This is a genomic window from Iodobacter violaceini, assembly GCF_011601265.1.
Lineage (GTDB): Bacteria > Pseudomonadota > Gammaproteobacteria > Burkholderiales > Chitinibacteraceae > Iodobacter > Iodobacter violaceini.
The window spans coordinates 1-115,343 of record NZ_JAAOLX010000012.1; the positions used below are offsets into that span (position 1 = coordinate 1).

The following is a 115,343-nucleotide window of genomic DNA, read 5'->3' on the forward strand; positions in this document are numbered from 1 at the left end:
GCAAGCACTTGTTTCGCTTCCGAATCAAGCACTCACACTCATCGACTGTATTTTTTTAAAGATCGTTTCGCTGCTTCTGCATCACTTCGTTTCCGTGTGTGCTGCAGCGAGAGGCCGAAATATACGGACCTTGCCGTACCAGGTCAACCACTACCAAGCAATAAAACTGTAGTAATACGCTAAGCCTTTGATTTAAATAAACACAGATTTATTATTCGAGCAGCTAATAAACAAGACACAACAATTTTTCAAATTGATTCAAGTCATTTACGCCGCAAATTAAAGCCCACAAAAAAAACAAAATGAGCAGCATCGCCATACGGTGAACAAAATATTGCATAAAAGAACCAATCCAACCTATGGATTTGTATAAAATAGCCATCGCAGTAAAAAGTACATCAGAATATTATTACTTTCACAGGTACAGCCCCTGTCTATCGAAGCAGATTAACTCAAACGCCTTTTTTATTTTGTAAGTCCAACAAAAACGATCAACCCACTATCCGGCCCTAAATCCTGATACACCCAGGAGCTACCCATGTCTGTCAGTACGCGGCTATTGGCCCTTGCCGTCACCATTAATGCCTTTTGCGCTTTAGCCATTGCGGTGACAACCCCCGTATTTAACTCCGCCCTGCTCTCTTGCCTGCTCTTTATTCCGCCATCTGCCGCATTGCTATATTTTGGCCTGCGTTATCTGCTGCGCCCGCTGACATCCCTCAGCCAGTCTATGCAGCAATTAAGCACGAATGGCGGCAATTTAAATACCCGCATAGCGATTCAATCCCAGGATGAATTTGGTGAGATTGCAAAAGGCTTTAATCTGTTCAGCGAAAAACTGCAAAGCACATTCCGGGAAGTGCAGCGCGATATGGAAGGCCTTTCGCTGGGGCTGCGGGAACTGAGCAGCGTAACCGGCCAGCTGGTTAACGACAGCAATGCACAATCAGACTACGCGGCCTCATCTGCCGCTGGCGTTGAAGAAATCACAGTGAACATTGGCTTAATTGCCAATAATGCTCACAGCGTGGATCAGACCGTTGAGGAAACTCAGTCGCTCTCCAATACCAGCGCCATCGCGGTACAGGGTGTAGCCGACGAAGTCAGCCAGATGAGCCATTCATTTCAGGCGCTGGGCTCAACCATGCATACGCTAAGCCAAAACTCACAAGAAATTGGCAGCATTGTTGGTGTCATCAAAGACATTGCCCAGCAAACCAATCTGTTAGCATTAAACGCAGCAATTGAAGCCGCGCGTGCCGGGGAGCAAGGCCGGGGCTTTGCCGTGGTAGCAGACGAAGTTCGTAAACTTGCTGAGCGCAGCGCCAATGCCACGGTAGAAATCACCAATCGGATCGAAGCCGTTGACCGCGATACACAAAATGTAGTCAGCACGATGAACGATACCGCCGGGCGCATTGCAGGCAGTGCTGATCGCGCCGACGATGCGCGCAGACAAATGCTGGCGATTGGCGAAAAAATGGCACACGTTGTTGTAGTGGTCAAAGAAATCGCCGAATCAACACGCGAACAAACCGCTGCCAGCAATTCGATGGCACGCTCCATTGAGCAAATCAATAATATGAGCCAGTCCAGCGACTCTGGCCTGCAACAGGCAAAACGCGCCCTGGTTCAATTAGACAACCGCGCCCGTGATCTGATGAAAACGGTCGGGCAATTTCAACTGGGCGATATTGAAGTTTTACACAGCTGGTTTGCCGCCAGCGGCTTTCGCGCCGTAGCGGATATCAAGGCCAGACTCAATCAGATCAATCATCACTGGGCCGACAACCATAGCGGCAAAGATGTACCGGGCATGCTTAAAAAAGCCGTCGACGAGGGTAAGCTTCCAACAGCAGTTGCCATTGGCGGGGTAAAAATTCAAAACTGGACCGGCCGGGGCCTGTTAGCCAATCTTGATGCACAAGCGAATGAGCAGCGCTGGGCGCAGATTTTACCCAAAGTGCTGAATGATCAGATGCAGGCAGAAGGCCATTATGTTGCTGTGCCGCTGGGCGTTGCCCGCGTTAATGTACTTTGGGCAAATGCCAGCATTATGCGCAGAATGAATCAGAGCCGTGCCCCCGCCACTTGGGATGAGTTTTTTCATCTGTGCGACCGGCTTAAAGCAGAAGGGATTACGCCACTGGCCCACAGCGAAGTGAAGTGGCAGGTAGCCACCTTATTTGAAGCTGTCACTCTGGGCGTGTGCGGAGCGGCCCACTATCTGAATGCATTCAGTAAATTAGACCGTGCGGCCCTCACTGGCGCACAAACCATAAAAGCCCTTGAAACTTTCCGCCGCTTAAAACCTTACTGCTCGCCCGACCCTGCCGGGCGCGAGTGGAACCTGGCCACGGCAGATGTGATTAACGGTAAGGCCGCGATGCAATTAATGGGCGACTGGGTAAAAGGGGAGTTTGATACGGCGAATAAGCAGCCCAACACCGATTACCTCTTCTGGGCATCTCCTACGCAAAATGGTGAATACAGCTTTGCGGCCGACACCCTCACCTTTTTCCGCCAGGATGATCCAGCAAGGCAGCAAGCTCAAAATGACTTTGCAACGCTGCTGATGAGCGCCGAAGCACAAATCGCCTACAACAAACATAAAGGCAGCATCCCGGCCCGCACCGATATTGACGTGCATAAACTGGATACTTACGGCAAGGCTTCAGCACAGGACTTTGCACAATCCTCCGGCAAAAACACCCTCGTTCCTTCGTGGGCACATAATATGGCGGTGCAGGATGACCTGAAGAAAACCTGGATTGAAATTGTATTCGAATACTGGAATAACGACAGTATCAACGCCAGCACCACGGCCAATAAACTGGCGGCAGCCATCCGGCGCTAGGCAGATCTGAAACCCGCAAAAAAGCCCCGGTGGACAAATATCCACAGGGGCTTTTTTCCAGCAACTTTTCCCACAAAGAAAATGGCAAAGCTTACATATCAATATGTTTAATTAATTTGGTCGGGCCATATTGATCATCAAAGCCATAGCTATCGACTTCAACTTTGCCACTGGCACGCACTTTGACCAGCGCCCATGCATAAAAACGATCTTCAGGCAGACTGGTTTCGCCCACATCCGCACTAAAGGGGGATCCGCCAGAGCCCACCATCACTTGCCACGCCTTGCCGCCCTTATTTTTTGTGGGCTGCACTGCATTATATATATGCTCGTGCCCGCAGAAATAGCTGGCATCAGCGTCTTCAATCACCTGCCAAAATGCCTGCTGATGCTCAGGAAATTTATCCAAGCCTTCCAGCTCTATGCCTGCTTTATAAAAATAGGTGTAAGCCGGTTTGTGGCCAAACACAAATTGGCGTTTTGCGCCGCGGGCCTTAGCCTGGGCCAGATCATCCCTCAGCCAGGCCACCGGTGCATGGCCATCATGACCCACTGGATCGGTATTGATCACGGCAAAGTGCACGCCTGCAAAATCAAAAGAATAGGAGAGCTGTGACTGATCGGTGCTGATTTTGTCTGCACTGCCAATTTGCGGTGCATTTCTGGGATTAAATGCGCTGAAATGACTGCCAACGGCGTTTTTCCAACGCGCGGCATCCACAATCAAATCCCCCATATTCTCACGCCAGCTGTCTTCATTACTTTGGCGGGCGATTTTTTTAGTTTTGCCGTCTTCTTTGAATTTTTCCTGCACTTCATGATTACCCGGCACCGGCACCACATAAGTACCACTCTCCTGTAAGCCGGTGACCATCCCCCGCCAATAAGCATACTGGCGGTTTAACTCAGCCTTATTGGTGGTGTAGCCCATGATCATATCGCCATTAAAAAACAGCGCATGCGGCTTTTGCTGCTGAATTTCACGCAGTATCCGCGACCATGCTTTAGTATTTTGCAGCCAGATACGATCCTGGCCATTCAGAATATTGGAAGGCTCGGCACGGGAATCCCCAACCGTTGCGAATGACGCCACAACAGGGTCAGCCTCAGCCGAAAAGCTTGCCAGTGGTGAGCAGAACAGTAAGCCCGCAAAAACAGCAGAAAGTTTCATCAGTGATTTTCCTTGTAAGCTTCAGATACTAACCATCGCGAATGACACTGCAGTGACAGCCAGGGCACAGTACCATGCAGATCCGATCTTACCCGTTTAAGAAAAAACACTGCCGGAGCGGCTTTCACCAGCAAAGCCGCTCCTGAAAAAACTTATATTTTCTTGTCTGAGCTTGCGAGATTTACCCCTCGCCCCTTAAGCTGCCGCGCCCAACAAACGCAACACAGCCATTGCACCCAGACGGGTATTGTCCCCAGCCAGCCAAAGCGATACACCCTGGCCGCTGGCGCGCACACGACTCACCCAAACCTTGTCACCACCGATCACATCCTGCGGCGTAACCAAACCAGCTGCGCCTTGTGCTTCTAACAAATAAACGCCTTCTGCATCAGTCAATGCCGCTTTCAGCGTATTTAAAGTGACATCCTCAGCAAAACGCACATTCAGGCTAATGCCATGACCAAAAAACATCGGCACACGGGTGCAAGTCAGCGACATTGGCACATCCACACATACGCTGCCGACCTCTGTAATGATGCGCATCTCTTCAGCCGTGGCACCATATTCATCCACAGCGCCAATTGAAGGATGCAAATTAAACGCCATCCGCTTTGCGTAGTGACCGAGCTGCACTTCACTTTGTGCGAACAAAGCGCGTGTTTGTTCTGACAACTCATCAATACCCTGCTTACCATCTTGCGAAACCGACAACATCGCCGTTACGGTTAAGCCCGAGAAAGGTGCTGCCTTAGCCAGCGCTTTCAGCACCGGCAATAAAATAGTCGTTACTTCATGCGGCATACGTGCCACGCCGCCGCGCTTCAGGCGAGTATCTGGCTCGGCCAAAGGCACATCAGCCCCGCCACTTAAATCAACCACCGCCGCGCCTGCTTCTGCGGCAATTTTGGCGTAGCGAATGGCGCATGCCGGATCTTCACCACAAAACACCACTAAATCAGGCACTTCCCAATTGAATTCATCCACCCCCAGGATAGGGAAATCCTGGCCACGAAACTCGACCATCTCGCCTTCATCTGTCACCGCCAAAGGAAAAAAGGTGGAGAAAGACTGCGATGTTGCACCCAACACCTCTAATAAAGTCTCGCCCGAAGTACTGTTTGCCCCGACAACAGCCAGAGAAAGCGGTTTTACAGCCATGATCAAATCCTTTGAAAATATAAAAATACAAAAACCAAAATCTGCAGACACAACACGCACGGTAAAAAATACAGAGGGTAAACCAGAAAAAATGCACTCATCCCTGGCTGCATGGCGCTTCACATCAGGCTTTAGCCACGTTGTTCGTATTTGCCCTGAACGATAAGCGGTGCTGTCATAAAACAAACAGGGCGCAATATGCGCCCTGCTTATCCATGCGTCCAGCCTAATATTTTACAAAGCGGCGACCACCGCATCGCCCATTTCTGAGCAACTTACCTTTGTGGTACCCGCTTCAAAAATATCAGCGGTACGTAAACCATCAGCAAGTACTTTTTTCACCGCGTTTTCAATCCGCTGTGCAACCGCTTCTAAATTAAAGCTGTAGCGCATCATCATCGCCACAGACAAAATCGTTGCCAGCGGATTCGCCAAATTTTTACCGGCAATATCCGGCGCTGAGCCATGGCTTGGCTCGTACAAGCCTTTATTATTAGCATCCAGGGATGCTGAAGGCAGCATGCCGATCGAGCCGGTCAGCATCGATGCTTCATCACTCAGAATATCGCCAAAGATATTGCCCGTAACCATTACATCAAATTGCTTAGGATTACGTACCAATTGCATGGCCGCGTTATCCACATACATATGGCTGAGCGTCACCTCAGGATATTCCTTAGCCACATCGGTCATGATTTCTTTCCAAAACTCCGTGGTTTCCAGCACATTAGCCTTATCCACCGAACACAATTTTTTATTGCGCTTCATCGCAATACCGAAAGCCACATGGGCAATGCGGCGCACTTCTGATTCGGCGTAGAGCATGGTATTAAAGCCTTCACGCTCACCCGCTGCGTTAACGCGAATACCACGAGGCTGCCCAAAATAGATATCCCCCGTCAGCTCGCGCACGATCATGATATCTAAACCGCTGACCACTTCTGGCTTGAGTGTGGAAGCATTCGCCAGCTCAGGGTACAGAATCGCCGGGCGTAAATTAGCAAACAGGTTTAAATCTTTACGAATCGCCAGCAAACCACGCTCCGGGCGCAGCGGGCGATCCAGGTTATCATAAGCAGGGCCGCCTACCGCACCCAGCAACACCGCATCGGCCTCACGAGCTAATTTTTGCGTGACATCCGGATAAGGCGAGCCATACTGATCGTAAGCAGCACCACCCAAAGGCGCTTCTTCAAGCGTGATCGCCAAGCCTTCTTTTTGCAGCACTTCCAATACTTTACGGGCTTCTCTGATAATTTCCGGGCCAATGCCATCGCCTGGCAATACTGCAATCTTCATACCAATCAACCTTTTGCTAGTCTTTAAATAGAAATACAAGCGCAGCGGACATTTACGCACAAAGCACTGGTGATTTCTGATGCCCATGCTTGCGGCACATAAAAACACACAGGTTTACTTTGGCGAAAGCCTTATAAAGGCTTATTGAACAGACACAATGCGAGTAAAGATTCGCTCCAGATCTTACCTGCTATCGGCAAAGACGCCAACGCAAGCGGGCAGGCTTTTGCTGATATCCGCCCGACACCAAAGCAAAAAACACCATCCCCTGCCATTTATACCTGTAAACAACAGACAAAACGGCACGTAAATCTGTGCTGGCTAAACTGGAGCACGGCAACTCCAAAGCAACAAAAAATGGCAATCACCGACTGGCCCGAAGACGAGCGCCCCAGAGAAAAACTGCTGGCCCATGGAGCAGAATATCTTAGTGATGCTGAACTTCTGGCGCTTTTCCTGCGTGTGGGCGTCAAAGGCAAAAGCGCAGTCGATCTGGCACGGGATCTGCTTCTGTATTTTGGCTCTTTAGAACACCTTTTTCAGGCGCCGCACAATGCACTTTGCCAGGTTCACGGCATGGGCTCAGCTAAATATTGTCAATTACAAGCCGTATTAGAGATGTCCAAGCGTGCACTCCAGGAAGAGCTGCACAAAGCAGATGCGTTTACCTCGCCCGCTTCCGTCAAAGCTTTTTTAAAATTACGGCTTCGTGGTTTAGACCACGAAGAATTTCACGCCCTGTTTTTAAACACAGCCCATCAGCTGATTAGTGCAGAAACTTTATTTAAAGGCTCGCTGTCGGAAACACGAATATATCCGCGCGAAGTGGCAAGGCGTGCTTTGGCCCTGAATGCCGCGGCAGTCATCGTGGCGCACAACCACCCTTCCGGCAGCCCGCAACCATCAGACGCTGACATCCATATCACCCAGCAATTACGCAATACACTGGAAATCATCAATGTAAGCTTACTGGATCACTGCATTATTGCCGCACATCAGGTCATCTCGATGGCAGAACTCGGCTTGGTCTAAAAAAGCTCCGGAGCAAACCGATACAGCGGCATACTCCGGAGCCGCCGCTATGCGTATCACTCAAAGCCAGGTCAGCCTCAGCGCTGAGCGCCAGTTTTCTGCAGAACAATCATCATCAACGCTACGCCTGCAGAGCGCCCCAGCACCCAGCACCGAAGTCACCCTCTCTCCGGCAGCGCATCAGCCACGCTCCTTCAACAACATGGACCAGCGTGTCTCACTGATTAAAAGCTTACTGGAAAGTATTTTGGGCTACGAAATAAAATTCTGGGGTTTTGACGGAGAGCTGACACCACCAGAGACTCCATCTTCATCCCCGCAAGCTGAATCAGCGGGCTTTTCATTAGAAACAAAATACACCTATGCAGAAACTGAAAACGCCCAGTTTCAGGCAAAAGGAAAAGTAAAAACCGCTGCGGGCATGGAAATCCAATTTTCAGCCGAACTCTCTTTAAGCCGCAGCTACCAGTTTTCCAGCCAGACAGAAATCTACTCAGGCAGCATGGCGAGGCCCAAAAAAGACCCGCTTATTCTTAATTACGCCACAGCTGCAGCAACACTCTCTGATCAGAAATTTAGCTTTGACCTGAGCAGTGACGGCAGGCCGCAAGAAATCAGCCTGCTCAGACAAGGCAGCGCCTTTCTTGCTCTGGATCGGAATGAAGACGGAAAAATAAACCAGGGAAGCGAGTTGTTTGGAGCACAAAGCGGTGATGGCTTTGCTGATTTAGCTCAATACGACAACGATCAAAACGGCTGGATCGATGAAGGGGATGCCGTATTTGCGCATTTAAAGCTCTGGATAAAAGACGACAGTGGCCAGGATCAGCTTGTTCCGCTGAGCGATAAGGGAATAGGCGCACTTTTTCTGGGCCATGCCCAGGCCCGCTTTAACTTAAACAATTCAAGCAATGAAACGCTGGGACAGATCCGCGCGTCAGGGATTTATCTGAGAGAAGATGGCAGCGGCGGCAGCATGCAGCAAATCGATCTTGCCGTTTAAGCGTAACAAGATCTTAAACAAAATGGCGCAAACTGTTCTGTTGCGCCTTTGATACAGCTCATCACAGTTTGCGGAAATTCGATTGCGACGGTAATAGTGAATAGCCTCTAATAAGGCAGGCATCGGCCTGCTGAAGCAATAATTCACACCAAGGAATAGAGACATGACTATTGCACGTTACAGCCTTATCGCGGCTGCCATTCTGACTCTTGGCGCCTGTGGAAAACAAGAAGCCCCCAAAGAAGTGGCCAGTCAGGCCGCAGCTGAAACCGCTCAGCCCGCCGCAAGCAACAGCGGTGACACCGTAAAAATAGCTCACTCCGCCCCGCTTACCGGCAATAACGCTCACTTTGGTAAAGACAACGAAAATGGCACACGCATGGCCATCGACGAAGTCAATGCGGAAGGCGGCGCAGATATTGGCGGTAAAAAAGTTAAATTTGAACTGGTTTCAGAAGACGACCAGGCCGACCCCAAAACAGCTACAACAGTGGCACAACGCTTTGTTGACATGAAAGTAGCCGGCATTATTGGCCACATGAATTCCGGCACTACCATTCCAGCATCCAAAATTTATGCAGATGCCGGCATCCCACAAATTTCCCCCTCAGCCACTGCCGTGGCTTACACCGCCCAGGGCTTCAAATCAGCTTTCCGCGTGATGAGCAATGATGCTCAGCAAGGGAAGGTGCTCGGTGACTTTGCGGTTAAAAAACTAGCCGCAAAGAAAGTCGCCATTATCGACGACCGTACAGCTTACGGCCAGGGCTTAGCAGATGAGTTTGAAAAAGCAGCAAAAGCCGCTGGCGCTGAAGTGGTTAAGCGCGAATTTACCACCAATCAGGAAACCGACTTTAATGCCATTCTGACCAGCATTAAGGGAGCAAAACCTGACCTGGTCTTTTATGGCGGGATGGATGCGCAGGCAGCTCCACTGAAAAAGCAAGCCAAAAAACTCGGCATTGCGGCAAAAATCATGGGGGGCGATGGCACGCAAACCCCGGAATTTATCAAACTGGCGGGTGCTGATTCTGAAGGCATGGTGTCTTCAAGCCCTGGTCAGTCTAAAGAAAGCATGCCTGGCGGCGCTGAATTTTTAACTAAATTCAAAGCAAAGTTTGGTGTGGATGTTAACCTTTATGCACCTTACAACTATGACGCTACTAAGGTCATGATTGAAGCCATGAAAAAAGCAGGCTCGGTTGATCCTGCCAAATACCTGCCTGAGCTGCAAAAAATCGAATACAAAGGCGTTACTGGCATCATCAGCTTTGATGAGAAAGGCGACATCAAAAACGGCCCGATTACGGTCTACCAGGTGAAGGGTGGGAAGTGGGAAGTGATCGAAGTCGTTGCAGGCGAAGCAAAGTAAGAGTCATAATGGCGTAATCTAAAAAGGCGACCCTTGCGTCGCCTTTTTTTTAAAACGACAGCCTTGGATTCGCTGGCGGATAGCCCTGCCTTGAACTAGGATAAAGACGGCATTCACATAGAAATGCATGCAATATGGGAGAGCAAGACCATGAAACTTGAAGAAGTCTTCGAACAAACGCACAAGCTGCCGACCATACCCAAGGTTGTTCAAGAGCTCATCGATAGCTTTAGTAAAGACGATATCGACATCGAGACCATCGCTAAAAAAATTGCACTCGATCAGGTTATTACCGCTAAAGTGCTGCGCCTGGCTAACTCTGCTCATTTTGGCGCTTCCAGACAAATTGCATCCGTCAACGAGGCCGTGGTTGTCCTTGGCTTTAACACGGTTCGTACCTTAGTGGTTGCCTCAGGGGTTACCGGTGCTTTTATTACAACACCAGGCTTTGATCGTAAGCGTTTCTGGAAACACAGCCTGCGCGTGGCCACGCTGGCCAAATGGCTGTCCAAACATGCCAAATATAATGGTGAAATCGCTTTTACCACCGGCATGATTCATAGCATCGGCGAAATGCTTATTCATATTGTGGCCCCCGAGCTAGCTGCAAAAATTGATCAGTATGTAGATAATGGTGCTGCAGACCGGGTTGCTTTAGAAACCAATAATATTGGCTTTGATTATGTCATGGTGGGAGAAGAATTAGCCCGCCGCTGGAATTTTCCGGTTGAAATTCAAATGGCCGTCAAATACCAAAACACCCCGGATGATCAGCAGCCCGCATCCAAATTAAGCCATATCCTGCACCTGGCCCTGCATCTGACCAAAAATGAAGAAAGCTGCGAAGATGCAAAAGCACTTGCGGCCAGCCTGCCTGTCTCTTCACTTGATGTACTTGCCCTTGATACGGATGCTCTTGGCGTTCACCTGGCAGAGATTAAAGACCTCGCATCAGGCATGGAAGAAATGATAGGCTGAGGCACCCTGTACAGTATTTACCTGTCATTAAAAAGCCGGCCAATTCGCCGGTTTTTTAATGGTATTTGCGGCGCGCTGATGATGTTTTGAATCATTTAATTCGCAGCTACAAGCTTCTTTTTAATCAAAAAAACTTTGCGTTTAAAATGCGGGATAAGCCTGATATTCAAATCATTAGGCAGCACTTAGTCTTGTCTTGCCGGATGCTTAAAGCAGAGAATCGGTAAACCACCCAAAGCGGAGATTTAACATGTTCAGCAAAAAAAATATAATTCTATTGCTCGCCAGTGCCACGCTGTTTGTTACTCCTGTATATGCTGCAAAAGTTTATCAAGTTGCAACTGATGCAGCTTATGCACCGTTTGAATCCGTAAATGATAAAAAAGAAATTGTCGGCTTCGATATGGATGTGATTAAAGCTGTTGCGCTTAAAGCGGGTATCGAAGTTCAGCTGCACAACACGCCTTGGGAAGGTATTTTTGCGACGCTTAGCTCAGGTGATCGCGATTTAGTCGCATCTGCAGTGACTATCACGCCAGAGCGCAAACAGAGCATGGATTTTTCAGACCCTTACTTTGAAGCCAAACAACTTATTGCAGTGGGTAAAAAAAGTAATATCAATAATTTCTCCGCTTTGAAAGGCAAAAAAGTAGGTGTTCAAACCGGCACAACCGGTGATGAAATTGTGCAAAAGCTGTTGGGTAAGACCAGTCCTAACATCAAACGCTTTGAATCAACCCCTCTTGCCATTAAAGAATTACTCAATGGCGGTGTAGATGCTGTTGTGGCGGATAATGGCGTAGTCATTAACTTTATCGCCAATAACAAGTCTTCCAGCCTGAAAACCATCGATGATGCAACTTTCGCAAAAGAATTCTATGGCTTTGCTGTAAAGAAAGGCAATAAAGAGCTGCTGGAGAAGTTAAACAAAGGCATTGCCGCAATTAAAGCCGATGGTACTTACGACAAAATCCACAAGAAATACTTCGGTAATTAAGCTTAATCATTTAAAATCGAAGCTATATCTTTCAGAAGCGCAATCCTGCTGGGCTTGCGCTTTTTTATTCCGCAATCAGAATATGGCATGACAATGGATTTCATTACCTTTTGGCAACAGATGCAAACCGCCGTTCCCATTCTTTCTAATTTTCAATTACAGATTGTTTGGGAATATCGCTCACTCTTTATCGATGGCATGAAGATGACCATCGGCATTACCCTGATTGCGGTCGTTTTTGGTACGCTGATCGGCTTATTTGCGGGGATGGCCCGCCTGGCAGATGTAAAACACGGCCTGTGGAAATACCCGGTTCGTTTTCTGGTTCGCTGGCCATCTTCGGCCTATGTCACTTTTTTCCGCGGCACACCATTATTTGTGCAAATTTTGCTAACCCACTTTGCCGTCATGCCGATGTTGGTTCACCCAACGGATGGTTTACTGATTAGTGGCGATTTAGCCTCTACGCTTCGCCAGGATTACGGCGCGTTTATGTCAGGTCTTGTGGCACTCACCCTGAATGCCGGTGCCTATATCACCGAAATTTTCCGTGCGGGGATTCAGTCCATCGCCAAAGGCCAGTTTGAAGCATCGCGCTCCCTGGGGATGAATTACTGGCAAACCATGCGTTTTGTGATTATCCCGCAAGCCTTCCGCCGCATGCTGCCACCACTGGGCAATGAAGCCATCATGCTGCTTAAAGACAGCTCGCTGGTCTCAGCCATTGGCCTTGCTGAGCTGGCTTATGCAGCCAGAACGGTGGCGGGTGCATATTCACGCTACTGGGAGCCCTACCTCACCATCTCCTTCCTTTACCTTATCGTAACTTTGCTGATGGCTGCGGGCGTAAACAAGCTGGAGAAACACTTCCAGTCCAGCGGCGGCATTCACTAATGCCTGGTCCAATACAAAAAAGCCTTCCAGCAATGGAAGGCTTTTTTTTACCTATAAAACGCGGTACAAATACGCTCAGCACTACATCTCAATCGGGTCCACATCCAAAATACAGCGCACTTTATTGTTGCGTGCTTCCAGCTTAGGCACGATGCGTTTTAAGGCGTTGACCAGGAGATGACGTGTATCGCTCATCACCAGCAGCTGCCAGCGCTCCATGCCCGCTTTGCGCTGCATGGTGGCGGCAATCGGGTCAAACATCTGCACACCTGGTGCATCGGCGAGCACGGTCTGTAATTGCTGTAAAAACGCCTTAGCCAGCGCGCCATCTTCAGCCTCTGCCCGCAATAGCGCATAAGCTGCAAACGGCGGCAGCTGCATACTGCTGCGCTCGTCCAGCTGCGCATCAGCAAAGGCTGCATAATCCTGTGCCAGCAGCTGACCATAAAAGGGATGATCATGATAAGCAGTCTGGATCAGCACCCTGCCTTGCGTACCTGCCCGCCCCGCTCTGCCTGCCACTTGTAACAGCTGGGCATACATACGCTCTTCACCGCGAAAATCCACGCTAAACAGCCCTGCATCGGCATTTAAAACCACCACTAAATTAAGCGCGGGGAAATCATGGCCCTTGGCCATCATTTGCGTGCCAACCAACAAATTAGCCTCGCCCGCGCTCACCTGACGCAGCATTTCTTGCAAGCTGCCTTTGCGCCGCGTGTTATCCCGGTCTATGCGTAAGATTTTTGCATCAGGAAACAATGTTTCTAATGCCGCTTCAATCCGCTGCGTGCCCTGGCCAAGCGGGCGAATGTCCTGATTACCACAATCCGGGCAGGCAGCAGGGATTACTTCTTCATAACCGCAATGATGGCAGCGTAAACGGCGCTCATTTAAATGCAGCACCAGTTTGGCCGAGCAACGCTTACATTCGCCCAGCCAGCCGCATTCGCCACAAGAGAGCACCGGCGCATAACCACGGCGGTTAATAAACACCAGCACCTGCTGGCCACCCGCCAGATGCTCACGCATGATATTTAAAGTGGCCTGATGCAGGCCTTCCACCACCTTGGCACGATGCATGGGGATAATTTCGATTTGCGGTGGCATCGCACCGCCCACCGCGCGGTGTTGTAAGGAGATCAGGCGATAACGCCCCTGACGCGCGTTATGCCATGTCTCCAGCGCGGGGGTTGCCGAGCCCAGCACAATAGGCACCTGCCGCTGATGCGCCCGATATACCGCGGCGTCCCGGGCCGAATAGCGAAGGCCTTCCTGCTGCTTAAACGAAGCATCATGCTCCTCGTCAACCACAATCATTCCTAAGCGTGGCATCGGTGTAAACACGGCCAGACGGGTGCCAAGCACAATATGCGCCTCACCACGGCTGGCAGACAGCCAGTTAAGCACCCTTTCCTTATCGCTTAAGCCACTATGCAGCGCCACAATGCGGGCACTGGGAAAACGCGCCCTGAAGCGCGCCTCCAGCTGAGGGGTGAGGTTTATCTCCGGCACCAGCACCAGAGCTTGTTTCCCTCTTGCAAGGCAAGCCGCAATTGTTTGCAAATAAACTTCGGTTTTGCCGCTGCCGGTAATACCAAACAATAAAAACGCAGCAAACGATGCATGCTGGCCATCAATCAAGGCAATGGCTGCGGCTTGCTCAGCATTAGCCCCGGCAGCCCCCACGGGCAGAGGAATCGCATCGGGCAGTGTTTCGGTAAAAAACACCCAACCCGCTTCTATCCAGTTTTTCAGCCATTTATTAGCACTGGGCGACACCGCCGCCAGCTCGGCACGTGCCATAGGCTGAGCCAGCATCAGGGCCAGCTGCTTTTGCGCTGTAGCGCGCGCAGACAAGCTTTGCAAAAGCGCATCCAGATTACCGGCCTGGTAAACACCACTTGGCTCCGGCGGCACAAAGACCTTGGGCTGGCGCAACGCAACGGGTAGCGCAGTTGCCAGGACCTGCCCCAGCGGATGTCCATAGTACTCGGCACAAAAGCGGCTCAGCGCCAGCACATCCTCAGCCAGAGGCGGCATATCATCGGGAAGAACAACAACAGGGCGTATTTTTGTCTGATCAAATGCTGTTTCAGTTGCAACACCCAGAATAAGCCCCGCCATGCGGCGCGGACCAAATGGAATGATCACCCGCGCACCGATCACAGGAGCGTACTCAGCAGGGCAGCTATATTCAAAAAGACGTGTAAGCGGAACATCGAGCGCCACCGAAACATAGCAGCAGTTTTTTAATACTCCGGTCATAAACGCCCTGCAAATAGGTGCAAAACAAGACTACCCACAGATTTTGTGGATAACTTTGTGGATTAACTGAAGATAAGTGCACAAACCCCAATAGAATCGGGGCTGTGCTTAGCTTGCCTATTTTTTGAACTCTAAAATACTTCTTTTAAAATCAATGAGTTACAAAAATGCGTAACAAACAATTAATTTTTCCTTAATGCTTGACAAGTCGCATTTAGTATCCATAAGCACTGTGTATAACTCAGGCTTACATTGGAAAAACCCAATGGAATTAGCCCGTAAGCCCTTGTTTTACTTATGAAATTGATGATACTTTCGTGACTGATTGTGTACACTTTCAACCAGGGTGGTGACATGATCAGGATTGGTGAATTGCGAGATACCATGGCCCAAATTAAACACATGCCCCTCACCCTCACCAAAGCTTGCCAGTAAGCGATCTACTTCAGATTCAATTGCAGCGGGATTGGCAAACAAGGCATTCGGGTCAAAATTACCCTGCAAAGCCACTTTATCGCCGATACGGCGGCGTGCATCGGCCAGGTCCACCGTCCAGTCCAGCCCCACTGCATCGCAGCCGCTATTGGCAATATCTTCCAGCCACAGCCCGCCGCCCTTGGTAAACACAATGACCGGCACTTTACGCCCGTCATGCTCGCGCTTAAGGCCCGCAATCACCTGCCTCATATAGTTCAGCGAGAATTCCTGATACTTGCCATAAGCCAAAGCGCCGCCCCATGTATCAAAAATCTGCACGGCCTGCGCACCCGCTTCAATTTGCGCATTCAGGTAATCAATCACGGTACGGGCATTCACATCCAGGATGTGGTGCAAAAGCTCAGGCCGATCGTAAAGCATGGTTTTCACGCGGCTAAACGTCGCCGAGCCCTGGCCTTCAATCATGTAGCAAGCAAGGGTAAACGGGCTGCCAGAGAAGCCAATCAGGGGCACCCGGCCACACAAGGCCTTGCGGATGGATGACACAGCATCGGTTACATAGCGCAGCTCAGTGCCCACATCAGGCACGGTCAGCGCCAGAATGTCGCGTTCATCCCGCAGTGGCCGCTCAAACTTAGGGCCCTCACCTTCAGCAAAATACAAACCCAGCCCCATTGCATCGGGCACAGTCAGGATATCGCTGAATAAAATTGCCGCATCCAATGGATAGCGCTCAAGTGGCTGTAAGGTTACTTCAGTAGCAAGCGCTGTGTTTTTACAAAGCTGCAAGAATGAACCGGCCTCTTTGCGGGTGGCACAATATTCAGGCAAATAACGCCCCGCCTGACGCATCAGCCACACCGGGGTGTATTCCACAGGCTCACGGCAAAGTGCGCGCAAGAAAGTATCGTTTTGTAATTGACTCATTAAGTAGCTTTCCATTTAAAGCAGTATGCCCATTTGCAACGGGCTGCTTGCTTAAAAACGGGGAGAACACCGTTCTCCCCGGAAGTAACGCATACCATTCACCCGCTTAACGGCAAAGCTGTTTGGTATAACCCTTAGCACCACGACGACAGGTATGATCCTGCTGCTGCTCAGTAATCACCCAGGCCGCATCGACAAAAACCATTTTCAAGCGATAGCGCTCGCTGGCCACGCTGTCATCCATCAGGCCTTTGATTTCCACGCTGACTTGGGCATGAGAAAAATCCTCCCCCTGCGAGCGCTGCTGAATATCCAGACGCTGATATTCAAACTGCCCGTCAGAGTTGCTGACTTTATCTTGCAGATAAGCCAAAGCCACTTGCACCGGATGCTGGCCCGCCTCACCCCGATAAACCACGCCAGGCGCAGCCGCAAAAGCTGCACCGCAGCATGCCAGTAAAACCAGAGCCAGCCACTTTTTCAAGACGCACTTTTCCAGGTGTCTTTTAATGTCACCGCACGGTTGAACACAATCTTTTCACCCGCGACATGGTCTTTACGATCGGTAACAAAATAGCCCAGACGTTCAAACTGATAACGGGTTTCAGGTGCTAAATCACGCGCTACGGCTTCTACATAAGCAGTGACCACTTCCAGCGATTCCGGATTAATAAACTGGCGGAAATCGACGTATTCGCCATCTGCACCGCGTACAGCATCCGGGCGGGCCTCAGTAAACAAGCGATCATACAAGCGCACTTCGGCAGGCACAGCGTGCCCGGCAGACAACCAGTGAATCACGCCTTTTACCTTACGGCCAACCGGGTTCTGCCCGAGTGTTGCCATATCCAGGCTGCATTTAAGCTCGATTACATTGCCCGCAGCGTCTTTCACCACTTCATCGCACTTCATCACGTAGGAATAACGCAAACGGACTTCGCTGCCCACGGTCAGGCGTTGCCAGCCTGCTGGTGGCACTTCGGCGAAATCATCCTGCTCCACCCAAATTTCACGCGAAACCGGCACATTACGCTCGCCAAATTCCGGGTGCTGCGGGTGATAAGGCGCAGTACGGGAGGCCGTTACACCTTCTTCATAATTGGTCAGTGTCACTTTGAGCGGACGAACTACGGCCATAATGCGCGGGCAGCTGCTTTCTAATTGCTCGCGTACTGCACCTTCCAGAATACTTAAATCAACCACGTTTTCTGATTTGGACACACCCACGCGCTGGGCAAATAATTTAATCCCCTCTGGCGTATAACCACGGCGGCGCATACCAATCACGGTAGGCATACGCGGATCATCCCAGCCTGACACCAGACCCTCATTCACCAGTGCAGCCAGCTTACGCTTGGAAGTCATGGTGTAGAGCAGCTCAAGACGCGAGAATTCGATCTGCTGAGGATGGCAATCAATGGTGATGTTATCCAGCACCCAGTCATAAAGCGGGCGGTGATCAGCAAATTCGAGCGTACACAGGCTGTGTGTAATACCTTCCAGCGCATCAGAAATGCAATGGGTGTAGTCGTACATCGGGTAGATGCACCATTTGTCGCCAGTACGGATATGATGCGCGCGCTTGATGCGGTAGATCACCGGATCACGCAAATTCAGATTTGGCGCGGCCATATCAATTTTAAGACGCAATGTTTTGCTGCCGTCGGCAAACTCGCCCGCTTTCATGCGGCGGAATAAATCCAGATTCTCTTCAACAGAGCGATCACGGAAAGGGCTGTTTTTACCAGGCACTTCAAAATTGCCACGGTATTCACGCATTTGCTCGGCATCAAGCTCACATACGAAGGCCTTGCCTGCCAGGATAAGCTCTTCTGCGTAAACATAAAGCTGATCAAAGTAATCGGCGGCATGGCGAATCTCGCCCGCCCATTCAAAACCCAGCCATTTCACATCGCTGGCAATAGCTTGCGCGAATTCTTCGTTTTCTTTCTCAGGATTGGTGTCATCCATGCGCAAATTGCACTGGCCCTGGTAATCTTGCGCTACCCCAAAGTTCAGGCAGATCGATTTAGCATGGCCAACGTGCAAATAGCCATTAGGCTCAGGCGGGAAACGCGTTTGAATGCTGGCATGCTTGCCGCTGGCAAGATCGCTTTCAATCGTGCTACGAATAAAATTGCTTACAATCGGGGCTTCATTGCTCATGTCTGAATAGGGTTCTGTAGATACTTAGATACCGTCTATTCTACCGTAACCAAGTGCAGATTGGGGTCTGGCCATGCATTACAGCGATGCGGCAATAAGCACTTGCGTGATATCTTTGCGCCTTTTTTAAAAATGGCCGGTTAACCGAGCAGCCATTCTGGCTCTGAACCACGCCATACAAGCTGACTGATAAGGATGTGAACACTATGTGGAAATGGTTATTTTTAGGCTTTTTACTTCATGTATCCTGGGCAAATGCGACCGACAAATTATCTGTTTATGTATGGAGCAACTCCATGCCCGCCAGCACCATCAAGGCCTTTGAGGCCCGCTGCCATTGCCGTGTTGAGCAAAGTTATTATGGCGACAATGAAGAGCTGCTGGCCAAGCTGGCGGCGGGCGCCAGGGGGTACGATCTGATTTTCCCTTCAACGTTTGTCCTGCCTGCGCTGATCGGCCCTAATAAGCTGATGGCCCTCGACAAAAGCAAGCTTCCGCACAGCAAAGACATCCTGCCCGCCTTTTTACGCGTGCCCTACGACAGTAATAATGCCTATCACCAGCCTTTTATGATTGGGGTAACCCTGCTGGGCTATAACGCAGAAAAATTAAAAGCAGCAGGTGTTGATCCCGGCAGCTGGGCCGCTATTTTTGACCCGGAACAACTCAAAAAAATAAAAAATAAAGTCACCGTTTTAGACAGCTCCCGCGAATTATTTGCTGCAGCGCTGATGTACCTGGGCAAAGACCCTAATTCTGGCAAGCAGGAAGACCTGGCTGCAGCCAGCGAGGTCATCCGCAAAGCCAAGCCTTATTGGGCTGCATTTAATAACGACAGCTATAGCCGCCAGCTTGCCAGCGGCAATATCTGGCTGGCGATGGGCAATAGCTCAGATTTATTTCAGGCACGCCGCGAAGTCAAAGACACTCAACGCAAATTCCATCTGGAATTTACAGCGCAAAAAGAAGGCAATGAATGGTGGATGGATACCGTCACCATCATGCGGGATGCACCAAGGCCTGATCTTGCCCATCAGTTTATTGATTTCTTGCTGGAAGGAAAAACAGCCGCTGCTCAGGCCAAGGCCAGCGGCGGCATCAGCCCGGTCAGCACCGCAGTGCCCTTTTTAGACCCGGAGCTCAGCCAGCACCCGGTGCTAAACCCTAAGCCGCAAGACTTTTCCAAATGGACTTTATTACGGGCTTACGACGCAAAGGAGCGCCGCCTGCTAAGCCGCTACTGGACAGGTATTAAGGTGCAATAAGCCTTCATAAGCAATTCAGCGTTGCTGAAACAATCAGCAACGCTGAATTTTCTGTTTAATGAATTTACAAAGTGTATAAATAAACATATAAGCGAATTGTTGTATTGCCTTTGTGCGCCATGTATAAAACAAGATGCGTTGAATAATGGAGTACACGAAGTGAATCAAGGATTAGAAGCGTTTTTTGAACGATATGGTGAGGCTTATTCAGCCTTAGACGCAAACGCAACGTCATCCATGTTTGCTTTACCCTTTATGACCATCCATCAAGGACAGGGTACGGTCTGGGAAACCATGGATTTGCTCCTGCCCGCAACTGCAAGCTTGCTGGGCTGGTTCGAGCAGCAGGGGTTTCTTGGTGCTACCTATAAAATTAAAGACATCCTGCAAGTTGACTCTCACTTTGCCACCGTCAACCTTGTTTGGTCGGTAACGCGGCTGGAATCAGACCCATGGCAATATGGCACCTGTTATCACCTCAAACGTGACGCTGATGACTGGAAAATCTACGGTGTTGTGCAGTTTGACGCCGTACCCGAGATTGAAGAGGGTATAGATGCTGCGCTCAGGCATAAGCACGCCTCACCCGCCCTGTAAAAAAGGGCTGGCCCATTCATCGCCAGCCCTCCCTCTTTGCACTTCAGACTATATTTTTACGCGGCCGCCTGCTCTGCAGGCAGTAATAAATTTATTGCAATCGCCAGCACGCTCACCAAACCTACACCCGCCAAATTAAAATCACCTATCTTCAGCATCAGACCACCAATCCCGCAGGTCAGCACCACAGAAACAATCACCAGATTGCGCGGGGCCATCAGGTTTACTTTGGCGTCGATCAGCGTTTTCAGACCAATACTGGCAATCGTACCAAACAACAGCACCATGATCCCGCCCATCACGGGCAGCGGAATCGATTGCAGCAAGGCATTAAATTTACCAAAAAAAGCCAGAATAACTGCCAGCACGGCTGCCCAGCTCATAATCACCGGGTTAAAGTTACGGGTAATCATCAGCGCACCTGTGACCTCAGAATAAGTTGTAATCGGCGGGCCGCCAATTAAACCGGCAAAGCACACACCAAAACCGTCACCAGCCAGGGTACGGTGCAAACCAGGCGATTTAGTGTAATCATCCCCGGTTACCTGCCCTACCGCCATGACTGCGCCGATATGCTCAATCGTTGGTGCAATCGCCACTGGCAGCATAAATAAAGCCGCAGCCCAATTCACTTCTGGCGTTACAAAGTGAGGCATTGCAAACCACGGTGCCGCAGCAATTGCAGTAAAATCGATTACGCCCATCAAAATCGCAGCCACATAACCAACAATGACGCCCGACAGGATCGGCACCAGGCGCAGCATCCCTCCGGCAAAAACAGAAACCAGAATCGTTGTGCCCAGAGAAATGGCCGCCAAAAACAATGAAGTATTGTAAGCCACCAACTGCTTACCGCCGCCTTGCCCCATCGCCATACCGGATGCGGCCACTGCAACAGAAAGGCCAATCACCATAATCACAGGGCCAATCACAACAGGCGGCAGCAATTTATGGATAAAGCCCATCCCGCGCCATTTAATCAGGCCTGCAATCACAAAGTACATAAAGCCCGCTGCAAATAAACCAAACTGCGTAGCGGCCTGCCCCCATGTGTGCATGGCAAAAATAATCGGACCAATAAATGCAAAAGACGACCCAAGGAAAATAGGCACCTTACGGCCGGTAATCCATTGAAAAACCAACGTCCCTACACCCGCCCCAAGCAAAGCCATTGCAGGGTTTAAGCCTGTCAGCAAGGGCACCAGAACCAAAGCCCCAAAAGCCACAAACAAGATCTGCGCCCCGGACACAAACTGCTTTAAAGCAAACCACATAAACTGCTCCCCTGACATCATTCAGATATAAAAATCCCCCTTCTTCGAGGGGGATGTTGTACCGCTTATAATTCAGATTACTTTGTCGTACCAAAAATCTTATCGCCTGCATCACCAAGGCCAGGGATAATATAACCATGCTCATTTAAATGGCTGTCTAAGGACGCCGCCACGATTTCAACATCAGGATGCGCGTCATTTACTAATTTCACGCCTTCAGGCGCAGCAACCATCACAATCGCTTTAATATCTTTACAGCCATTACGCTTTAACATATCAATGGTTGCCACCAAAGAGCCACCGGTTGCCAGCATCGGATCAATAATCAAAGCAAGGCGGTCTTCCAGATTGCCTACAAACTTTTCAAAATAAGGCTCGGGCTGCAGCGTTTCTTCATTGCGCGCCAAACCGACCACGCTGATTTTTGCAGAAGGCACCAAATCAAGCACGCCATTTAACATGCCAATCCCTGCACGCAGAATAAGCACCACAGTCAGTTTTTTACCCTTAACCTGCTGTACTTCAACAGGACCACACCAACCAGCGATCATGGTGGTTTCTAATGGCAAATCACGCGTTGCTTCATAAGCCAGTAAGCGCGCTAATTCTTCGGTGAGTAAACGAAATTTATTGGTGCTGACATTTTCTGCACGCAATAGCGCAAGTTTATGTTGAACAAGGGGGTGTTTTACGACGGTAATCTGCATGGCGAGACCCAAAAAACTAAGATAAACATTTCAGTGTAGCGCTCCTTACACAAAAGCGCATCGGTGAAAATACGACTTTTCTGAATCATGCCCGAATTTTTCCCGATTCTCTTTGCTATAAAGCAAGTGAAGGTGCCCGCTTACCCACCCCTGAACATAAAATATACCGCCCCCAACAAACAGAGCCCCGCCCATAAAAAATCAAGTTTAAAAGGCTGATTCATATAAAGCATCGCAAAAGGAATAAACACCGATAAGCTAATGACCTCCTGAATGATCTTAAGCTGCGGCAGGGTAAAGACAGTAAAGCCAATCCGATTAGCCGGCACTTGCAAAAGATATTCAAACAAGGCGATCACCCAACTCAGAAAAGCGGCCAATAACCATGGCTTACTATGTGCAAATTTCAGATGCCCATACCACGCAACGGTCATAAAAACATTTGATGCCACTAAAAGCAGGATGGATAACACGGAAGGAGGGATGTTCATTGCGACAAGAAGGCCTGTTATTTGTTAAACTCGCGCAGTTTAGCGCCTGACCAACTGTTTCGGATATACATATGACACTGCGTCGCATTGCCTTAGCCCTAGTGCCCCTCTTCTTATCCTTTGGCGTTTATGCCGGGGATGCAGAAGATATTCAACAGCTGCTTAAATCCAAACAATTGCCACAGGCGCTTGATCGTGCGGATAAATTTTTAGCAAAATCGCCTAAAGAGCCATCAATCCGCTTTTTACGCGGCATTATTCTGACCGAAATGGGCAGAACAGATGAGGGCATCAAAGCATTTACCCAATTATCCGCCGACAACCCCCAGCTTCCTGAGCCTTACAACAATCTGGCCGTACTTTATGCACAGCAAAATCAGCTGGACAAAGCACGCGCTGCCCTGCTGATGGCCATACAAACCAATCCGTCTTACGCAACAGCCCACGAAAACCTCGGTGATTTATACGCACGACTTGCATCACAGGCTTACGATAAGGCGCTGCAATTAGAAGGCAGCAACCCGGCCGTACAGGGCAAGCTCAAAATGGTGGGCAGCCTTTTTGGCAATCCATCTGCGGCAGCAAGAACCAACACCACCCCTGTTAAAACTGCACAAATTACACCAAGCGCCAAGCCCATACCTGTTGCCACACCAGAGCCTAAACCTGCCGCCACACCAAGCCCTGTACCGACAGCCAAGCCTGTGGCAGTGCCCACTGCGGCCCCGGCTGCGGCAAAGCCCACCCCAACGCCCGCCCCTAAACCTGATGCACGCGACGCTGATAAACAGCAGATCGCCAGCTCGGTAGAAAACTGGGCACAGGCCTGGAGCAAGCAAAATGTAAATGGCTACCTTGGGGCTTACAGCAGCAGCTTCAAAACCCCTGGCGGCCAAAAATTCAGTACATGGAGCGAAGAGCGCCGTCAGCGAATCAACGCACCTAAATCGATTGACGTAAAAATATCGGATATGAAAATTGATGTCGCGGATGATGGCTCGGCCAAAGTCCGCTTTCGCCAGCACTATAAGGCAAGCCATTTGTCCAGCAGCACAGGCAAAACTTTAATTTTAGAAAAATCGGGCAGCCGCTGGCTGATCCGAGAAGAACGAACAGGCTCCTGATCACGTATGAGTAGTTTGTTTATCTGGGGCAAGCGTGGTGCTTGCCTGCTTGCTCTTCTGATGCTTGCACCACCCGCCCGCCCTATTGTCTCTGACCCCGCTAAACCCCGCTTTCTTGAAGAAAAAGCAGGCATAGCGAGCAAAGGCACGCCTGAACAAAGAATTTTGTCAGCGATTGACCACATACGTAACGGCAATCTGGCCGACGCACGCGCCACAGTCGATGCTCTGCTAAAAGAACAACCCAATTACCGGCTTGCCTATTTATTATCGGGCGATCTCTACGCCATGCGCGCGATGCCGCTCAACACAATAGGCGCGGGTGCAGGCAGCACGGCAGCAGCAGAACGAATTGCAGACTTGCGAAAAGAAGCATTGGCACGGATCAGCAGCCGCATGACTCAGGCTCCACAGACACTCCTGCCTGCGCATTTACTGGTTTTTGCTCCACAGCAGCAATACGCTATTCTGGTGGATGCCGAAGCATCCCGTATTTATGTATTCAAGAATGTGGATGGCGTCCCCGTCTATGTCACCGATCATTACGCAACCATCGGCAAGCTGGGGTCAGACAAGTTCAGGGAAGGCGATCAGCGCACCCCGCTGGGGGTTTATTTTGTAAATGGCCATTTATCCAGACCCTACCTGGATAAAACACGCGGTGCTCAGGCCGATCTGTACGGCGTGGGCGCCTGGCCCATTTCATTTCCCAATGAGATAGATAAAAGTGAAGGCCGCACCGGCTCAGGCATCTGGCTGCACGGCGTTCCTGCCAATACCTATGCCCGCGCCCCTTGGGCATCAAATGGCTGCGTAGCAATGAGCAATGAAGAAATGCTCGATATTGCTCAGTATATTCAGGTAGGCCAAACGCCTGTTGTAATTGTTCCTAAGGCCGAATGGGTAACCAAAGTAGAGTGGCAATCAAGACGTGATGCTGCATTAAGCCTTGTGGATGGCTGGCGTGAAGAATGGGAATCACTCAGAACCCAGCCTTACCTTAACCGATACGCCAAACAATTTAAAAGTGATGATGGCCAGGATCTGGCACGCTGGAGCAGCCAGAAAATCAGCGTGAGCGCAGGTAAAAGCTGGAGCAAGATTCGCCTGGATAATCTGAGCATATACGCCAGTGGCGGCCCCAATCCACGCCTGACCACCAGCTTTAAACAGGATTATCGCAGTAATAATTTAGATAACCAGATGAATAAACGTCAGTACTGGCAACAGGAAGACGGCATCTGGAAAATTATTTTTGAAGGTGCAGCAGTTTAAAGGCATAAGGGTATTGGCTATTAAACCTGGCCAATACCCGAATCACTTAAATCGCAGGCCGCCAGCAAGGCACAAGCCCCTGCCCGCCCGCTCTGAAGCCCACATCCACACCCAAACCCGGCACAGCAGCCAGCTCGCCATCCAGATAAATCAGCGGGGTGCTTAACCTCATCCATGGCGGAATGCCCGCCTCCTGATAAAGCTGCTTTAATGTTTTTCGCGGGCCATGTACGGTAAGACGCATGCACTCCCCTCCGATACGCGGCCGCAACTCCAGCCGCCCACGCCTTAGCCGCTCAGGATCAATCCCATCTTCAGCCCCGCACCAGCTCAAACACCCTGATTTTAAATGGATCTCTGCCTGCCAGAGCAAAACCCCGGGCTCAATCACGCCGACTTTTGCCTGCGTAATATACAGGCGCTGCCGGTAACGCCGCACGGCACGCTGACGCCAAACCAGCACAGGCTGAGCATCAATTGCAGAAAAAAGCGCCGTTCTGATTAATTCTTCAAAAGCACGGGCATCCAGCTGCAAACCATTCTGAACCAGCCAGTATCGCAGCACATTGCGCAGACGTAATTCAGATATACCAACCGAGACATCAAACACATTGTCTTGGACACACACAGCAAAATCAGCAATTGCAACTTCCTGCAGCAGAGCATCCGCCTCTGACGCATGCTCTGCCACCCTGGCCAGAGTGGCATTTGCGCCTGGCCAGACTGTATTTAAACGCGGGAAAATTTCATTGCGCAAAAAATTGCGGTCGTAACGCGGGTCAAGATTGCTTTCATCCTCAACCCAGGCCAGACCCTGCTCTGCTGCATAGCTGGTAAGCTCAGCCCGGGTAATGCCCAACAAAGGACGCAAGATCCCCATGTGCTGATTTAAAGGGCGATATTCCGGCATCGCTGCCAGGCCACGCAAACCGCTGCCCCGCAGCATATTGAGCAATACAGTTTCGGCCTGATCATCGCAATGCTGCGCTAACAGCACGACATCACAATCCTGGCGGGCAAACACCGCATAACGCGCAGATCGCGCAGCCCCCTCAACGCCCTGCTTCAGATAGGGGGCAAGAGAGACCCGCTCCACGGCGCATTCCACACCAAGGCCGGCTGCATAATCAAAAGCAAACTGTGCCCAGGCATCCGCATTGGGCGATAAACCATGATGCACATGAATGGCGCGCAGCACAAAAGGCCGGCGTTGCCTTATGGCAGCCAGCAAATGCAGTAACACAACGGAATCAAGCCCCCCCGACAAACCCACACAGAGGGTGGAATGAGGCAAAAAGCGGGAGAGCTTTTGCTCTGCCCGCTCCAGCAAAGAACCAGACTTAAGTGATAATGGCTTATACATTGTTCAGGCTTGCAAAAAAGAATCCGTTAAAGACATGCAAGCTTGTTTTTTTAAGCACAACCATTGTCACACAGCCTTCATCGGCAAGGCATATCAGGAAACCGCTTCTTCCTTGAATTTGCCATAGCTCATCATTCGCTCAAAACGTGCATCAAGAAGCTCATCAATCGTTTTAGACTGCAGCGTTTTCAGGGTATCCGTCAGATTTTTTTTCATCGTAACCATCATCTGCTGATAATCCCGATGCGCGCCGCCTAAGGGCTCGGTAATTACCTTATCGATAATCCCCAGCGTTTTTAAACGATTTGCGGTAATACCCAATGCCTCGGCTGCATCTGGTGCTTTTTCTGCGGTTTTCCACAAAATAGACGCACAACCTTCTGGCGAGATCACCGAATAAGTAGAGTACTGCAGCATCTGCACCACATCACCCACTGCAATCGCCAAAGCTCCGCCAGATCCGCCTTCGCCAATCACCGTGCAAATCACCGGTATCCTGAGCTTAGCCATCTCAAACAGATTACGGCCAATTGCCTCTGACTGCCCGCGTTCCTCCGCACCGATCCCCGGATATGCACCTGGCGTATCAATAAAGGTAATCAGCGGGATGTTAAATTTTTCCGCCAGCTTCATCAGGCGTAAAGCCTTACGATAACCCTCGGGGCGCGGCATACCAAAATTGCGGTATTGCCGGTCTTTGGTATCCCGACCCTTCTGATGCCCGATCACCATCACCGACTGGCCGTTAAAACGAGCCAGGCCGCCGATAATCGCTGCATCATCTGCATAGCTGCGATCGCCATGCAGTTCTTCAAAATCCGTACACAGTGCCTTAATATAATCAAGGGTGTAAGGACGCTGCGGGTGGCGGGCCACCTGCGAAATCTGCCACGATGCTAATTTTGAATAGATCGTTTTTGTTAATTCCTGGCTCTTTTTTTCGAGATGGCCAATCTCTACAGAAATATCAACGGCGGAATCGTCTTGAACGAAGCGCAATTCTTCGATCTTGTTCTCAAGCTCCGCGATTGGCTGCTCGAAATCGAGAAAGGTCGTTTTCATGCTGCTCTCCTGCTGCGCGCGACTAAAGCAGCCCTGAATATAGGCTGCCCGAAAAATTCGTGGATCATACAGCAAGCAGAGCAAGCGCCCAAGATGCGCGCGCACCGAATATTTCCTGAATTCACCACACCCTCGCTAGTCCTTTGTTTCATATAGAAACTTTATTCAAAGCAAAGCATGAATAAAACAGCCGCCTTTCATAAAATCTCTCTACAAATCAAAGCTCTAATAGATAACAGAGGCAGGAAAGAACAATCTGAGCCTCTGCCCAAACACGCTCAGCACGTGCAAAAATCAGCTTCGAAACACGATGTCCGCCCGGATTCCTACTTTCTGCAAGGCCTTGCGGCTCTTAATATTCAGCACCACCGGCGCCTGAGTATTGGCCGTGATTTCACGCCCCTCTTCAAACGGGCGGGACAATAGTAATAATAAAACCGCGTCTTCGGCCTGCTCCAGCTCAATCAAAGCACACTCTTCATCGCTGAGCGACACTTCATACGTCAAACCCAGATGTTCAACCTGTACCAGGCTAAAGCTCAGATCTGCATCATCCAGAGACTGCAGCCAGCGCACACGCGGATTAGGCTGTTCTTCATGCAGCAATTTATAGCGGGTGCAATCTTCAAACCCCGGCATACCTAAAGGAAATGTCAGCACTGTTTCCGGATCAATCTCTATCTCACCAAAACGCGTATTTAATGTTTGCATGATCTATCCACGGGAAAAGTTAAAAACAATCAAAATATAATAAATACAGCCTGAGCCCTGCGCGCCGTAAGCTGACGCAATCAGCGGCGCATCACCTTACAAGACAAGGCAAATAGCCACATAGTATAGATTAAATAAGCGCGTATTTTTCTATTGCACTTTGCAAGATGCGATATTGATCCTGGTTAAAAAAATTAACACTCCCAATCCTGCCTGCTGTATTTGATTGATAATACCGCCCATTCTCAATTCCACCGGCATATTCAAACAATGAACGCATTTCAATAGCAACAGCAATCAATGCCGCTATTACCCAGCAATCACCCTACATTGTTAACCTTAGGGTGATTGGTAAGCAAATGATTAATAAACGTAATCATCCTGCTTTTTTACACGGATAACCGTCCCTTAAACCCTAAGCAAACAAACGCTTGTCGCAGGAACAATATAAATCTTCATTTCTTCAGCAATTAAAGTATAAAATGAGCAATGTTCCTGGCAAATGAGCAAGTCTTTTTCTGAGCGGAACACGGCCTTTATACTTTACAAAGATAAAAGCCATATATTTGCAGTTTACCCATTCATCTTTTGAAAATTATCATCGCCGCTTTAATCAATGGTGATCAAGGTTCTTTATGCTACGTATATTTATTGCAAGCTTATTAAGTGCTCTCAGCCTGATGGCCCACGCTGATTTAGTCGACACCATCAAGACGCGCGGCGTTTTAGTTGTAGGTATCTTGCCTGACAACCCGCCTTTTGCCAGACGCAATGACAATCAGACCTTTTCTGGCTATGACATTGACTATGCATCACTGATTGCCAGAAAAATGGGGGTTAAGCTTAAAGTACAAGATCTCGATCCCGGTGAGCGCATTACCAGCCTGAAATCAGGTAAGGTTGATATCCTGGTGGCCGCCTTCACTAAAACACCTGAGCGTGAGCGTGAAGTCAGCTGCAGCCTTGGTTATTTTGTCGCCGCACAAAAAGCCTTAACACGCAAAGGCCGCTTTACTACATCTGAATCGCTGGCGAATGCGCGTTTAGGTGCATCAAAAGGAACAACAGGCGAAACTGTATCCCGTAAGCTTTATCCTAAAGCCAGCATGACCACCTTTGCCGACATTCCCGATGCCACTCGTGCGCTTGAACAAGGCACAATTGATGCAGTGATGAATGATGAGCCAACTTTGGCCGCAGCATTAAATAAAATGCCAAACAAAGCACAATATGAAATATCAAATTACTCCAACACCACTGAAATTCTGGCTGTAGCAACTAAATTAGGTGAAAAACGCCTGATGGGCCTGATCAATGAATCATTAGTTGAATCAGAACAAAGCGGTGAAGCAGTACAAATCTTTAATCGCTGGTTTGGGCCACAAACAAATACACCATTTCCACGTACATTCCGCATTCAAAACTAAGACCGCTCCGATTAAATCCGCACACCCGAAATGCTTATCGGGGATGCGGATTTAATTCCGGATAATTGCCTGAACCAAAATAATGAAACTAAAAAGCATCATATAAAGCACAGAAAGCCCTGGAGCCACGCTTCATCTTATAAATAATAAAATACGCTCAGCCAACGCGCCCCACATCAACGGTGTTTATGCGATCTTCCCCCTCAGTTCACCAATAGAACCGGCTACTTAATCACAGCAATGCTTTGCTCACTGATTGCATAGCTTAAGCCAGGATCGATAGCAAAAATCTTACTAATGAGCGAATTGTAAATTTCAGCGGCAAAGCCAGCAAGTCACGCAATCCAATCCACGCCCCCTTAGCCCAAAATTGCCCAATCCTGAGCCTGCCATCCCACTGAAGCGCTATAGTCCTGGCATTGGCTGCGATCAAAGCAAATACCTGCCGGCCCCCAAGCAGTGCCCCCGCCCAATAAAAAAACTGCGACGCTGATACGGGCAGGATTAATCAAAGCAGAAAACGCAGAATCAGCATGAATAGTTTCACACCGAAGATAAGCAACCTGGATATTACATTGCGAGCCATCGGGCTTGCTCCGGCCATCACCCCTTAGCAAGTTCACACACAAGAGCAGAAGTGCGAATGGCAATAGCGGGCGGATCGAGAGATTGATCCTGATCGTTTTTAAAACTGAAGAAACAGTACCCCCTCCCCCGCGATCGTTTACTTAACGCTATACCTCGTCACCATCCAAGTATTCCAGCCAAAGCTGAATCCAGATGGGAGCCTGCGGGATGATGTGCCGGGTACGTGCAAGATGGTCTGTTTCAGGACAGAACATAATTTTTCCAAAGAAGATGAGTAAGCACGGCAGCATCCTCTTTTTGCTGCACCGCAACACTGAGAAACATCAATTTGCAAGCAACTACCTGCTGTTTAACAGGTCAAAAACCAATTATTACCAAGGCAAACCATCCAAGTCATTGCTGAGCAATAATATTCAAAAATACCGCGAAAAAGCCAGCAGAAAGAGCATTACTCATCACTTAACCCACGTTCTTCCTCAAAGCACTCTGGAATTTGTATTCTTCCAAACAAACCAATACCTTCGTCACGAGCAAAAAAAATGGCACTAAAGAAATCCTTTAGTGCCTTATTTCAAACCATCCTTACCAGATACGGATACGCTCTTTGCTCGGTTTATACATGCCATCGCCTTCTTTTACGCTAAAGGCTTTATAAAATGCATCGCTATTTACCGCTGCACCATTGGCACGGAATTGGCCGGGGCTGTGGGGGTCGGTCAGCAGCAATTGCAGAGTCATGGGCTCGCGCATTTTGCTGGCCCATACCTGACTCCATCCTAAAAAGAAGCGCTGCTCACCGGTGTGGCCATCTATTTTTTCGGCAGGTTTGCCCCCTAAAGATAATTGATAGGCTTTATATGCCACAGCCAAACCTGATAAATCCGCAATATTCTCGCCAAGAGTAAGTTTGCCATTAACGTGCTTACCCGGAATGGCTTCATAAGCATCATACTGAGCGACTAATTTGCTGGTCAGCGAGGTAAATTCCTTTTTATCCTGCTTTCCCCACCAGTTTTTTAAATTACCGTCGCCATCATACTGGCTGCCCTGGTCATCAAAACCATGGGATATTTCATGGCCAATAACGCCGCCAATTGCACCGTAATTAACGGCATCATCTGCCGCAGGATCAAAGAATGGCGCTTGCAATATCGCTGCGGGGAACACAATTTCATTCATACTGGGATTGTAATAGGCATTAACAGTTTGCGGTGTCATCCCCCATTTTTTGCGATCAATGGGTTTTCCTAATTTATTCAGCTCACGCGCGCTGGAGAATAACTGGGCACGTTGCAAGTTACCTAATAAATCATCTGCCTTAATCTCTAAACTACTGTAATCAATCCATTGCTCCGGATAGCCAATTTTCACAGTAAATTTGGCTAGTTTTTGCTGTGCTTTTACCTTTGTTGCGGCACTCATCCAGCTTAAATCTTTAATTGAGCTGCGATAAGATGCTAATAGGTTATTTACCATCACATCCATTTTAGCTTTTGCTTCGGGCGTAAAATACTTTGCAACATATAATTCGCCCACCGCCTCACCCAAGCTGCCGTTTGTGGCTGCAATTGCTCTTTTCCAGCGCGGCTTTTGCTCTGGCACGCCTGACAAAGCCTTCCCGTGAAAATCGAAAGATAAATCCGTATATACTTTGGGTAAAGCATTAGCGTATTGGTCTAAAACCTTAAATTTAAGCCATACTTTTACCGTAGCTAAGGGTGTTTTAGCCAGGGTTTCACTCATTGATTTGATATAGCCGGGCTGGGAAACAATAACTGGCCCTGCTTTACCTGCTATACCCATCGCCTGCCAATATTCATCCCACGCAAAATCAGGCGCCAGTTTTTTTAATTCGGCCAGTGATTTTTTATTATAGGTTTTTTGCGGATCGCGATTATCTACTTTTGTCCATTGCGCTTTGGCCAGTTCGGTTTCGAATGCCAGCAAGGATGCAACATCGACCTCTTCTTCGCCTGATAGCTTTAATAAACTTTCAACATAAGTGCTTAAGGCTTTACGTGCAGCAATGAATTTTTCATCCGATTTTAAATAATAATCCCGGTCAGGCAAGCTTAAACCCGATTGGTGGACATTCACGATGTAGGCCGTTGAATTCTTATCATCCTGCCCCACATAAATACCCAGAGGGGCATAGAGCCCAGCCTTGCTCAACAGGGCTAATTGCTCTGCCAGCGCCTTGCTATTTTTGATCGCGGCAATATCTGCAAAAATGGATTGCAAAGGCGCTAAACCACGCTGCTCAATCAAGCTTTCATTCATGTAGCTTTGATATAAATCGCCTACTTTTTTTGCGGCCGGGTCAAATGCCGTATTTTGTGCAGCCATTTCTACAATTTCACGCACCTGGGCTTCTGCGCGATCACGCAAAATTAAAAATGCGCCATGCGAGGGCTTATCGCTGGGTATTTCAGTGTTTTTTAACCATGTTCCATTCACGGCCTGATATAAATCATCCTGCACCCGGACACTTTGATCAAAATGCTCAGAATCAAGTCCGGAGCGGGATGCTGCTTGTACACCCATAGCCAAAGAGGCAGCAATCATGGTTAACACGAGCTTTTGTTTCATTCAAACCTCATCAATAAGCAGCAGGCCGCTTAGTCAATTAAAACAATCATTAAGATCAATGAATCCCAGTCTGTGGCATATAATGCCTCAAGGCTGTCCGAACATGAAAGGAAATCAGAGATGAATGATAAAATACATCTAATTTAAATAAATGAAGTACTAAAGTTTTTACGGATCAGGTCGATACTTGGCATAATGACAGTACATAAAGTCACACTGGCCAGTGACGAAGGATGACATACCATGAAAATCGATCAAAACAAGCCTCTGAATACGACGCCCAGCCGCAGCAGCGAGCGTACTGCGAGCACACCCGCCGCAAGTACGGAGCGCGCTAAAACAGACAGCGTAACGATTAATCCACTGGCGGCTAAGCTGAATCAAATCGAGCAGAACTCAAAGCCTGCTTTTGATACTGAGCGTGTTGAATCACTCAAAAAAGCCATCAGCGAAGGGCGGTTCACCGTGCGCACAGAGGCCATCGCCGGCAAAATCATTCAAAGTGCTCAAGAACTACTAGGCAAGTGAAATGACCACAGACTCGCCTTTAAATACCCTGCTGACTGAAGCCATCAGCAGCATGCAAACTTTATTAGACTTACTTCAAAAAGAACAAAGTCATTTAATTGCCAATGAACTGGATCCACTGCTGGTACTCACTACAGAGAAACAGGCCTCAGCAATCGATGCTGAGCACGCCGGACAAGCGCTCAGTCAGTTCTTCAGTGCTCAGGGCATTGATCCGCAGCATGATGCCAATACATGGATCACAGAGCAGCACCCTCATGCACTGAGCCAGTGGCAGACACTTTTAGAAATCACCCGTCAGGCATCCGCATTTAACAGCAGTAATGGCAAATTAATTGAAACCCGCCAGCAGCTGATTAATGGCTTTATGCAGCAAATTTTAGATGCCAGCCACAGCCGTCCGCTTTATGCTCCGGATGGCAAATTTACCTCGCTGCCGCAAGGACAAAGACGCGATTTAGCCTAAGGGTTGAGGGCCATCAGGCTGCGCCCGCCTTCAAAGCGTTGTGCAAAATACGGGGTGGATAACGATTCAACCCTTATTTTTCCTTTAGATGACGGCGCATGAATAAAGCGCCCGTCTCCCAAGTAAATTCCCATATGTGAAAACGCTCTGCCCAGTGTATTAAAAAACACAAGATCTCCTGCCTGCAATTGATCGCTTGCAACAGGCCGGGCCAGGCTGGCAATTTGTGCCGCATTATGCGGCAGCACCGCACCTACAGCATTTTTGTACACAAAGCTCACCATACCACTGCAATCCAGGCCCGCTTCCGGATTACTACCCCCAAACTGATAACTGACATCCAGCAGGCCCAGCGCGTACATGACGATCTCGCGCCCCGCCCCTGCTGCCTGAATATTGCTCAAGGATTTAGATGCCGGGTAAGCCACTTTGGTGCGGGTAGGCGTGGAGCTGCATGCGCTTAACACCAAAATACTCAGCAAAATAATCTTTCTCAATCTGAATCCTTTAACAAACTCAGCCATCCACTGGATTTTCAGGTGTAGGCAAAATCAATTGATAAAAAGCTAAATCCAGCCAGCGGCCAAATTTAAATCCTGATTGTTTAATCGTGCCTGCATGGCTAAAGCCAAGCTGCAGGTGCAGCGCAATGCTCGCGGTGTTTTCAGCATCGATTCCGCCAATTAAGGTGTGATAACCCTGCTCCTGCGCTTTTTCAATAATAAGCAGTAATAGTTTTTTACCCAAACCCTGGCCACGATAATCAGGATGGATATAAATTGAATGTTCAATAGCATATTTATAGGCCGGGCGCACTCTGAATGCACCATAGCTGGCAAAGCCTAATAAAACACCCGCATTATTTTCAAATCCCAGCACAGGTAATTGTCTGGCTTCTTTATCAGCAAACCAATCTACCATACTGGCTAATGGCCTTGGGGTGTAATCATAAAGCGCCGTAGAGTTTTCAATCGCTTCATTGAATATATAGAGAATTTGCTCGGCATGCCGTGCATAAGTACAAGAAACAATCCGCATTATTTACTCTTAGCTTGTTTAATTTAATCAAAAAAAAACACCTCAGGAGCAATCCTTCGGTGTTTTTTTGCAAAAACAGCCCTCTGCAAGAGAAGGCAGCAATCTGTTAAGAGTGCGAACGCTTGTAATCTACATCGCAATCGGTCAGTACAATCACACGAGGATGTGTCTGCAAGAAAGAAGCCGGCACTTGGGTGGTGATTGGGCCATTTAAAGTTCGGTCAAGGATTTCAGCTTTTTCTGCGCCTTTAACCACGAGCAGAATTGATTTTGCGTGCAAAATAGAACCCATGCCCATTGTTAATGCATGCGTTGGCACTTCATCAATGCTGTTAAAAAAGCGTTTATTGGCTTCACGTGTTTCCGGTTTTAAAGTCACTTTATGGGTAAAGCGCGATAAGGCTTCATCAGGTTCATTAAAGCCAATATGGCCATTATGCCCGATCCCCAAGATTTGCATATCAACAAGGCCTTTCTGATAAATCAGCTCATCATAACGACGGCCTTCTTCATCCAGATCTTCGGCATTGCCATTTGGCACATAGGTATTTTCAGTGCGAATGTCGATATGATTAAACAGGTGGCTATTCATAAAGCTGCGATACGATTCCGGATGAGTAACTGGCAAACCAGCATATTCATCCAAATTAAATGTTGTTACTTCTTTAAAGCTCACCAGCCCCTGCTGATACGTCTTTACTATTTCCTGGTAAATGCCAACAGGGGTGCTACCTGTTGCCATACCGAGGATTGCATTAGGCTTGGTGCGGACAATAGACAGTAATAAATCAGCACCTACGCGATTCAGTTCATTTTGATCTTTGAATTTATGTAAAATCATGATTGTGTGAATTCCGAAATAAGTAAAACAACCTAGATACTATACGTCAACTGAATAAGATTTGTTGATGCAAACCACATCCCGCACAAAAAATCAGGAAAATAACCAGGGTTGTCCGATTTTTCGCTGCGCTTCAAAAGCTTTAATCTCTTCTGAGTGATGCAAAGTTAAACCAATTTCATCTAAACCATTTTGCAGGCAATGCTTGCGATGACCGGTAATGTCAAAAGCAAACACCTGGCCTGAAGGCGTTGTAACGGTTTGAGCCCGCAAATCCACATTCAGGCGATAACCTTCAGTGGCTACGCTTTCTGTAAACAGCTGTTCAACAATGGCGCTATCCAAAACAATCGGCAGCAGGCCATTTTTGTAACAATTATTAAAAAAGATATCGGCAAAGCTGGGTGCAATTACCACACGAAAGCCATAATCTTCAATTGCCCACGGTGCATGCTCGCGGCTGGAGCCGCAGCCAAAGTTGTCTCTGGCCAGTAAGACTTCCGCTCCCTGATAACGCGAAAAGTTCAACACAAAATCAGGATTAGGCTTGCGCTGGCTGTTATCCATTCCCGGCTCACCGTGATCCAGATAACGCCATTCATCAAACAGATTCGGGCCAAAACCAGAGCGCTTAATCGACTTTAAAAACTGCTTTGGGATAATGGCATCGGTATCCACATTGGCGCGATCCAGCGGACACACCAAACCATTTAATTGAGTGAATGCTTTCATTTACTGGCCGCCTTTTCGATGGCTTCGCCACCTTTTTTAATATCTTTGCCCATGCCCGACACCGTATTACAGGCCGTAAGCCCCAGCATCAGAACCATCAGAGTCAGCGTTGCAATTTTTTTCATCCTTGATCTCCTTAGGCGGACTGGCGCACATCAACAAAGTGGCCTGCAATCGCCGCAGCCGCAGCCATTTCCGGGCTTAATAAATGTGTGCGCCCGCCCTGGCCCTGACGGCCTTCAAAATTACGGTTACTGGTTGAAGCACAGCGCTCGCCCGGCTCTAAGCGATCCGCATTCATCGCAAGACACATAGAGCAGCCCGGCTCACGCCATTCAAAACCTGCCGCGATAAAGATTTTATCCAGGCCTTCGGCCTCTGCCTGCGCTTTTACAAGACCAGAGCCCGGCACCACCAGCACCAGCTTCACATTAGCGGCCTTGGTTTTGCCCCTGGCAATGCCTGCGGCAGCACGTAAATCTTCGATACGGGAGTTGGTACAGGAGCCGATAAATACTTTATCAATCTGAATATCAGTCAGCGGCGTATTGGCGGTCAGGCCCATATACTGCAACGCGCGCTCATAGCTGCCACGCTTGACCAGATCCGGCTCTGCAGCAGGATCCGGCACCGCGCCAGAGATGCCCAAAACTTGTTCTGGCGATGTGCCCCAAGTGAGCTGCGGCTCGATTTCTGCGGCATCCAGCGTAACCAGTGCATCAAATACCGCGCCTTCATCAGAGACCAGTGTTTTCCAATGCGCGACCGCAGCATCCCATTGCGCGGCATTGGGTGAATAAGGCCGGCCTTTGAGGTAGTCAATGGTTTTTTCATCAACGGCCACCATGCCTGCACGGGCACCCGCCTCAATCGCCATATTACACAGCGTCATCCGCCCTTCGATAGAAAGCGAGCGGATCGCCTCGCCGCCAAATTCAATCGCATAGCCCGTGCCGCCTGCCGTGCCTACTTTGCCAATAATGGCCAGCGCCACATCTTTTGCTGTTACACCCCGGCCCAGAACGCCATCCACGCGAATCAGCATGGCTTTCGACTTTTTGGCAACCAGCGTTTGCGTGGCCATCACATGCTCAACTTCCGAGGTACCAATACCGTGCGCAAGCGCAGCAAATGCGCCATGTGTGGAAGTGTGGCTGTCACCACAGACCACCGTCATTCCTGGCAGGGTTGCGCCATTTTCCGGGCCAACCACGTGCACAATGCCTTGCTTCTGATCTTTAAAGGGATAATAAGCCAGCGCGCCAAATTCTTTGATATTGGCATCCAGTGTTTCTACCTGCAGCCGTGAGATCGGGTCTTGAATACCCTTATCCCAATGATCAGTTGGCGTATTATGATCGGCAGTCGAAACAATCGAAGACTTGCGCCATAGCGTTCTGCCCGCTAACTTCAAGCCTTCAAAAGCTTGCGGGCTGGTGACTTCATGCACCAGGTGACGATCAATATAAATTAGGCAAGTGCCATCGTCTTCAGTACGAATAACGTGGGAATGCCAAAGTTTGTCATAAAGTGTCTGAGCCATGGCGATAGTCTGGAAAAGTCAGGGTCTTCGAAACTAGCATAGAAGGCCTTTTGCCACAACCGTGTAAGCAAGACTTATGCCGATGTAGTTTAAATAAAAGAATTACACACCACTTCAAATACCACAGGAAAGGAAACCTCTATGCACAGACCACTTCTCGCCCTGATGCTGCTTGCCAGCGGCTGGGTTCAGGCCGCATCTTGCCAGAGCGTAGCAGAAGGATTAAACCGTCAGCTGCGCCCTGGCACCAGTGCCAGCGAGCTGACAGAAATACTCAGCAGTCTGAATCAGCAAGGCCGCCTGCCCGCCAAATTTGTCACTAAACGCGAAGCACAGGCCGCAGGCTGGCGCCCTGGCAGCAGCCTCTGGCAAAGCCTGCCCGGCAAATCCATTGGTGGCGATCGTTTTGGCAACCGTGAAAACCGCCTGCCGCGCGGTCAGTATCAGGAAGCAGATTTAGACTACCAGGGCGGAAAACGCGGTGCAAAGCGCATTGTATTCAGCAAAAATGGCCCGCGCTTTATTACAGTCGATCATTATCAAACCTTTACTGAGGTGGCAGCATGTCAATAAGCCAACGCGTCGTACTCCGACATATTTACAAGCTCAATGACGCTTACCAGCAACTGGCCGAGCAACTGGATTTTTCCAGCGATTTCATCAATAACCTGGATGCACTTTACGATGAGCTGAGTGGCAATCTGGAAGGCCCTATCCAGATCACATGGGAAAACACCATGGAAGCGCAAGCCGCGCTGGGCGAGGAAGACTACGCGGCCTTACTTGCAGTATTCAACGATGCGATCGCAGACCGGGATGATTTAAGCATTATCCTGAAGCCATAGGCACTGCAGACGTTTGATTGATGCACGGTGCAAAAACCGTGCACGCCAGTGATGGGGGGCATGGGCTGCACAGCGTAAAAAAACGCTCATCGCACTCGCAGCGCCCTGCGTCATTTAACTTGTTCAGCCCGAAAACTTGCAGCCACTGCAGCCGTAAATGAAACCTGGTGCATTGCAGCAAAACAAACTTGGATCATTGCCTGCTCTTTCCTATACTCAGGCTCTGGCAAAAAAAGCTTAAAAGCACTGCCAGAGCCATGATCTGTTTTCTGCTGCAAAACCCGGGGAGGTCTTATGGATTTTGAATATCAAAATTATCCAAAAAAAATAAATATAGGCTGTGGTTATGATTTAAAAACCGGTTATCTGAATATTGATTTAAATGAATATCACCAGCCTGATTTAGTCGCCGACTGTACCCAGCTCAAATGTCTGCCTTCTGCCTATTACGAATATATTCTGGCTAACGATATACTCGAACACATCCCCAGATTAAAAACCAGCACCACATTAAGAGAATGGAACCGCCTGCTCGCCCATGGTGGCATGCTTGAATTGCAAATCCCCAATGTAATTGGCTTGTTAAGTCTTTTAAAAAAACCAGAAAACCAGACACTGGCCAAACATGAAGAGCTTTTGCGCTGCCTGTTTGGCACGCAATGCTATAACGGCGATTTTCATTTTATTGGTTTTACCGAAATCACCATTAAAAATGCCTTGTATGAAGCTGGCTTCACCATCAAAAGCCTGAATTCCGTTGATGACTGGCTGTTTAATGTAAAAGCCGTTAAAACAGGCGAGCCCCTGCACGATGGCCTGATCGATATTCAGGAAGATGATGATTTTTTATTTGCCGCCTTTATGCACTTACTCAAACGCAAACCAGACAGTGGCGGGTTTGATCATTACAAAGCGCAATTAAGCAAAGGCATGGAAAGAGAAGCCATTGTAGAAAACATCAAGGGCAGCCAGGAATATATTCAGTTAAATAAAACAACTCAGACTCAGATATAAAAAAGCGCCGCCCGAGGGCGGCGCTTTTCATCTTAATCAAAAGAGAAGGTGTAATATGCATCCCCGGTGGTTTCATCCGTGCCAATACGTGAAACCAAAGACCAGCCTTTAGTCAGCTGCCAGGTAAACTTCACCGCATCGCGCAAGCCATTCACGCTTTTTTCCAGTGATACCCGTACATTCTTACTTAACTGCTTACCCACCGAAACCACCTGGGTAGAGCTGCCGTCCTTTTCCTTCAGGCTGCTGAAACCCACATCGTCGAGACCCACTTTACCTAACAGCCCTTCGCTAAAGCTCGAATTATCTCCGGATGTAAGCAACGCATTAGCCACTTGCAGCATCAGAGCACTGTCTGATTTTTCCATGCTGTCCGAGCCATGGCCAAACAAGAGCCAGCTGAGTTTTTCACTATCCGGAACACTGGGTTCGGAGTAGAGCATCACCCGTGGCCGCAAGGCGGTGCCGTTCACCTGCACACCCGCCTCGACTTGCTGGCCCCTGCGCATAGCCAGCACATCCAGCCCGGGGTTATCAATCGGCCCCTGGAATGCCAGCACCCCACGCTCAATATCCAGCTTTTGCCCGTATGCGCTGTAAGTGCTGCGGGCATTGCCTTCATTTTCAGCCACCTGCACCACGCCATGCGCAGTAGGCGGCTGATTGGCTTGTGCGCGCAAACGCAGCAGACCGGCCAGCCTTGCATCTAATCCATACCCCCTGAAACGGAAGTTTTTTCCAAGATCAATATCCATCTGCAAGGCAAGCTTTGGCCCAGCATCAACCGGCGCTTTCCTGCGGCCTTTAATCACCACATCATCTGACAACTTGGGCACATCGTTTGACTGGAAGCGGATATCCCCTTCATCTGCCTTCAGCTGCCCACTGACGCTCAGCGCCTTATCTTTCAGCATAATATTGCCCTGGCCGGACATCACAACCAGCATATCGGCCTTACTGATCAAAGTCAGCTTATTGGCCGTAACCTGGGCTGTGGCACTGGGGCTGGGGCCTGTCAGATCAAACGAACCTTTCGCATCCAAAGTACCCTGCCCGCCTTTAAACTGGAATTGCTGCAAATTAATTAGCTGCTTATCCAGCGTTACCCTGACCTTCCCATCCTGCAAAGCCAGCCCCGTTGCAGCATCCCGCACCGATACGCCATCACCGTAGATAAAGCCGGTCCAGTCGTTTTCTCTGGGTAATCCTGCGTGCCGCACTTCAAAACGCCCGTTCCCGGCCAGCGTTAAATCCGGTCCAAGCAGGGGGCCAAACATTGAAAGCTTTGGCACATCCCCCTTGATAAATACATCAAGCGGCGCGCGCTCTGCCAAGCGCCAATTCACGGCATCCAGCAGCGCAGTACCATTTGCCTGCATCTGACCAAAACGGCCAGAACTTAAATTACCGGTGAAGTTCAGGGCGGATTGTTTCGCCAGCACCTGCAGCCTGAAATCTTGTAAATCAAACTTTTGCGGTGCTGTGTTTTGCGTTACATACTTTAAATCACCAGATTGCCGGTGGATTTCCAGCTGGCCATCTAAGCTGCCTGCAGATTTAAGCGCCCAGCGCCCGCCCAGCATCAGATTACCGCTGACTTCTTTTTGCCCCAGCAACGTCAGCCATTGCCCAACCGACACCTGCTCCAGCTCACCTGTGGTATCCAGATTGCCATCCTGCCAGTTCAGTTTTTCGATATGCACCCGCGTCTCGCCCATCAAAAGTCGCGCATCGCCAAGCCGCACCTGATTAGCACCAGCCTCCAGCAATAATGGCGCAGCCAGGCTCAGGGCCAGCGGCTGATTCACTTGCAGGCCCTGCACGCTGCCGCGCCAGACCCACTGATCATTTATGCCGCCCTCAAAACGGGAGCTGACATCGATCAAACGCTCACCCTGCTTACCTTTTAACTGCAGGCTGGCGTTGTGTTTTTCCCGGCTGCCGTCTGCTTTAAAGTTAAGCGTCTGAACTTGCACACCTGCCGCTTTTGCATCCGTGATGTCGGCAAGAATATACATTGGCCCTTTTAAATCAGACTGCAGCTGAGCATCCAGCACCGCCTGATTGACCGACACGCCAAAAGGCGTTTGTAAACCTGAAACTGCCAGCCGGGTGGCAATTTGCGGGCTAAGCATGGCGCCTTTTAACTGCGCATCCCCGCTGATTTTACCGCTGAACCCCGGGCCAAATTGCTGTAACTGCGGCAGGCTGATTTTCAGTTTCAGCACATCACTGGCAAGGCCAAGTGCACCCTCTGCATCGATGCGATTCGCACCTAATGACAGCCATAAATCTGCATTCGAAACACGGGTTTCTTCTATATTCAGCCGCCCATTACCACTGAGCACTTCACCATTAAAACGGCTGTCACTCAAGCTGTAATCCACACTGGCTTTTATAGCGGGCTGTAAAGCACCGGCTAGTTTAAATTGCCCTGTCAGCGATCCTTTCGGGCTGGCTGTAAATTCAGCAGGGTTAAGACCCGTAAATTCGCCCGACAATTTAAAGTCATTTTTTGCCACGCCTTTTGCATCAAGCAAACCCAGCTCACCCTGTAAGGCAACGCTGCTGTTTGCCCGGGATAAGCGTGCCTCACGCAAAACAATACGCCGCTCATGCTTGGGGTTTAACCAGCCCATATCCAGATCCAGCGCTGCATTACGCTGTGCATCGGCCAGTTTAGCCAGCACATCGGGAGCCAGCCACGGGCCTTTCAACTCAATCGTACCCCCAAGGGATGCAGGAGGCTGACGCGTAAAGAGCTTAGCCGGGTCAATTTTGGCCAGATCAAGCTTTAATTTCAGCTGACCTTTATCTAATTGCCCCGCCCCTTTAATTTGCCCTTGCCCCAGCAAATCCAGCGACATGGATTTAAGCGTAACCGTTTCTTTTAAATACCCCAGCTTGCTGCTGATCTGCGTAAACGGCAGCCCGCCCTGATCAATCGTTAAAGGCATTGCATTACGGATTTCCAGCGCGCCACTGGCCGAGTTTTCACCCAATGGAACAACAGATAAAGACACATCAATCAGCGCCTTGGGCAAACCTTGCATCAGCGCGGCAGGATTAAGCTGCTGCAGCTTAATCTGACCTTCACTCAAAAGCTGATAGGTATAAGGCGCAAACAGATCCAGCCGTGCATTGATCATGGCGTTGAGCTGATTGCTTTTGATATCGCCTTTTAATAGCAATTTACGCAGCTCGCCATCAAGCATGATTTGGGATTGCAAGGGCTGATTTTCCACTTTACCCGCAAGAGAGAGCTGACCCGAAGTCACAAAAGGCTGCGTCCCCACCAGCGCCAGATGACCTTTTAAACTCGCATCCAGCTGAGGCAGCTTTAACTTCAGCTGATCCAATGTGATTTGATGAAAACGCCCATTACTGGCTAATTTAAACCGAACATCATCCAGATCGGGCGAACCCTTGATACTCAGCTTTTTAATCTGTGCCTGATCGATATGCAGACCAATTGGCAAAGTAATGCTTTCAGGCGGAGGCGATGCCGGCTTATCCGGCGGGCTGGGTTTAATGTCTATCTCTAAATGGCCGATACTTAATTCATCCAGCGATAAATCACGCGCCAGCAGGCTGTACGGGCTCCATGCAAGGCTCACTTTATCAATCGCAAGCCCCATATCTTCAGTCTTCAGCACAAGGCCCCGCAGAGCGAAATCAGACCATAAAGAGCCATCAATCGCGCGCAGCTTTGCCACACCACTCTGATTAATTTGCTTTACCAGCCAGTCGCGCCCCATTTGTGAATCAAAAAAGGCCAGCGCAATGGTCAGTAAAAAAACGGGGATAACCAATAAAAACAGCAGCCAGCCCATCAAGCGGCGCATTTTTGAATACCGTGCAACCGGCTTGGCAGCCTGAGTTTCTGCGGCAGCAGGCGTTTGATTTGTCTGCATTTAGAAAGTCACTCCCATGGTGAAATGCACACGGAACTGATTTTCTTCCACGCCTCTCGCCACATCAAAACCAATCACCCCCACCGGGCTTGCCCAACGCGCCCCCACACCCACACCCGTCGAGCCACGCCAGTCTTTCCACTGATCGCCGACGCCTCCGTGATCAACAAACACGGCCCCAAGCCAGTCTTTATATACAGGCTGCTGATATTCTATGGAGCTGACCGCCATAACCCGGCCAGGAATGGTTGAGCCCCCCAGCGATAAACCTAAACTTTGATAATCATATCCACGTACCGACGATGAGCCACCGGTTCGGAACAACCAGTCACTTGGCACATTAAAAGACTCTTTGGTAAAGGTATCACCGGCTTCCAGGCGGGCAACTACGACGCTTTTCTCACCTACAGGCCAAAACTGCACACCACGCCCATAAAGGCGGACAAAGCTTTCATCCGACAACAAGCCCTTCAGTGCCCCCCCGCCTTCCAGAGTAATGACATTACCCGAGCGCGGGTTTCTGATCCGGTCTACATCACGCCGCACCCACTGATATTTTGCGGTTAAAGACTGAGGGGCAGAAACCGTGCCATCGTTTAGCTCGCGGCGCTCCATCTGATATTCAATTGCAATTAATCGGTCAATATTCTTTTCAGTGCTGCTGCGGGATACCCCGGTCTTCCAGGTGCTGGTATCCAGGCCCTGAATATTTTCATTCACATAGCTGGCATAGACCCGGTGCTCATACCCTGATGCAAAGCGGGGAAAGGTAATCCCGGCACTTGCTGACTGCTCTTTTTGTTGCAGACTCACGCCACTATCCAGCACCCAGCCCCGGTCCATCAGATTTAAATAGCGATAATCAAACGAGCCACGCATACCGGTATTGGTGCTATAGCCCAAACCTGTACTGATTTTGCTCAAAGGCGCTTCTTGCACCGTTACTTTTACGGGCGCAATGAAGGGCGCGTCGGGCGGCAGATCAACATCCACCAAAACCAGAGAAAAATGCGGCAGATTCTGTAAATAGGTTTGTAATTCTAATAAATCATTGCGGCGATATTCGGCGCCCTCACGAAACTGAATATTGTTGCGGATTAATTTTTCAGGGTAGCGGGATAAGCCCGTGATACTTACTGGCCCATAAAAATAAGCAGGCCCGCTGTCTATATCAACAGTCAGATCAACAGTATTTGCTTCGGGATCAACACTGGCTTCGGCATGGACTAATTTGGCCGCCGGATAACGGCGATTCAGCAATGAACTGACCGCGCCACGCTTGGCGCTATCCCAATCACTCTGGCGAAAGATACTTCCCTTGGGCAGGGGCCAGTTTTGCTCCTGGCGCTCTTCCAAACGCTTCATCCGCACTTCGTCGGGGATAATATCACCCAGATAATTCACATCCACACTGCGAACCAGGGTTGGCTTTCCGGCATCCACATCCAAAGAAACAATCGCCGGAATGGTCGATTCGTCCATGCTGGCGGTCACCCTGGGCGAAAAATAACCTTCTGTCGCCAGCAGGCCGGCAACGACATCCGGCGCATTATCGATCAGGCGTGAAAGCTGCTCTTTGGTCATTCTTTTTTCAGTTTTCCAGCGAGCAAGATCCAGATGTTTTTCTAAGAGTGCCTGCAAATCACCAGGTGCTTCAATATTCAAAACATAGGGAAAATAGACACTTTGCTCTGCATCCGCAGCAGGCAGCTCTTCGGCCAGCGACAGAAAAGGGAAAGCCATGACCAAAACGAAAAATGACCGAACAATCATAGGGATGATTTTAAAAGAGACAAGGCCGCTACTTTACCGCATGGGAGGCGCAGCGGACAAAAAAGAACCCGGTCTGTATACGCATCCAAAGACGCAGAACACAGAGCCGGGTAACAAGAAAGACCAGATGAAGAGTCAAAACATACTACACACACAACAACTTACTACTTACCACACTTACAAACAGCTAAACCACCAGATCAACGAGTTGCAATAAAACCCTGGGACTTCAACAGCAGGTTTTGAGCAGATTCGATGTTCTTAAAAAGAATTTGCAAGGTACGCATTTGCATCTCCTTAAAAGTTTGGGTCAGAGATCTGTTCCCAATCAAGCAATGACGCTACTTTAGCAAAACTACATATCAATTGCAAGTGTTTTTGTAATAAAACTACCTGTATAAGTACAATAATTTACAGATACAACTACATCATTTAAAAAAATATGTAACGAATTCAATGATATGAAATGTATTAACATCAAAAACAAAACAGACCATTGTGTAATTTAACTACAAACCATCAAACGAAAGCTCGCGGCGGCCTCCGCCCTCTTACGCGAAGCAAGAAAAATCAGGGACCGCCGCAGAAGTCACGCAAAACGCAGGGACGTTTGCAATAAAAAAGCGGCACAAGGCCGCTTGATAAATAAAAGCAAAGGAAAAAACAGTTACACAATGATCAGCTAAAACCCACACTAAAAAAAAGCAGCGTACAAAGGCGCCAGATTGCGCCTCTGTACTACCCGTTTAACTGCTGGCAAGCACCAGACACCTGGTGTGATCCAGATCACTTCCCTAATAAAGCCGCCTTTAATGAATCGTTCACTGGTGCTTTTCCCAGCCAGATTGAAAGCATAGCCGCAGCAAAATCGTCACCAGCAATGGTTGCATAGGTCTTTCCACGCACGGTAACGCGCGTACCCTGGCCCGGCATAAAGTCCAGCACAATCACATCACCTTTAGCGGCGGTTTTAACCAGCTTAAAGATTTGCTCCAGCTCGGCAATTTTCGGCGCAAGAGCTGCCAGCGTGGCCTCACTCTGATTGGACTTCAACCCATCCACAAAACCTTCATGCATGGCGGCAGCGGAAACTTCACGCAGCATGCGCAGCTCCATACGGCGTGGCACGGGCGAATTCACCACGGCGCTGGCATCCTGGCTTTTTACCGGCAGGTAGAGCGCAGCCAGATAAACATCAAAAAATACTTTTTTACGCACACCCGCACCGTTGAGTGCCAAAGACTGGCTGGACAACTCAGCACGATCGGCTAAATTCACCCCAGCCACTTCCAGCGCCATACTGCTCTGTGCTGCCAGCACAAAAGAAGCGCCTATCAGTAATTTTTTCATTTTTTCATTTCCTTGAAAAAAAACCCACGGATTTTAATCCGTGGGCAAAAGCCTTGACCTGTGAATAAAACCTTACAAGGATTGGATAATTCCTGCCGCGCCCATACCGGTGCCGATACACATGGAAATCATGCCGTATTTGCCAGCCATGCCGTGACGGCGCATACCGTGCACGATGGTTGCCGCACGAATCGCGCCGGTTGCACCCAGCGGGTGGCCTAAAGCAATTGCGCCGCCCAGTGGATTAACCTTGGTCATATCCAGATTAAGATCACGCGCCACAGCCAGTGCTTGCGCAGCAAAGGCTTCGTTCAGCTCAATCCAGCCCAAATCATCCAGCGTCAGGCCAGCTAACTTCAGTGCAGCCGGAATCGCTTCTTTCGGGCCAATACCCATGATATGTGCCGGAACGCCTTTTACGGCAAAGGTCACATAACGCGCCAAAGGCACGAGGTTAAATTGCTTCAGAATGCGCTCAGAAACCAGGATCACCGCACCCGCACCGTCGGACATTTGCGAGCTGTTACCTGCAGTAACCGAGCCTTTGGCCGCGAATACAGTCTTGAGCTTAGCCAGGCCTTCCATGGTGGTACCTGCACGAGGGCCTTCGTCGGTATCGCAAATCTTGCTGGTGACTTCAACTTCGCCAGTCGCCAAATTTGGCGTGCGGGCAAATACTTCCAGCGGGCTGATTTCGTCTTTGAATTCGCCGGTAGCAATTGCATGCAGGGCACGGCGATTGGACTCCACAGCGAAAGCATCCTGGTCTTCACGGGATACATTCCACTGCTCGGCTACTTTTTCTGCCGTCAGGCCCATACCAAAAGCAATGCCCAAATTTTCGTTTTTAGTGAAAATTTCTGGGTTCAGGGAAATTTTATTTCCCATCATCGGCACTTGCGACATGCTTTCCGTACCCGCCGCGATCATCACATCGGCTTCGCCCAAACGGATTTTATCTGCAGCCATGGCAATGGCGTTCACGCCTGAGGAGCAGAAACGATTGATGGTGACACCACCTACCGTATCCGGCAAACCCGCCAGCAACACTGCCATACGGGCAATATTCATCCCCTGCTCGGCTTCTGGCATAGCGCAGCCCACAATCACGTCTTCGATCAGCTTAGGATCAAGCTGAGGCACCTGGGCCAGCGCACTTTTTAATACATGGGCCAGCAAATCATCCGGGCGAACGTTACGCAACATACCGCGCGGTGCTTTACCAACCGGGCTGCGCGTCGCAGCAACGATATAAGCTTCTTGAATCTGTCTGCTCATTTTGAGCTCCTAAATTTGGGGTCTTCTGAGCAGGGTAAGCTCGCAACTTATCGCCCCCCCTGCTCCGATGAATTGTTTAGTTACGCAGCGGCTTGTTGTTTTCCAACATATACATAATGCGCTCTTGCGTTTTGCCAGTTTTCAATAGCTTCATAAAGCGCTCACGCTCCAGCTTCAGGATCCACTCTTCATCCACCAGCGTGCCCGCATCTACATCACCACCGGTCATGATTTCGGCGATATGGCCGGCAATCAGGTAGTCGTGCTTAGAGATAAAACCGCCTTCCAGCATATTGATCAGCTGGCCCTTGATGGTTGCAGCGCCTGCGCGGCCCGCTACAGCAAATGCTTTTGGCTTAACCGGTGCTTTGTAGCCTGATTCGCTCATGGCGCGCACTTGCGCTTTAGCCACATAGAGCAATTCATTCGGGTTAAACACAATCACATCAGAGCTGCGCAGATAGCCAATTTGCTGGCCTTCTTCTGCACTGGTACCCACTTTCGCCATCGCAACTGACAAGTAGTAATCTTTCAGAGCAGCAACAATATCGCCCTTTGCTTCTTGCGAGGCACGCAGTGCAAATTCTTTACACCCGCCCCCCGCTGGCAAGAGGCCCACACCGACTTCAACCAGGCCGATATAGGTTTCAAGGCAGGCCACAACGCGTGAGCAGTGCATTAAGAACTCGCAGCCACCACCGAAGGCATAGCCCTGAGCCGCGCCAACCACGGGTACAGCGGCATACTTCAGACGCATGCTGGCTTTTTGGAATTCGGCCACCATGTTTTCGATCGAAGCAAAGTCGCCGGTCATAAAGGCCGGGCCCATGCTCATCAGATCTGCGCCCACCGAGAACGGCGCTTCCGGATGCCAAACCACCAGACCAGCAAAACGCTCTTCAGCGATCGTTACCGCCTGATTTACACCGGCCAGAACATCCGGGCCAATGCAATGCGCTTTCGTTTTAAAGCTCAGCACGGCAACGTCTTCACCAGGCTGCACCCACATGCGCACGCCATCGTTTTCAAAAATCGTTTCGCCATACACAGGCGCTGCATCGCCTACTACGGTTGGCGGATAAAGCTGACGCTTATAAACCGGCAAGCTGGAGCGTTGTTTTAGCGCATTGTCTGCCGCGCTGAACGAGCCTTCTGGCGTGTGCACTGCATCACGCGAAGCCACCCAAGCAGGCAGAGCCACATCGCTCATTGCCTGGCCTGCTGCTGAATCCGCAGCAATGGCCGCTGCGATCTCTTTCCAGCCAGCTGCTTGCCACTGCTCAAACGGGCCCTGATTCCAGCCGAAACCCCAACGAATCGCAAAGTCCACATCACGTGCGTTATCTGCAATGGTATCGAGGTGATAGCTGATGTAATGCCATACATCACGCATGCAGGCCCAGAGGAATTGCGCTTCCGGGTGCGCGGATTCGCGCAATGCTTTAAAGCGTGCTGCAGGATCAGTGATTTTCAGCAGCGCTTTCACTTCATCGCTGCCCTTCTGGCCACCGGCAATATATTCGCCAGTAGCAGGGTCAAGCATCAGTACATCACGGCCTACTTTCTTGAACACGCCCGCCTTGGTTTTTTGGCCCAAAGCACCGTTTTCAATCAGCTTTTGCATCCAGGCCGGAACGTTAAAGTATTTGTGCCATGGGTCTGCTGCCAGTTGCTCAGTCATGGTTTTAACCACATGAGCAAAGGTGTCCAGGCCAACCACGTCAGCAGTACGGAAAGTCGCTGATTTTGGACGGCCCAGGCGCGGGCCAGTCAGATCATCAACCACATCAAAACGGATGCCGAGGCGTTCGGCGTGATAAATCGTCGCCAGCATGGAGAACACACCAATGCGGTTGGCAACAAAGTTAGGGGTGTCTTTAGCGCGTACCACACCCTTGCCCATGCGGGTAGCAAGGAAGCTTTCCAGCGCGTCCATCATCGCAGGGTTAGTCTGGGAATCGGCAATCAACTCAACCAGATACATATAGCGTGGCGGATTAAAGAAATGGATACCGCAGAAACGGCTGCGTAATTGCTCAGGCACACCGCCAGCTAAAGAATTAATCGATAAGCCGGAAGTATTGGACGCCAGAATTGCGTGAGGTGCTACAAAAGGCGCAATTTTTGCGTAAAGATCAAGTTTCCAATCAAGGCGCTCAGCAATGGCCTCAATAATTAAATCGCAATCTTTTAATTTTTCTAAATCAGAGCCGTAATTAGCTGGCTCAATATGATCCGCGCGCATTGCCGAGGCTAATGGCGATGGTTTCATTTTTTTAAGATTTGCAATTGCCTTTGTTGCAATGCCATTTGCATCGCCTTCTTTTGCTGGCAAATCAAATAAAACGGTTTTAATTCCCGCATTGGCAAGATGGGCAGCAATTTGCGCTCCCATAACGCCCGCGCCGAGAACGGCAACCTGACGGATATGCACGGTATTGGCCATGTTTAGCCTCGCTAAAAGGAAAAGGAGGGGTGGCGAAAACCACCCCGGAGTCACGAAAACCCTCCCCGGAGGGAGGGATAAAACGAATTAGAAGCGGTAATTCAATTGCGCGCCAAATACATTGGCGTGGGCGGAAACATCAGCCTTAGTCAGCACTGAATTACTACTATCCACATTACTCATGGATGAATTACTAAATTTCACATAGGTATAAGCCACATCAACTGACATATTTTTATCAATTGCATAGTTAAACCCGGTAGAGAACCAATAACGATCGCTGTCTGGCAAATTAGCAATGCGATATTCTGCCGCATCCGCAGGAGACTGATCGTAAGCCAGACCCACACGCAACTTCAGAGGATCATTGTATTGATAGCTCAGACCCAATGAGAAGCGATCAGTATCACGCCATTTTTGTGCGATATCAGCATTAAAGCCTGCATCTGTTTTCAAAATCAAATCTTGAAACTTAGAGTGCCAGGTATGCGTCCAGTCACCCGTTAATGCAAATTGGCTATTTAATTTTTTATAGAAATTAATGGCCAGTGAATCCGGCGTTTCTAAATCAACTGTACCATTTGAATTAAGCAGCTTTGCCCCAATTGCCACACCCGGAGGAAACACGCCAGGTACAGTAAACTTGGTATCACCCTGCAAGCTGTGGCTTAAGCTGGAGCGATATGCCGCACCAAAGCGCAAGCTATCGTCCACCTTCCAGGTGACACCCAGATTAAAGCCATACGCCCAATCGTCGCCCTCATAATCCATCGATCCATCAAGAGCCGGTGAAGAGTTTCCACCGACAGTGGCTTTACCGCCCAGATCAATCATTTTTTTAAAGCGCGCTTTCATATATTGCGCAGTGACACCTGCGCCAACAGAAAACTGCTCATTTATTTTGTAAGCGACCGAAGGATTTAAAGCCAAGGTCATGAGTTCAAGATCAGTACCGTTGTAACGGCCAATCCATTTATCATCAAAATTGGTTTTGTCACCAAATGGCACAAACATTGCCAGCCCTACAAACAGCTGATCATTCACCTGATGGGTAATATAAGTTTGCGGCACAAACACAGGATCAGTTGGCGAGCCACCATCACTGCCTGATACAGGTTTACCACGGCTATTAGTGGCATTCAGATTAGAGAAGCTGATGTGTGGATCGACCACCACCAAAGCACCCGATATATTGGTGCCCCGCAAATTGGTCATTCCTGCCGGATTGTAAAACAGAACAGAAGCGTCCTCTGCCTCGGCAGCGTTTGAATTGGCAACACCCTGCGAGCTGACACTTTGCACACCAAAGTGATAACCGGATGCAAGCGCATTGCCCGCAAAAAACAAGCTTGCCACACCTAAAGTACGAATTGCCATACGAATAGTTCCAGACATCGTCTATCTCCTACTGTGGCCAGTGGCCTGTGGTTTAGTCCTATGCAGTCAATCTGCAACAAACCCCAAGTACTCTGTTGGTACTTTCAAAGAAGGTAAGATGGCCTTACTCATACCTTTGCTTTTTGGGCCGTTTTAATTAGGTCTTAAATATAACGCAAGCTTATTTTTATTCAAACGTCTGTTTAGGCGCATTAGGGATTTCATCAAAGGATGAAATCCCCCTGCTTTTTATGCCACCGGGCGTGTTTCTGTTGCTATTTTTACACTTTCTTGACCAGCGGCCTTAGCTACAACCGTGTTGTCGCTGACTTTAGGCTGATTCAAAATATCGCGATGAATGGCGTTGTCATCAGAAGTGCTTAAGGTTGAATCAAAATCATCCACCATAATTACTTCACGGCGTAAGCGGCGGGCCCGCTCTACCGCAGCAAATTCAGCGGCGGAGATCAGCCCTGTGCTTTGCGCTTCTGCAAGGCGCTCAGAAGCTGTAATGCTCTTTAAGCTGCCTTTACGCTGTGCATTACGCAACTTGCCTTCCAATGCTTCAGTATCAATCACTGCTTTTAATGCATGCTCCAGCACACCTACAGAATCATTCTCATCTTTAGAGCGATACATATATTGAGTCAGGCGATCACGCGCTACCGATGGCTCCATCAGAAGACGGGCAATCTTAGTGCCATCGCTGTCTGTCGCTGCTTTTAAGCTCAGGCCAAGCGGGAACACCAGGGTACGCATCAGAAACGCCAGTGCACGGCTTGGGTGATTCGCCATAAAGCCATCCATGGCCACCTGGCAATCGTAAAGCGCCGAATCAACTGCCCATGCCACAAGTGGCAAGTCTTCTTTAGGAGCGCCGTCGTCATTAAACTTTTTCAGCGCAGCAGTCGCAATATAAAGTCCTGACAACATATCGCCCAAGCGAGCCGATAGTTTTTCACGGAACTTCAGGCTGCCACCCAATGAAGCCATTCCCATATCTGCCAGGAAAGCAAAGGCAGAAGAGAAACGAACCACATTGCGATAACGCTGAGCCATTGCGCCGGATTTTGGCGAACCAACCAATTTAGCGCCGGTCAGACCCATTACAAAAGCACGCACCGCATTGGATACGGCAAAGCCAATATGGCCAATCACCGCTGTATCAAACGCAGGCAAATCTTTATTCATTGCAGCGCGTAATTCAGTCAGAACAAACGGATGGCAACGAATTGCGCCCTGACCAAAGATAATCATGCTGCGGGTTAAGATGTTCGCACCTTCAACCGTAATTGCGACCGGAATCGCGCCATATGCACCTGCCAGATAGTTACGCGGGCCGGTACATACTGCTTTACCGCCGTGTACATCCATCGCATCGTTAATCACCTTACGCATACGCTCGGTGTTGTGATACTTCAGAATACCCGACAAGACCGATGGCTTTTCGCCCATATCCAGCCCTGATAAAGCCAGGCGCTGTGCTGCATCCATCTGGTAAGTCATCCCACCGATACGGCCCAGTGCTTCATCCACACCTTCAAAGCGGCCAATCGATAAACCAAACTGATTACGAATCCGTGAGTAAGCACCAGTGGTGTAAGAAGACACCATGCCTGACGCTACCGACATCGCTGGCAGAGAAATACAACGCCCTACCGACAAACATTCAACCAGCATGCGCCAGCCCTGGCCCACGTAATCTTTACCACCAATGACCCAATCCAGCGGAATAAAGACATCCTTACCCCAGTTAGGGCCGTTCTGGAACACAGCTGTACCCGGATAATGACGGCGGCCGATATGCACGCCTTCATGCTCAGTCGGGATCAATGCGCAAGTGATACCAATGTCTTCTTTATCGCTTAAGAGGTGCTCAGGATCGTACAGCTTGAATGCCATACCCAGCACGGTAGCAATCGGGCCAAGCGTGATATAGCGCTTTTCCCAGGTCAGACGAATACCTAATACATTGTCGTGATGCACACCGGTACGCGGATCGGTATAGCTGCCACGGCAAACCTTACCAAAATCAGGAATACCACCCGCATCTGAGCCGGCATCAGGACTGGTCAGTGCAAAGCAAGGAATATCAATCCCTTTTGCAAGGCGTGGCAGGTAGTAGTTCTTTTGCTCATCAGTACCGTAATGTTGCAGTAATTCGCCTGGTCCGAGTGAATTTGGCACCATAACAGAAACAGCCGCCGAACCTGAACGCGTAGCGATCTTGGTGACAACGCGAGCGTGAGCAGTATTGCTGAATTCTTTACCGCCGTACTTCTTCTTGATGATCATGCCCAGGAAGCCCTGGTCTTTAATAAATTGCCATGCTTCAGGCGGCAGATCTTTATGCTGGGTGGAAATTTTCCAATCGTCCAGCATCGCGCACAGCTGCTCAGTCGGACCTTCAAGGAAGGCTTGTTCTTCTGGCGTCAGCGTAGCTTGCGGAATGGCATGCAGGCGATCGAAATCAGGCTTACCCGAGAACAAATCGCGATCCCACCAAACCGTACCGGCATCAACCGCTTCTTGCTCGGTTTGCGACATCGCCGGAGTAATCTTACGAAACACACTAAAAATAGGCCCGGTTAAAATGGCGCGGCGAACAGGCTTGATATTAATCAGCGCCAGCAGCACAGCAACCACAACCAAAATACTGACAGGCATCGCCGAGGTTTTAACCCCAATAGCAGTCGCCGCTAAAAACAATAAAGAGCTGAGCCAAAGCGGGGCGCGCCAGTATGCGAAGAGCAAAAACGCGCCAAAAATTGGCAATATATGCAGCAATACGTTAGTCATGACCGTCTCCAGTTATTGGGCAGCTGGCGCATTCAGGCCAGCACGGATAAAAGGCATTAACATTCGAACCACCAATGCAGGATCACGGGCATTGACGAGTGAGCTTTCGGTAAATAAACGTAAAACATTATTACCAGCGAATGCATTAAACATAGCACTGGATAAAAAATGAAAACGCCATTGCACTTCTAATTCAGACAAATGTGGCAAAGCCCGCCCCAATGCCGCTAAATATCGCCGGGTTAATTCACCATATCGTTGTGGCATGGTTGCTTTTAATTCCGGATGCGGCTCAACAAAAGTTCGGGCAACCAAACGAACAAACAACAAACCGCCATATTCCGGATTTCTTCCCATTTCTAAAGAAGCCATTACAAACGCTTCTGCAACCTGATCTGCAGTTGGATTTGCAACGCTTTTTTCTAATTCCTCAAGCTTTCCTAAAAGCAATCGGGCAAATGGTTCTGCACGGCGCTCAAATACCGCCCGGAACAGCCCATCTTTAGAATGGTAATAGTAATTAACCGCTGCAATATTGACCCGGGCCGATTGCGTAATCATGCGCATGGACGTGGCATCAAAGCCGTGTTCAACAAAAAGTGGCTCTGCTGCATCTAAAATGCGGTTTGCTGTATCTTGCGCCTTGACCGATTCGACCACGTTACGACTCCTGCTGGGTGTAGTTGATTTAAAACAATTTCAAACGACCGTTTGAAATTATAAGAAGTTGACGTCAATGTCAAGCCAAGACGTAAAAATAGCGGAAAACCCCTAGGCTTTCCGCCTGTCAATGCAACACATTGCTTGCGTTTAGCTGTCTAAAATATCGCCATCTATGTAATACCAACATCCGTCTTCAAAAACAAAACGGCTTCTTTCATGTAATTTCCAAGCCTTGCCGGCAATTTTATACCGCGCAATAAACTCAACTTCAGCAAGCAGCTCATCAGACTGCGCATCTTTGATTTTCAAGCCCAGCCAGCGCACCGGCTCCTCATCGGCCAGCGATTCAGGGCGGGTGGATACATGCCAGGTTTTCAAAAGGTAATCATGTAAATTTAAAACAAACGCACTGTAGCGTGAGCGCATTAATTGCTCTGCCGTCTTTGCAGCTAGCCCCTGATGAAAAGGGCCGCAACATTTCGCGTAAAGCTGTCCGCTATCACAGGGGCAATTCACTTCTTTCACCTTTACAACTCCCATTTAAAACACTTACATAAAGTTCAGGCGCATCATACTAGCTGCCCGTCAGATTTAAACAGCCGATGCAAAAAAACGCCTGCAACAGAGCCTCTCCCGGCCTGATTTGCAGCGAAAATAGCACGTTGTGGCTCAAAACAACCGCGCAACAAGAGACAATCCGGCTGTTTTACAGCCGGCAGCCACTCTGCCCGGTGGCTCTTTCATGCAAATGTCGCCGTAATAATACACAGCCCGCCCCACTGTGCTCTGGCGTAAAATGAAGCCCTTTTCTGCAAAGGGCTCTCCCATGTATCTGACATCAAAACCGCAAGCTGCCTTGTTTGATATGGACGGGCTGATGCTGGACACAGAAAGTATTGGCATTGAATGCTGGGCCGCTGCAGCGGCGTCGCTAGGGGTAGACATGCCCAGAGCCTTAATGATTGGCATGATTGGCATGCATTCCGGAAAAACAGATGTATATCTGCAAGAGCACTTAGGCCGCCACGCCCCCATTGCAGAATTACGCGCCGCCTGCCACGCACTCTATATGGAGCGCACACAGGAGCCCATCGCGCATCGCCCGGGCCTGCCAGATATTCTGGACTGGCTGGAAGCGCATCACATTCCCAAGGCGGTTTGCACCTCTACCCGCCGCAGCATTGCCGAACACCATTTACGCGCCGCCGGGATCTGGCCGCGGTTTGAATTTGCCATTTGTGGTGACGAAGTCACCCACCCCAAACCCGCCCCTGAAATCTATCAAAAAGCCGCCGCCACATTTCATCTGCCGCCTGAATCCTGCATTGTGCTGGAAGATTCTGATTTTGGCGTACAAGCCGCGCATCAGGCCGGCTGCAAAATCATTATGATTCCTGATTTGCGCCCGCCATCGCGGCATTCACTAACCCTCAATATTCCAATTTTGGGCTCGCTGGCCGAAGCCAGAGATCTGCTTGCACAAGCCGTTTAAAATGTAACAGTCAGCACTGATGCCTTTCCTGCTGAGGCACATAACAATGCCGCCTCAGCTATTTGTGCTGATTTTATATACCCCCCCTGAAACGCCGCCTGCATGCCTCCTGAGCACTCATTGCATCTACCGTTTAAATCAATACATTTTTGGGTACCCCAGCCAGAAATGCGTCAATATTATGGATCAGCTGATCTGCTAATTGCTGCATGGTAAATTGCCCTGCCCATGCAATATGCGGGGTGATAATCAGATTAGGCAGGCTGATATCCAATAGCGCATTTCCATCCTTTGGGGGTTCTGTGATTAAAACATCCAGCCCTGCCCCGCCTAACTGCCCCGTTTGCAATGCATGCAATAAAGCCACTTCATCGACCAGACCGCCTCTTGCCGTATTAATCAGCACCGCATCTTTTTTCATCAGCGCCAATTCTGCTGCACCAATTAAATGGCGGGTTTGCTCATTCAAAGGACAATGCAGGCTCAGCACATCGGCAAGGGAAAGCGCTTCGTTAAAACCGACATAGCCCGGGCGCACTGTTTCAGCGTGTTTTCTTTCTGCAAAAAGCACGTTCATACCTAAGGCACGGGCCAGGCACGCCATCGCCTGTCCCAGCGCGCCTGAGCCGATTAAAGTCAGCGTGCTGCCAGCTAAATCATGGATAGGTGCAGCAATATGGCAAAAACTTTTGGCCCGCTGCCACTGGCCCGCTTCAACATCCGCCCGGTACGCCAATAGCTGGCGGCGTAATGCCAGCATCAGCATCAGGGCATGCTCAGGCACACCAGCAAGCGCGTAATCACGAATATTACACACGCGGATTCCACGCGCTTTGCAAGCGGCCAGATCAATCTGGTTATAGCCGGTGGCCGCGACGGCAATCAGTTTAAGATTTGGGCAAGACGCAATGGTTGCTGCTGAAAGCGGCACTTTATTACTAATTGCAATATCGGCATTGATCAGACGCTCTGCTACTTCATCCTCCCTTGTGTTGGCATATTCCTGCCATTGATGCGGCGCTTTTAAGGGGAGTAAAGTAAGCGGTAAAGAGTCTCTGTCTAAAAACACAATCCGTGGCAGCATATATCACGCTCTCAATTAATTAAAAAGGCAGCAAAATGAATCAAGTCGATCTCTTTCTGGCACCCGGTTTTGAAGAAATAGAATTAGTTACGGTCGTGGATATTTTACGCCGCGCTGATATCAGCACCCGTCTGATCTCGATTCACAGCGCGCTGGCTGTCACGGGTGCACATCAAATCACTATTCAGGCGGATCTGTCCATGGATAAGGCAGATCACCACGCCCAAATGCTGGTTCTGCCCGGTGGCGGACCTGGCACGCAGGCGATGCTGGCCTGCACTGATTTGCATACCCGCCTGCAACAACACCTTGCCCAGGGCAAACCCCTGGCTGCAATTTGCGCTGCCCCCATGGTGCTGGCCAAAGCGGGTTTACTCAAAGGGATCAATGCCATTTGCTACCCAGGCTGCGAAGCGGCTTTAACGGAGGCAGGTGCAAATATTGTGATGAGGGATGTAGTGAAGGATGGCCTGATCACCACCTCACGCGGCCCCGGCACAGCCGCCGTATTTGCTTTCGAGCTGGTACGCCAGCTTAAAGGAGAGGCTATTTCACAGCAGCTGAGTAAAGAAATGCTGTTTGCCTGAATAACACGCATACTACAGACACAAAAAAGCCCGCATTTTTTATGCGGGCTTTTTTGCTGATTTAAACCAGCTCATACACCGTTTTACCGCGCAATTTAAATAATTGCGCTGCGTGGTAAAGATTTTCTGAGTGGCCCACCACCAACAAACCCGAAGATTTCATTTGCGGCGCAAAGCGTTCAAGAATTTTAAGCTGCGTGGGTTTATCAAAATAAATCATCACATTACGGCAAAAAACCACATCAAACGGGCCGCGGATTGTCCAAGTAGCTTCCACCAGATTCAGCCGCTTAAATGTAATTAAATCGCGCAGCTCCTGCTTGGCCTGATAGCGACCATCGGGCAGCTTATCAAAAAAGCGCTTCACTCTTTGCGGGCCCATGCGCTCGACTTCTTCACCCGCATAAATGCCGATGCGGCCGGTTTCCAGCACATTGGTATCCAAATCTGTGGCCGTAATTTTAACCGGCGGCCGCATGCTGTCGAAAGCTTCACACGCTGTCATAGCAATACTGTAAGGCTCTTCCCCGGTACTGGAAGCAGATGACCATACCTGCAATGCACCCGAGCTGCGATGCGCCAGCAGATGTTCTGCCAAAATAGGAAAATGATGCGCTTCCCGAAAAAACGAAGTGAGATTAGTGGTCAGTGAATTGGTAAACAATTCAAATTCTTTGCTATTGCCCCTCTCTAAGAGCTGCAAATAATCATTAAATGATTGCAGGCCTAAGGCGCGCAGGCGTTTGGCTAAACGCCCGTAAACCATATCTTGTTTGGCAGGAGAAAGAGCAATGCCTGCGTAGTTATAAATTAACTTACGCACCTTTTCGAAGTCTTGCTCCGTAAACTGAAATTCACGAGAAGGCGTTGGCAACATGGGGATCCTTTAATCAAATTCTTATCAACAAACATGGCAAATAAAAAACAGCATCTTAATAGTGTTATAGCCCCAAATCTGACCAAATAGCATCTACTCGCGCTTTTACTTCATTATTCATGGCAATGGTTCTGCCCCATTCCCGGCTGGTTTCACCCGGCCATTTGTTAGTGGCATCCAGGCCCATTTTGCCACCCAGCCCGCTGACGGGTGAGGCAAAGTCCAGATAATCAATGGGCGTACTTTCTACAAGGGTAGTGTCCCTTACCGGATCCATTCGCGTTGTAATGGCCCAGATGACTTCTTTCCAATCCCGGATATCAATATCGTCATCGACCACCACAATAAATTTGGTGTACATAAACTGACGCAAAAATGACCACACACCAAACATCACCCGTTTGGCATGGCCAGGGTAGGATTTTTTAATAGAAACAATCGCCATCCGGTAGCTGCAGCCCTCGGGCGGCAAATAAAAATCCACAATTTCACTAAATTGCTTTTGCAAAATAGGCACAAAGACTTCGTTTAATGCCACGCCCAGCACTGCAGGCTCGTCTGGCGGCTTGCCGGTATAGGTACTGTGGTATATCGGATTTTTACGCGTAGTAATGCGCTCCAGAGTAAATACCGGAAACCAGTCTTTCTCGTTGTAATAGCCGGTATGGTCGCCATACGGGCCTTCAAGCGCATACAGATAGCCCCCCGCTTCTTTAAGCGGAATACCTGCTTCACTCACTCCGGTGAAGCCTTTTTCTGCTGGCTGGATATGCCCTTCCAAAATAATCTCGGCACGGGCAGGCACTTGCAAATCAGAGCCAAGGCACTTGACCAGCTCGGTTTTAGAACCGCGTAATAAGCCCGCAAACTGATACTCAGACAGGGTATCCGGCACGGGCGTCACCGCGCCCAGAATGGTGGCAGGATCGCAACCCAAAACCACGGCAATCGGGAAAGGCTGGCCGGGCTTTTGCAATGCGTGCTCTCTGAAATCCAAAGCACCACCACGATGCGCCAGCCAGCGCATAATCACCTGATTGCGGCTGATCACCTGCTGGCGGTAAATCCCCAAATTCTGGCGTTTTTTATTAGGGCCGCGTGTTACCACCAGGCCCCAGGTAATCAGCGGTGCAGCGTCTTCCGGCCAGCAGTGCTGAATAGGAATACGCGCCAGATCCACATCAGCGCCTTCCCAAACAACTTCCTGGCAAGGGCCATTTTTGACTTCTTTGGGCGACATATTCAAGACTTGCTTAAGCAGCGGCAGCTTGCCCCAGGCATCGCGCAAGCCTTTAGGTGGCTCCGGCTCTTTTAAACAGGCCAGTGTCTTGCCGATTTCGCGCAGCGCGCTAATCTCTGCCGCGCCCATGCCATTAGCCACCCTTGTTGGCGTGCCAAAGAGATTAGCCAGTACGGGCATGCTATGGCCAGGCACATTCTCGAATAAAATCGCCGGGCCTTCTGAACGCAAAGTGCGATCACAAATTTCGGTCATTTCGAGATAGGGCGAAACAGGGATTTTCACCCTTTTTAACTCGCCACGTTTTTCCAGCTGCTCAATAAAATCACGCAAATCTTGGTATTGCATAAACAGGACTCAGGCAAAAACAACCATTACTCGGATATAGTCATGCTGGCGCGGTAAATACCACCGGCTGCAATTGTCAATGCATTATCCAGCACGTCCCCACGCTCCAGACAAACAAAGCCCGTATGATTACCCTGGCCCACATCGGCCAGTTTTACAGCGTCTTCCCAAGGATTCCAGACGATGGCAGAGTGGGTATCACTCACGATATGGGTTTGCCCTGAGCCGTGGCTGATCACTTGTTTTGCGGGTACGTTTAAATAAACACGATCAGTCAGCGACTGCACATGCAAATCGCCTTCCTGCTCTTTACGCGGATGACCTTCCAGCAGCGTATTGACATAGGTACAAGCTTCCAGCCCGCTAATCGCAATTTCACTGACATCAGGCACGGCCAGATAGCTGTGAAAAGCTTGCGAAAAGGGAGCAGGCTGATCGCTTAAGTTTTCCACACTCAGCGCCAGCGTTAACTCGCGGCCCACCGTCAATGCCAGACGAAACACAAACGCATGGGGCCATAAGGCCTGAGTTGCCGCTGTATCATGTAGTTCGAGCACGACTTTGATATCACCATTACCCAGAATTTCGGCTTCAGTGACATCCCAATTGCTTGAGCGCGCAAAGCCATGGGCAGGTAAGCCTGCAGGATGACGGCCAAACCAGGGCATACAGAGGGGAATCCCTCCGCGGATTGCTTTACCTGCGGCAAAAACAGCCTTGGGCGACAGCCAGAGCAGCTCCCGCCCACCCGCAGGAATAAATGACAGTAAATGAGCGCCCTGCAAAGCAATTGCAGCACTGCCTGATGCCCCCTGAATTTTCAAAACAGGTAAGCCCGGTTCTTCCCTGCCATATAGATCTGCGGATGAGCACAGGCTGATTTCCGGGACAGTTGCCAGCAGGGTGGCAAGATTTGCTTGCATAGAGAACTCCTTCAACACGTCATCTTTAAATTGCTGTCTTCAGGCCGGGCGATGGGGCACCCAGACCAGTGCATCACCATCAATTACTTTTTCATCTTTTACCCAGCACTCTGTCAGCAAGCGGGCACGCTGTTTATCTGGCAACACTTCACTGACGGTTACCCTTGCAGTGACAGTGTCACCGATTTTAACCGGCTTCAGAAACTTCAGGTTTTGCCCCATATAAATCGCCCCCGGCCCTGGCAGACGGGTACCAATCACGGTAGAAATCAGGCTTGCACTGAGCATGCCATGCACAATCCGCCCGCCAAAGCGCGTAGCCAATGCGTACTCTTCATCAATATGCATGGGGTTATTGTCGCCAGAAATACCGGCAAATAAAACGATATCGGCCTCAGTTAAGGTTTTGCGATATTCAGCAATCAGACCCGGCTGCAAATCTTCAATGTAATAAGCCATTTAATGCACCTCATTAACGCGTTAAGTGATTTAACTTTCAGGCTCCTGTTTTATTGTTTCAATAAACCAGGGTACAAACAGACTCACCAACAATATGCACTTGCAGCGTAAACACGGATGAGCCACAGGTCACGATAAGTTTGCCAATTCATGAAAAATTAATACCAAATACAGCCAGATTAATTAAGTACCGGTGTTTTACCTGCTCCTGTTACACCATGACGCGATACAGGCGGCGCAATGGGAATGCGATTTAAATCAAGCCAGGGTGACAGCCATTTGAAGGTACGCCGGTAAGCATCAGAGCTTGCCTCTGCATTAAACGCAATCGATACGCTGGATGCACCCAGTGTCAGCCGCTTTGTTTCATCTGGTTTTAAGCTGATATTATCAAAATCGTGCATGGCATCCGGATAGGTAATCAAGCGGAATGTTGGCTGATCTGCGCGTGCCACTAAGGCCCGGCAAGACTCTGCAGGCGTCCAGTCATCATCCTCCCCAACCAGCAATAAAAGTGGCGCAGTTACCTGATATTTGTCCCGGAGTAAATAAGAGCTGCAAGATGGAAAAAAACCCACAGCAACTCGCACCGATGGTTGTTTTTGCCCCAGCAAAGCCAGTACTGAAGTGGCACCGTGTGACCAGCCGATCACCCCGATACGGTCTCCATCAATCTCTTTACGCGCTTTCAGCCATTCAAGTGCATGGCGGGCATCTTCTGCACGCATTCTGGGGCTGAGTGTGCGTTTACTTAATGGCACACTGCATATTTCTTGCAAATCACGGGCGCTAAAACTATCCAGCATCAGTACTGCATAGCCCTTTTCCTGCAAAAGAGCCGCCATCCGGTCCGGACGGGGGTTAATCCCGTTACTGTGGCTTAAGCCGTTGCAGCCGTGCAGCAGAAGTACGGCCGCCGCAGGGCCTGCGTCTGGAAAAGGAGGGGGTAAGTATTTTGCAGATAAAATGATCTCAGCGCCGGGAATCAGGACACGCTCGGCCCAGGCAGGCAAAGCAAACACACCAAGCAGGTAAAGCCAGTAAATAATTCGCATCGCATCTAATAAATCAAACGTAGAACAAAACGATAAGTCTTAGTTTGCCCGCTGTCCTCCCGGGCAAACACAAAACACCCTGCCACACACTTAAACACATCCTGCCTGCTCAGGCAGGATTTTCATTCCATACAACTTTTGCCAGAATAAAAAGCGCGCTATCTCAGCACTTTTACACGCCAACATTACAGTAAACTTTTCTAATCCAAAGCATGGGTGAAGTCAATATTTTCACTGCCTTCCATCAGCCCAGAGTGGCGCGCACTCTAACACACAGCACCGGGCTTGACTAAACTGACTCGCAAATTCCTGTCATTCCCCTTGTGGCAATACCTTACCCTGATTTATTGCCCTGATCCTGATTTCAAATCAATGCAAGCCTCATTAAGGTGCGAGTATGAGCGATACATTACACACACACTTTAGCCACGGTATCGCCACAATTACCCTAAACAGACCCGAAATTTGTAACGCCTTCGACGATATGCTGATCGCCGAGCTGACCGCCACCCTCACCGCCTTTGGCCAGAACTCTGATTTAAGGGTTGTTGTCCTCACCGCCGAAGGATCCACATTCAGCGCAGGTGCAGATTTAAGCTGGATGCACCATGCCACCCAATTTGATCAGCACCGCAACTTTGAAGATGCTTTAAAATTAGCCCGGCTGATGCAGACGCTGGAACGACTGCCCGTACCTACCATTGCACGTATACAAGGACCGGCATTAGGCGGAGGAGTGGGATTAATTGCCTGTTGTGATTTAGCCGTAGCCAGCTGCAACACCTGGTTCCGGATCAATGAAGTACGCCTTGGCCTGATCCCTGCTGTAATAGGGCCTTATATCATCAGCAAAATCGGCATCAGTGCTGCCAGACGCTTTATGCTGACGGCAGAACAGTTTGACTGCCACACCGCCCTGCAACTTGGTTTATTGCATGAAGTAAAAGCCGATGAAACCGCAATGGATCATCAGGTGCAAACCTGGATTAACGAGCTGTTACAAAACAGCCCGCATGCGCTTACTGCAGCAAAGCGGCTTATTACTTCGGTTGTCCACCGCCCAATAGATGACGCAATGATCTCTGATACCGCACACCGCATCGCCCATATCAGAACCCATGAGGAGGCCAGAGAGGGGGTAGCCGCCTATTTAGGCAAGCGCCCCCCGTCATGGCATATTAACCGGGCGGTAAAACTAAATGGCGATGAGGCCCCGCAGAACGGCTGACAAACTCAGACTCGGCCACAGTCAGCAGTTGCAAACGCGGCAAAGGATGGTGCAAAACATCATCCTCACCAGTGAGGATATCCACCTTATCCAGCTCTGTGCTTCCGTCTTCCATATTGAATACGGTCATCATGGCAATATCTCCTCGGGGCTAAAACAGAAATCTAGCGTCTCTGCTTATTCTTAATATCGGCATAGCAGTAAGAAAATTCAATCGATAAAATAAAAAATGGCAAGGCACAGGTCCTTGCCATCTTTTTATGCCCCCATCAAAGCTTACTCAGCCGCCATCGCCTTCAGCTTGTAGTCCACTTTAATTTGCGACTTAAGTGCCTGCAAGTAGCTGGCTACTTCAACCTGGCCATACATTTGCACCATATTTTCACTCAGCTGCCGGCGCATTGTGGCATCCAGTGCAGGTGCGGGGGTCGATTTCACCACCTTAAACAATGCAAACCCCTGGCCCTTCACTTCAGCCCCTGCATAAGCAGGTAATTTATCCGCCGCAGCACGGAAGATCTCTTTGACCTGTGCTTCAGGAACTGCAGACTGGCCCATACGCGCCATGGCCTGAGCAGCTGGCCACGTTAAAGTATCTGCACCGCCTTTTTTCAGATCGGCTAATTTCTTAGTCCCTTCTTCAATCGCCAGCTTCAGCGCTTTCTCTTGCTTAAGCTTTGCAGTGATGTCCGCACTGACGGCTTCCAGCTTCTGCGACTGCGCCGGTTTAGATTCAATCACCCTGACCGACACCAGCGTACCGGATGCCACTTCAATGGCTTCGGAGTTATGTTTCTTTTTCAGCACATCGTCGCTAAAAGCAGCTTCACGCAGCTTCTCGTTGTTCAGCAGCTCATCCTTAGCGGCAGTACGCGTAAGCCAGTCACTTTGCTGTACATGCAGTTTAAAGGCCTCTGCTGCAGGCTTCAGGCTGTCTGCCTGCTGATACACCAGCTCGTTAAACCGTTCTGCCTGCTTCTGGAAGCTTTGGCTTACTTTTTCGAGCTTTAATTTTTGCTCAACATCGGGCTGAACTTCTGCAAATGTTTTGCTGCGAACATCATCAAGACGAATAATGTGCAAACCAAAATCGCTGGCCACAATACCGCTGATCTCCCCTTTTTTCAGCTTAAATGCCGCATCATCAAAAGGCTTCACCATTGCACCATGGGCAAAGAAACCCAAATCGCCACCATTTGCTGCTGAACCTGGGTCTTGCGATTCTTTTTTGGCAATATCAGCAAAACGTGCCGGATTTGCTTTCAGCTCCAGTAAAATAGCCTCAGCCTTAGCCTGTGCGGTTTTTTTTGCTTCTGGTTTTGCATCTTTCGCCAAAGCAATCAGAATATGGCTGGCTTTACGCTCTTCCCCTGTCAGCTGAGCCTGATGCGCCTCAAAATATTTTTTCACTTCATCAGGGCTGATTGAAATGTTTTTAGCCAATTCTTGCTGAGAAAAAACCAGATATTCTAAACGGGCCATTTCAGGCAGTTTAAATTCGGCAGTATGCGTGTCGTAGTATTTTTTTACTTCGGCATCAGACACCGTTACCTGTGGCAAAAAAGCTGCAGGCGCGATTTGCAGCATCGCCACATCCCGTTTTTCGCCCAGCAAAGCTGCCATATAGTCAGCCACGGCAGTAGATTGAATGCCGCTGGAGAAAGCTGCAAGCAGATGGCTGCTCGCAATATCGTCACGAACACGCTGCTGAAAATCGAGGGGGGTCATTTGCTGGGCAGCAAGCAGGTCTTTATAGCGCTGAGCACTGAACTTACCGTTTTCCTGAAAATCAGAAATCGCAGCAATCGCATTACGAATCTGATCGTCAGACACATCCAGGTGCAATAAACCGGCTTGCTCAAGTAAAAGCTGCTTTTTAACCAGCTGTTCAAGCACCATAGGCTTCATCTCATTGGGAACGGCGCGGTTACCTATGGCCTGAGCGAGTTCACGGGGTGTGATCTTAGTCTGGCCCACTTTGGCCAGATACGATTCACCACCTTCCATAGCGCTATAGCCAGTCAGGCCAACACCAACAACAAGACCAAGAGACACAAGGCCAAGGACCACCTGAACGGCGGTTTTGTTCTTTTCAACAAAGGAAAACATGAGACAGGCAACTCCGCGAGTGATTCGCGGCATATAATGCCAGATTGACGCCTGCCTGTCTTCCTCAGGCAGCTAATAGACAAACAAAAAGCCAAACATTTCTGTTTGGCTTTTTGTTTTAATCTTTATTGGCGGAGCGGACGGGACTCGAACCCGCGACCCCCGGCGTGACAGGCCGGTATTCTAACCAACTGAACTACCACTCCACAATGCGACCACTTCTTCGTACAGCGAGTGGTGGGTGATGACGGGGTCGAACCGCCGACATTCTGCGTGTAAGGCAGACGCTCTACCAACTGAGCTAATCACCCATTTCCATTTCACACAGGCAATGCAGCATATATAACGTATGCAAATTAACCATGTGAAAGGCAAAAGCTCAGATAACCGAGCGAATCACCTTAAGGACACATTACTGCACTAAAAAAGACTTAGTCAGCAATGCAAGACGATTATTGTACTGCATCTTTCAGAGATTTACCAGCCCTAAATTTAGGCTGTTTCGCTGCTGCAATTGCAATAGTCTCACCGGTACGTGGATTACGGCCACTGCGCTCAGCACGCTCAGACACATAGAAAGAACCAAAGCCGACCAGCGTTACTTCGTCGCCGCCCTTCAGTGCGTTCGTTACGGCTTCTACTGTTGCATCCAGAGCTTTACCTGCATCAGCCTTGGAGAGACCAGCGGATTCTGCGATGGCGTTGATGAGTTCCGATTTATTCACTTACGTCCCCTTACAATTCTGATTGGATTGATACGATTAACTATTGACTACAGCTTTATAGCAAGCCACAAAATCTTGTGTCAACTAATGTTTTGTAAGCTGTCCGGTCACTTCCACCCCAGCTTGCGGCAGAACGGGTTCCACACTCACAACTTCTTCCGGCAAAATCTCCGGCAAACGCTCTAAGGCAAACCCCAACACCTGGTCGATCCACTTAACTGGGTGAATGGTTAGTCCGCGCTTCACATTGTCAGGAATCTCGGCAAGATCCTTAACATTGCCCTCAGGAATTAACACCTGCTTAATGCCACCGCGGTGAGCAGCAAGCAGTTTCTCCTTTAAACCACCAATTGGCAATACTTCGCCACGCAGCGTGATCTCACCGGTCATTGCAACATCGCAGCGAACCGGAATACCCGACAATACCGACACCATTGCGGTTGCAATACCAATCCCTGCAGACGGACCATCTTTCGGTGTAGCACCTTCAGGAAAGTGGATATGCATATCAATTTTCTGATAGAAATCCGGGTCAATTCCCAACGCTTTTGCACGACTTCGCACAACTGATAAAGCCGCCTGGATGGACTCTTGCATCACATCACCGAGCTTACCAGTCTGTATCATCTTGCCCTTGCCTGGGAATTTTACCGCTTCGATGGTGAGTAATTCGCCACCAACTTCGGTCCATGCAAGGCCTGTTACCTGCCCCACCTGGTTGGTTTGCTCGGCCACACCGTAATCAAAACGATGTACACCCAAGTACTTTTCCAAGTTTTTCGGCGTAACAGTAATCTTTTTATCGCTTGGTTTCATCAGAAGACTTTTCACTACCTTACGGCAGATACGGGCAATCTCCCTGTCCAGGCTACGCACACCTGCCTCACGCGTGTAGTAACGCACCACATCACGCACAGCCGTGTCTGAGATCACTAATTCGCCTTCCTGCACCCCATTTGCCTTCACCTGCTTAGGCACCAGATACTTGAGGGCAATATTCACTTTTTCGTCTTCGGTATAGCCCGACAAACGAATAACTTCCATCCGGTCCAGCAAAGCAGGAGGAATATTCAGAGAATTAGCTGTTGCAACAAACATCACATCTGACAAATCAAAATCGACTTCAAGATAATGATCGCTGAATGCATGGTTTTGTTCCGGATCCAACACTTCCAGCAAGGCAGAAGAAGGATCGCCACGGAAATCCGCACCCATCTTATCGACTTCATCGAGTAAAAATAGCGGATTTTTCACGCCAATTTTAGTCATCGACTGCAAAATTTTACCGGGCATAGAGCCAATATAGGTACGGCGGTGACCACGAATCTCAGATTCATCACGCACGCCCCCCAAAGCCATACGCACAAACTTGCGATTTGTTGCGCGGGCAATCGACTCACCCAGAGAAGTTTTACCTACCCCTGGCGGCCCTACAAGGCACAGAATCGGCGCTTTGAGCTTTTCAACACGGCTTTGTACCGCAAGGTACTCAACAATGCGCTCTTTCACCTTTTCAAGGCCGTAATGATCGGTATCAAGCACCAACTCAGCAGCTGGCAATTCCTTGCTGATTTTGGTTTTCTTTTTCCACGGCAGATCAAGCAGCGTATCGATGTAATTACGCACCACCGTGGCTTCTGCCGACATCGGCGACATCATGCGTAATTTTTTAAGCTCGGATTCAGCTTTATCGCGCGCCTCTTTACTCATACCTGCGTTCTTGATTTTTTTATCAAGCTCGTCGATATCGGCGTTTTCGTCTAATTCACCCAGCTCTTTCTGAATTGCCTTAACCTGCTCATTCAGATAGTACTCGCGCTGGCTTTTTTCCATCTGGCGCTTTACGCGGCCACGGATGCGCTTTTCAACCTGCAAGATATCCAGCTCGGATTCCAGCTGTTTTAACAGCTGCTCCATACGGCGGCGCAGATCGAACATTTCGAGAATAGATTGCTTTTGCTCCAGCTTTAAAGGCAGGTGCGCAGCGATGGTATCGGCAAGGCGGTGAGCATCTTCAATCCCGGCAAGAGAGGTCAGAATTTCAGGCGGTATTTTTTTATTAAGCTTAACGAACTGATCAAACTGAGTCAGCAAGGCACGGCGCATAGCTTCAACTTCATGCCCCTGCTCGCCACTGACATCAACCGGATGAGCAATGGCGCTGTAAAAACCTGCCTCTTCATCAATATCAGTTACCTCGGCGCGCTGCCCGCCTTCCACCAGCACTTTAACGGTGCCATCGGGCAGCTTCAGCATCTGCAAGATGCTGGCAATCGTACCTACAGGATAAATATCGGCCAGGCCTGGCTCATCTTTCTGGGCGTTTTTTTGCGCAACCAGCAGGATATGGCGGCCATCTTCCATCGCGGCTTCAAGCGCACGAATCGACTTTGGGCGACCCACAAATAGCGGGATAACCATATGCGGAAACACCACCACATCTCGTAGCGGCAGCAGCGGCAAATGGACATCGTCAGCAAACGCAACAGTTTGGGACATCAACAAGGGTCCTCAATAATGGATTTATCCCCCAGATCATGGGGGTGCAGGCAAGGAAATACAATGCCCAAGAACTAAAATCTGACCTGAATATTTCAAATACCCCCAGGGCATATGAAATATTCTAAATTTAAAAGCACTTGCACGCACTGCATGCAAGTGTCATCACACATTAAGCCGCAGCAGGATCTGCGTAAACAATCGTTGGAGCAGTAGCGTTTTTAATCATAGATTCATCCACAACCACACGCTCAACCCCCTTCAGTGAAGGCAGCTCGTACATGATATCCAGCAGAGATGATTCAACAATCGAGCGCAAACCACGTGCACCAATTTTACGCTCCATAGCCTTGTGTGCAATCGAAGCCAAAGCTTCTTTGCCCACTTCCAGCTCAACCCCTTCCAGCGAGAACAGCTTCTGGTACTGCTTGATCAGCGCATTTTTTGGCTCAGTTAAGATAGATACCAGCGCAGCTTCATCCAGCTCTTCCAGCGTAGCAGTAACCGGCAAACGGCCTACAAACTCTGGAATCAGACCAAAACGAATTAAATCGTCCGGCTCAACCGTGTGTAACATTTTGCCAACACTGGTATTTTCATCTTTACTCATGACTTCAGCACCAAAGCCAATGCCACTCTTCACTGAACGATTACGAATAATCTTGTCGAGGCCTTCAAACGCACCGCCACAAATAAACAGAATATTGGTGGTATCAACCTGCGGCATCTCCTGATTAGGGTGCTTACGCCCCCCCTGAGGCGGCACGGAAGCAACCGTACCCTCAACCAGTTTCAGCAGCGCCTGCTGCACACCCTCACCCGATACATCACGGGTAATCGAAGGGTTTTCAGATTTACGGGCAATTTTATCGATTTCATCGATATAGATAATGCCTCGCTGTGCTTTCTCTACATCGTAATCACACTGAGCCAGCAGCTTGGCGATGATGTGCTCAACATCTTCACCCACATAGCCCGCTTCAGTCAGTGTTGTGGCATCCGCAATCACAAACGGCACATCGAGAAGCTTGGCCATGGTTTGTGCAAGCAAAGTCTTACCCGAGCCAGTAGGCCCGATTAAGAGGATATTTGACTTGGCTAATTCCACATCATTATCACTGGACTTATTGCTGGTCAGCCGCTTGTAATGATTGTAAACCGCAACCGCTAAAATCTTTTTAGCGCGCTCTTGCCCGATTACATAGGAATCCAGCGTGGTCCGAATTTCCATCGGCGTAGGCACACGCTTGCTGTCTGTAACTTGCTCAGTCTCGCCAATCACAGCAGCAGCTTCGTCTTTCAGCACATCACGACAAAGCTCAATGCATTCGTTGCAGATAAAAACTTGTGGACCAGCAATCAGCTTAACCACTTCGTGCTGGCTTTTACCGCAAAAAGAACAATAAAGGAGTTTTTCTGACATCGCCTAACCTACACCCCAAAAAACGGGCCATTGCGGCCTGTCTGATTAAAAACAGTAAACCTGACAGGCCACTAGAATAAAAAACCGCCAGGCACGCTGGCGGCATTGTCACGATCCGACGCAGCCTTATTTAGCGGCTGCCGCGCTGCGAGATTGCAATACATCATCAATCAGACCGTAGTCTTTTGATTCTGCAGCACTCATAAAGTTATCTCTGTCTGTATCACGCTCAACGGCTTCGATACTCTGACCAGTATGTTTTGCCAGCATTTCATTCAGCGAACGTTTAGTTTTAATTAATTCACGCGCATGAATTTCCACATCAGATGCCTGGCCCGACAAACCGCCAATCAAAGGCTGGTGAATCATAATTCGTGAATTAGGCAAAGCGTAACGCTTGCCCTTAGCACCACTGGAAAGCAGGAAAGCCCCCATACTGGCCGCCATCCCCACGCACATTGTCGACACATCCGGCTTAATAAAATTCATGGTGTCGTAAATGGCCAGGCCTGCAGTGACTGAGCCACCCGGGGAGTTGATATATAAATGAATATCTTTATCTGGATTTTCGGATTCCAAAAACAACATCTGCGCAATAATCAGATTTGCGCTTTGATCGTTTACCGGGCCGACCAAGAAAATAACACGCTCTTTTAAGAGGCGCGAGTAGATATCATAAGAACGCTCGCCCCGGCCGCTTTGTTCAACGACCATCGGGATATACCCAAGGTTTTGCGGATCAAATTCTTGTCTCGACATCTTTTTCTCTCAGAAATTTATGGTCATTCAAACGATAAGGTGTCACCCATGATGACACCTTATCGTAGCACCTCAGTAACCGAGAATGATCAGCCTTGCTGGCCCATCAGCTCTTCAAAGGACATACCTTTTTCAGTTACCTGTGCCTTAGCCAGAACGAACTCAACCACATTGTCTTCCAACGCCATTGATTCCGGGCCAGCCAAACGCTCACGATCTTCAAAGTACCATGCGACAACTTCGCTTGGATCTTCGTAATTCTGCGCCAAATCTTCAACAACCGCTTTTACCTGATCCGCTTTCGCTTCAAGGCCGTTACCCTTAACCAGCTCAGCCAATGCCAAACCAAGGTGAACACGGCGCTGTGCTTGCGCTTCAAACATTTCTGGCGAGAACGGAACATACTTTGGGTCGATACCGCGTGCTTTCAAGTCTGCTAATGCACCTTCAGCCAAACGACCGATTTCCAGCTGAACCAGAGCCTTAGGCAATTCAACCGGCGCAGCAGCAATCAGTGCAGTCATGACGTTTTCTTTAGCACGGGCTTTCAGACGGAAGCGCACTTCACGCTCCAGGTTGCCACGTACTTCAGCGCGCATTTTTTCTACATCGCCATCAACAATACCAAGGCTTTTTGCGAAGTCTGCATCCACTTCCGGCAAGATAGCAGCAGCCACGTTTTTAACCGTGATTTCGAATACTGCAGTTTTGCCTGCAACATCAGCACCATGGTAATCAGCAGGGAATTCAACGCTAACCGATTTGGTTTCGTCTTCTTTCATACCAATCACACCGGCTTCAAAGCCTGGCAACATCTGACCTTTGCCCAGCAGGAAAGCGTGGTTTTCAGCAGAGCCACCATCAAACAATACGCCGTCGATTGAGCCTTTGAAATCTACAATCACGCGATCGCCATCAGCGGCTTCGCGCTCTACGCGCTCAAAACGAGTACGCTGGCGACGCAGGATGTCTACTGTTTTTTCTACTTCAGCATCAGACAATTCCAATACTGGTTTTTCAATTTGAGCAGCAGCTAAATCACCGATCACAACTTCCGGATACACTTCAAAAGTAGCCGAGAACTGGAAATCGCCCGTTTCTTCCGCCGCATCTTTTGGCTCGAAACGTGGGTAACCTGCTACACGCAGCTTTTGCTCTTGTACGGCCTGACCAAAGCTCACTTCAACCGTTTCGCCCAATACTTCTTCCTGAATACGGAAGCCGTAGTTTTGTGCAACGATTTTCATCGGCGCTTTGCCCGGACGAAAACCTGCAATTTTTGCAGTCTTAGCAACATGCTTCAAACGCGCGTTAACTTGCTCGGTAATTTCTGCGCGTGGCACAGAAATAGACAGGCGACGTTCGAGTTGATTCAGGGTTTCTAGTTGTACTTGCATTTCAAACCATTCCTATGGGGGATCAACGCGCGTACACGCATCTTAATAAATAGGGGATAAAGCCAGCTCATCAGCAGTAATATGCAGATCATCAGTCATGATCTTTTACCTTGCCAGCTTCCCCGTCTCAGACCAGCCAAAACAGACAGAAAAACCAGATCAGCACGCAGCACTCACCGCGATTTACCAACAAAGTCGGTAAGTTTAGCGCACAACGGCACGCAAATCCAAACAGAATTATTAACCAGCGCCCATGCGGCCAAAAACACAGCAGCCACAAGGCTTAGACCGCAAGCTCCGGCCAATAAAAAAACGGATGCTTCGCGCGATTTTCCCGCAAGAAAAGAGTTATGCAACCGGAATTTCGGACATAAAAAAAGCCGCAAGAGCAATGCTCTTGCGGCTTTTTTCAGAATATTTGGTGGGGGATAAGAGACTCGAACTCTTACACCTTACGGCGCTGGAACCTAAATCCAGTGCGTCTACCAATTCCGCCAACCCCCCACTTCTCATCGCTGCGTGTTGCTTGTGCACCGAAGGAAGACCCGCATTCTAGTTGAAGGTTTTTACTTTGCCAAGCCTTATTTAGAAAATATTTCAAAATAATTTAAGCAGCCGTCACAACAGGCACGAAAATCTTTAATATAACAGTAAGATAATCGCAATCTATACAGCCCATAAAAAGTTTATGTCATACTCCGCACAGCTTTTCACCCTATACACTCTTACTTCACCCCTCCCGTGAACGATCATATACATACACTCCTGCGTATTCTTCCTGCTTGCGATCTTGCTACGACAGAAGTTCGCTGGTTTGCCGGCCAGCAATCCGGCACGGCACAGCTCAGCGCGCTTCCGCCTTCGCAAAGAACAGAGCTTATTGTTCCTGCAGCGCTCTCAAATATTTATCGCGCAGAGCTGCCAAAGCAATCTTTAGCAAGGCGGCAAAAACTTTTGCCCCATCTTTTAGAGGATCGCCTGCTCAGTCCTGCTGCATCACTGCACTTTGGGCTCAATGACCAGAATAATAAAATTATTGCAGCAGACCGAAAATGGCTGACGCAATACCTGAGCTTACTGGCCGGGCATCAGATTGTTCCTTCAGCGGCGTGGAGTCTTTATGATTTTCTGCCTGATGGCGAAGGCTGGTGCGTTGCTGCGGATCAGCAAACATACCTCGTGCGCACGCCGGAAGGACAATACAGCCAGCTTGATGATGCCCTTATCGTTGAGGCACTGATTGGTGACGCATTAAAACAAGATCTCAACCTTGCTGATTTAATACAAAACAGCGTGCCAGGTACAAATTTACTGCAAGGTGATTTTGCCCAGCGCAGCCAGTGGCGTTTTGACTGGAAAATCCTGCAAACCCCGGCACTACTATTGAGTGCTATTTTTGCACTGGTTTTAGCGGGGCAAATTGGCGACTGGTGGCAATTACGCAGCAGCAAACTGGCTTTACAGCGTGAAATGCGCCAGACCTATGCGGCGGCCTTTCCCGGCGAGCCAGTCTTTGACCCAGTATTACAGCTGCAAAGCAAACTGCGTGATCGAGGTGGGCTTCGCAGCGGTAATGGTGACGGGCTGGACCTGCTCCTGCAAGTGGCCGGCATTGCCGGCAATGGCCTGCAACTGACGCAGCTCGATTACACCAATGGCCAGCTCAGTTTAGAGTTACCAGATTCTCAGGCGGGCAGCCTGCAGTCTCAGCTTAAAGGGGCAGGATTATCAGCAGAAACCCAGCCTGCAACAACAGGGCGCATGAAAGTTCTGATCCGCGCCCAAGCCGTAAAATGAGCAACCTAAGAAAATGAACAAACTGAAAGAATTCTGGCAACAATGCAAACCCCGCGAGCGGCTTTATTTAAGCGGCTGCGGCCTGTTTGCCCTTTTTGCAATCCTCTATGCGGGAGTATGGCAGCCGGTTAACAACTCCCGGGCACAGCTCAGCAAGCAAGTGCCACAGATGCAAATGCAACTTGCAGAGCTGCAAAGACAACTCGCGCAGATCAAATCCACCCCCGCAGGCCCAAGCCGCAATGGCGATTTGCGCGCTGCAGTGCAAGCCAGTCTGGACGCCAGAAACACCAGCGCAGACATTCAGGCACTCACAGCAGATAAACTGCAGATTAAAATCGCACAGATTCGCTTTGCCGATGCACTTCCCCTGCTTTCAGCACTTCGCAGCGAAACCGGCTCGCATATCAATCACCTGCAAATCAGCGGAGCAGAACACAATGGCATTGTGCAGCTGAGCGCAGAGGTAGAACGCCAATGAAGCAATATCTTTATCACCGCAGCAAATTCATTATTCCTTTGCTGATTTTATTTTTGATTTTGCAATTTCCAGCTTCATTTATTTTGAAATTTGTCCCCGCCCCCGTGCAGTTAGGCGGCGTAAGCGGCACCATCTGGTCCGGCAGGCTAACCCCCCTTGGCATCAGTGGCCAGCAGCTGCTGGATGAAGTGCGCTGGCAGTGGCAGCCCCTTAAGCTTTTCAAAGGGCAACTGATGTGGCAGCTGGATACCCGCTATGGCAGCCAGGCTGGCAAAGCATGGTTAGCCCTTGGCGCGGGCGGCAACCGCCTCGAATCGGTCAGCCTCACCCTGCCTGCCGCACCTTTATTTGCGCTCGACAAAAAGCTGGCTCCGTTTCAGCTTGGCGGCCAGCTCACCCTGGAAGCCAGCCGGATAAGCAAGCCACAAACGAGTGAAGTCAGCTTACTCTGGCAAAATGCCAGCTCGCTCGTGACCCCGCAGGCCAATCCCTTTGGCAGCTACCGGATCAAATTACAGCCTGAATTAAACTGGACAATCTCGCCTGAGGGCGGTGCTGCCCTGACCATTTCAGGGCAAGGCAAAGTGGATCCTCAGCGCGGCCCGCAGGGCTCGCTCCAGCTCAAAGCGGCCAGCGGCAAAGAAAGCCTCTTTGCCCCCCTCCTGGATCGCATGCCGTTAAACGGTGATCAGCGCGAACTAAAACTTGGCTTATAAACACCCGCCCTATACTCCAGCAGAAAGCCACCGCGAAAAGGAAGAACGATGAAAAAAATTGAAGCGATTATCAAGCCATTTAAACTGGATGAAGTCCGTGAAGCGCTGTCGGAGCTTGGCATATCCGGCCTCACGGTGACCGAAGTGAAAGGATTTGGCCGCCAGAAAGGCCATACCGAGCTTTACCGGGGAGCAGAATACGTCGTCGATTTTTTACCTAAAGCCAAAATCGAAGTCGTTCTTGAAGATGACAAGGTAGAAACCGCCATTGAAGCCATTATTAAAGCGGCCAATACCGGCAAAATTGGCGACGGGAAAATCTTTGTCACCCCTGTTGAATACGTTGTACGAATTCGTACGGGCGAGATTAACGAACAGGCCATTTAAATCCGCCGCTGTGCAGAATACAACACGGGCTTAAACCGCTCACACTAAAGAAATGCAGCTCCTCTGCTGGCTGCTCAATCAAAAAATGCGGCCTGACAGGCCGCATTTTCTACAAAGACACACGCCACACCTTCCTTTTGCTACTCAGACAAGCCGCACAATCTGCACGGCCTGATCCTGCTTATTGCGGGCGATACGTTACTTTAAGGGTGTAATTTGCTGCGGAATACCCATTCAGCAGTAAATAAACGTCGCCATTTGCGCTTAAGTTTAATGCGCAGGTTTCCGTACTGCTTGGGCCATCAGACTTGCAATCAAACACGGTTGTGCTGGGTGCACTGCCTTTACGCAGATATAAATCAGCATCGCCTGTGCCACTCAGTACAGCAGTAAAATCACCGCCAGCGCCCACTTTAAACGGGCCATAACTTTGCTTTTGCCCCACCGCCAGCTTGCCGGAGAAGTTTTCCACTTTATCCACCGGCCCTGGTCCTACAGGACCATCGCTTCCCAGCTCAACCATAAATGCCAGCGCCATTTTAGAAAACTTCAAAGCATGCTGAGCCTGATTGCCGCTGTTGGCGTAGGTGTCGTTGGCCGTATGGATATAAGGGTTGTCTTGTGTAAATGAGGATTCAAACGGCATAGAGGCAAAATAGCCCTGCCCGCTCCAGGATGCATGATCTGAGCAGGCGTAACCGCATTTATCGTAGCCAATCTTTATCGCTGGCAGATAGGTCGTCAGCAAATTAGCCACAAACTGATTTTGCGCGTTATCGGTGTAATCGGTGTAAAGGTAGATGTCCTTATCCGAGCCTTTATAGTTAGTCATATCCAGCTGCATCACCCCAACCACATTGGTGTTCGCAGCTTTAAAACTTTTGGCAATATCCTGTGAGCCGCGCAGGCCGACTTCTTCTGCGGCATAGCCCATCAGCTTCAGTGTCCGGCGTGGCTTATACCCCCCGGCGACCAACACCCTTAGTACCTCGGTCATGCTGGCAATTCCGGATGCATCATCGTCCGCTCCTGGTGCACGTGTACTCTCGCTGGTTCCCTGACCATTAATTGAATCAAGGTGCCCGCCCAGCACGACCACTTCGGATGGATTATCAGTCCCCTTAATCGTTAAAATCACCGATTTTTGTGCCCAAGAATGGTTAAATTGCTCCACCGTAATATCACTGCGGCCAGCCGCTATTTGCTGCCAGCGCGTTTTCAGCCAGTTGGATGCATTAACACCATGTGTCGTGGTGTAGTAGCGATTGGTAAAAGCAGATAAATCATTAATGGTTTGCGCGATATTGCTGTCCTGCATTTGTGGCAGCAAAGCATTCACGACGCTTTGATTATCCAGCGTATACGAGGGGTGAGCCGCTGCCAGCAAGCTGCTGACGGGCGTTAAGGCCTGACGCCCGGCTGCTTCACTGGCATGAAACATAAAGCCGCCGCAGCGATGCAGCTCTTCATGCACAGATGCAGATAAGCGGGCCAGCTGCTGCTCATCCACTTCAACCAGATGTACCCGCTCAGCCGCCAGTAAACCTACTTGCGGCAAAATAGCGCGGCTCTCTTTTGCAATGGTTTGCGGTGCCAGCTTTTGCAGCTGTAAATAGGCCGCATCACCCAAGGTTATCCAGACTTTTTTAGGTGCAGCATCAGCGGCAGCGCTCAGCAAAACACTGCACAAAAGCAGAGGGATCACTTTTAGTTTCATTTTGACGTTCCTTTGAATTTATTAAATCCAAAAAAAAGCCCTGCTCACATTCGTAGCAGGGCACGCGGCCTGGCACAGCCGCTGAGCTGACTTAATTACTGATAGTTGCCCACCAGAGTGACATTGCTAAAGGCGTTGTACGCTTTCAGCAGCAGGTAATAAGTGCCTGCCTTAGGCGCTGCAACTGTGATGGTTTCTGTATTGGTGCCACCATCGGATTTAGCGTCATAAACAGTCGTTGTTGGTGCTGCGCCAAATTTAGCGTAGATATCCGCATCGCCTGTGCCACCCGATGTTTTGAATGTCAGGTTTCTGGCCCCTGCTGGCACCACAATGGTGTAAGTGACAGTGGCATTGCTGGCAAGCGCAAGCCCTGTTACCGGCACGCCCTTAGTCAGCACTTTGACAACAGGGGGTTTAACGATACAACTTACACCTACTGCTTCAAACGCGGATGTCACATCCGCCACGGTATAACCACGGCTTGCTGCGGCTTTTTCCACGCCGCAAGCGCCCTGGTCAAAGGTGCTGTTTGCTGTCCAGTAAAGGTGATTAGCATCAGCCATAACTTCAAACGCTTTACGAGTATTCCAGCCTGCCTTGGTCGCCAGCAAATAGAAGGCTTTGTTGTACACACCACTGCTTAAGTGCACATCAAGGCTGTCGTTATACTGGCTGGCATGGCCAATAGAGCGGCCATCCTTGGTAGGATCAGCCATATAGCGCAATGCACCGCTGGCCTTAAAGATTTCTGCCCCAACAAGGAAATCATTCGCGCCCTTCATATAAAACTCAGCAGCTTCCCCCGCCATATCAGAGAAAGCCTCGTTCATCCCGCCCGATTGCTTGGCGTAAACCAGACCCGAGTTTTGCTCAGTAAACCCATGGCTGACTTCGTGAGCGGACACATCGAGTGACACCAGGGGATAAAAGGTGTTTGCGCCATCACCAAAGTGCATCGCCGTGCCATCCCAGAAGGCATTTTCATAGTTATTGCTGTAATGGACACGCATCAGCAAGTTCTGGGAAATCGGGCGCAAACTCAGCCAGTCTTTATACATATTGAAAACGACATTACCAAAGTAATGGGCATCATTCAGTGGTGAGAACGCCCCATTTATGGCAATGCCCGGGTTATTTGGGCAAGTAAACTGATAAGGGGTAGAGCCGGTTGTGCCATGATTCAGGTTCACCGTCGTTACATTGCTGCTTACCATTTTGCAATCATCAGTGACCACTAGAGGGCCATAATTTGTGCCATAGGTGTATTTTCCCGTTTTGGCATTACCGCCAGGTCCTGTCGCATCTTTATGAGCAATCCCTTCCCAGCGATCCAAAACCACACCAGTATTGGCATCAATGATGAAGTGCGGACGGCTTGGCTTGGTTGCACTGCCATTCACAAACGACACCACATAAATCAATTGAGCCACATTATTAGAACCCAGCTTCACATAAAGTTTGGCCTGTTCATTTTCGGTTTTAATTGCTTTCGCCTGTGTTTTAGCAATGCTCAAAATCTGAGTTTGCGAGTACGTTGGCTTGGCGCTTGGAAGATCATTACTCAAATCACGCAGCAATGCGCCCGACAAAGCTGGCTGAGCTGCGCCCGCAGCACGGTTTTCAACCACGCCTTCGCCCCAGACAGGTACGCCTTGGTGGAATTGTTGATAGCGGGTAACAACCTTGCCATCTGGGTAAGTCTGGCTGCGTGCAGCTTGTAATTCATCCGCCTTAAGGCCAAGTAAGTTATGTACCCCCTCGTCTGCCAAACCACGCGTTGTAAGCCCGGCAGGGGCAACATAATTTTCCAGATCCACTCGTTCAGCGGCCATGGCATTGAAAGCTCCGGCTAATGAAACGACCATCAGCAGAGGACGTGCTACGCGATTTAATGCTTGCTTCATTATTAGCGACCCTTTTTAAGTTTAGCGGGGATGTTCCCCAATGAACGCCGGTATCTGCCAGGGATAAATGACAGGCACAGACTAGCTAATCAGCAGTGCTTAACTGCGTAATAGCAATTCGGATTAAGTCAACGCTGGATAAATGCGCCCCATAGAACTATTAATTACAAGCCACTTGTTTGGTTTGCGACTTTGTTATTAAAGACTAGAGAATAGTTTGACTAACATCAAGATTTTTTTTCAATTTGATGTTTTTTTAAAAAACCCTAATTATTTTCGTATAGATGACGCAATAAAATTCCAGGATTTTAAGTACAAGCCGGCACGATCAGGGTTTACACATCAGGGAATACACCAATACAAAGCCATTCAAAAAAAATTGCCCACCCGCTATTCACCCGCGTTTAAAACAGTACGAAAAATTGGTTTATAAATTATCTAAATATCGCCTGCAGTTATTAGCAACAAAGTTGCAAATAAACAGCAAAAAAAAACCACCTTTTTTATATATGCCAATAAAAAAGGCCACTTGAAAGTGGCCTTTTTTTTATAAACAGATCAACACCGATTACATTAATGATTCATTAATCACGCGTGGCAGCTCGCTATCCATATCATGGGCATACTCCCAAACCATAATGCCGCCAAGATGTTTCTGTTTAATATACTGAGCTTTGTATTTCAAGCTTTCCTGGTCTTCATAAGTCACCATCAAATCACCATCAAACAACCATGGCGCTTTGGCAACCGGATCCCAATAGCGTGTCGCCCCCCTGGCTTTTAAAGCCTTAATATCCTGCCAGGTGATACCATCATCGTACGCCGCTTTTTTATAGGCATTAAACAGGCCGTTGTTTGCAGCGGCTACCCCTTGCCATGCGCGCCCGTAAAAGGCGCTGCCCATGAGCAGCTTCTCTGGCTTAACCCCTGCATCAAGGTACAAATTCATTGCCTGATCAGTGCTCCAGCCACCGCCTTCAGGATCTGCTTTGTTCTGATACAGATTGGTATGGTGACTGGTTTTTTTGCTCCATGATCCGGCAAAGTCATAAGCCATTACTTTCATAAAATCAACTGATTTGGCTACGCGCGCCACATCAATATTTTGCAAAAACCAGGCTGCTGCCGGTACAGCAACCGACAATTGATATTGCTTGCCTGTTTTTTCGCCGTGCTTATTAAATGCCGCTTTTGTTTCCTCTAAAAGGCGGGGATAGTTTTCTTTATCACCCGGGTCTTTTGCAATTGGCAGCCAATCCGGGCCAACAGGGTATTCCCAATCATAATCAATCCCTGCCAGATTATGCTCATCAATTAACTTAATCACATTCGCAATAAATTTTTCGCGTGATTCTGGTGTTCGGGCTAATTGTGAAAAACCATCTGCTCCCCAGCCACCAATGGAAACATTCACTTTTAAATGCGGATACTGACTTTGCAATTTAGCAACTTCATCCCACATATTTGCAAATGGGGCGATAGTAGCGGTCTTATCCGAATTAGGCTGAGGCTCTAAATCTTTAATATAGACCTCGGTGCCATTACGAATTAAACCAAAACTTAAGTTTAAAGTTGTGAGCTGATTTCCCTGAATATCACTGGCCCGCCAGCGGCGCCCCATATCCATATCTTTTGGCGTAGAGCCAATTGGCCAGGTACGGATATAAGCAACAACCTGCTTATTATGTGATTTAACGGTTGGAATAACAGGCTCTGCCGAGGCTGTTGTATTTTTTGAAGGTGTTGAAGCACATGCGCCAAGTAGTGATGCTGCGGCGAAGGCAATTAGTATTTTTTTCATCCCCACATCCCGATCAAGTGTGAGGATTCAGTTTACGACTTTATTTACTGCAATGTAAATATTTTACAAACAAATGAAATTTATACGACAGTTCTCTTGCGATCTTTTTCAGCCTGCCGCCGTTCGCGGAAAAAAGCCTTTAGTAAGTTTGAAGACTCTTCAGCCATCACCCCATCAAGCAGTTGTGTCTGATGATTTAAACGGCAATCTGCAAAAGGGTTAATCACACTGCCTGCAGCGCCGGTTTTAGGGTCTTTTGCCGCATACACAACCCGGCTGATACGGGAGTGCAAAATAGCCCCGGCGCACATAATACACGGCTCTAAAGTGACATACAGCTCGCACTCAGGCAGCCGGTAATTACCCAGATGACGTGCCGCCTGCCGGATGGCCATCATTTCAGCATGAGAGCTGGGATCATGACGCAAAATAGGCTGATTACATCCCCGGCCAATTATCCCGCCCCGGTAAGTGACAATCGCCCCCACGGGCACCTCACCCAGCTCTTTGGCCCGCTCTGCCTCAAACAGGGCCTGCTGCATAAAACCTGAATCATTCATAAACCAACAATCTTATAAAAGCTCTGTAAGCACAGAGATAAAAAGAACACCGGGCACAGGAAGAAAAACAAGAGCGCCCTTATTAGGCATTGCATCAACTGTATGGCGCCCATAAGAAAACACCATAAACCAAAGTAAAATACGCCAGAGTGATGCTCCAGCAGGTTGGGTTAGCATGCTTGCAAAAACATTACACCGCCACACCCAACATTTCTGCCGCGTGCTGCCGGGTGGTGGAGGTGATTTCCACGCCACCAAGCATACGGGCGATTTCTTCGATGCGCTCTTCCACACTCAGCATATGGATGGTGCTTAATACGCCGGTTTTAGATTGGGTTTTGCTGACCTGCAACTGCTGAAACCCGCATGCGGCAACTTGCGGCAGATGGGTAATACACAGCACCTGCCTCGCCGCGCCCAGATCCGCCAGCATACGCCCGACAATTTCGGCCACTCTGCCGCCAATCCCCACGTCTACCTCGTCAAAAATCAGCGTAGGCACGTTCGCCACCTGGCTGGTAATCACCTGCAGGGCGAGACTAATACGGGATAACTCACCACCCGAAGCAACCTTTGCCATGGCTCTGGCTGGTGTGGTGGGATGATTAGCCACCATAAACTCCACCGTTTCCAGGCCAAAACCAGCAGGTGCTTCATGGGGGTGCAGGGCAATTTCAAAACGGCTGCCCACCAGCGCCAGCAGTTGCAATTCTTTAGTCACCATTTTAGAAAGCTTATCTGCTGCGGCCTTGCGGCCGGCAGAGAGTTGCTTAGCCGCCTTGCGGTAATCTGCTTCCAGCTTTTCTGCACGGCGGCGCACCGCATCCAGCCCTGCGCTGCCGCCTAATTCGGCAAGGCGCTGCTGCCAGGCAGCCAGTTTTTCCGGCAGCTCAGCCGGCTCTACCCGATATTTACGCGCCATACGGAAGATAGCATCCAGACGGCTTTCCACATCGGCAAGGCGCGCCGGATCCAGCTCTAAGTGATCGGCATAGCGGCGCAATGCATACACGGATTCAGTCAGCTGCGCTTCGGCACTGGCTAAGAGCTCCAGTGTTTCTGAGATACCTGCATCAAAATCAGCGAGGCCAGATAAACGCCCCGCTACCGAGCCCAGCCAGGACTGACAGTTTTCATCGCCATCGGCCAGCATCAGCAGGCCGCTTTGCACACCATCAATCAGGCTGGCCGCATGGTGCAGGCGTTTATGCTCCGCTTGCAGCTCAGGCCATTCTGCTGCGGTAAATTGCAAGGCGGCCACTTCATCCACCTGCCATTGCAGGCGTTCACGCTCGGCATCAAAAGCTTCGGCATTATTCTCGGCAATCGCCAGCTCATCAACGACGTTTTTCCAATCTTTAAATAAGCACGCCACGTCTTTTGCAAGGCCGGTGCATTCTGCATAGCCATCAACTAATTCGCGCTGCACTTCTGAGCGCAGCAAGGATTGCGGCGCGTGCTGGCCGTGGATATCCACCAGCTGCTCGCCCAGTGATTTAAGCTGCGTCAGCGTGGCGGCAATACCATTAATCCATGCGCGGGATTTGCCGCTGCTGTCGATGCTGCGGCGGATCAGCAGCTCATCCGGCTCATCCCCCAGTAAAGCTTCTTCTTCCAGCCAGGCCCGTGCATTTTTAGGCGGGGCAAACCGTGCCTGCAAATCGGCTTTTTCAGCACCGTGGCGCACCACCGCGCTTTCTGCCCGCCCTCCCAGGAGCAAACCCAGCGCGTCGATCACGATCGATTTACCCGCTCCCGTTTCACCTGTGAGGGTGGTCAGGCCGGCACGAAAGTCTAGAGACAGCTCTTGTACAATGACAAAGGATTTGAGCGAGATAGAAAGCAGCATGACGCTTTTTTACACCTTGGTTACGGTTGCCACGAAACAAACCTAAATCTTAAAACACGAAGTAAAAAAGAACACGGAGGATCATGGAGAAAAACTTAGTTTGAATGGTTTTCTCTATATAAACTCTGCGTCTTCCGTGCTCTCTGTGGTTCAGGATCTGAGTATTAAATTAAATTGAGAAATGACTTACAAACGCTCACCCCAGCGCAGTTTTTCGCGCAGGGTGTCGTAGTAGTGATAACTATTCGGGTGCAACACTCTTAAGGTATTGCGGTAGCGGCTGATCAGCACCCGGTCTTTTTCTTGTAAATCACAGTGAGACTGATTGTCGTAATACACCCGCGCATCCTGGGCACGGGTCAGTAAAAACTCAACGGCACAGGTGTCATTCACCACAATCGGGCGATTTGATAAGGATTGCGGGCAAATGGGCACCAGTGCAATCGCGGGCAGGCTTGGATGCAAAATCGGCCCGCCGGAGGCAAGGGCGTAAGCCGTAGAACCTGTTGGCGTTGAAATAATCAGGCCATCCGAACGCTGGCTGTATACAAAACGACCATCAATAAAGATTTCAAACTCGATCATGGCGCCGGTATTGCCCCGGCTGAACACCACATCATTAAACGCTAAGGCGTTGTCAATTTCATGACCATCACGCACCACGGTAGTTTCAAGCAGAATGCGCTCTTCGGGGATAAATTCGCCATACAGCATGGCGATCACCAGCTCGTCCATTTCATCAACCGAGATATCGGTCATAAAACCCAGGCGGCCCTGGTTAATCCCCACCAGAGGAATACGATAGGGGGCCAGCAAACGAGCCACCCCCAGCATGGTGCCATCGCCGCCCAGTACAATGACCAGATCGGCCACTTTGCCGATATTATCCCGGCTGACATCCTGATGTTCAGTAATGCCGTGCTCTTCTGCTGTGGCCTGATCGAGCAAAACTTTAACACCTGCTGCCGCTAAAAGTGCAGCCAGGCGGCGAATGGGTTCGTCTAAAGTGGGTGTGCCAGTACGCCCCACAACAGCGATGGTTTTGAACAGTAGACTTTGCATAAGCTCATTAGACCCGATTTTTTAAAAAATAACAGCAGCAGTCAGTTAATTAAAGTGCTTCGCCCGGTGTTTTCACCAGGCAAGTGCTTGCCCGAAAGCGAAACTCCTTGTAAAACGAAGTAAGATTCGAAACATAGCCCACCCTCACCGCCTAATATGCTGAACGATCGTTCTCAAATTCTACTTAAAACCCTCGTCGAGCGCTACATTGCTGAAGGCCAGCCTGTTGGCTCCAAAGCCTTGCAGCATTTTTCCGGGCTGGATATCAGCTCTGCGACGATCAGAAACACCATGGTTGATTTAGAAGCGCTGGGCTTTGTGGCCAGCCCGCACACCTCGGCCGGCCGCATACCCACGGTACTGGGCTACCGGCTTTTTGTTGACTCCTTGCTTACGGTGCAAACTTTAGATACCCCCACCCTGAGCGAATTACAGCTGCCGGTAGACAGCCCCCAACGCAGTGTTGCCGCGGCTTCACAGGTTTTATCGCAGCTGACCCAATTTGCAGGCCTGGTGCAAAGCCCCAGACGCCATGACATTTTGCTTAAGCAAATTGAATTTATGCAGCTGTCAGAACGGCGTGTTTTGCTGATTCTGGTGACCAGCGATGGCGATGTACAAAATCGTATTTTACAAACCGAGCGCATTTATTCCGCCAGTGAGCTGACTGAAGCCGCGCACTTTTTAAATGAATACTGCTCAGGTAAAACGCTGGCGGCATTAAGCCATATTGTACAAAAGGAATTAGTCAGTCTGAAAAGCGATATTGTCAGCCTGATGAATGCCGCCGTTGCAGTAGGCGCAGAATTAAGCAAACGCAGCGATTCTGTGGTGATTGCAGGCGAGCACCAGCTGCTGGGTGTTGGCGATTTATCCTCAAATGTGGCCAGAATGCGTCAGCTGTTTGCCCTTTTCGAACAAAAAACCGCTCTGCTGCAACTGCTGGATTTAGGCAACCATGCCGATGGTGTAAAAATATATATCGGTGGCGAATCAGGCCTGGCGCCACTGGACGAGTGCTCAGTAATCACAGCGCCTTATCGCGTCAATGGCGAAATTGTTGGCACACTAGGCGTAATTGGCCCCACCCGTATGGATTATGAAAGGGTGATTCCCATCGTGGATATCACCGCCCAGCTCTTATCCTCGGCACTCTCTTTGTGACATTTTTGCCTGTTAATCCTGTTTAATATTCCCGCATCATTGCACTGCCTTTCGTAGATAATGTGGGCTACTTTAAGAAAAGCGAAAACCATGCGTAAATTTTTACCCCTGTTATTAGTCAGCCTGATAGGCATGGCCCACGCCGACGAGGCTTTAGTTGCACGGGAAGATGTGCAGGCTTATATCAAGGCTACCGCAGCAACTTATCAATTCAGCGAAGAAGAACTGGTGCAAACGCTTAGCCGGGCCACACATAAAAGCAATGTGCTGGATATTTTAGACCGCCCTTCTACCGCAAGGCCCTGGTATACCTTCCGCGTTAATTTTGTAAATCCTGCACGCAGCCTGGCGGGCGCAAAATTCTGGCGCGAGCACGCGATTGCCATCAAAGAAATCAGCGAGCGCTATGGAGTAGAGCCAGAGGTGATCGTGGCGATTCTGGGGGCCGAAACAAATTATGGCAAAAACACCGGCAGCTTTCATATTCTGGATGTGCTGAGCACCATTGCCTTTGATTACCCGCGCCGCGCCGAATTTTTTCAAAAAGAACTGACTGAATTTCTCTTACTGGCCCGTGAAGAAAAAGAAGATCCGATGGACTTTACCGGCTCCTACGCGGGTGCCATGGGCTGGCCACAATTTATGCCTTCATCGTTTCGCCAGTATGCCGTCGATTATGATCAGAACGGCCATCGTGATATCTGGAATCACCCCAACGACGCTATCGCCAGCGTAGCTAATTACTTAAAAGCGCATGGCTGGGAAAAAGGGCAACAAGCCTATGCCGCAGTCAATATCAACGCCGATATGAGCGATGTTTTTGCCGATAAATTTAATCTGCACTACACCGTGGGCGAGCTGATGCAGAAAGGGGTAGTACCAATCAGCGAAGTGAATACCGAAGATAAAGCCGTGTTATTTGCTCTTGAAACCGAGCCAGGCTTTACCAGCCACTATCTTGGCTTTAATAATTTTTATGTGATTACCCGCTACAACAAAAGCACGCTCTATGCGACAGCGGTATTGCAGCTTTCTGAAAGCATTTTAAAAAGCTACCAGGAAGGCGAAGATTTAAAACCAGCAAAAACGCCTGCCAGGCCCGTTGTTAAGCCGGTTAAGAAATCCGGCGCATGGCGCTAAACAGCAAAAGGGGCACAGTTTAATCACTGCACACCCGTGCGCTATTATCCGCATGGGCACAGGGTGTGCTGCCTTTTCCTTGATTGATCAGAACTAAAGCAACACATTAAATTGATCAGCTGAAGGTGCTGCTTATATTGATGGCCAATGCCGCAACGCAGCCCTTCAGCAGATAAAGCAGAGCCCCCTCCTGACTCAGGCTCTTTTTTATCCTCAATACGCCCAACTCTGAGGCCACTATGAAAGCAAGCATCATTATCCTGATTGCCATGATTTGGGGAGGGCTGCAATTTGGTACTGGCGGGGCCTTGGGCGCCGGGCTGCTGGCTTTTATTACCTATATTTTTTTAAGCAAAAAAAACCCTGCACCGGAGCAAGACTCTGAAACCTCTGCCAGCGGGGATCATTCTCCCCTCCCGCCTGCCCCCGGCAATACGCAGATCAACAGCGCCCCAATGAGCCTTGAGCAAAGAGTGTTGCAACTGGAGCAATCTCTAGCCACCCTGCAAAACGAAATGCAGCAGCTTAAAGCACAAAACAGCAGCCAGATCAGCCCGGCTTTTGAAGCCGGCAGCACGCCCGTATCAGCAGCTCCCCCCGCAGAAAGAAGCCTGCCAGCATCCCGGCAGGAAATCACACCAGAAATCAGCACCGCGCCTTTTAGCCTGGAAATAGACGATCCTTCAACAGCCACGCCTTCTGAAACCAATGCAGCTGATATGGCCGCTGCGCTCAATACCTTCGGGCAAACAGCAAGCAGCCCCATCCTTAGTGAATCGCAAGACTCAGCAGATCTCTCTTCCACCGTGCCACCGGCAGCCGCCGCCACACCCAGCCCGCAAGCCGCGCCAAGCCGCCCTGCACCGCCGCTCCCCCTACAGCCAGCAGAGCCAGACTGGCTCAGCGTGCAATTATCCAAAGCCTTTCAAATGGGCAAAGACTGGCTACTGGGTGGCAATACCGTGGTGCGGGTCGGGATACTGATCCTCTTTTTTGGCCTGGCGTTTTTGCTTAAATTTGCCGCCGACAACAGCATGCTGCCAGTGGAGTTTCGCTTTGCAGGCACCGCCATTGGTGCGATTGTGCTGCTGACTATTGGCTGGCGATTACGGGACAAGCGCCGCGAATATGCTTTGATTATGCAGGGCGGTGGTGTGGGCGTGCTGTATCTCACCGCTTTTACTGCGCTGAAATTTGCTGTGATTCCGGCCGGATTTGCGCTGGCATTTTTGGTACTGGTCGGTGTGTTTTCGGCCATTTTAGCCATCAAACAAGACGCCAGATCTCTGGCAGTGATGGGTATTACCGGTGGCTTTTTAGCGCCGATTCTGACTTCCACCGGCCACGGCAGCCATATCGCCCTGTTCAGCTATTTTGCCCTGCTTAATGCCGGTATTTTTGCGATGGCCTGGTATAAAACATGGCGGCCGCTTAATCTGCTGGGCTTTGTGTTTACCTTTGGGATTGCCACCAGCTGGGGCGCACTTAAATATAAGCCTGAGCTGCTCGCCAGCACCGAGCCTTTTTTAATCTTGTTTTTCTTGTTTTATGTGGGCATTGCCCTGCTCTACGCTCTGCGCCAGCAAGTGGCACTCAAAAGCTATGTTGATGGCACGCTGATTTTTGGTACGCCGCTGGCCGCCTTTGGCCTGCAAGCCGCTCTGGTCCATGATATTGAATTTGCGCTCGCTGGCAGCGCCGTCGTGCTCTCTGCTTTTTATCTGTCGATTGCACAGTTTTTAAGGGCAAAAAAACGCGACGGGCTGCGTTTGCTGTTTGAAGCCTTGCTTGCACTGGGCGTGCTGTTTGCCACACTGGCTATTCCGCTGGCCTTTGATGCCCGCACCACCGCCGCCAGCTGGGCCGTTGAAGCCGCTGCCATTATCTGGGTGAGCCTGCGCCAGCAACGTTTACGCTCGCTCTGCTGCGCCCTGGCTTTGCAAATCATTGCAGGCATCGCCTTCTTTAACCATAGCGGCCCCTTAGCCGACAATGCCTTAGCCATACTGAACAGCGGCTATATCGGCGGCCTGATGCTGGCGCTATCGGGGCTGTTCAGTGGCTATTTAATGCAAAAAGAAGCCGCTCTGGCATGGTTTAAGCCAGGAAAAATGATTTCACCCCTTCTTGCTGCATGGGGATTGCTGTGGTGGACGGGCGCAGGCCTGAATGAAATCTGGCAATTTATTATCCCCACCGAGCAGTCCTCAGCCATCGCCCTGTTTGCCGCATTCAGTGCGCTGCCCGCCAGCTTTGCTTGCAAAAAATGGCAATGGCCGCTGCTGCGCCTGCCCGCTCTGGCACTGTTTCCTGTGCTGGCGCTGATCAGCATGCCGGTATTAGCAACACACCTTCACCCACTGGCGGGCTGGGGCCTGCTGGCATGGCCGCTCACCCTGCCTTTGGCGCTTTATTTATTGTGGCGGCATGAAGACTCCGATCAGCAAGCACTGCCCATTCTGCACACCGCCGGTATTTGGCTGACCAGTATTTTAATTGCCGCCGAACTGGCCTGGCTGATTAGCAAGGCCGCACCCGAAGGCGTTTGGCGAACTACCGCATGGCCCATTATCTGCGCCGCAGTGCTTTGGCTGCTGGCGGGCTACGGCAGTAAAATACGCTGGCCGATTGCGCGTTTTTCCCAAAGCTATTTTATTGCGGGCGCGGCACCGCTGGCGGCAGGTTTGCTGCTGTGGGCACTGTTTGCGCTGGGCAGCGATGGCAATCCTGACCCGCTGCCGTATTTACCGCTGCTTAACCCGCTCGATATTGCCCTTGGATCAGGCGTGGTGGCGCTCTTGGCCTGGAAGCGAAAATTACTGAGCTTACAGTTACTTGATCTATCCAAATGGACTGCCCCTGTTTTGCTGACACTGGGGTTTCTATGGCTTAACGCCGAACTACTCAGAGTATTCCACCATTTTGGCAATGAGGCTTACAGCCTGACGACGCTGATTGATTCGCTCAGGATACAGGCGGTGTTTGCGCTATTTTGGAGCGGCATCTCTGCATTGGCGATCATTGCACTGAAACGCTTTGCAAGAGAAGAATCTTACGCCCCGGTGGCGACTCGCCATGCGCTGCGCGGCTTGCTGCTGGTGCTTTGGGCATGGCTATTGGCGGCTAACTTTAGTGATGGCAGCTTGCTCAATGTTCGCTACCTGCCGCTGCTTAATTTACTGGAGCTGGCACAACTGGCAGTTCTTGGCGCGCTGTATCTGGCGTGGCGTGATTTCAAACCGGCGTCCGCCGATGCCGAACTACCCAACTGGCTGGCTTACGTCGCCCTCGCTACCTTATTTATCTGGTTTAACGGTGCCTTGCTGCGCGGCCTGCATCATCTGCTGGCCTTCCCGTTCTCCCTGCCCGAAGCACTGCATTCCAGCAACTTACAACAGATTCTGATGCTGGCCTGGGGGCTGTTTTCACTGGCTGCGCTGCAATTTGCCAAACGGGCCAGCATGCTGCGCCTGCTGGCCATTGCCTGCGCGCCTGTGATGCTGGTGATGTGGTTATGGACTTTCTACGCCAACCTCAGCCAGGCCGGCAGCCGCTGGCCGCTGATCAATCCGCTCGATTTAATTCAGATCGGCATCTTTGCCCTGCTGGCGCTCTGGCTCTACCGCGTGGACAAACTGCGCGGCGGGCTGCCGGTGCAATGGCTCAAGATCGGCACCGGTGCCACGCTGTTTGTCTGGCTGAACGGCGTATTGCTGCGCACCTTGCATCATTGGGGCGATGTGCCCTATCAGCTGGGGCCACTATTGCAATCAACGCTGGTGCAAGCTTCGCTTTCCATATTCTGGACGGTACTAGCCTTTGGCTTAATGCTCTATGCCACCCGCAAGACCGACCGATCACTCTGGTTTAGCGGTGCTGCACTACTCGTCATCGTGGTCGGCAAGCTCTTTATGCTCGATCTGTCCAGAATCAGCGGCATAGAGCGCATCATCAGCTTTATTGGCGTAGGCGTCTTACTGCTCATCATTGGCTATTTATCGCCGCTGCCGCCTAAAAAGGAAGAGCCATGAGATTAATAATCTGCACGCTGATCTTATGCACCAGCCCCCTGGCTTTCGCAAAAAAAACCACGCCAGCTCCTTTGCCTTCACCTCTGACGCCCGCGGTTTTCAGCCATCAGCAAGCGTTGTTATTAAGCGAATCGTCGCCCTTTTACCGGCTGGATGTGCCTGTCACGGTATACCAGTTCAGCCAGCGGGCCGACTTAGGCGATTTGCGGGTCTTTAACACGGCAGGCGAGCTGGTGCCCTATGCGCTGGAAACAAGCGCAGCGCCGCAGCAAAATCAGCTCAGCCAGACTGCCCTGCGGTTTTTTCCTTACGGCAGCAAGGCCAGCATTGAACAGCGCGATGTCTCTATTGAGATCCGCAGCGACGGGCAGCTGAGCGCGCAGAGTCATACTGTCAGCAGGCAGCAACAGCTCAGCTATCTTGTTGACGCCTCGCAAATCAAAGGGCAGCTTGAGTCGCTGATTCTAAGCTGGCAGGAAGCCAACTATCAGGGCCAGATCAGGCTGGCGGCCAGCGACGATTTGCAACAATGGCGGGCGCTGGGCAGCACTGAAATTATCCAGCTGGATTATCAGGGGCAAACGCTCAGCCAGCCGAAAGTGGAATTGGGTGGCATCCGTGCCAAATACCTGCGCATCAGCAGCGACACCCCGCTCACGCTAAAAGAAGTGCGCCTGCAATCATCCATGTCGCAATCTGCCCCGGTAAAAAGAGCATGGCTGGCCCCTGTCACCGCACAGCTTAAACAAGCCGGAGAATATCAATTTGATCTGGGCGTGCACGCACCGGTTGATAAGCTGGAGCTGGCCTTGCCACAGCTCAACACGGTGGTGCAAGCATCGCTGGCCAGCCGCGCCAATCTTGCCGAGCCATGGCAAAGCGGGCAAAGCACCACGCTTTACCGCTTACAAGGCAAAACAGGCGAAGCCCACAGCCCTGCACTATCCATCAGCCCCAACAACCATCGCTACTGGCGTTTAAGCGTAAATCAAAGCAGTGGCGGACTAGGCCAGGGCCTGCCGCAGCTGAAAGCAGGCTGGACACCCCAGCAAATCGCCTTTGTCGCCCGAGGGCAAGCACCATTTGTATTGGCCTTTGGCAATGCACGAGTCAGCAGCGCGGCACTGAATACTGAAGATTTAATTATTGGCAACGTGGTGGCTTCAGCAACGGCCGGCGCTTTGCTCACTAAAGCCGCCGCTCCGGCCTCAGCCGTCGCCAGCCCACCCTCATCCGCCCGCAGTTACGGACTTTGGGCTGCGCTGGTTTTGGCAGTAGGGGTGTTGGGTGCGATGGCCTGGAAACTGATCCGGCCAGCAGAGGAGTAAGCCATGTCTGATCACTTTTCACAGGTTTCAGCACACTATTTCACAAGCAGGCCACATTACCCCAAAGCTCTTTTTGAGTGGCTGCCAGGTTTATGCCCTGAGCGACAACAGGCATGGGATTGTGGTGCGGGAAGTGGCCAAGCATCCTCTGATTTAGCCTTACACTTTAAATCTGTGCTGGCCAGTGATATCAGCCAGGCACAGCTGGATTTGCTCCCGGAAAATCCAAAGATATTTACCCGGTGCACCAGTGCAGCAAATAGCCAGCTGCCCCCCGATAGCGTGGATCTTATTTGTATTGCCCAGGCACTGCACTGGTTTGATCTGGATGCTTTTTATTTGGAAGCAAAACGAGTTTTAAAAAAAGAGGGCCTGATTGCCGCCTGGTGCTATGGCACGCCCATCATTGGCGATGAGCACATTAATCAATTATTCCAGGACTTTTATCAAAACGGCGTGGGCGCTTATTGGCCGCCAGAGAGAAAACACGTTGAAAATGGCTATACCGGTCTGCCTTTTCCATTTGCCCGGCTAAGCAGCCCCAATTTTGAGCTGAGAGAAAAATGGCAGCTTGAGCAATTAATGGGCTATGTACAAAGCTGGTCGGCCACTGCACGTTTTATTCAGCAGGAAGGCTACAACCCCGTGAATACACTCAGGACTGCTTTAGCTGAGCTGTGGCTGTCGGAAATCACCGTTATCTGGCCGCTTACCTTATTAGCAGGCCGTGCAGCTTCTTAGCCTTTATTTATTTTACGTATTTTATTAACAATTTATTGAGTTCGCCAGAGCGTTTCATTTGCTGTATTTCTTTATTTATTAGATCTCTCAGCGCTTCGCCCAGCGGGTCTTTTTTGGTAAAGATCATATGGAATTTATTTTCTTCCACGCCCGGCAATATCGCCATACCCAGCTGGGCATCACCTATAAAATCGTAGGACCCAACCTCGCCCATTCCTGTAATCGCTTCAATATCCTCGGCAAAAACATCGATGCGGCCAGCATGCAGCATTTTAACTAAAGCAATATAATCTACCGTTCTGCTTATCTTTTCTTTATCCACATCCACCAGCGCAGAATAGGCATAGCCGTTAATACCCCCCATTTTGTAATTATTTAAATCAGCTTGCGATTTAATATTCAGTCCTGTGGGGTGTATTTTTTTAGAGTAAAAATAATAATAATGCGTCTGATAAAATGAATCAGAAAAAAGATATGCCCGCTCACGATCCGGGTTTTTTGTTGCATTTAATATCATCTGATATTGCTTACCCTGCCCCACCTCAAACAAACAGCGTTTCCATGGCAATAATTCAATTTTATATTTAATTCTGTTTTTTGCAAAAACAGCCTGTATAACATCAACAGAAAATCCTTTAACATTCTGAGTTTTAATACCCTCTTCCCGTTTATAGTAGGTATAGGGCGGCCACTCTGCCACATCATCGCAGATATTAATTACGGGCCATTCAGCCGCACAGACGGAAGCAGAAAGAAATAATAAAAGCAGGTGATAGAAGAACATAAGGCCTCCACTGAAATTTATGCCAGTGTAGACCATATATAAATTGAGATAATCATCTCAGACAAATAAGCCCCCCCCAAACCCACAGCAAGGTCCGGGGGAGTTTAAATCTTTATTTATTCATTTCACGCTGACGGCGGCTTTCAGCAAGAATAATCCCGCTGGCAACCGATACATTCAGGCTTTCTACCGAACCAAACATCGGGATAGATACCAGCGTATCGCAGGATTCACGTGTCAGGCGGCGCATGCCTTCGCCTTCGTTACCCAATACCCAGGCCAGCGGGCCGGTTTGGTTGAAGTGGTGCAAGTCGGTTTTGGCATCTGCATCCGTACCGACAATCCAGACATTCTGGTCTTTCAGATCACGCAAAGTACGCGCCAAGTTAGTAACCATAATGTAAGGAATTACTTCGGCAGCACCGCAAGCCACTTTAGATACGGTAGCGTTAATGCTTACCGATTTATCTTTAGGTGCAATCACGGCATGTACACCCATCGCATCGGCCACGCGCAGGCAAGCGCCCAGATTATGCGGATCGGTAATGCCATCCAAAATCAGCAAGAATGGCGGCTCGCTCAGGTCTTCCAGTACGTCTTCCAGCACCACATAGGATTTACCCGCATCGATCATGGCAGCTACCCCCTGGTGGCGGGCGTGACCAGTCATGCCATCCAGGCGGGCGGCATCAACCATAATCACATGCACGCCCTGCTGCTCTGCCAGTTTCAGCAGCTCTTTAGCACGCGGGTCAGCACGGTTACCATTGAAAAACAGCTCTAAAACGCTGTCCGGAAAACGCTTAACGCGTGAAGCAACCGCATGAAAGCCGTGAATTAATTTTTTTTGCATCAGTTCTGTACCTAATAAAACGCCGGCCCTCTTTATAGATCACCATCATCAGCCGCTCTTCAGGCGTTTTTCAAAATGGTTTATAAAATGGAGTCGGCTGTTACCAGCCCTTGCCGGGCCAGATAAATCTCGAGATCATCTGCCGATAATGCACGGGAATATAAATATCCCTGCACACTTTGGCAGCCACTTTTGCGCAAGAATAACATTTGTTGAGTCGTTTCTACGCCTTCACCCACTACAGAAAGACGTAATTTTCGCGCCATGGCAATAATTGCCTCGGTAATGGCCGCATTCTCCGTGTCTTCCGGCAGCCCCTCGACAAAGGAGCGGTCAATTTTCAGGCTATCAATCGGGAAATGTTTCAGGTTTGAAAGCGATGAATAACCCGTACCAAAATCATCAATAGCCAGCATCACGCCCATGGCTTTCAGCTCATTCAGGGTCTGCACGGCGCGTTGCGGATCTTGCATGATCATGCTTTCAGTAATTTCAAGCTCTAAACGGGAAGCAGCAAGGCCCGTATTTGCGAGCGCGGTTTTAACCTGCTGCACCAGATTGGCTTTTTGAAACTGGCGGGGCGATAAATTCACCGCCACATGGGGAATATTAAATCCTGCATCCAGCCAGACACGCATTTGCCGGCAAGCCTCAAACAACACCCATTCGCCAATGGCAACAATCAGGCCATTTTCTTCTGCAAGCGGAATAAAGCTTACGGGCGGCACCAGACCAAGGCTGGGATGATTCCAGCGGATCAGGCATTCCAGACCACTTAAGTGCCCGCTTGCCAGATCAATTTTAGGCTGATAATGCAAACAAAATTGCTTACGCTCTAAAGCATGACGCAAGCCGTTTTCCATCATCAAATGCTCTAAAGCCATATCATTCATATTGGCGGCAAAAAACTGCACATTATTCTTGCCGGTTTCTTTTGCCCTGTACATTGCCACATCTGCATTTTTAAGCAGCGCAGCAGGTGTTTTGCCGTCGCCCGGATAAACGCTGATCCCAATTGAGCAACTGACAAATAATTCCTGACCATTAATCAAACAAGGCTGAATCAAAGCCTGACGCAAACGCTCTGCCACCTGGCCCACCTGCTCAAGGCACACCGTATTTTCAAGTAAGATGGTAAATTCATCACCGCCGATCCGGGCCAGCACATCATTTTCATTTAAAGCATTTTGCAAGCGCTGCGCCACAATCACCAGCATCGCATCGCCCACTTCATGGCCCAGCGTATCATTAATCGTTTTAAAGCGATCCAGATCAATAAAGAGTACCGCAAACGGGTTATCTTTTGCCCGCTGCACCGCGCTGTGCAGCTGATCCTGCAAAGCCATCCGGTTGAATAAGCCAGTCAGCGGGTCATGATTTGCCAGATGAAACAAGCGCTGCTCAGCTTCTTTTCTGTGGGTGTAATCAGAAAAAACACCCACGTAATTACTCATTCCGCCCTGCTCATCCCGCACCGCGCTGATAGACAGCCAGGCAGGATAAGTTTCACCATTTTTCCGCCGGTCTTCCATCTCGCCCTGCCAATGTCCATAAGCCTGCAGCTCGGAGAGCATGGACTGATTAATGGCCCGCCCGCTGCCACGCTGATTAAACATCCGGGAAACACGGCCAATGGCATCCGCAGAATCAAAACCTGTAATCCGGCTGAAAGCGGGATTTACCGCCACAATTCTGGCGTTGGCATCGGTAATCAGAATACCTTCACTTGCATTACCAAACACCTGAGCAGCAAGGCGGGTGCTTTTGGCTGCCACAAATTCTTCCTGATTTGACGCGGCCAGCACCACCCCGGTCACCACCACTGAAAGCAGCAGCAATAAGTTCGATAACAAACCGCCGGGCCACACCGAACCTGAATGGGAAAAAATGGCCAATAAACCGACCACAATCCCAAGCACACCATTGCCCACATGGCCTAAGCGAAGGGCAGACCAAATCATCAGCGGAAACAATAAAAACATCAGCTCCTGATAGCCATGAAACTGCCGCAACAAAATGGCACCAAAGCTGGCAATAGCCACAATCAGCATCATTTCAGGCAAACGACCAGACCAGACCATCGCTTTTTGGTGTAATAAGCCAAGGCAAAGAGGAACAACAATCAGAATAAATAAAGCGTCGCCCAGCCACCATGAAACCCAGTCAGAAAAAAGGGCTACAGAAGGAAGGGGAAAGAAAACACTTTGAATCAAAACGCCACAGCTTGCCCCAAAGAAGGCGCCCACAAGCGGGCCGGCAATGATTAATCGCAAACTGTCTTTAACCCTCAGCTCGCCATCCAGCACAAACCGGGGCAATAAAGAAACAATCAGTAAAGGCTGCAGAACCTCAAGTAAAGAGAGCTGCACCACACCCCACAGAGGGTAACCTTGTAAAGCTGGCAACAGCCACGAAACGGATGCAATCGTCAATAAAGTACGTGAACCGCATAATAATAATGCCGCAACACCTACTCCGGTATGTAAGTTAAATAAATGCTGCCCCGATGACAACTTCCAGCTAAGAAAACTAGACAGGCTATATACTGAAGCAATAAGAAGCTGCTGTAGCCATGGCCTACGCATTAATATTGCTCTCCCCAAAACTAATTATTTTTTAGATACCTAACAGGCAAATCTAATATTTGGTAAGCATCATTAGATAGTTACCCAAAAAAATCAAGCCCCAGCTTTCTCAAACAGATCAGGCAGGACGGGTATAATCCGCCACTACGCTTTCTAAGAATGCCATCTGCCATGACACTACCTGCACTTCCACTTAACGGCCAACGTACCCAAATCAATGCCTTACATGGCTCTGGTGATGCTTTGGCATTAAGCCATTACGCCGATGTTTCGCATCCGCTGGTGGTGTTTACATCCAATGCGCAGGTGGCCAGCCGCTTAAAAGAAGAGCTCAGCTTTCTGGCTCCGCAAAAAAACATCGTACTTTTCCCGGATTGGGAAACGCTGGCCTACGATCATTTCAGCCCTCACCACGATTTAATCTCTGAGCGGCTGGCGGCTTTATGGCAAATTCGCCAAAACCAGGCAGATGTCGTGATTGTGCCGGTACAAACGGCGATGGGTGTTTTGCCCCCTGTAGAATATCTGGCGGCTTACACTTTCTTCCTGAATAAGGGCGAGAAGCTTGATGCAGATCAGCTGCGTGCCGATATGGCCTTTGCAGGCTACAGCCACGTCACCCAGGTTTATGGCCCGGGTGAATTTTCAATTCGTGGCGGGCTGATTGATTTATTCCCCATGGGCTCCACCCTGCCTTATCGGCTGGATTTGTTTGGCGACATCATTGAAACCATCCGCACCTTTGATGTGGATACCCAGCGCAGTCTTTATCCCGTGCCAGAAATTCGCCTTTTGCCCGCACGCGAATTTCCACTGGATGAAAAGGGCCGCAACCAATTCAGGCAGCGTTTTCGGGAAGTGTTTGAAGGCGACCCAAGCAAGGCGCGTATTTATAAAGAAATAGGCAACGGCAGCACCCCGGCCGGGATTGAATACTATCTGCCGCTGTTTTTTGAGCAAACGGCCACATTATTTGATTACCTGCCCAAAGATGCCGTGTTGGTGCAGCATGGCGAGCTATTGCAAGCTGCCGAGCAATTTTGGGCAGAAACCAGTGATCGCTACCGAAATTTATCCGGTGACAAAGAGCGACCGATTCTCCCGCCCAAAGATCTTTACCTCAGCCCTGATGCATTATTCAGCGGTTTAAAAAAACACCGCCGTATCGAATTTATCAGCGGCGAATCAGCCTTTACCACCGCCCTGCCCGCACTAAATGTAGACCGTCGCAGTGACAACCCAATCAGCAAGCTTACCGATTTTATTGCCAGCTACAGCGGGCGTATTTTGCTCTGCGCAGAAAGCCTGGGCCGCCGCGAGACCATGGCGCAGTTTTTTGCCGAATATGGCTTAAAACCTAAGCTGATCGAAAGCTGGGCCGATATCAAAGCCAGCAAAGATAAAGTACTGCTGACTGCCGCACCGTTTTATAACGGCTTTATCTTAAATGACGGCCCTTTAGCCATTATCACCGAAGCCAATCTTTACGAGATGGTGGCGCAAAGCCGTGGCAAGCGTCAGCAAAAACGCAGTAATACTGACGCAATGCTGCGCGATTTATCTGAGCTAAAAATCGGCGATGCCGTGGTACACGAAGGCCACGGTATTGGCCGCTACTCTGGCCTGACCAGCATGGACCTGGGCGAGGGCGAAACCGAGCTGGTGGTAATTGAATACGCAGGCAACGATAAGTTGTATGTACCCGTTAGCCAGCTGCACGTCATCAGCCGTTATTCTGGCGGCAGCGCAGATGCAGCCCCTTTGCACAAGCTGGGCAGCGGCAGCTGGGATAAATCCAAGCGTAAAGCCGCCGAACAAGTCAGAGACACTGCCGCCGAGCTGCTTAACCTTTACGCCCGCCGCGCTGCGCGTAAGGGCCACGCCTTTGAATGGGATTTCCACGATTACGCCGCCTTTGCCGCAGGCTTTGGCTTTGACGAAACCGCCGATCAGGCCGCAGCCATTGAAGCCGTACTGGTGGATATGCGTATTGATAAGCCAATGGATAGATTGGTGTGTGGCGATGTAGGCTTTGGTAAAACCGAAGTAGCGCTGCGTGCCGCCTTTGCCGCCGTAGCAGGTGGCAAGCAGGTGGCTGTGCTGGTGCCGACCACCCTCTTGGCCGAACAGCACTTCCAGACCTTCAGCGATCGCTTTGCTGACTGGCCAATTAAAGTAGCCGAAATCTCCCGCTTCAGAAGCGCCAAAGAAGCCGCCGCAACGATGAAAGGCATGGCGGAAGGCACGGTTGATATTGTGATCGGCACGCATAAACTGGTGCAGCCGGATGTGGAATTCAACAAGCTGGGCCTCGTGATTATCGACGAAGAACACCGTTTTGGTGTGCGGCAGAAAGAGCAGCTTAAAGCGCTGCGCGCCGATGTGGACGTACTCACCCTCACCGCCACACCGATTCCGCGCACCTTAGCCATGAGCCTGGAAGGTTTGCGTGACTTTTCCGTTATTGCCACCGCGCCGAATAAGCGCCTGGCAGTTAAAACCTTCCTCGCCAAATTCAGCGATGGCATCATCCGCGAAGCGGTACTGCGCGAACTAAAGCGCGGTGGCCAGGTGTTCTTTTTGCATAATGAAGTCGACACCATCGACAATATGCGCGAAAAACTCACGGCGCTCTTGCCCGAAGCCCGCGTCGGTGTGGCCCACGGTCAGATGAGGGAGCGCGATCTTGAACATGTGATGCGTGACTTTGCCCAGCAGCGTTTCAATATCCTGCTTTGCACCACCATTATTGAAACCGGGATCGACATCCCTAATGCCAATACCATTTTGATGAACCGCGCCGATAAATTTGGTCTGGCGCAATTGCATCAAATGCGGGGCCGGGTAGGCCGCAGCCATCACCAGGCTTACGCCTACCTGCTGGTCCCTGAGCCAGAGGCGCTCAATGGCGACGCTAAAAAACGCCTTGAAGCCATCCAGATGATGGATGAACTGGGCGCTGGCTTTTACCTGGCCATGCACGATTTGGAAATCCGTGGCGCGGGTGAAGTGCTGGGTGATTCACAATCCGGAGAAATGCAGGAAATTGGCTTCTCGCTCTACAGCCAGATGCTGAAAGAAGCGGTTAAATCGCTCAAAAAAGGCATCGAGCCGGATTTATCCCAGCCCCTTGGCGTCACCACCGAAATCAATCTGCGTGCTCCGGCCCTCTTGCCCGCCGAATACTGCCCGGATGTGAACGAGCGGCTCAGCCTCTATAAGCGGCTGGCCCATTGTGAAAGTAATGAAGATCTGGATGACCTGATGCAAGAGCTGATCGATCGCTTCGGCCTCTTGCCTTCACCTGCCAAAGTACTGCTCGATTGCCACCGCCTGCGTATGATTGCAGGCACACTTGGCATTGCTAAAATCGACGCCGCCGATAATGCCATCGTAATCAGCTTTACCACTAATACCGTGATCGAGCCGATGAAAATCATTAAGCTCATTCAGAACAAAAAGAATTACAAAATGAACGGCCAGGATAAATTGCGCGTAGAAGGCAGCTGGCCGGAAAGCACTCTGCGTGTGGTCAGAGTAAAAGAGCTGCTGCATGAGCTAAGCCATTGATAAACCCGCAGGGCAGGCACAGATGCGTGCCCACCCTGAGATAACTTCTACGAACGCATACAGAGCCCAAATGAACTCAGAATCCAGGACCACACCTCCCAATAACCTGCCCCGCTACCGCTTAATCACCGGCCCGGATGACGCCAGTTTTTGCCACAGAATCAGTGAGGCACTGGCGATGGGCTATCAGCTGTATGGCTCGCCCGCTGCAACTTTCAACGGTCAGAATGTCATCGTTGCCCAGGCTGTGCTCTGGCCTTCACTTTAAGTTTTTATTTGCAACACCCACATCAATAAGCCTCTATGCCTCTGACTGATAAACTCTCTGCCCTTCATTCTGACGATCTGCCCATCCTTTACGCCTTGGCACTGTTTCAAGAGCCCATTCCGCAGGTGCGTCTGATCACGCTGATGCAGCTGCGTAAAGAAAAAAAAGCCAGTGGCGATGCTTATGATCAGCCCGGAGTTAAAGCGAGCCTCGCGCGGCTGATGCTGCAAAAAATGGTGACCTTACAAGCCGGCATGGGTTATACACTGGAAGACGAGTTTGTCTTTCCTGCCCTGTTAAAGCTGAAACAAAGCGGCTGGCTGCCCAGCTGGGTGGGCAGTGCGCGTGATCTGCTGACCCAGCAACACGAATATTCGCCATGGAAAAACTATCCGGAAGATTTTTGTCAGCGCGAAATTATGTTTTCCGCTTTTTGCGGGCAGACAGATCTTGCCAATGAATGGCGGCAGCGTTCGGGTCTGGCCGACAAACTGACACAGCGTTTTTTCGCCCGCGAAAGCGGCCAGATTTTATTCGGACTTTTAGACGAAGAAATCCAATGTCAGTTATTGCTGGATGCCCTGCAAAGCAGCGCTTGGTATCTGACGGATTGCAACGCCATTTATCAGTACACCATCAGTCTGTTTGAACAACGTTTTTATGAGTGGCCCCTGCTATCTGCCCAGCTTGCTGCCCATGCCATGCTGCGTGGTGATTTTGCCCAGCTCAGGCTGATCCAGCAGAAAACCCCATCGCAATTTCTGGCTGAAAACTTAGCCGCTCTCGCCACCCTGCGCGGCGAATACAGCATTGCGGCAGAAATTTATGACACTCTGCTGAAAGCACTTAAACAGGCCAGCGGCAAGCGCAAGTACTTTTTAACGGATACCAACGGCCTGCTCTATACCGTGGCGCTGCTGGGTTTAAACACACAGCCCAGTCTTAAGCTCGCTAAGGCACAAGTGGATGATGGCTATAAACAAAAACACGCTTATTGCTACTATGCCCTGCATCCCCTTGTCGATCACCTGGCCCAAGGTACACCACTGATCAGCGCCCGCCCTGGCTATAACCATCAGCCCAATGATTGCGATGGCCTGTTTGAAGCACTGGCACTGTTTTGGCAAGACGCCGCAGTGGATGATAACTGGTGCCAGAAGCTGATCAGCGCCAGAACAAAAGCCAGCAAAAATGGCTATCAATGGGTTGCCGCCGAACTGGATGTGGTGCTTTTCCAGCAATTTGCCACCCCGCTGCTTTACCCCGGCTGGCATGCAAGCCTGCAGCTCACACCATTAATTTCCGCTATTTCGCGGGAAGAAGGCTGGCAGCGGGCACTGATAGCACTCAGCCAGCTGAAAGCGGGCACCCCCGCCAGCACCAGTGATGCACGAATTGCATGGCTGGTCGATGAAGACCACGGCGAGATCCGCATTGATCCGCGCGAGCAAAAGAAAAGCGCCAAAGGCATCTGGAGCAAGGGCCGCGCCGTGGCGTTGCGCCGCATGCTGCAAGAGCAGGACACCCTGCCGGGCATGACGGATCAGGACAAACGTGTCGCCAGCTGTATCAGAAAATCCTACAACAATTATTACGGCGGCAGTGACTACGAGCTGGATGCCGAAGCCGCGCTCAGCCACCTGATTGGCCACCCCGCGCTATTTTGGTTTGATGCACCCGATGTGCGCATCGATATTGCCAAAGGTGAAGTGGCACTGCTGCTCAAAGAAAAACAAGGCCAGATCACCCTGCAACTTGATCCGGCCATGGATAGCAATGCCGCCATGGTGTGGAAAAAAGAAACCCCAACCCGTTTAGTCATTTACAGCTCCAGCGCCGAAATCAAGCAAATCGCAGGTATTTTAGGCAGCGGGCTGGCTGTGCCGGTGGCCGCCAAAGCACAGCTGGTAGACGTGATCACCGCCATTGCCCCGCATATTGCCATTCATTCCGATTTGCCCGAGCTGGCTGCCCATGTGGAAAGCGTGCCCGCAGATGCCACGCTGTATGCGCATCTTTTACCGCTGCAGGAAGGCCTGCGCATGCAGCTCCTGGTGCGTCCGCTCGCCGGTGGCAGCTGGATGACGCCCAACAAAGGCAGTACCAATGTGCTAGGGGAAATCGAAGGCAAGGCCGTACAAGCCGTCCGCGATCTGGCGGCAGAAAAAAAACAACTTAAACGCGTGGTCGATGGCTCACCGACCCTCAGCCAGGCCGAGCAAAATGGCATTGAGTGGGAGCTGTTCCACCCAGAACTTTGCCTGGAGCTGCTGGCCGAACTAAAAACCTTTGGCGAAGACACCCTGCAACTGGTCTGGCCCGAAGGCGAGCGCTTCCGCTTAAACAGCACGCGTGGCCTTGCGCAAATGTCACTGACCGTTAAGAAACAAGGCGAGTGGTTTATAGCGGGCGGCGAGCTGACGCTGGATGACGGCCGTGTGCTGGCCCTGCGCGAATTGCTGCAGATGATGGACAAAGCCGAAGGCCGCTTCCTGCCGCTGGGCGATGGTGATTATCTGGCCCTTACCGCTGCCTTTAAAAAGCGCCTCGATGAGCTGCGTGTGCTGGCCGAAATCAATAAAGACGGCCTGCGTGTCAGCGCCCTCACCGCACCGCTGCTGGCTGAGCTGGCCGGTGAAGTGGGTGATTTGCAAAGCGATGCCGCCTGGCAAGAGCAAGTGGCCAAGCTCGATGCTTTGGCCGATTTTCAGCCTAAAGTGCCCTCTACCCTGCAAGCCACCCTGCGCGACTATCAGCTGGAAGGCTTTCAATGGTTATCCCGCCTGGCCCGCTGGGGCGTGGGGGCGTGCCTCGCCGATGATATGGGGCTGGGCAAAACCGTGCAGACGCTGGCGCTGCTCTTAACCCGCGCGCCGCAAGGCCCGGCACTGGTCATTGCGCCGCTTTCGGTGGCGCTCAACTGGCAGGCCGAAGCGCTGCGCTTTGCGCCAACGCTGAAAGTACAGACTTATCACAGCAACCGCGATCTCAGCGACTTAGGCCCTTTTGATCTGGTCATCGCCAGCTACGGCATGCTGCAGCAAGACAGCGAAGCTTTTGCTGCCCGGCACTGGCACAGTGTGGTGCTGGATGAAGCCCAAGCCATTAAGAATTCCGCCACAAAACGCAGCCAGGCTGCAATGGCGCTCAATGCCGATTTCAAAATCATTGCCAGCGGCACGCCGGTGGAAAACCACCTTGGCGAACTCTGGAATCTGTTCCGCTTTATCAACCCGGGCCTGTTGGGATCAAAAGAGCGTTTTGCCGTCAAATTCAGCGGCCCGATCGAGCGCGGTGATAAAACCGCCAAACAGCATTTGAAAAAACTGATCCAACCGTTTATCCTGCGCCGCACCAAGACCCAAGTGCTGAGCGAATTACCACCGCGCACCGAGATCACGCTGAAAGTCGAATTATCCAAAGACGAGCGCCATTTATACGAAGCACTACGTCAGGAAGCGGTAGAAAAACTCGATGCCGCAGGCGCAGATGAAAACCGCGCCATGCGTGTGCTGGCCGAAATCACCCGTTTACGCCGCTTTTGCTGCAATCCTAAGCTCACACTTCCCAATTCAACCTTAGAAGGCAGTAAACTCACCGCCTTTGGCGAAATTACCGAAGAGCTGCTGGAGAACAATCACAAGGCGCTGGTGTTCAGCCAGTTTGTCGATCATCTGGCAATTGTGCGTGAATGGCTGGAAGAAAAAGGCATCAGCTACCAATATCTGGATGGCAGCACACCGGTACTGGAGCGCAAAAAACGCGTGGATGATTTTCAGGCCGGAACAGGGGATGTGTTTTTGATCAGCTTAAAAGCCGGTGGCACAGGCTTAAACCTGACCGCCGCCGATTATGTGATTCATCTGGATCCATGGTGGAACCCCGCCGTTGAAGACCAGGCGTCTGACCGGGCGCACCGCATGGGGCAGCAAAGACCGGTAACGATTTATCGCCTCGTGGCGCAAGACACCATCGAAGAGCAAATCCTGGCCCTGCATGCAGAAAAACGCGATCTGGCCGACAGCCTGCTCGAAGGCGGCGACGCCACAGGCAAGATGGATACGGCAGCGTTATTGGGATTGCTGCGAGGTGGGCAGATTTAGGTTTTAATAGCAAGCAACTTTTTTAATTGAATTGGAAATACAGTATGTCAGCACTAAAGCAAGCCGAACTGGAACGCCTGGATGCGTTTTTGATGTCTGAAGCCACCGGCGCAGAGACCATGGATCTGGAAATGATCGATGGTTTTTTTGTTGCACTGGCGATCAGCCCGGAACAAGCGCCGGAAGAAGAATGGCTGCCCCATATCTTTGAAGGCCAGGCACCTGAATTTAAAGATGCGGAAGAAAAAGACGAGATTATTGGTTTAATCCGCCGCCACCACGCTGCCATTCAGGCCGCTTTCTCGCTGAAAGCGCGCAATAAAGAAACCGAAGCGCCTTTATACGTGCCTATCGTGCTGCAAGACGAAGGTATTGATGAAAAATGGCGTGAAACACTCGGCGCGTACTGGGCATCGGGCTTCAGAGCAGGTGTCTTGCTGCGCGAAGACCTCTGGCAGGATACGCTGGATGAAAACGAAGACCTTTACGAAATCGTTGCTAAAATTCTGACCCTGGAACTGGGCCATCATCCTGATGACGAAGAGCTGGTGCTCAGCGTCAACGCCCGCGACGCGCTGATTGACGAGCTGCCATGGCTGATCGAAGACGTGCTGCACTGGTGGCTGAATCAGCAATTTGGCAAGGTAGAAACCATTGTGAACGAAGGCCCAAAAATCGGCCGCAATGATCCTTGCAGCTGTGGCAGCGGCAAAAAATTCAAAAAGTGCTGCGGCGCATAATTAACACAGAATAAGCCAGCAAAGAGGAAGAGGCACACTATGCTAAAGATAGATTTTAGTGAGCTTGCACCATGAAACGCCTCATCCTCCTTGCTTGTCTTTTGGCTTTGCCCTGTGCAGCCAAAGAAACCGTCAGGCTTTGCTTTGATAACGAAGATGCCTACCCCAGCACTTTAAAAAATGGTACGGGGTTCAGCTTTCTGCTGCTCAACACCGTGGCTGATCAGCTTGACATCCACTTTATTTACAACCCACTTCCCTGGAAGCGCTGCCTGAAAGAAGTTCAGGCAGGCAGCTATGACGGCGTAATTGGCATCGCCTATTTGCCCGAGCGGCGCAGCATCGCGGCCTATCCGCTCAATAGCAAAGCAGACCCCCTGCACGAGCAACGCTTACTCACCACCACCCGCTCTGTTTACCGGCGTAAAGACAGCAAAAATGATTGGGATGGGAAACAATTTTTCCCTCTGACCGGCTCAGTGGGTGTGCAAGCTGGCTATATGGCCGCCAGCATTTTAAAAAAGCGACAAATCCCCAATGAAGACAGCTCTCAATCTGTAGATGATTTATTCAGAAAGCTTAGTGTGGGGCTGATTCAAATTGCGGTGGCCGAAGAGCGCCAGGGGGACAGATCACTTAAAACCCATCCTGAATATGCAAAAGAAATTGAAAAACTTCCACAACCTTTTTTAATCAGTGATTTATTTCTGGCTTTCTCTTATTCATTTCAAAACAAAAAAACCAAATTAAGCCAGGCCATATGGCAAAACATCGCCATTGTTCGTGAATCCAGCCAATTTAAAAGCGTGATACAGGAATAAAACCAACACCACCTCTTTCTCGCAGCAGGCCGCAAGTTTCGTTACAATCAAGCCCTTCGCCCCAAGCCCTGCAGAGAATTGATATGTACCGTCTTGTTATCCAAGCACCAGAAATCGCTACGCAAAACTTAAAACAACTCGCCCGTTTATCTGGCGCGCACAGCATAGAAGCGATTCACCAGCAGGCGTTTCGTTTGCAAGGCGCGGATATCGCAAATGAAGAAGCGGTGGCCGATTTTTGTGAATCCAATCAGCTGGATTTTGCTTTTATCCCGGAAGACACCCGCGTGCAGGATATTGGCCTTGTGGTAATGGATATGGATTCCACGCTGATTACCATTGAATGCATCGATGAAATCGCCGGTATGCAGGGCATTAAAGCAGAAGTATCGGCCATTACCGCCAGCGCCATGCGCGGCGAGATTGATTTTAAAGAAAGCCTCAGCCGCCGCGTGGCCCTTCTGGCAGGATTAGATGAAAGCGCACTGGAGCGCGTTTATAGCGAGCGGCTTAAACTCATGCCTGGCGCAGAAGCCATGCTCAAAGGCTTTCATGCAGCAGGCGCCAAAACACTTTTGATTTCGGGCGGATTTACTTTCTTCACCGAGAAACTACAAGCAAAGCTGGGCCTCACACGCACGATTGCCAATGTATTAGAAATTGAAAATGGCAAACTCACAGGCAAAGTGACTGGCGACATTGTGGATGCAGAGCGTAAAAAATCTGAGCTGATCAAATACCGGGCCGAGCTGGGCCTGCGTGCCGATCAGGTGGTTGCCATGGGCGATGGCGCCAATGATTTACCCATGCTTAAAGAAGCAGGCTTTGGCGTAGCCTGCCATGCCAAACCACTGGTGCAACGCGAAGCGCCATATTGCATTAATCAGGTGGGATTAGACGGAGTGTTGAATTACTTTATTTAAGGCCCGGGGACAAAACCCAGGTACTGAGATACGCAGGGCGGGCACAACATCGTGCCCGCCCCTGCATTTAGATCAGTGAATCACCACGCACATCACTCGCATCGCCCTTTACGTGGCAAATAGCGCAGCCAGTCCGCCTTAATTTGCGCTTCCTGAGCCATACCAGAGGCCACCTTCGGCGCATCATGCGTAGCCAGCAAGCGCAAACACCAGCGTGCTCCCGCCTGATCTTTCATCCGCATTTTGCTCAAAAATGGCTGGCTTTTGTCCCCAAGCACTAACAACGCCTTGCCCTCTTTAAACCCCAGCCGCCAGCCATCCTGCACCACGGTGCCAGCGTAGCCACCCGCAATCATTTCCAGCCACGGCTGATCACCATTCAGTAATCGCAAACGGCTGACCGGCCCGGCCGGGTGAAGCGCACGCTCTGCCAGCAGCTGCGTACCTTCAGGCAAGGCGCGCCAGGCCAGCGGCCAAGGCACAACCATGGCCTCGCCCTCAGCCAGCCTGAAGTACGCCGTCCCCGCCTCCAGCCTGGCCGATTCCACTTCGCCAGAAAGAGGCTTCATCGCACTCGCCCCGCTGATCTGCAGCGCAGCCCCCTGAGCAAACCCTGCCACACACAGCAGGGCCCAAACCCAGTCAGCGCGCACGATGGCGCATCGCAGCAAAGAAGGCCGCCGATGGCTTAGCTTCAGCCGCCCAGCGCTGCTTATCGTTCAGAATTGGATTAATCGCCACTTTACTGCTCCTTTGCATGGATACGCCGCTATTGCCACTTTCTACGCGTGCAAAAGCTAAATTTAAATTAGCCCAATCATTGTGATCACGCAAAAGCCCTTTAATACCATCATTATTCAGATCCAAAGCATAATTAACCGTGCTTTGTTTATTGTCTAAATCCCAATCTGCATAGACACCTGCAAACCGGCCACGCCCAATTAAGGCCGCTTCATTCAAGCTGTTTTCATCAAGAGTACTGCCCGTTCCATCGGAATAATCAATCCGGAAACGATTACTGCATGGCCCGCCTTCAAGCTTGCAGAGTGAACCCCAACTAAAACCATTTGCCTCTATTTGAGAAAAATAACGCTCTACAGGCGATATTGATTTGGGTGATGAGCCCAGGCCCTGTAACTGGTACAGATAATTCATCACACTATAGTAATTAGGCTTATTATTTGTGTCCTCATTACCGCCATGTTTCAAGCCTAAATTATGCCCTAACTCATGCATAATCGTACCCGCCTGAAAATTGATTAACTGATTCATTTCCTCAGTGGAATCGGCATTTAAACCCCATCCCCCTAAAGTAACGATAAAGTCATTACCCACAACTTCGGCATAACCAGAAGACCCCATACTGCCATCAGGCTCTTGTGAATTAGCCATTAATAAGTAATGGAAAACCTGCTTGCGGCGAATATCCATACTCAGGTTTTTATAATCATAAATCGATGCGCAGCCTGCAGATGAATTAATCCCCAGGCAAGACTGATACGCCACTTCATTTCTTGAATTTAAAAGGCTACCGCCAAGATTAAAATCCGCCGCACTAAATTTTGTACTATATAAACTGCCTGTATCAAAATGCACCGCTATATTTCGCAATTTAAAAGCATCCACCACTTTTTGCAGCGCTTCTTTCCTGGGGGTAATTCCTAAATCTGCCGACTTCATATGATCAATTTGAATGAAAATATCCGGCTGATTTGCTCTTGCCCCCATTGCAAAATAATCAATCCCCCCAAATGTGCCACCTGCAACTTCAGCGCTATCCGGGATACCGTCTTTATCAGTATCTGTGGCATAAGCAGGCACATCATTAGGGCCACCAGGGGTAGAAAACGGCACAACAGCCCAGTCCTGCGCACTGCGCGTATTGCCTTTAACCAGCTCCGTACGCGCCAGGGAATAGCCATAATCCCAAACAAAGGAAGGAATACTTACAGCATTTCCCCCTGCCCAGGCGCCTGCCGTCAATGGCTGAGCCTGGCTATTACCAAAGCGAACAAAATCAAGCGTTACGCCGCCTTTAACTAATTCGATTGCACCGCTGTCACTCCAATCGGGCACCTTAGACTGATTACTCACATAAGCAATTTGATCCGTACTCTGCATGGCATCATCACTTTTGCCCGCCACAATAAAATACGCACCCGGCTTAATCACCATTGTTGTAGGCAAATCAAACGACGTCCAGCCAGACCATGATGAAGTGCGCAAACTCACCCCATTCAGTGATACATCCTGAACACCGCTATTGTAAATCTCTAACCATGCCCCCTTCCCGGTGTCATAATTACTCGAAACCTCACTAATAAGTAATGTTGAGCTTAAAGTTGGCCCCGGTGCAGGCGTGGGTGTTGGTAACAGGCTTACAGGTGGCAAAGTTGGAACAGGCGTCGGAACCGTCGTCGGCACTAAAGTGGGGGGCTGAGCCGGCACAGATGTCGTAGCAGGAGATGCACTGCCTGAATCTCCCCCTCCGCCCCCACCACCGCAAGCCACTAATATCACACTCAAACTTAAACCCGCCAAACGCACGCCATACTGCTGGAAACGATCGTTATTCATTTACTTTCTCAAAAATGACCTGGTCAAAAAAGGTACTATCCCAATACGTGGCGGCTAAAACACGGCCAGTGTTTAAGGATTTTCTAATGCTTGCGCAGCCTACACCAATGTCATTACCGAACCAATCATTTTCTTGTGTAAAATTACTAAAAACTGACTAAACATAAATAAAAACCCAAATAATGCTTAGTTGCATGGCAGCTAAAGCTAATGATTGATCAATCCTATATACATCAATTAATCCAATGGCATAAAAATCAAACGAATGTGCCTGCTTTACTGCTCAACTGCTATGCAATTTTCGTTTAAAAAATCCCATATTTTTTACATCCCCAGTTTTTATCTATATTCCCCAGCCAGATCTCCCTATGAATCGATGAATAAGGCCAATCAACCGCCTTTGTGACTAACCATGCTTCACCGGATTGAAGTAAATATACGCAACATGTTTTTCTAAATCGTCATCATCTCTAATTAAGTGTTCCCAATAACGGCGCTGCCATATTCCACGCTCACGTTTTAATTTTCTGCTTTGCCGGATAAGCTCAGTTTTTGGTATCGATCTGGAAAAAGCAGCTTTAATCAAAGCCCAACGCAATGGGAAATCAGCATCTCCAACAGGTAAGCGCCAAATAGCATGCAAATGATCTGGCAATACCACACACGCAATAATCCCGAAAGGGTGAGATTGCCGGATTTTTCGCATTGCTTCACGCAGCAAATCAATTTTCTTCACCAATAAAGTGCTTTTTCTATTGGCAAGGTTGACGGTAAAAAATTAAGTAGCACCGCCTATATTTGTTCTTCGATATCGCATGAGGTGTCCATTATTAAATGTTGGGCTGATAAAACTTTAGCCCAACCTACCGTGCTGACATAAGCTGCGTCTGCCAATAATGCGTTGATATATGCGTCATGAATGATGGTCATTTCTGTTCTCCGATTTGTTTAATTGGCGGATCTATTAAATTAATGCCTAATTCTTTAAATGCTTCAATTGAAGATGCGTGCTCTTTAGGTCTACATGTTGATTTAAATGTCACTGGCCCATCACTAGGAGGAACACCCAGCACCCGTAGTAAAATCCCCCCATCTGCACGCAAAGTGTTGTAACTAACAAGCAGCTCTTTTGTGCTTGCATCTATAAATCGCCACGGGTGTAACGCAATAGGCACTGCGGTGCCTTGAACTTTAATCTCTGGCTTAGAATCTAAATACACCGTTTTTCCAACCGCTTCTTTATCAAAATAAGTTGATTCATTCTCTTTACAAAGCTTTTCAAATTGTTTTCTTGCAATTATTTCATCCATTAGTGGCATAGGTAATAATACAAAAAACAATACAGTTGAAATCACACCTCGCCACCATACATCTGGCAGCCAATGGGTAATAAACAGGCTCAGCCGTACAGAGATATAAATCCAAACAAAAAGAATAGAAAAAACAATAATTCCACTCATGCCACCCCCATAAAAAAATTTGTCATAATTTATTAATTTATTTAAAAAATTCATGATTTTAAATAAAACAAATAACTGGGGTCAGAGTACAGTTAAATCCGCTTTCTTTGGCTCTAAGAGCATTAAGCATAGCACGGCAGGTTGGGCTAAAGCTTTATCAGCCCAACGATTTACTCGCCATAATGATCAACACTGACAGAAGACGTGCCCCAATTTTTATCTATATTCCCCTGCCGAATCTCCCTATGGATCGATGAATAAGGCCAGTCAACCGCCTTTGTGACATAACCATGCTTCACCGGATTGAAATAAATATACACGACATGTTTTTCTAAATCGTCATCATCTCTAATTAAGTGTTCCCAATAACGGCGCTGCCATATTCCACGCTCACGTTTTAATTTTCTGCTTTGCCGAATAAGCTCAGTTTTTGGTATCGATCTGGAAAAAGCAGCTTTAATCAAAGCCCAGCGCAATGGGAAATCAGCATCTCCAAGAGGTAAGCGCCAAATAGCATGCAAATGATCTGGCAATACCACACATGCAATAATCCCGAAAGGGTGAGATTGCCGGATTTTTCGCATTGCTTCACGCAGCAAATCAATTTTCTCCACCAATAAAGTGTTTTTTCTATCGGCAAGGTTGACGGTAAAAAAATAAGTAGCACCGCCTATATTTGCTCTTCGATATCGCATGAGGTGTCCACTATTAAATGTTGGGCTGATAAAACTTTAGCCCAACCTACCGTGCTTAACGTCTAAATATTTTTCATACTCATTAAATATATCTAGAACAGCAGTACGCTCAATTGCAGACAATGCACGATAACCACCAGTAACTATAGGAAAAATATCAGGGAACCCTATCTTTAACTCCGCCTTCAATGCGAGGCTCATGTCGTCAGAAAACGAGTAATTTACCGTATTACTTGAGAGTAAAGAAGAAATCGACCCCATTTTTTTTAATATCACTTTCACTAAAATTCATTTAACACCTCTAAATTAAACATCAATTAAAATTAAGAAAACCATCTCACAACAATTTTAATAATTCACTAGCCACAGATGGATTTTGTATAAACTCAAGCAAATCATAATCATACTTCAGCCACCCCTTAGGAACATTTTCATGCCCCATAGGCGTAAAAAACTCACACCCAGCAACAGCTAAAACACCATTCCTATAAGGATAATACCTGTCAACTAAAAATAGTGTATTTACGCCTTCCCTAGAAATAATTGGCAACGCCAATTCACATACACTTGAAATCATGAATGATATGTAAATCGGCCCCTTTCCACTTAATTTTTTATCAGAAGAATGAGCTCTTAAAACTCTATAATTTTTTAATGAAAAATAAACTATAGCGTTAAATTTCCTATTTTTTTATTGCAATATTCACTCAACCCAATAGCAGGAGCAAATTTTTGGTCCGACACTGTTCCTAGCATCTCCTCCACTTCAACCCGACCAACAACACCTTCAATTACGTTCTCCACCCGGCTAATATTCTTAATAAAATCGACAGGGGGTGTATATTCGGATCTTGCTTGAACAATATCCACGAAAAACACCATAAAAACCATCAGAAATTTATTTGACATATCTACTTTTACCCAATATAAAAAAGATAAAATAATACTTTTTAATTAATCTACAACATTATCCTTCAATAGAGCCAACAAATAGAATCACCTCTCCCTTACACTTTCTGAAACATGCGCCATGAGTGGCGATAAGAAATATTCAATAATTCTGCGCTGCCCTGTTTTAATTTCTACCGTTACCGCCATTCCCGGTGCCAGCTTTAGCCATTTGCCATCTATATTCATTTTATTTTTTTTAATTTAATTCTGGCCTGATAAATCAATCCTAATTTTTCATCAGGCACGGCATCAAAAGAGACGTTTCTCACTTGGCCATCAATTAAGCCGTGTTTGGTGTAATTAAAGGTTTCAATTTTAATAGCGGCGGCCTGCCCGGCATTTACAAAGCCAATGTCTTTGTTTTCCAGTACCACTTCGGCCTCAACGGCTTCATCCCTCGGCACAATCACCAGCAGGGCTTGCGCGGGGGTGACTACGCCGCCCACGGTGTGTACGGCTAGTTGCTGCACGATTCCGGCTACGGGCG

Annotated in this window: 100 protein-coding genes and 3 tRNA genes (1 of these 103 running past the window's edge); 38 read left to right on the forward strand and 65 right to left on the reverse strand. The window is 49.7% G+C overall.

Annotation, left to right across the window (positions count from 1 at the left end; all coding sequences use genetic code 11):
* Nucleotides 1-538: 538 nt before the first annotated feature.
* Nucleotides 539-2,857 (forward strand): extracellular solute-binding protein, encoded by a 2,319-nt coding sequence (locus tag HA050_RS18570; RefSeq protein WP_166829546.1) that lies wholly within the window; start codon nucleotides 539-541, stop codon nucleotides 2,855-2,857.
* Between the two features lie 91 nt (nucleotides 2,858-2,948).
* Here the strand turns inward: HA050_RS18570 and HA050_RS18575 are convergent, their stop codons facing one another.
* The 3 genes from HA050_RS18575 to leuB all read right to left on the reverse strand — a co-directional run bounded on the left by HA050_RS18575 (nucleotide 2,949) and on the right by leuB (nucleotide 6,485).
* Nucleotides 2,949-4,028 carry a metallophosphoesterase family protein gene (locus HA050_RS18575; protein WP_166829549.1) on the reverse strand — a complete coding sequence of 360 codons (1,080 nt, stop codon included), beginning with the start codon at nucleotides 4,026-4,028 and terminating at the stop codon, nucleotides 2,949-2,951.
* Between the two features lie 195 nt (nucleotides 4,029-4,223).
* A complete protein-coding gene (locus HA050_RS18580) occupies nucleotides 4,224-5,186 on the reverse strand; it encodes an Asd/ArgC dimerization domain-containing protein (protein ID WP_166829551.1) in 963 nt (320 codons plus the stop codon).
* Between the two features lie 234 nt (nucleotides 5,187-5,420).
* Nucleotides 5,421-6,485 carry a 3-isopropylmalate dehydrogenase gene (leuB, locus tag HA050_RS18585; protein WP_166829554.1) on the reverse strand — a complete coding sequence of 355 codons (1,065 nt, stop codon included), beginning with the start codon at nucleotides 6,483-6,485 and terminating at the stop codon, nucleotides 5,421-5,423.
* Nucleotides 6,486-6,842: 357 nt separating this feature from the next.
* On the opposite strand from leuB, the gene radC reads away from it, so the two are divergent.
* The 6 genes from radC to HA050_RS18615 all read left to right on the forward strand — a co-directional run bounded on the left by radC (nucleotide 6,843) and on the right by HA050_RS18615 (nucleotide 12,761).
* Complete coding sequence (gene radC, locus HA050_RS18590) at nucleotides 6,843-7,517, forward strand: RadC family protein (protein WP_166829557.1); 675 nt, start codon at nucleotides 6,843-6,845, stop codon at nucleotides 7,515-7,517.
* A 49-nt stretch (nucleotides 7,518-7,566) separates the two neighbouring features.
* The gene (locus HA050_RS18595) at nucleotides 7,567-8,520 is read left to right on the forward strand and encodes an SPM autocatalytic domain-containing protein (protein ID WP_166829560.1); all 954 of its coding nucleotides are present in this window, start codon (nucleotides 7,567-7,569) and stop codon (nucleotides 8,518-8,520) included.
* A gap of 163 nt (nucleotides 8,521-8,683) precedes the next feature.
* Complete coding sequence (locus tag HA050_RS18600; protein WP_166829563.1) at nucleotides 8,684-9,892, forward strand: branched-chain amino acid ABC transporter substrate-binding protein; 1,209 nt, start codon at nucleotides 8,684-8,686, stop codon at nucleotides 9,890-9,892.
* 150 nt (nucleotides 9,893-10,042) lie between these two features.
* Nucleotides 10,043-10,870, forward strand: coding sequence for an HDOD domain-containing protein (locus tag HA050_RS18605; RefSeq protein ID WP_166829565.1), 828 nt, complete (start codon nucleotides 10,043-10,045; stop codon nucleotides 10,868-10,870).
* A 250-nt stretch (nucleotides 10,871-11,120) separates the two neighbouring features.
* Nucleotides 11,121-11,867, forward strand: coding sequence for a basic amino acid ABC transporter substrate-binding protein (locus tag HA050_RS18610; RefSeq protein ID WP_166829569.1), 747 nt, complete (start codon nucleotides 11,121-11,123; stop codon nucleotides 11,865-11,867).
* Between the two features lie 120 nt (nucleotides 11,868-11,987).
* Nucleotides 11,988-12,761: an amino acid ABC transporter permease gene (locus tag HA050_RS18615; RefSeq protein WP_479686912.1), complete on the forward strand. Its 774-nt coding sequence runs from the start codon at nucleotides 11,988-11,990 to the stop codon at nucleotides 12,759-12,761.
* An 81-nt stretch (nucleotides 12,762-12,842) separates the two neighbouring features.
* Here the strand turns inward: HA050_RS18615 and HA050_RS18620 are convergent, their stop codons facing one another.
* From HA050_RS18620 to HA050_RS18635, 4 genes are all read right to left on the reverse strand, one after another.
* Nucleotides 12,843-15,029: a primosomal protein N' gene (locus tag HA050_RS18620; protein WP_166829572.1), complete on the reverse strand. Its 2,187-nt coding sequence runs from the start codon at nucleotides 15,027-15,029 to the stop codon at nucleotides 12,843-12,845.
* Nucleotides 15,030-15,320: 291 nt separating this feature from the next.
* Entirely contained in the window at nucleotides 15,321-16,394 is a 1,074-nt protein-coding gene (gene hemE / locus HA050_RS18625) for a uroporphyrinogen decarboxylase (protein ID WP_166829575.1), read from the reverse strand.
* Between the two features lie 106 nt (nucleotides 16,395-16,500).
* Entirely contained in the window at nucleotides 16,501-16,878 is a 378-nt protein-coding gene (locus HA050_RS18630; protein ID WP_166829578.1) for a hypothetical protein, read from the reverse strand.
* Nucleotides 16,875-18,560: a glutamine--tRNA ligase/YqeY domain fusion protein gene (locus HA050_RS18635; protein ID WP_166829580.1), complete on the reverse strand. Its 1,686-nt coding sequence runs from the start codon at nucleotides 18,558-18,560 to the stop codon at nucleotides 16,875-16,877. The genes HA050_RS18630 and HA050_RS18635 overlap by 4 nt, the downstream gene beginning before the upstream one ends.
* Before the next feature lie 206 nt (nucleotides 18,561-18,766).
* Here HA050_RS18635 and HA050_RS18640 point away from each other — a divergent pair, with 206 nt between their 5' ends.
* A complete protein-coding gene (locus HA050_RS18640) occupies nucleotides 18,767-19,825 on the forward strand; it encodes an ABC transporter substrate-binding protein (RefSeq protein ID WP_166829583.1) in 1,059 nt (352 codons plus the stop codon).
* Between the two features lie 159 nt (nucleotides 19,826-19,984).
* A complete protein-coding gene (locus HA050_RS18645; RefSeq protein WP_166829585.1) occupies nucleotides 19,985-20,422 on the forward strand; it encodes a DUF6841 family protein in 438 nt (145 codons plus the stop codon).
* Between the two features lie 56 nt (nucleotides 20,423-20,478).
* On the opposite strand, the gene HA050_RS18650 is transcribed toward HA050_RS18645, so the two are convergent.
* From HA050_RS18650 to HA050_RS18660, 3 genes are all read right to left on the reverse strand, one after another.
* Complete coding sequence (locus HA050_RS18650) at nucleotides 20,479-21,696, reverse strand: uracil-xanthine permease family protein (RefSeq protein WP_166829588.1); 1,218 nt, start codon at nucleotides 21,694-21,696, stop codon at nucleotides 20,479-20,481.
* Between the two features lie 77 nt (nucleotides 21,697-21,773).
* Complete coding sequence (upp, locus tag HA050_RS18655; protein WP_166829591.1) at nucleotides 21,774-22,403, reverse strand: uracil phosphoribosyltransferase; 630 nt, start codon at nucleotides 22,401-22,403, stop codon at nucleotides 21,774-21,776.
* Nucleotides 22,404-22,543: 140 nt separating this feature from the next.
* On the reverse strand, nucleotides 22,544-22,894 hold the full coding sequence (locus HA050_RS18660; protein ID WP_166829594.1) for a DMT family protein: 351 nt from the start codon (nucleotides 22,892-22,894) through the stop codon (nucleotides 22,544-22,546).
* Nucleotides 22,895-22,965: 71 nt separating this feature from the next.
* Here HA050_RS18660 and HA050_RS18665 point away from each other — a divergent pair, with 71 nt between their 5' ends.
* Together HA050_RS18665 and HA050_RS18670 are read left to right on the forward strand one after the other, a co-directional pair.
* A complete protein-coding gene (locus HA050_RS18665) occupies nucleotides 22,966-24,018 on the forward strand; it encodes a L,D-transpeptidase Cds6 family protein (protein ID WP_166829597.1) in 1,053 nt (350 codons plus the stop codon).
* A 6-nt stretch (nucleotides 24,019-24,024) separates the two neighbouring features.
* Nucleotides 24,025-25,293 (forward strand): L,D-transpeptidase family protein, encoded by a 1,269-nt coding sequence (locus tag HA050_RS18670; RefSeq protein ID WP_166829599.1) that lies wholly within the window; start codon nucleotides 24,025-24,027, stop codon nucleotides 25,291-25,293.
* 46 nt (nucleotides 25,294-25,339) lie between these two features.
* Here HA050_RS18670 and tilS read toward each other — a convergent pair whose 3' ends face one another.
* The 3 genes from tilS to fliW all read right to left on the reverse strand — a co-directional run bounded on the left by tilS (nucleotide 25,340) and on the right by fliW (nucleotide 28,429).
* Nucleotides 25,340-26,656: a tRNA lysidine(34) synthetase TilS gene (gene tilS, locus HA050_RS18675; protein ID WP_166829602.1), complete on the reverse strand. Its 1,317-nt coding sequence runs from the start codon at nucleotides 26,654-26,656 to the stop codon at nucleotides 25,340-25,342.
* Nucleotides 26,657-26,749: 93 nt separating this feature from the next.
* The gene (locus tag HA050_RS18680) at nucleotides 26,750-27,718 is read right to left on the reverse strand and encodes an acetyl-CoA carboxylase carboxyltransferase subunit alpha (protein ID WP_166829604.1); all 969 of its coding nucleotides are present in this window, start codon (nucleotides 27,716-27,718) and stop codon (nucleotides 26,750-26,752) included.
* Between the two features lie 294 nt (nucleotides 27,719-28,012).
* Complete coding sequence (gene fliW, locus HA050_RS18685) at nucleotides 28,013-28,429, reverse strand: flagellar assembly protein FliW (RefSeq protein ID WP_166829607.1); 417 nt, start codon at nucleotides 28,427-28,429, stop codon at nucleotides 28,013-28,015.
* A gap of 635 nt (nucleotides 28,430-29,064) precedes the next feature.
* Here fliW and HA050_RS18690 point away from each other — a divergent pair.
* Together HA050_RS18690 and HA050_RS18695 are read left to right on the forward strand one after the other, a co-directional pair.
* Nucleotides 29,065-29,856, forward strand: coding sequence for a transporter substrate-binding domain-containing protein (locus HA050_RS18690; protein WP_166829610.1), 792 nt, complete (start codon nucleotides 29,065-29,067; stop codon nucleotides 29,854-29,856).
* Between the two features lie 795 nt (nucleotides 29,857-30,651).
* Nucleotides 30,652-30,993, forward strand: coding sequence for a hypothetical protein (locus tag HA050_RS18695; RefSeq protein ID WP_166829613.1), 342 nt, complete (start codon nucleotides 30,652-30,654; stop codon nucleotides 30,991-30,993).
* A 33-nt stretch (nucleotides 30,994-31,026) separates the two neighbouring features.
* On the opposite strand, the gene HA050_RS18700 is transcribed toward HA050_RS18695, so the two are convergent.
* Entirely contained in the window at nucleotides 31,027-33,033 is a 2,007-nt protein-coding gene (locus tag HA050_RS18700) for a M13 family metallopeptidase (RefSeq protein ID WP_166829616.1), read from the reverse strand.
* 243 nt (nucleotides 33,034-33,276) lie between these two features.
* Here HA050_RS18700 and flgM point away from each other — a divergent pair, with 243 nt between their 5' ends.
* On the forward strand, nucleotides 33,277-33,561 hold the full coding sequence (flgM, locus tag HA050_RS18705) for a flagellar biosynthesis anti-sigma factor FlgM (RefSeq protein WP_166829619.1): 285 nt from the start codon (nucleotides 33,277-33,279) through the stop codon (nucleotides 33,559-33,561).
* A gap of 1 nt (nucleotide 33,562) precedes the next feature.
* Entirely contained in the window at nucleotides 33,563-34,027 is a 465-nt protein-coding gene (locus tag HA050_RS18710; RefSeq protein WP_166829622.1) for a flagella synthesis protein FlgN, read from the forward strand.
* Here the strand turns inward: HA050_RS18710 and HA050_RS18715 are convergent.
* The 6 genes from HA050_RS18715 to leuC all read right to left on the reverse strand — a co-directional run bounded on the left by HA050_RS18715 (nucleotide 34,024) and on the right by leuC (nucleotide 38,181).
* Nucleotides 34,024-34,524 (reverse strand): C40 family peptidase, encoded by a 501-nt coding sequence (locus HA050_RS18715; protein WP_240929174.1) that lies wholly within the window; start codon nucleotides 34,522-34,524, stop codon nucleotides 34,024-34,026. The two genes, HA050_RS18710 and HA050_RS18715, sit on opposite strands and share 4 nt — an antisense overlap.
* Before the next feature lie 19 nt (nucleotides 34,525-34,543).
* A complete protein-coding gene (locus tag HA050_RS18720; protein ID WP_166829627.1) occupies nucleotides 34,544-35,065 on the reverse strand; it encodes a GNAT family N-acetyltransferase in 522 nt (173 codons plus the stop codon).
* Nucleotides 35,066-35,171: 106 nt separating this feature from the next.
* Nucleotides 35,172-35,906 carry a glucosamine-6-phosphate deaminase gene (gene nagB / locus HA050_RS18725; RefSeq protein WP_099396242.1) on the reverse strand — a complete coding sequence of 245 codons (735 nt, stop codon included), beginning with the start codon at nucleotides 35,904-35,906 and terminating at the stop codon, nucleotides 35,172-35,174.
* Nucleotides 35,907-35,999: 93 nt separating this feature from the next.
* Nucleotides 36,000-36,638 (reverse strand): 3-isopropylmalate dehydratase small subunit, encoded by a 639-nt coding sequence (gene leuD, locus HA050_RS18730; RefSeq protein WP_166829630.1) that lies wholly within the window; start codon nucleotides 36,636-36,638, stop codon nucleotides 36,000-36,002.
* Nucleotides 36,635-36,763 (reverse strand): entericidin A/B family lipoprotein, encoded by a 129-nt coding sequence (locus tag HA050_RS18735; RefSeq protein WP_099396244.1) that lies wholly within the window; start codon nucleotides 36,761-36,763, stop codon nucleotides 36,635-36,637. The genes leuD and HA050_RS18735 overlap by 4 nt, the downstream gene beginning before the upstream one ends.
* A gap of 11 nt (nucleotides 36,764-36,774) precedes the next feature.
* Nucleotides 36,775-38,181, reverse strand: coding sequence for a 3-isopropylmalate dehydratase large subunit (leuC, locus tag HA050_RS18740; protein ID WP_166829632.1), 1,407 nt, complete (start codon nucleotides 38,179-38,181; stop codon nucleotides 36,775-36,777).
* Between the two features lie 141 nt (nucleotides 38,182-38,322).
* Here leuC and HA050_RS18745 point away from each other — a divergent pair, with 141 nt between their 5' ends.
* From HA050_RS18745 to HA050_RS18755, 3 genes are all read left to right on the forward strand, one after another.
* Entirely contained in the window at nucleotides 38,323-38,754 is a 432-nt protein-coding gene (locus HA050_RS18745; protein WP_166829635.1) for a ribonuclease domain-containing protein, read from the forward strand.
* Nucleotides 38,745-39,026, forward strand: coding sequence for a barstar family protein (locus tag HA050_RS18750; protein WP_166829638.1), 282 nt, complete (start codon nucleotides 38,745-38,747; stop codon nucleotides 39,024-39,026). The genes HA050_RS18745 and HA050_RS18750 overlap by 10 nt, the downstream gene beginning before the upstream one ends.
* A gap of 294 nt (nucleotides 39,027-39,320) precedes the next feature.
* The gene (locus HA050_RS18755; protein WP_166829641.1) at nucleotides 39,321-40,040 is read left to right on the forward strand and encodes a DUF4214 domain-containing protein; all 720 of its coding nucleotides are present in this window, start codon (nucleotides 39,321-39,323) and stop codon (nucleotides 40,038-40,040) included.
* Nucleotides 40,041-40,072: 32 nt separating this feature from the next.
* On the opposite strand, the gene HA050_RS18760 is transcribed toward HA050_RS18755, so the two are convergent.
* Nucleotides 40,073-43,954, reverse strand: coding sequence for a translocation/assembly module TamB domain-containing protein (locus HA050_RS18760; RefSeq protein ID WP_166829644.1), 3,882 nt, complete (start codon nucleotides 43,952-43,954; stop codon nucleotides 40,073-40,075).
* The gene (locus tag HA050_RS18765) at nucleotides 43,955-45,697 is read right to left on the reverse strand and encodes an autotransporter assembly complex protein TamA (protein WP_166829647.1); all 1,743 of its coding nucleotides are present in this window, start codon (nucleotides 45,695-45,697) and stop codon (nucleotides 43,955-43,957) included.
* Between HA050_RS18765 and HA050_RS18770 the strand changes: the two genes are divergently transcribed.
* Nucleotides 45,696-45,944, forward strand: coding sequence for a hypothetical protein (locus HA050_RS18770; RefSeq protein ID WP_166829650.1), 249 nt, complete (start codon nucleotides 45,696-45,698; stop codon nucleotides 45,942-45,944). The two genes, HA050_RS18765 and HA050_RS18770, sit on opposite strands and share 2 nt — an antisense overlap.
* A 569-nt stretch (nucleotides 45,945-46,513) precedes the next feature.
* On the opposite strand, the gene HA050_RS18775 is transcribed toward HA050_RS18770, so the two are convergent.
* The 7 genes from HA050_RS18775 to HA050_RS18805 form a co-directional block, all read right to left on the reverse strand.
* A complete protein-coding gene (locus tag HA050_RS18775) occupies nucleotides 46,514-47,077 on the reverse strand; it encodes a chalcone isomerase family protein (protein WP_166829653.1) in 564 nt (187 codons plus the stop codon).
* A 72-nt stretch (nucleotides 47,078-47,149) separates the two neighbouring features.
* Nucleotides 47,150-48,355, reverse strand: a complete 1,206-nt coding sequence (locus tag HA050_RS18780) for an acetyl-CoA C-acyltransferase (protein ID WP_166829656.1) — start codon at nucleotides 48,353-48,355, stop codon at nucleotides 47,150-47,152.
* Nucleotides 48,356-48,431: 76 nt separating this feature from the next.
* The gene (locus tag HA050_RS18785; protein WP_166829659.1) at nucleotides 48,432-50,801 is read right to left on the reverse strand and encodes a 3-hydroxyacyl-CoA dehydrogenase/enoyl-CoA hydratase family protein; all 2,370 of its coding nucleotides are present in this window, start codon (nucleotides 50,799-50,801) and stop codon (nucleotides 48,432-48,434) included.
* Between the two features lie 87 nt (nucleotides 50,802-50,888).
* Nucleotides 50,889-52,196: an OmpP1/FadL family transporter gene (locus HA050_RS18790; RefSeq protein ID WP_166829661.1), complete on the reverse strand. Its 1,308-nt coding sequence runs from the start codon at nucleotides 52,194-52,196 to the stop codon at nucleotides 50,889-50,891.
* A gap of 231 nt (nucleotides 52,197-52,427) precedes the next feature.
* The gene (locus HA050_RS18795; protein ID WP_166829664.1) at nucleotides 52,428-54,977 is read right to left on the reverse strand and encodes an acyl-CoA dehydrogenase; all 2,550 of its coding nucleotides are present in this window, start codon (nucleotides 54,975-54,977) and stop codon (nucleotides 52,428-52,430) included.
* 12 nt (nucleotides 54,978-54,989) lie between these two features.
* Nucleotides 54,990-55,637, reverse strand: coding sequence for a TetR/AcrR family transcriptional regulator (locus HA050_RS22490; RefSeq protein WP_115227961.1), 648 nt, complete (start codon nucleotides 55,635-55,637; stop codon nucleotides 54,990-54,992).
* 150 nt (nucleotides 55,638-55,787) lie between these two features.
* Nucleotides 55,788-56,180 carry a YchJ family protein gene (locus HA050_RS18805; protein WP_166829667.1) on the reverse strand — a complete coding sequence of 131 codons (393 nt, stop codon included), beginning with the start codon at nucleotides 56,178-56,180 and terminating at the stop codon, nucleotides 55,788-55,790.
* Nucleotides 56,181-56,466: 286 nt separating this feature from the next.
* On the opposite strand from HA050_RS18805, the gene HA050_RS18810 reads away from it, so the two are divergent.
* The gene (locus HA050_RS18810) at nucleotides 56,467-57,132 is read left to right on the forward strand and encodes an HAD family hydrolase (protein WP_166829670.1); all 666 of its coding nucleotides are present in this window, start codon (nucleotides 56,467-56,469) and stop codon (nucleotides 57,130-57,132) included.
* 133 nt (nucleotides 57,133-57,265) lie between these two features.
* Here HA050_RS18810 and HA050_RS18815 read toward each other — a convergent pair whose 3' ends face one another.
* Entirely contained in the window at nucleotides 57,266-58,216 is a 951-nt protein-coding gene (locus HA050_RS18815) for a D-2-hydroxyacid dehydrogenase (RefSeq protein ID WP_166829673.1), read from the reverse strand.
* Between the two features lie 35 nt (nucleotides 58,217-58,251).
* Between HA050_RS18815 and HA050_RS18820 the strand changes: the two genes are divergently transcribed.
* Nucleotides 58,252-58,803, forward strand: coding sequence for a DJ-1 family glyoxalase III (locus HA050_RS18820; RefSeq protein WP_166829675.1), 552 nt, complete (start codon nucleotides 58,252-58,254; stop codon nucleotides 58,801-58,803).
* Nucleotides 58,804-58,864: 61 nt separating this feature from the next.
* Here the strand turns inward: HA050_RS18820 and HA050_RS18825 are convergent, their stop codons facing one another.
* The 5 genes from HA050_RS18825 to HA050_RS18845 form a co-directional block, all read right to left on the reverse strand.
* A complete protein-coding gene (locus HA050_RS18825; protein WP_099396274.1) occupies nucleotides 58,865-59,680 on the reverse strand; it encodes a CheR family methyltransferase in 816 nt (271 codons plus the stop codon).
* Between the two features lie 64 nt (nucleotides 59,681-59,744).
* The gene (gene ubiD, locus HA050_RS18830; RefSeq protein ID WP_166829678.1) at nucleotides 59,745-61,268 is read right to left on the reverse strand and encodes a 4-hydroxy-3-polyprenylbenzoate decarboxylase; all 1,524 of its coding nucleotides are present in this window, start codon (nucleotides 61,266-61,268) and stop codon (nucleotides 59,745-59,747) included.
* A 26-nt stretch (nucleotides 61,269-61,294) separates the two neighbouring features.
* Nucleotides 61,295-62,191, reverse strand: a complete 897-nt coding sequence (locus HA050_RS18835; RefSeq protein WP_166829681.1) for a D-hexose-6-phosphate mutarotase — start codon at nucleotides 62,189-62,191, stop codon at nucleotides 61,295-61,297.
* Nucleotides 62,192-62,230: 39 nt separating this feature from the next.
* Entirely contained in the window at nucleotides 62,231-62,650 is a 420-nt protein-coding gene (locus HA050_RS18840) for a MaoC family dehydratase (protein ID WP_166829683.1), read from the reverse strand.
* Between the two features lie 179 nt (nucleotides 62,651-62,829).
* Nucleotides 62,830-63,705, reverse strand: coding sequence for a dienelactone hydrolase family protein (locus HA050_RS18845; RefSeq protein WP_166829686.1), 876 nt, complete (start codon nucleotides 63,703-63,705; stop codon nucleotides 62,830-62,832).
* Nucleotides 63,706-64,102: 397 nt separating this feature from the next.
* Here HA050_RS18845 and HA050_RS18850 point away from each other — a divergent pair, with 397 nt between their 5' ends.
* Nucleotides 64,103-64,933 (forward strand): enoyl-CoA hydratase-related protein, encoded by an 831-nt coding sequence (locus tag HA050_RS18850; protein ID WP_166829689.1) that lies wholly within the window; start codon nucleotides 64,103-64,105, stop codon nucleotides 64,931-64,933.
* Here HA050_RS18850 and HA050_RS18855 read toward each other — a convergent pair.
* From HA050_RS18855 to tig, 9 genes are all read right to left on the reverse strand, one after another.
* On the reverse strand, nucleotides 64,884-65,066 hold the full coding sequence (locus tag HA050_RS18855; protein ID WP_166829692.1) for a hypothetical protein: 183 nt from the start codon (nucleotides 65,064-65,066) through the stop codon (nucleotides 64,884-64,886). The two genes, HA050_RS18850 and HA050_RS18855, sit on opposite strands and share 50 nt — an antisense overlap.
* Before the next feature lie 143 nt (nucleotides 65,067-65,209).
* A complete protein-coding gene (locus HA050_RS18860) occupies nucleotides 65,210-67,042 on the reverse strand; it encodes a SurA N-terminal domain-containing protein (protein WP_166829695.1) in 1,833 nt (610 codons plus the stop codon).
* Between the two features lie 129 nt (nucleotides 67,043-67,171).
* Nucleotides 67,172-67,248 (reverse strand) — tRNA-Asp (locus HA050_RS18865).
* Between the two features lie 29 nt (nucleotides 67,249-67,277).
* A tRNA-Val gene (locus HA050_RS18870) sits at nucleotides 67,278-67,353 on the reverse strand.
* Nucleotides 67,354-67,494: 141 nt separating this feature from the next.
* Nucleotides 67,495-67,767 carry an HU family DNA-binding protein gene (locus HA050_RS18875; protein ID WP_046352775.1) on the reverse strand — a complete coding sequence of 91 codons (273 nt, stop codon included), beginning with the start codon at nucleotides 67,765-67,767 and terminating at the stop codon, nucleotides 67,495-67,497.
* A gap of 84 nt (nucleotides 67,768-67,851) precedes the next feature.
* Nucleotides 67,852-70,266, reverse strand: a complete 2,415-nt coding sequence (gene lon, locus HA050_RS18880; protein ID WP_172476501.1) for an endopeptidase La — start codon at nucleotides 70,264-70,266, stop codon at nucleotides 67,852-67,854.
* A 172-nt stretch (nucleotides 70,267-70,438) separates the two neighbouring features.
* On the reverse strand, nucleotides 70,439-71,689 hold the full coding sequence (gene clpX, locus HA050_RS18885; protein WP_166829698.1) for an ATP-dependent Clp protease ATP-binding subunit ClpX: 1,251 nt from the start codon (nucleotides 71,687-71,689) through the stop codon (nucleotides 70,439-70,441).
* A gap of 126 nt (nucleotides 71,690-71,815) precedes the next feature.
* Nucleotides 71,816-72,448: an ATP-dependent Clp endopeptidase proteolytic subunit ClpP gene (gene clpP, locus HA050_RS18890; protein ID WP_099396282.1), complete on the reverse strand. Its 633-nt coding sequence runs from the start codon at nucleotides 72,446-72,448 to the stop codon at nucleotides 71,816-71,818.
* 89 nt (nucleotides 72,449-72,537) lie between these two features.
* Nucleotides 72,538-73,845 carry a trigger factor gene (gene tig / locus HA050_RS18895; RefSeq protein ID WP_099396283.1) on the reverse strand — a complete coding sequence of 436 codons (1,308 nt, stop codon included), beginning with the start codon at nucleotides 73,843-73,845 and terminating at the stop codon, nucleotides 72,538-72,540.
* An 81-nt stretch (nucleotides 73,846-73,926) separates the two neighbouring features.
* Between tig and HA050_RS18900 the strand changes: the two genes are divergently transcribed.
* Complete coding sequence (locus HA050_RS18900) at nucleotides 73,927-74,277, forward strand: hypothetical protein (protein WP_166829701.1); 351 nt, start codon at nucleotides 73,927-73,929, stop codon at nucleotides 74,275-74,277.
* Here the strand turns inward: HA050_RS18900 and HA050_RS18905 are convergent.
* Nucleotides 74,265-74,349, reverse strand: a tRNA-Leu gene (locus HA050_RS18905). The two genes, HA050_RS18900 and HA050_RS18905, sit on opposite strands and share 13 nt — an antisense overlap.
* Before the next feature lie 237 nt (nucleotides 74,350-74,586).
* Between HA050_RS18905 and gspL the strand changes: the two genes are divergently transcribed.
* Genes gspL through HA050_RS18925 form a run of 4 tightly spaced genes read left to right on the forward strand, consistent with a single transcriptional unit; the run spans nucleotide 74,587 to nucleotide 77,226 of the window.
* Nucleotides 74,587-75,642 (forward strand): type II secretion system protein GspL, encoded by a 1,056-nt coding sequence (gspL, locus tag HA050_RS18910; RefSeq protein ID WP_166829704.1) that lies wholly within the window; start codon nucleotides 74,587-74,589, stop codon nucleotides 75,640-75,642.
* 13 nt (nucleotides 75,643-75,655) lie between these two features.
* Nucleotides 75,656-76,123 (forward strand): type II secretion system protein M, encoded by a 468-nt coding sequence (locus tag HA050_RS18915; protein ID WP_166829707.1) that lies wholly within the window; start codon nucleotides 75,656-75,658, stop codon nucleotides 76,121-76,123.
* On the forward strand, nucleotides 76,120-76,839 hold the full coding sequence (gene gspN, locus HA050_RS18920) for a type II secretion system protein N (RefSeq protein WP_166829710.1): 720 nt from the start codon (nucleotides 76,120-76,122) through the stop codon (nucleotides 76,837-76,839). The genes HA050_RS18915 and gspN overlap by 4 nt, the downstream gene beginning before the upstream one ends.
* Before the next feature lie 48 nt (nucleotides 76,840-76,887).
* Nucleotides 76,888-77,226 (forward strand): P-II family nitrogen regulator, encoded by a 339-nt coding sequence (locus tag HA050_RS18925; protein ID WP_099396287.1) that lies wholly within the window; start codon nucleotides 76,888-76,890, stop codon nucleotides 77,224-77,226.
* Nucleotides 77,227-77,407: 181 nt separating this feature from the next.
* Here the strand turns inward: HA050_RS18925 and HA050_RS18930 are convergent, their stop codons facing one another.
* The 6 genes from HA050_RS18930 to HA050_RS18955 form a co-directional block, all read right to left on the reverse strand.
* Entirely contained in the window at nucleotides 77,408-78,943 is a 1,536-nt protein-coding gene (locus HA050_RS18930; RefSeq protein ID WP_166829713.1) for a M28 family metallopeptidase, read from the reverse strand.
* A gap of 95 nt (nucleotides 78,944-79,038) precedes the next feature.
* Nucleotides 79,039-80,850: a M4 family metallopeptidase gene (locus tag HA050_RS18935; protein ID WP_166829716.1), complete on the reverse strand. Its 1,812-nt coding sequence runs from the start codon at nucleotides 80,848-80,850 to the stop codon at nucleotides 79,039-79,041.
* Between the two features lie 568 nt (nucleotides 80,851-81,418).
* Nucleotides 81,419-82,651: a glycoside hydrolase family 18 protein gene (locus tag HA050_RS18940; protein WP_166829719.1), complete on the reverse strand. Its 1,233-nt coding sequence runs from the start codon at nucleotides 82,649-82,651 to the stop codon at nucleotides 81,419-81,421.
* A gap of 80 nt (nucleotides 82,652-82,731) precedes the next feature.
* Nucleotides 82,732-83,211, reverse strand: coding sequence for a tRNA adenosine(34) deaminase TadA (gene tadA, locus HA050_RS18945; protein ID WP_166829722.1), 480 nt, complete (start codon nucleotides 83,209-83,211; stop codon nucleotides 82,732-82,734).
* A gap of 190 nt (nucleotides 83,212-83,401) precedes the next feature.
* Nucleotides 83,402-85,060 carry a DNA repair protein RecN gene (gene recN, locus HA050_RS18950; RefSeq protein WP_166829725.1) on the reverse strand — a complete coding sequence of 553 codons (1,659 nt, stop codon included), beginning with the start codon at nucleotides 85,058-85,060 and terminating at the stop codon, nucleotides 83,402-83,404.
* Nucleotides 85,061-85,246: 186 nt separating this feature from the next.
* Nucleotides 85,247-86,122 carry an NAD kinase gene (locus tag HA050_RS18955; RefSeq protein ID WP_099396293.1) on the reverse strand — a complete coding sequence of 292 codons (876 nt, stop codon included), beginning with the start codon at nucleotides 86,120-86,122 and terminating at the stop codon, nucleotides 85,247-85,249.
* Between the two features lie 156 nt (nucleotides 86,123-86,278).
* Between HA050_RS18955 and hrcA the strand changes: the two genes are divergently transcribed.
* The 5 genes from hrcA (at nucleotide 86,279) to HA050_RS18980 (ending at nucleotide 94,526) form a co-directional block, all read left to right on the forward strand.
* Nucleotides 86,279-87,286: a heat-inducible transcriptional repressor HrcA gene (gene hrcA, locus HA050_RS18960; RefSeq protein ID WP_166829727.1), complete on the forward strand. Its 1,008-nt coding sequence runs from the start codon at nucleotides 86,279-86,281 to the stop codon at nucleotides 87,284-87,286.
* Between the two features lie 90 nt (nucleotides 87,287-87,376).
* Nucleotides 87,377-88,426 carry a lytic murein transglycosylase B gene (mltB, locus tag HA050_RS18965; RefSeq protein ID WP_166829729.1) on the forward strand — a complete coding sequence of 350 codons (1,050 nt, stop codon included), beginning with the start codon at nucleotides 87,377-87,379 and terminating at the stop codon, nucleotides 88,424-88,426.
* Between the two features lie 239 nt (nucleotides 88,427-88,665).
* Entirely contained in the window at nucleotides 88,666-92,457 is a 3,792-nt protein-coding gene (locus tag HA050_RS18970; RefSeq protein WP_166829732.1) for a DUF2339 domain-containing protein, read from the forward strand.
* Complete coding sequence (locus HA050_RS18975; protein ID WP_166829735.1) at nucleotides 92,454-93,785, forward strand: DUF3999 domain-containing protein; 1,332 nt, start codon at nucleotides 92,454-92,456, stop codon at nucleotides 93,783-93,785. Before HA050_RS18970 ends, HA050_RS18975 begins: the two co-directional genes overlap by 4 nt.
* Before the next feature lie 3 nt (nucleotides 93,786-93,788).
* Nucleotides 93,789-94,526, forward strand: coding sequence for a class I SAM-dependent methyltransferase (locus tag HA050_RS18980; RefSeq protein ID WP_166829738.1), 738 nt, complete (start codon nucleotides 93,789-93,791; stop codon nucleotides 94,524-94,526).
* Nucleotides 94,527-94,533: 7 nt separating this feature from the next.
* On the opposite strand, the gene HA050_RS18985 is transcribed toward HA050_RS18980, so the two are convergent.
* The 3 genes from HA050_RS18985 to HA050_RS18995 form a co-directional block, all read right to left on the reverse strand.
* Nucleotides 94,534-95,310, reverse strand: a complete 777-nt coding sequence (locus HA050_RS18985) for a substrate-binding periplasmic protein (protein ID WP_166829741.1) — start codon at nucleotides 95,308-95,310, stop codon at nucleotides 94,534-94,536.
* 112 nt (nucleotides 95,311-95,422) lie between these two features.
* Nucleotides 95,423-96,166 carry a 23S rRNA (guanosine(2251)-2'-O)-methyltransferase RlmB gene (gene rlmB, locus HA050_RS18990; RefSeq protein ID WP_099396299.1) on the reverse strand — a complete coding sequence of 248 codons (744 nt, stop codon included), beginning with the start codon at nucleotides 96,164-96,166 and terminating at the stop codon, nucleotides 95,423-95,425.
* 77 nt (nucleotides 96,167-96,243) lie between these two features.
* Nucleotides 96,244-98,748 carry a bifunctional diguanylate cyclase/phosphodiesterase gene (locus HA050_RS18995; protein WP_166829744.1) on the reverse strand — a complete coding sequence of 835 codons (2,505 nt, stop codon included), beginning with the start codon at nucleotides 98,746-98,748 and terminating at the stop codon, nucleotides 96,244-96,246.
* A gap of 171 nt (nucleotides 98,749-98,919) precedes the next feature.
* On the opposite strand from HA050_RS18995, the gene mfd reads away from it, so the two are divergent.
* From mfd to serB, 6 genes are all read left to right on the forward strand, one after another.
* Nucleotides 98,920-102,318 (forward strand): transcription-repair coupling factor, encoded by a 3,399-nt coding sequence (mfd, locus tag HA050_RS19000; RefSeq protein WP_166829747.1) that lies wholly within the window; start codon nucleotides 98,920-98,922, stop codon nucleotides 102,316-102,318.
* 70 nt (nucleotides 102,319-102,388) lie between these two features.
* Nucleotides 102,389-102,586 carry a DUF1737 domain-containing protein gene (locus HA050_RS19005; RefSeq protein WP_166829750.1) on the forward strand — a complete coding sequence of 66 codons (198 nt, stop codon included), beginning with the start codon at nucleotides 102,389-102,391 and terminating at the stop codon, nucleotides 102,584-102,586.
* Between the two features lie 35 nt (nucleotides 102,587-102,621).
* Nucleotides 102,622-106,689, forward strand: a complete 4,068-nt coding sequence (locus HA050_RS19010; protein ID WP_166829753.1) for a DEAD/DEAH box helicase — start codon at nucleotides 102,622-102,624, stop codon at nucleotides 106,687-106,689.
* A gap of 44 nt (nucleotides 106,690-106,733) precedes the next feature.
* On the forward strand, nucleotides 106,734-107,429 hold the full coding sequence (locus HA050_RS19015; RefSeq protein ID WP_166829801.1) for a UPF0149 family protein: 696 nt from the start codon (nucleotides 106,734-106,736) through the stop codon (nucleotides 107,427-107,429).
* 71 nt (nucleotides 107,430-107,500) lie between these two features.
* The gene (locus HA050_RS19020; RefSeq protein WP_166829756.1) at nucleotides 107,501-108,250 is read left to right on the forward strand and encodes a substrate-binding periplasmic protein; all 750 of its coding nucleotides are present in this window, start codon (nucleotides 107,501-107,503) and stop codon (nucleotides 108,248-108,250) included.
* An 83-nt stretch (nucleotides 108,251-108,333) separates the two neighbouring features.
* Nucleotides 108,334-109,173 carry a phosphoserine phosphatase SerB gene (gene serB / locus HA050_RS19025; protein ID WP_166829759.1) on the forward strand — a complete coding sequence of 280 codons (840 nt, stop codon included), beginning with the start codon at nucleotides 108,334-108,336 and terminating at the stop codon, nucleotides 109,171-109,173.
* Nucleotides 109,174-109,265: 92 nt separating this feature from the next.
* Here the strand turns inward: serB and HA050_RS19030 are convergent, their stop codons facing one another.
* From HA050_RS19030 to HA050_RS19080, 11 genes are all read right to left on the reverse strand, one after another.
* Nucleotides 109,266-109,826, reverse strand: coding sequence for a hypothetical protein (locus HA050_RS19030; RefSeq protein ID WP_166829762.1), 561 nt, complete (start codon nucleotides 109,824-109,826; stop codon nucleotides 109,266-109,268).
* Nucleotides 109,816-111,750: a lamin tail domain-containing protein gene (locus HA050_RS19035; protein WP_166829765.1), complete on the reverse strand. Its 1,935-nt coding sequence runs from the start codon at nucleotides 111,748-111,750 to the stop codon at nucleotides 109,816-109,818. Before HA050_RS19035 ends, HA050_RS19030 begins: the two co-directional genes overlap by 11 nt.
* A 406-nt stretch (nucleotides 111,751-112,156) precedes the next feature.
* Nucleotides 112,157-112,486 (reverse strand): REP-associated tyrosine transposase, encoded by a 330-nt coding sequence (locus HA050_RS22210; protein WP_308418918.1) that lies wholly within the window; start codon nucleotides 112,484-112,486, stop codon nucleotides 112,157-112,159.
* 56 nt (nucleotides 112,487-112,542) lie between these two features.
* Nucleotides 112,543-112,680, reverse strand: coding sequence for a hypothetical protein (locus HA050_RS19045; protein ID WP_166829543.1), 138 nt, complete (start codon nucleotides 112,678-112,680; stop codon nucleotides 112,543-112,545).
* Nucleotides 112,677-113,210, reverse strand: coding sequence for a hypothetical protein (locus HA050_RS19050; protein ID WP_166829768.1), 534 nt, complete (start codon nucleotides 113,208-113,210; stop codon nucleotides 112,677-112,679). The genes HA050_RS19045 and HA050_RS19050 overlap by 4 nt, the downstream gene beginning before the upstream one ends.
* 170 nt (nucleotides 113,211-113,380) lie before the next feature.
* Nucleotides 113,381-113,905: an REP-associated tyrosine transposase gene (locus HA050_RS19055; protein ID WP_166829771.1), complete on the reverse strand. Its 525-nt coding sequence runs from the start codon at nucleotides 113,903-113,905 to the stop codon at nucleotides 113,381-113,383.
* A 36-nt stretch (nucleotides 113,906-113,941) separates the two neighbouring features.
* Nucleotides 113,942-114,187: a hypothetical protein gene (locus tag HA050_RS19060; RefSeq protein ID WP_166829774.1), complete on the reverse strand. Its 246-nt coding sequence runs from the start codon at nucleotides 114,185-114,187 to the stop codon at nucleotides 113,942-113,944.
* Nucleotides 114,188-114,242: 55 nt separating this feature from the next.
* A complete protein-coding gene (locus HA050_RS19065; protein ID WP_205836509.1) occupies nucleotides 114,243-114,461 on the reverse strand; it encodes a hypothetical protein in 219 nt (72 codons plus the stop codon).
* 110 nt (nucleotides 114,462-114,571) lie between these two features.
* Nucleotides 114,572-114,775 (reverse strand): hypothetical protein, encoded by a 204-nt coding sequence (locus HA050_RS19070; protein ID WP_166829778.1) that lies wholly within the window; start codon nucleotides 114,773-114,775, stop codon nucleotides 114,572-114,574.
* A 126-nt stretch (nucleotides 114,776-114,901) separates the two neighbouring features.
* Nucleotides 114,902-115,042 carry a hypothetical protein gene (locus tag HA050_RS19075; RefSeq protein ID WP_166829781.1) on the reverse strand — a complete coding sequence of 47 codons (141 nt, stop codon included), beginning with the start codon at nucleotides 115,040-115,042 and terminating at the stop codon, nucleotides 114,902-114,904.
* Nucleotides 115,039-115,343: the end of an HlyD family type I secretion periplasmic adaptor subunit gene (locus tag HA050_RS19080; protein ID WP_166829783.1), read on the reverse strand. Its footprint extends 790 nt past the window's final position; 305 of the gene's 1,095 nt are visible here — the last part of the coding sequence; its start codon lies beyond the right edge, outside the window; the stop codon is at nucleotides 115,039-115,041. Before HA050_RS19080 ends, HA050_RS19075 begins: the two co-directional genes overlap by 4 nt.

Coding starts and splice junctions, on each gene's coding strand:
- hemE (WP_166829575.1), bottom strand. CDS start 16,394: ATGAGTCAATTACAAAACGATACTTTCTTGCGCGCACTTTGCCGTGAG.
- HA050_RS18775 (WP_166829653.1), bottom strand. CDS start 47,077: ATGAAAAAATTACTGATAGGCGCTTCTTTTGTGCTGGCAGCACAGAGC.
- HA050_RS19010 (WP_166829753.1), top strand. CDS start 102,622: ATGCCTCTGACTGATAAACTCTCTGCCCTTCATTCTGACGATCTGCCC.
- HA050_RS18935 (WP_166829716.1), bottom strand. CDS start 80,850: ATGAAGCAAGCATTAAATCGCGTAGCACGTCCTCTGCTGATGGTCGTT.
- HA050_RS18970 (WP_166829732.1), top strand. CDS start 88,666: ATGAAAGCAAGCATCATTATCCTGATTGCCATGATTTGGGGAGGGCTG.
- HA050_RS18610 (WP_166829569.1), top strand. CDS start 11,121: ATGTTCAGCAAAAAAAATATAATTCTATTGCTCGCCAGTGCCACGCTG.
- HA050_RS18780 (WP_166829656.1), bottom strand. CDS start 48,355: ATGAGCAGACAGATTCAAGAAGCTTATATCGTTGCTGCGACGCGCAGC.
- lon (WP_172476501.1), bottom strand. CDS start 70,266: ATGTCCCAAACTGTTGCGTTTGCTGACGATGTCCATTTGCCGCTGCTG.
- HA050_RS18810 (WP_166829670.1), top strand. CDS start 56,467: ATGTATCTGACATCAAAACCGCAAGCTGCCTTGTTTGATATGGACGGG.
- HA050_RS19050 (WP_166829768.1), bottom strand. CDS start 113,210: ATGAGTGGAATTATTGTTTTTTCTATTCTTTTTGTTTGGATTTATATC.
- HA050_RS18615 (WP_479686912.1), top strand. CDS start 11,988: ATGCAAACCGCCGTTCCCATTCTTTCTAATTTTCAATTACAGATTGTT.
- HA050_RS18930 (WP_166829713.1), bottom strand. CDS start 78,943: ATGAAACTAAAAGTGATCCCTCTGCTTTTGTGCAGTGTTTTGCTGAGC.
- HA050_RS18995 (WP_166829744.1), bottom strand. CDS start 98,748: ATGCGTAGGCCATGGCTACAGCAGCTTCTTATTGCTTCAGTATATAGC.
- HA050_RS18580 (WP_166829551.1), bottom strand. CDS start 5,186: ATGGCTGTAAAACCGCTTTCTCTGGCTGTTGTCGGGGCAAACAGTACT.
- HA050_RS18720 (WP_166829627.1), bottom strand. CDS start 35,065: ATGCGGATTGTTTCTTGTACTTATGCACGGCATGCCGAGCAAATTCTC.
- HA050_RS18600 (WP_166829563.1), top strand. CDS start 8,684: ATGACTATTGCACGTTACAGCCTTATCGCGGCTGCCATTCTGACTCTT.
- HA050_RS18640 (WP_166829583.1), top strand. CDS start 18,767: ATGTGGAAATGGTTATTTTTAGGCTTTTTACTTCATGTATCCTGGGCA.
- gspN (WP_166829710.1), top strand. CDS start 76,120: ATGAAGCAATATCTTTATCACCGCAGCAAATTCATTATTCCTTTGCTG.
- HA050_RS18915 (WP_166829707.1), top strand. CDS start 75,656: ATGAACAAACTGAAAGAATTCTGGCAACAATGCAAACCCCGCGAGCGG.
- leuB (WP_166829554.1), bottom strand. CDS start 6,485: ATGAAGATTGCAGTATTGCCAGGCGATGGCATTGGCCCGGAAATTATC.
- HA050_RS18605 (WP_166829565.1), top strand. CDS start 10,043: ATGAAACTTGAAGAAGTCTTCGAACAAACGCACAAGCTGCCGACCATA.
- HA050_RS18710 (WP_166829622.1), top strand. CDS start 33,563: ATGACCACAGACTCGCCTTTAAATACCCTGCTGACTGAAGCCATCAGC.
- ubiD (WP_166829678.1), bottom strand. CDS start 61,268: ATGCAATACCAAGATTTGCGTGATTTTATTGAGCAGCTGGAAAAACGT.
- HA050_RS18575 (WP_166829549.1), bottom strand. CDS start 4,028: ATGAAACTTTCTGCTGTTTTTGCGGGCTTACTGTTCTGCTCACCACTG.
- HA050_RS19035 (WP_166829765.1), bottom strand. CDS start 111,750: ATGAATAACGATCGTTTCCAGCAGTATGGCGTGCGTTTGGCGGGTTTA.
- HA050_RS18980 (WP_166829738.1), top strand. CDS start 93,789: ATGTCTGATCACTTTTCACAGGTTTCAGCACACTATTTCACAAGCAGG.
- HA050_RS18975 (WP_166829735.1), top strand. CDS start 92,454: ATGAGATTAATAATCTGCACGCTGATCTTATGCACCAGCCCCCTGGCT.
- HA050_RS18660 (WP_166829594.1), bottom strand. CDS start 22,894: ATGAACATCCCTCCTTCCGTGTTATCCATCCTGCTTTTAGTGGCATCA.
- mfd (WP_166829747.1), top strand. CDS start 98,920: ATGACACTACCTGCACTTCCACTTAACGGCCAACGTACCCAAATCAAT.
- HA050_RS18815 (WP_166829673.1), bottom strand. CDS start 58,216: ATGCTGCCACGGATTGTGTTTTTAGACAGAGACTCTTTACCGCTTACT.
- HA050_RS18925 (WP_099396287.1), top strand. CDS start 76,888: ATGAAAAAAATTGAAGCGATTATCAAGCCATTTAAACTGGATGAAGTC.
- HA050_RS19055 (WP_166829771.1), bottom strand. CDS start 113,905: ATGCGATATCGAAGAGCAAATATAGGCGGTGCTACTTATTTTTTTACC.
- serB (WP_166829759.1), top strand. CDS start 108,334: ATGTACCGTCTTGTTATCCAAGCACCAGAAATCGCTACGCAAAACTTA.
- clpP (WP_099396282.1), bottom strand. CDS start 72,448: ATGTCGAGACAAGAATTTGATCCGCAAAACCTTGGGTATATCCCGATG.
- hrcA (WP_166829727.1), top strand. CDS start 86,279: ATGCTGAACGATCGTTCTCAAATTCTACTTAAAACCCTCGTCGAGCGC.
- HA050_RS18900 (WP_166829701.1), top strand. CDS start 73,927: ATGCAGATCATCAGTCATGATCTTTTACCTTGCCAGCTTCCCCGTCTC.
- leuC (WP_166829632.1), bottom strand. CDS start 38,181: ATGGCTCAGACACTTTATGACAAACTTTGGCATTCCCACGTTATTCGT.
- HA050_RS18735 (WP_099396244.1), bottom strand. CDS start 36,763: ATGAAAAAAATTGCAACGCTGACTCTGATGGTTCTGATGCTGGGGCTT.
- nagB (WP_099396242.1), bottom strand. CDS start 35,906: ATGATTTTACATAAATTCAAAGATCAAAATGAACTGAATCGCGTAGGT.
- HA050_RS18785 (WP_166829659.1), bottom strand. CDS start 50,801: ATGGCCAATACCGTGCATATCCGTCAGGTTGCCGTTCTCGGCGCGGGC.
- HA050_RS18760 (WP_166829644.1), bottom strand. CDS start 43,954: ATGCAGACAAATCAAACGCCTGCTGCCGCAGAAACTCAGGCTGCCAAG.
- recN (WP_166829725.1), bottom strand. CDS start 85,060: ATGCTGCTTTCTATCTCGCTCAAATCCTTTGTCATTGTACAAGAGCTG.
- leuD (WP_166829630.1), bottom strand. CDS start 36,638: ATGAAAGCATTCACTCAATTAAATGGTTTGGTGTGTCCGCTGGATCGC.
- HA050_RS18765 (WP_166829647.1), bottom strand. CDS start 45,697: ATGGCTTTCCCTTTTCTGTCGCTGGCCGAAGAGCTGCCTGCTGCGGAT.
- HA050_RS18700 (WP_166829616.1), bottom strand. CDS start 33,033: ATGAAACAAAAGCTCGTGTTAACCATGATTGCTGCCTCTTTGGCTATG.
- HA050_RS18955 (WP_099396293.1), bottom strand. CDS start 86,122: ATGCAAAGTCTACTGTTCAAAACCATCGCTGTTGTGGGGCGTACTGGC.
- tig (WP_099396283.1), bottom strand. CDS start 73,845: ATGCAAGTACAACTAGAAACCCTGAATCAACTCGAACGTCGCCTGTCT.
- tadA (WP_166829722.1), bottom strand. CDS start 83,211: ATGAATGATTCAGGTTTTATGCAGCAGGCCCTGTTTGAGGCAGAGCGG.
- HA050_RS18790 (WP_166829661.1), bottom strand. CDS start 52,196: ATGTCTGGAACTATTCGTATGGCAATTCGTACTTTAGGTGTGGCAAGC.
- HA050_RS18940 (WP_166829719.1), bottom strand. CDS start 82,651: ATGAAAAAAATACTAATTGCCTTCGCCGCAGCATCACTACTTGGCGCA.
- HA050_RS18570 (WP_166829546.1), top strand. CDS start 539: ATGTCTGTCAGTACGCGGCTATTGGCCCTTGCCGTCACCATTAATGCC.
- HA050_RS18860 (WP_166829695.1), bottom strand. CDS start 67,042: ATGTTTTCCTTTGTTGAAAAGAACAAAACCGCCGTTCAGGTGGTCCTT.
- HA050_RS18985 (WP_166829741.1), bottom strand. CDS start 95,310: ATGTTCTTCTATCACCTGCTTTTATTATTTCTTTCTGCTTCCGTCTGT.
- HA050_RS18850 (WP_166829689.1), top strand. CDS start 64,103: ATGAGCGATACATTACACACACACTTTAGCCACGGTATCGCCACAATT.
- HA050_RS18750 (WP_166829638.1), top strand. CDS start 38,745: ATGTCAATAAGCCAACGCGTCGTACTCCGACATATTTACAAGCTCAAT.
- radC (WP_166829557.1), top strand. CDS start 6,843: ATGGCAATCACCGACTGGCCCGAAGACGAGCGCCCCAGAGAAAAACTG.
- HA050_RS18795 (WP_166829664.1), bottom strand. CDS start 54,977: ATGACTAACGTATTGCTGCATATATTGCCAATTTTTGGCGCGTTTTTG.
- HA050_RS18820 (WP_166829675.1), top strand. CDS start 58,252: ATGAATCAAGTCGATCTCTTTCTGGCACCCGGTTTTGAAGAAATAGAA.
- HA050_RS18845 (WP_166829686.1), bottom strand. CDS start 63,705: ATGCGAATTATTTACTGGCTTTACCTGCTTGGTGTGTTTGCTTTGCCT.
- mltB (WP_166829729.1), top strand. CDS start 87,377: ATGCGTAAATTTTTACCCCTGTTATTAGTCAGCCTGATAGGCATGGCC.
- fliW (WP_166829607.1), bottom strand. CDS start 28,429: ATGCAAACATTAAATACGCGTTTTGGTGAGATAGAGATTGATCCGGAA.
- HA050_RS19045 (WP_166829543.1), bottom strand. CDS start 112,680: ATGACCATCATTCATGACGCATATATCAACGCATTATTGGCAGACGCA.
- HA050_RS18635 (WP_166829580.1), bottom strand. CDS start 18,560: ATGAGCAATGAAGCCCCGATTGTAAGCAATTTTATTCGTAGCACGATT.
- HA050_RS18755 (WP_166829641.1), top strand. CDS start 39,321: ATGGATTTTGAATATCAAAATTATCCAAAAAAAATAAATATAGGCTGT.
- HA050_RS18680 (WP_166829604.1), bottom strand. CDS start 27,718: ATGAAAACGACCTTTCTCGATTTCGAGCAGCCAATCGCGGAGCTTGAG.
- flgM (WP_166829619.1), top strand. CDS start 33,277: ATGAAAATCGATCAAAACAAGCCTCTGAATACGACGCCCAGCCGCAGC.
- HA050_RS18665 (WP_166829597.1), top strand. CDS start 22,966: ATGACACTGCGTCGCATTGCCTTAGCCCTAGTGCCCCTCTTCTTATCC.
- HA050_RS19020 (WP_166829756.1), top strand. CDS start 107,501: ATGAAACGCCTCATCCTCCTTGCTTGTCTTTTGGCTTTGCCCTGTGCA.
- HA050_RS18805 (WP_166829667.1), bottom strand. CDS start 56,180: ATGGGAGTTGTAAAGGTGAAAGAAGTGAATTGCCCCTGTGATAGCGGA.
- HA050_RS18835 (WP_166829681.1), bottom strand. CDS start 62,191: ATGCAAGCAAATCTTGCCACCCTGCTGGCAACTGTCCCGGAAATCAGC.
- HA050_RS19005 (WP_166829750.1), top strand. CDS start 102,389: ATGAACTCAGAATCCAGGACCACACCTCCCAATAACCTGCCCCGCTAC.
- HA050_RS18670 (WP_166829599.1), top strand. CDS start 24,025: ATGAGTAGTTTGTTTATCTGGGGCAAGCGTGGTGCTTGCCTGCTTGCT.
- HA050_RS18770 (WP_166829650.1), top strand. CDS start 45,696: ATGACCAAAACGAAAAATGACCGAACAATCATAGGGATGATTTTAAAA.
- HA050_RS18745 (WP_166829635.1), top strand. CDS start 38,323: ATGCACAGACCACTTCTCGCCCTGATGCTGCTTGCCAGCGGCTGGGTT.
- HA050_RS18695 (WP_166829613.1), top strand. CDS start 30,652: ATGATGTGCCGGGTACGTGCAAGATGGTCTGTTTCAGGACAGAACATA.
- HA050_RS18825 (WP_099396274.1), bottom strand. CDS start 59,680: ATGTTGCCAACGCCTTCTCGTGAATTTCAGTTTACGGAGCAAGACTTC.
- HA050_RS19015 (WP_166829801.1), top strand. CDS start 106,734: ATGTCAGCACTAAAGCAAGCCGAACTGGAACGCCTGGATGCGTTTTTG.
- HA050_RS18620 (WP_166829572.1), bottom strand. CDS start 15,029: ATGACCGGAGTATTAAAAAACTGCTGCTATGTTTCGGTGGCGCTCGAT.
- tilS (WP_166829602.1), bottom strand. CDS start 26,656: ATGTATAAGCCATTATCACTTAAGTCTGGTTCTTTGCTGGAGCGGGCA.
- clpX (WP_166829698.1), bottom strand. CDS start 71,689: ATGTCAGAAAAACTCCTTTATTGTTCTTTTTGCGGTAAAAGCCAGCAC.
- upp (WP_166829591.1), bottom strand. CDS start 22,403: ATGCAGATTACCGTCGTAAAACACCCCCTTGTTCAACATAAACTTGCG.
- HA050_RS19075 (WP_166829781.1), bottom strand. CDS start 115,042: ATGAATATAGATGGCAAATGGCTAAAGCTGGCACCGGGAATGGCGGTA.
- HA050_RS18855 (WP_166829692.1), bottom strand. CDS start 65,066: ATGATGACCGTATTCAATATGGAAGACGGAAGCACAGAGCTGGATAAG.
- HA050_RS18690 (WP_166829610.1), top strand. CDS start 29,065: ATGCTACGTATATTTATTGCAAGCTTATTAAGTGCTCTCAGCCTGATG.
- HA050_RS18595 (WP_166829560.1), top strand. CDS start 7,567: ATGCGTATCACTCAAAGCCAGGTCAGCCTCAGCGCTGAGCGCCAGTTT.
- HA050_RS18840 (WP_166829683.1), bottom strand. CDS start 62,650: ATGGCTTATTACATTGAAGATTTGCAGCCGGGTCTGATTGCTGAATAT.
- HA050_RS18650 (WP_166829588.1), bottom strand. CDS start 21,696: ATGTGGTTTGCTTTAAAGCAGTTTGTGTCCGGGGCGCAGATCTTGTTT.